Annotated in this window: 114 protein-coding genes, 4 tRNA genes, 2 rRNA genes and 1 other RNA gene (2 of these 121 running past the window's edge); 34 read left to right on the forward strand and 87 right to left on the reverse strand. The window is 36.9% G+C overall.

All coding sequences use genetic code 11. The features are described 5' to 3' along the window. The 11 genes from AC6R0T_RS08315 to dnaE all read right to left on the reverse strand — a co-directional run. Positions 1–801 (reverse strand): 23S ribosomal RNA (locus AC6R0T_RS08315) (it extends 2,113 nt beyond the left edge of the window). 179 nt (positions 802–980) lie between these two features. Continuing rightward, positions 981–1,053: transfer RNA gene (locus AC6R0T_RS08320), tRNA-Ala, on the reverse strand. A gap of 84 nt (positions 1,054–1,137) precedes the next feature. Beyond that, positions 1,138–2,697, reverse strand: a 16S ribosomal RNA gene (locus AC6R0T_RS08325). The 16S and 23S rRNA genes sit together here with 1 tRNA gene alongside, the layout of an rRNA operon. 794 nt (positions 2,698–3,491) lie before the next feature. Further along, positions 3,492–4,979, reverse strand: a complete 1,488-nt coding sequence (locus AC6R0T_RS08330; protein WP_303754755.1) for a HAMP domain-containing sensor histidine kinase — start codon at positions 4,977–4,979, stop codon at positions 3,492–3,494. Next, positions 4,976–5,662 carry a response regulator transcription factor gene (locus tag AC6R0T_RS08335; protein WP_016171674.1) on the reverse strand — a complete coding sequence of 229 codons (687 nt, stop codon included), beginning with the start codon at positions 5,660–5,662 and terminating at the stop codon, positions 4,976–4,978. Before AC6R0T_RS08335 ends, AC6R0T_RS08330 begins: the two co-directional genes overlap by 4 nt. Before the next feature lie 266 nt (positions 5,663–5,928). Beyond that, entirely contained in the window at positions 5,929–7,350 is a 1,422-nt protein-coding gene (gene gnd / locus AC6R0T_RS08340; protein ID WP_303754754.1) for an NADP-dependent phosphogluconate dehydrogenase, read from the reverse strand. A gap of 234 nt (positions 7,351–7,584) precedes the next feature. Further along, complete coding sequence (gene rpmF / locus AC6R0T_RS08345; protein ID WP_010753256.1) at positions 7,585–7,764, reverse strand: 50S ribosomal protein L32; 180 nt, start codon at positions 7,762–7,764, stop codon at positions 7,585–7,587. 60 nt (positions 7,765–7,824) lie between these two features. Next, the gene (locus tag AC6R0T_RS08350; RefSeq protein ID WP_206904580.1) at positions 7,825–8,385 is read right to left on the reverse strand and encodes a YceD family protein; all 561 of its coding nucleotides are present in this window, start codon (positions 8,383–8,385) and stop codon (positions 7,825–7,827) included. 140 nt (positions 8,386–8,525) lie between these two features. Beyond that, the gene (gene pyk / locus AC6R0T_RS08355) at positions 8,526–10,310 is read right to left on the reverse strand and encodes a pyruvate kinase (RefSeq protein ID WP_303754753.1); all 1,785 of its coding nucleotides are present in this window, start codon (positions 10,308–10,310) and stop codon (positions 8,526–8,528) included. A 69-nt stretch (positions 10,311–10,379) separates the two neighbouring features. Beyond that, positions 10,380–11,342 (reverse strand): 6-phosphofructokinase, encoded by a 963-nt coding sequence (gene pfkA, locus AC6R0T_RS08360; RefSeq protein ID WP_173103274.1) that lies wholly within the window; start codon positions 11,340–11,342, stop codon positions 10,380–10,382. Positions 11,343–11,500: 158 nt separating this feature from the next. After that, on the reverse strand, positions 11,501–14,809 hold the full coding sequence (gene dnaE / locus AC6R0T_RS08365) for a DNA polymerase III subunit alpha (RefSeq protein ID WP_303754752.1): 3,309 nt from the start codon (positions 14,807–14,809) through the stop codon (positions 11,501–11,503). A 97-nt stretch (positions 14,810–14,906) separates the two neighbouring features. Between dnaE and AC6R0T_RS08370 the strand changes: the two genes are divergently transcribed. Further along, positions 14,907–15,086 (forward strand): YjzD family protein, encoded by a 180-nt coding sequence (locus tag AC6R0T_RS08370; RefSeq protein ID WP_206904591.1) that lies wholly within the window; start codon positions 14,907–14,909, stop codon positions 15,084–15,086. Between the two features lie 222 nt (positions 15,087–15,308). On the opposite strand, the gene AC6R0T_RS08375 is transcribed toward AC6R0T_RS08370, so the two are convergent. Further along, entirely contained in the window at positions 15,309–16,505 is a 1,197-nt protein-coding gene (locus AC6R0T_RS08375; protein ID WP_206904593.1) for a multidrug efflux MFS transporter, read from the reverse strand. A gap of 214 nt (positions 16,506–16,719) precedes the next feature. After that, the gene (locus AC6R0T_RS08380) at positions 16,720–18,159 is read right to left on the reverse strand and encodes an NCS2 family permease (protein ID WP_206904595.1); all 1,440 of its coding nucleotides are present in this window, start codon (positions 18,157–18,159) and stop codon (positions 16,720–16,722) included. Positions 18,160–18,444: 285 nt separating this feature from the next. Between AC6R0T_RS08380 and AC6R0T_RS08385 the strand changes: the two genes are divergently transcribed. From AC6R0T_RS08385 to AC6R0T_RS08405, 5 genes are all read left to right on the forward strand, one after another. Further along, on the forward strand, positions 18,445–19,248 hold the full coding sequence (locus AC6R0T_RS08385; protein ID WP_206904596.1) for a Cof-type HAD-IIB family hydrolase: 804 nt from the start codon (positions 18,445–18,447) through the stop codon (positions 19,246–19,248). Between the two features lie 140 nt (positions 19,249–19,388). Beyond that, positions 19,389–19,592 carry a PLD nuclease N-terminal domain-containing protein gene (locus AC6R0T_RS08390; RefSeq protein ID WP_206904599.1) on the forward strand — a complete coding sequence of 68 codons (204 nt, stop codon included), beginning with the start codon at positions 19,389–19,391 and terminating at the stop codon, positions 19,590–19,592. Beyond that, positions 19,593–20,498, forward strand: coding sequence for an ABC transporter ATP-binding protein (locus AC6R0T_RS08395; protein WP_282462368.1), 906 nt, complete (start codon positions 19,593–19,595; stop codon positions 20,496–20,498). Continuing rightward, the gene (locus tag AC6R0T_RS08400; protein WP_282462367.1) at positions 20,495–21,259 is read left to right on the forward strand and encodes an ABC transporter permease; all 765 of its coding nucleotides are present in this window, start codon (positions 20,495–20,497) and stop codon (positions 21,257–21,259) included. The genes AC6R0T_RS08395 and AC6R0T_RS08400 overlap by 4 nt, the downstream gene beginning before the upstream one ends. 71 nt (positions 21,260–21,330) lie before the next feature. Next, positions 21,331–21,966 (forward strand): NAD(P)H-hydrate epimerase, encoded by a 636-nt coding sequence (locus AC6R0T_RS08405; protein WP_282462366.1) that lies wholly within the window; start codon positions 21,331–21,333, stop codon positions 21,964–21,966. Between the two features lie 190 nt (positions 21,967–22,156). On the opposite strand, the gene asnB is transcribed toward AC6R0T_RS08405, so the two are convergent. The 5 genes from asnB to AC6R0T_RS08430 form a co-directional block, all read right to left on the reverse strand. Beyond that, positions 22,157–24,052 carry an asparagine synthase (glutamine-hydrolyzing) gene (gene asnB, locus AC6R0T_RS08410; RefSeq protein ID WP_282462566.1) on the reverse strand — a complete coding sequence of 632 codons (1,896 nt, stop codon included), beginning with the start codon at positions 24,050–24,052 and terminating at the stop codon, positions 22,157–22,159. 204 nt (positions 24,053–24,256) lie between these two features. Further along, the gene (locus tag AC6R0T_RS08415; protein WP_303754751.1) at positions 24,257–24,733 is read right to left on the reverse strand and encodes a pyridoxamine 5'-phosphate oxidase family protein; all 477 of its coding nucleotides are present in this window, start codon (positions 24,731–24,733) and stop codon (positions 24,257–24,259) included. 180 nt (positions 24,734–24,913) lie between these two features. Beyond that, positions 24,914–25,402, reverse strand: a complete 489-nt coding sequence (locus AC6R0T_RS08420; protein WP_206904617.1) for a hypothetical protein — start codon at positions 25,400–25,402, stop codon at positions 24,914–24,916. A gap of 436 nt (positions 25,403–25,838) precedes the next feature. Next, positions 25,839–25,926: transfer RNA gene (locus tag AC6R0T_RS08425), tRNA-Ser, on the reverse strand. Positions 25,927–26,109: 183 nt separating this feature from the next. Continuing rightward, positions 26,110–26,688, reverse strand: coding sequence for a TetR/AcrR family transcriptional regulator (locus AC6R0T_RS08430; RefSeq protein WP_206904619.1), 579 nt, complete (start codon positions 26,686–26,688; stop codon positions 26,110–26,112). Between the two features lie 406 nt (positions 26,689–27,094). On the opposite strand from AC6R0T_RS08430, the gene AC6R0T_RS08435 reads away from it, so the two are divergent. Continuing rightward, positions 27,095–27,850 carry a threonine/serine exporter family protein gene (locus tag AC6R0T_RS08435; protein WP_206904622.1) on the forward strand — a complete coding sequence of 252 codons (756 nt, stop codon included), beginning with the start codon at positions 27,095–27,097 and terminating at the stop codon, positions 27,848–27,850. Then, the gene (locus AC6R0T_RS08440; protein WP_230709036.1) at positions 27,847–28,296 is read left to right on the forward strand and encodes a threonine/serine exporter family protein; all 450 of its coding nucleotides are present in this window, start codon (positions 27,847–27,849) and stop codon (positions 28,294–28,296) included. The genes AC6R0T_RS08435 and AC6R0T_RS08440 overlap by 4 nt, the downstream gene beginning before the upstream one ends. A gap of 116 nt (positions 28,297–28,412) precedes the next feature. Here the strand turns inward: AC6R0T_RS08440 and AC6R0T_RS08445 are convergent, their stop codons facing one another. Together AC6R0T_RS08445 and AC6R0T_RS08450 are read right to left on the reverse strand one after the other, a co-directional pair. Next, positions 28,413–28,844 (reverse strand): universal stress protein, encoded by a 432-nt coding sequence (locus AC6R0T_RS08445; RefSeq protein ID WP_303754750.1) that lies wholly within the window; start codon positions 28,842–28,844, stop codon positions 28,413–28,415. A 14-nt stretch (positions 28,845–28,858) separates the two neighbouring features. Beyond that, the gene (locus AC6R0T_RS08450) at positions 28,859–30,217 is read right to left on the reverse strand and encodes an Nramp family divalent metal transporter (protein ID WP_230709041.1); all 1,359 of its coding nucleotides are present in this window, start codon (positions 30,215–30,217) and stop codon (positions 28,859–28,861) included. 305 nt (positions 30,218–30,522) lie between these two features. Here AC6R0T_RS08450 and AC6R0T_RS08455 point away from each other — a divergent pair, with 305 nt between their 5' ends. Both AC6R0T_RS08455 and AC6R0T_RS08460 read left to right on the forward strand, forming a co-directional pair. Next, complete coding sequence (locus AC6R0T_RS08455; protein WP_206904635.1) at positions 30,523–31,119, forward strand: TVP38/TMEM64 family protein; 597 nt, start codon at positions 30,523–30,525, stop codon at positions 31,117–31,119. Between the two features lie 124 nt (positions 31,120–31,243). Continuing rightward, entirely contained in the window at positions 31,244–33,046 is a 1,803-nt protein-coding gene (locus AC6R0T_RS08460; protein ID WP_303754749.1) for a glycerophosphodiester phosphodiesterase, read from the forward strand. Positions 33,047–33,250: 204 nt separating this feature from the next. Here AC6R0T_RS08460 and AC6R0T_RS08465 read toward each other — a convergent pair whose 3' ends face one another. Next, positions 33,251–33,457, reverse strand: coding sequence for a hypothetical protein (locus AC6R0T_RS08465; RefSeq protein ID WP_206904641.1), 207 nt, complete (start codon positions 33,455–33,457; stop codon positions 33,251–33,253). A 503-nt stretch (positions 33,458–33,960) separates the two neighbouring features. Here AC6R0T_RS08465 and AC6R0T_RS08470 point away from each other — a divergent pair. Together AC6R0T_RS08470 and AC6R0T_RS08475 are read left to right on the forward strand one after the other, a co-directional pair. Continuing rightward, positions 33,961–34,632 carry an MIP/aquaporin family protein gene (locus tag AC6R0T_RS08470; RefSeq protein ID WP_206904644.1) on the forward strand — a complete coding sequence of 224 codons (672 nt, stop codon included), beginning with the start codon at positions 33,961–33,963 and terminating at the stop codon, positions 34,630–34,632. A 294-nt stretch (positions 34,633–34,926) separates the two neighbouring features. Continuing rightward, the gene (locus AC6R0T_RS08475; RefSeq protein ID WP_016171648.1) at positions 34,927–35,196 is read left to right on the forward strand and encodes a hypothetical protein; all 270 of its coding nucleotides are present in this window, start codon (positions 34,927–34,929) and stop codon (positions 35,194–35,196) included. A 146-nt stretch (positions 35,197–35,342) separates the two neighbouring features. Here AC6R0T_RS08475 and AC6R0T_RS08480 read toward each other — a convergent pair whose 3' ends face one another. Continuing rightward, entirely contained in the window at positions 35,343–35,720 is a 378-nt protein-coding gene (locus AC6R0T_RS08480; RefSeq protein WP_206904646.1) for a YxeA family protein, read from the reverse strand. 470 nt (positions 35,721–36,190) lie between these two features. Here AC6R0T_RS08480 and AC6R0T_RS08485 point away from each other — a divergent pair, with 470 nt between their 5' ends. Then, positions 36,191–36,448 carry a heavy metal-binding domain-containing protein gene (locus AC6R0T_RS08485; RefSeq protein WP_206904649.1) on the forward strand — a complete coding sequence of 86 codons (258 nt, stop codon included), beginning with the start codon at positions 36,191–36,193 and terminating at the stop codon, positions 36,446–36,448. An 81-nt stretch (positions 36,449–36,529) separates the two neighbouring features. Here AC6R0T_RS08485 and AC6R0T_RS08490 read toward each other — a convergent pair whose 3' ends face one another. Both AC6R0T_RS08490 and gdhA read right to left on the reverse strand, forming a co-directional pair. Beyond that, positions 36,530–37,876, reverse strand: coding sequence for a glucose-6-phosphate isomerase (locus AC6R0T_RS08490; protein WP_303754744.1), 1,347 nt, complete (start codon positions 37,874–37,876; stop codon positions 36,530–36,532). 117 nt (positions 37,877–37,993) lie between these two features. Further along, positions 37,994–39,343: an NADP-specific glutamate dehydrogenase gene (gdhA, locus tag AC6R0T_RS08495; RefSeq protein WP_230709048.1), complete on the reverse strand. Its 1,350-nt coding sequence runs from the start codon at positions 39,341–39,343 to the stop codon at positions 37,994–37,996. A 124-nt stretch (positions 39,344–39,467) separates the two neighbouring features. Here gdhA and AC6R0T_RS08500 point away from each other — a divergent pair, with 124 nt between their 5' ends. After that, entirely contained in the window at positions 39,468–40,730 is a 1,263-nt protein-coding gene (locus tag AC6R0T_RS08500; protein ID WP_206904657.1) for a BaiN/RdsA family NAD(P)/FAD-dependent oxidoreductase, read from the forward strand. 258 nt (positions 40,731–40,988) lie between these two features. Here the strand turns inward: AC6R0T_RS08500 and ybaK are convergent, their stop codons facing one another. Genes ybaK through AC6R0T_RS08515 form a run of 3 tightly spaced genes read right to left on the reverse strand, consistent with a single transcriptional unit; the run spans position 40,989 to position 43,459 of the window. Further along, entirely contained in the window at positions 40,989–41,474 is a 486-nt protein-coding gene (gene ybaK, locus AC6R0T_RS08505; RefSeq protein ID WP_303754742.1) for a Cys-tRNA(Pro) deacylase, read from the reverse strand. 6 nt (positions 41,475–41,480) lie between these two features. After that, complete coding sequence (gene aroD, locus AC6R0T_RS08510; RefSeq protein ID WP_206904673.1) at positions 41,481–42,236, reverse strand: type I 3-dehydroquinate dehydratase; 756 nt, start codon at positions 42,234–42,236, stop codon at positions 41,481–41,483. Positions 42,237–42,289: 53 nt separating this feature from the next. Next, positions 42,290–43,459 (reverse strand): class I SAM-dependent rRNA methyltransferase, encoded by a 1,170-nt coding sequence (locus AC6R0T_RS08515; RefSeq protein WP_303754739.1) that lies wholly within the window; start codon positions 43,457–43,459, stop codon positions 42,290–42,292. Positions 43,460–43,668: 209 nt separating this feature from the next. On the opposite strand from AC6R0T_RS08515, the gene AC6R0T_RS08520 reads away from it, so the two are divergent. The 3 genes from AC6R0T_RS08520 (at position 43,669) to AC6R0T_RS08530 (ending at position 47,189) form a co-directional block, all read left to right on the forward strand. Further along, positions 43,669–45,780: an LTA synthase family protein gene (locus AC6R0T_RS08520; protein WP_303754737.1), complete on the forward strand. Its 2,112-nt coding sequence runs from the start codon at positions 43,669–43,671 to the stop codon at positions 45,778–45,780. 106 nt (positions 45,781–45,886) lie between these two features. Beyond that, positions 45,887–46,618: a hypothetical protein gene (locus AC6R0T_RS08525; protein WP_303754735.1), complete on the forward strand. Its 732-nt coding sequence runs from the start codon at positions 45,887–45,889 to the stop codon at positions 46,616–46,618. A gap of 85 nt (positions 46,619–46,703) precedes the next feature. After that, positions 46,704–47,189 (forward strand): hypothetical protein, encoded by a 486-nt coding sequence (locus AC6R0T_RS08530; protein ID WP_230709056.1) that lies wholly within the window; start codon positions 46,704–46,706, stop codon positions 47,187–47,189. A 189-nt stretch (positions 47,190–47,378) separates the two neighbouring features. On the opposite strand, the gene AC6R0T_RS08535 is transcribed toward AC6R0T_RS08530, so the two are convergent. Genes AC6R0T_RS08535 through AC6R0T_RS08545 form a run of 3 tightly spaced genes read right to left on the reverse strand, consistent with a single transcriptional unit; the run spans position 47,379 to position 49,909 of the window. Then, positions 47,379–48,842, reverse strand: coding sequence for an ATP-binding protein (locus AC6R0T_RS08535; protein WP_303754733.1), 1,464 nt, complete (start codon positions 48,840–48,842; stop codon positions 47,379–47,381). Then, entirely contained in the window at positions 48,842–49,558 is a 717-nt protein-coding gene (locus AC6R0T_RS08540) for a winged helix-turn-helix domain-containing protein (RefSeq protein ID WP_206904686.1), read from the reverse strand. The genes AC6R0T_RS08535 and AC6R0T_RS08540 overlap by 1 nt, the downstream gene beginning before the upstream one ends. A gap of 9 nt (positions 49,559–49,567) precedes the next feature. Further along, entirely contained in the window at positions 49,568–49,909 is a 342-nt protein-coding gene (locus AC6R0T_RS08545) for an SdpI family protein (RefSeq protein WP_206904688.1), read from the reverse strand. A gap of 386 nt (positions 49,910–50,295) precedes the next feature. Between AC6R0T_RS08545 and AC6R0T_RS08550 the strand changes: the two genes are divergently transcribed. Further along, positions 50,296–51,066, forward strand: coding sequence for a Cof-type HAD-IIB family hydrolase (locus tag AC6R0T_RS08550; protein ID WP_303754730.1), 771 nt, complete (start codon positions 50,296–50,298; stop codon positions 51,064–51,066). 74 nt (positions 51,067–51,140) lie between these two features. Beyond that, positions 51,141–51,504, forward strand: a transfer-messenger RNA (tmRNA) gene (gene ssrA, locus AC6R0T_RS08555). A gap of 203 nt (positions 51,505–51,707) precedes the next feature. Here the strand turns inward: ssrA and AC6R0T_RS08560 are convergent. The 3 genes from AC6R0T_RS08560 to msrC all read right to left on the reverse strand — a co-directional run bounded on the left by AC6R0T_RS08560 (position 51,708) and on the right by msrC (position 53,957). Next, on the reverse strand, positions 51,708–52,466 hold the full coding sequence (locus AC6R0T_RS08560; protein ID WP_303754729.1) for an IolE/MocC family protein: 759 nt from the start codon (positions 52,464–52,466) through the stop codon (positions 51,708–51,710). 569 nt (positions 52,467–53,035) lie between these two features. Then, positions 53,036–53,263 (reverse strand): hypothetical protein, encoded by a 228-nt coding sequence (locus AC6R0T_RS08565; protein ID WP_206904693.1) that lies wholly within the window; start codon positions 53,261–53,263, stop codon positions 53,036–53,038. A gap of 223 nt (positions 53,264–53,486) precedes the next feature. Beyond that, positions 53,487–53,957 carry a free L-methionine (R)-S-oxide reductase MsrC gene (msrC, locus tag AC6R0T_RS08570; protein WP_303754726.1) on the reverse strand — a complete coding sequence of 157 codons (471 nt, stop codon included), beginning with the start codon at positions 53,955–53,957 and terminating at the stop codon, positions 53,487–53,489. Positions 53,958–54,106: 149 nt separating this feature from the next. Between msrC and AC6R0T_RS08575 the strand changes: the two genes are divergently transcribed. Further along, positions 54,107–55,174 (forward strand): endonuclease/exonuclease/phosphatase family protein, encoded by a 1,068-nt coding sequence (locus tag AC6R0T_RS08575; protein WP_303754724.1) that lies wholly within the window; start codon positions 54,107–54,109, stop codon positions 55,172–55,174. 94 nt (positions 55,175–55,268) lie between these two features. Here AC6R0T_RS08575 and AC6R0T_RS08580 read toward each other — a convergent pair whose 3' ends face one another. The 5 genes from AC6R0T_RS08580 to ppdK all read right to left on the reverse strand — a co-directional run bounded on the left by AC6R0T_RS08580 (position 55,269) and on the right by ppdK (position 64,110). Continuing rightward, positions 55,269–56,783 (reverse strand): AcpB/EbpR/MafR family transcriptional regulator, encoded by a 1,515-nt coding sequence (locus AC6R0T_RS08580; protein ID WP_303754722.1) that lies wholly within the window; start codon positions 56,781–56,783, stop codon positions 55,269–55,271. 195 nt (positions 56,784–56,978) lie between these two features. Beyond that, positions 56,979–57,545 (reverse strand): TetR/AcrR family transcriptional regulator, encoded by a 567-nt coding sequence (locus tag AC6R0T_RS08585; protein WP_303754720.1) that lies wholly within the window; start codon positions 57,543–57,545, stop codon positions 56,979–56,981. A 259-nt stretch (positions 57,546–57,804) separates the two neighbouring features. Further along, complete coding sequence (locus AC6R0T_RS08590; RefSeq protein WP_230709100.1) at positions 57,805–59,295, reverse strand: helix-turn-helix domain-containing protein; 1,491 nt, start codon at positions 59,293–59,295, stop codon at positions 57,805–57,807. A 534-nt stretch (positions 59,296–59,829) separates the two neighbouring features. Then, positions 59,830–61,221 carry an L-cystine transporter gene (locus AC6R0T_RS08595; protein ID WP_282462343.1) on the reverse strand — a complete coding sequence of 464 codons (1,392 nt, stop codon included), beginning with the start codon at positions 61,219–61,221 and terminating at the stop codon, positions 59,830–59,832. Positions 61,222–61,503: 282 nt separating this feature from the next. Continuing rightward, positions 61,504–64,110, reverse strand: a complete 2,607-nt coding sequence (gene ppdK, locus AC6R0T_RS08600; protein ID WP_303754718.1) for a pyruvate, phosphate dikinase — start codon at positions 64,108–64,110, stop codon at positions 61,504–61,506. A 190-nt stretch (positions 64,111–64,300) separates the two neighbouring features. Between ppdK and AC6R0T_RS08605 the strand changes: the two genes are divergently transcribed. Together AC6R0T_RS08605 and AC6R0T_RS08610 are read left to right on the forward strand one after the other, a co-directional pair. Continuing rightward, positions 64,301–64,915, forward strand: a complete 615-nt coding sequence (locus tag AC6R0T_RS08605) for a helix-turn-helix transcriptional regulator (RefSeq protein WP_303754716.1) — start codon at positions 64,301–64,303, stop codon at positions 64,913–64,915. Between the two features lie 4 nt (positions 64,916–64,919). Continuing rightward, positions 64,920–65,744 (forward strand): pyruvate, water dikinase regulatory protein, encoded by an 825-nt coding sequence (locus AC6R0T_RS08610; RefSeq protein WP_206904710.1) that lies wholly within the window; start codon positions 64,920–64,922, stop codon positions 65,742–65,744. 87 nt (positions 65,745–65,831) lie between these two features. On the opposite strand, the gene AC6R0T_RS08615 is transcribed toward AC6R0T_RS08610, so the two are convergent. The 9 genes from AC6R0T_RS08615 to AC6R0T_RS08655 all read right to left on the reverse strand — a co-directional run bounded on the left by AC6R0T_RS08615 (position 65,832) and on the right by AC6R0T_RS08655 (position 71,800). After that, the gene (locus tag AC6R0T_RS08615; protein WP_230709110.1) at positions 65,832–66,176 is read right to left on the reverse strand and encodes a tRNA-binding protein; all 345 of its coding nucleotides are present in this window, start codon (positions 66,174–66,176) and stop codon (positions 65,832–65,834) included. Continuing rightward, positions 66,169–67,098 (reverse strand): mechanosensitive ion channel family protein, encoded by a 930-nt coding sequence (locus AC6R0T_RS08620; protein WP_303754715.1) that lies wholly within the window; start codon positions 67,096–67,098, stop codon positions 66,169–66,171. The genes AC6R0T_RS08615 and AC6R0T_RS08620 overlap by 8 nt, the downstream gene beginning before the upstream one ends. 181 nt (positions 67,099–67,279) lie before the next feature. Then, positions 67,280–67,879, reverse strand: coding sequence for an Asp23/Gls24 family envelope stress response protein (locus AC6R0T_RS08625; protein ID WP_206904721.1), 600 nt, complete (start codon positions 67,877–67,879; stop codon positions 67,280–67,282). A 57-nt stretch (positions 67,880–67,936) separates the two neighbouring features. Next, positions 67,937–68,128 carry a DUF2273 domain-containing protein gene (locus tag AC6R0T_RS08630; RefSeq protein ID WP_206904723.1) on the reverse strand — a complete coding sequence of 64 codons (192 nt, stop codon included), beginning with the start codon at positions 68,126–68,128 and terminating at the stop codon, positions 67,937–67,939. A gap of 11 nt (positions 68,129–68,139) precedes the next feature. After that, positions 68,140–68,703: an alkaline shock response membrane anchor protein AmaP gene (gene amaP / locus AC6R0T_RS08635; protein ID WP_206904737.1), complete on the reverse strand. Its 564-nt coding sequence runs from the start codon at positions 68,701–68,703 to the stop codon at positions 68,140–68,142. Positions 68,704–68,717: 14 nt separating this feature from the next. Then, the gene (locus tag AC6R0T_RS08640; RefSeq protein WP_173103316.1) at positions 68,718–68,966 is read right to left on the reverse strand and encodes a GlsB/YeaQ/YmgE family stress response membrane protein; all 249 of its coding nucleotides are present in this window, start codon (positions 68,964–68,966) and stop codon (positions 68,718–68,720) included. A gap of 523 nt (positions 68,967–69,489) precedes the next feature. Beyond that, positions 69,490–70,947: a peptide MFS transporter gene (locus tag AC6R0T_RS08645; RefSeq protein ID WP_230709116.1), complete on the reverse strand. Its 1,458-nt coding sequence runs from the start codon at positions 70,945–70,947 to the stop codon at positions 69,490–69,492. A gap of 263 nt (positions 70,948–71,210) precedes the next feature. After that, complete coding sequence (locus tag AC6R0T_RS08650) at positions 71,211–71,567, reverse strand: TetR-like C-terminal domain-containing protein (protein WP_303754712.1); 357 nt, start codon at positions 71,565–71,567, stop codon at positions 71,211–71,213. Positions 71,568–71,593: 26 nt separating this feature from the next. Beyond that, the gene (locus AC6R0T_RS08655; protein ID WP_303754711.1) at positions 71,594–71,800 is read right to left on the reverse strand and encodes a TetR/AcrR family transcriptional regulator; all 207 of its coding nucleotides are present in this window, start codon (positions 71,798–71,800) and stop codon (positions 71,594–71,596) included. A gap of 140 nt (positions 71,801–71,940) precedes the next feature. Between AC6R0T_RS08655 and AC6R0T_RS08660 the strand changes: the two genes are divergently transcribed. Both AC6R0T_RS08660 and AC6R0T_RS08665 read left to right on the forward strand, forming a co-directional pair. Further along, a complete protein-coding gene (locus AC6R0T_RS08660; protein ID WP_303754765.1) occupies positions 71,941–72,966 on the forward strand; it encodes a linear amide C-N hydrolase in 1,026 nt (341 codons plus the stop codon). 101 nt (positions 72,967–73,067) lie between these two features. Beyond that, complete coding sequence (locus tag AC6R0T_RS08665) at positions 73,068–73,676, forward strand: DUF4867 family protein (protein ID WP_303754710.1); 609 nt, start codon at positions 73,068–73,070, stop codon at positions 73,674–73,676. Positions 73,677–73,892: 216 nt separating this feature from the next. On the opposite strand, the gene rplS is transcribed toward AC6R0T_RS08665, so the two are convergent. From rplS to rpsP, 9 genes are all read right to left on the reverse strand, one after another. Then, entirely contained in the window at positions 73,893–74,240 is a 348-nt protein-coding gene (rplS, locus tag AC6R0T_RS08670; RefSeq protein WP_071864872.1) for a 50S ribosomal protein L19, read from the reverse strand. A 131-nt stretch (positions 74,241–74,371) separates the two neighbouring features. Beyond that, on the reverse strand, positions 74,372–75,634 hold the full coding sequence (locus tag AC6R0T_RS08675; protein WP_303754709.1) for a TIGR00341 family protein: 1,263 nt from the start codon (positions 75,632–75,634) through the stop codon (positions 74,372–74,374). A 216-nt stretch (positions 75,635–75,850) separates the two neighbouring features. Continuing rightward, positions 75,851–76,588 (reverse strand): tRNA (guanosine(37)-N1)-methyltransferase TrmD, encoded by a 738-nt coding sequence (gene trmD / locus AC6R0T_RS08680; protein WP_303754764.1) that lies wholly within the window; start codon positions 76,586–76,588, stop codon positions 75,851–75,853. Then, a complete protein-coding gene (gene rimM / locus AC6R0T_RS08685; RefSeq protein ID WP_206904821.1) occupies positions 76,578–77,099 on the reverse strand; it encodes a ribosome maturation factor RimM in 522 nt (173 codons plus the stop codon). Before rimM ends, trmD begins: the two co-directional genes overlap by 11 nt. Before the next feature lie 63 nt (positions 77,100–77,162). Continuing rightward, entirely contained in the window at positions 77,163–77,696 is a 534-nt protein-coding gene (locus AC6R0T_RS08690) for a DUF3267 domain-containing protein (RefSeq protein ID WP_206904823.1), read from the reverse strand. Positions 77,697–77,919: 223 nt separating this feature from the next. Then, a complete protein-coding gene (locus tag AC6R0T_RS08695; protein ID WP_303754707.1) occupies positions 77,920–78,723 on the reverse strand; it encodes a hypothetical protein in 804 nt (267 codons plus the stop codon). A 121-nt stretch (positions 78,724–78,844) separates the two neighbouring features. After that, positions 78,845–79,108 (reverse strand): hypothetical protein, encoded by a 264-nt coding sequence (locus tag AC6R0T_RS08700; protein ID WP_230709123.1) that lies wholly within the window; start codon positions 79,106–79,108, stop codon positions 78,845–78,847. Between the two features lie 110 nt (positions 79,109–79,218). Then, positions 79,219–79,464 (reverse strand): KH domain-containing protein, encoded by a 246-nt coding sequence (locus tag AC6R0T_RS08705; protein WP_206904836.1) that lies wholly within the window; start codon positions 79,462–79,464, stop codon positions 79,219–79,221. Positions 79,465–79,475: 11 nt separating this feature from the next. Next, a complete protein-coding gene (gene rpsP / locus AC6R0T_RS08710; protein ID WP_016171544.1) occupies positions 79,476–79,748 on the reverse strand; it encodes a 30S ribosomal protein S16 in 273 nt (90 codons plus the stop codon). Positions 79,749–80,004: 256 nt separating this feature from the next. On the opposite strand from rpsP, the gene AC6R0T_RS08715 reads away from it, so the two are divergent. Further along, entirely contained in the window at positions 80,005–80,559 is a 555-nt protein-coding gene (locus AC6R0T_RS08715; RefSeq protein ID WP_206904840.1) for an NADPH-dependent FMN reductase, read from the forward strand. Positions 80,560–80,724: 165 nt separating this feature from the next. Here AC6R0T_RS08715 and AC6R0T_RS08720 read toward each other — a convergent pair whose 3' ends face one another. Then, entirely contained in the window at positions 80,725–81,297 is a 573-nt protein-coding gene (locus tag AC6R0T_RS08720; RefSeq protein ID WP_282462329.1) for a DNA-3-methyladenine glycosylase I, read from the reverse strand. A 157-nt stretch (positions 81,298–81,454) separates the two neighbouring features. Between AC6R0T_RS08720 and AC6R0T_RS08725 the strand changes: the two genes are divergently transcribed. The 4 genes from AC6R0T_RS08725 (at position 81,455) to AC6R0T_RS08740 (ending at position 84,891) form a co-directional block, all read left to right on the forward strand. After that, positions 81,455–81,838, forward strand: a complete 384-nt coding sequence (locus AC6R0T_RS08725) for a GntR family transcriptional regulator (protein ID WP_206904847.1) — start codon at positions 81,455–81,457, stop codon at positions 81,836–81,838. Further along, positions 81,835–82,713, forward strand: a complete 879-nt coding sequence (locus AC6R0T_RS08730; RefSeq protein ID WP_206904849.1) for an ATP-binding cassette domain-containing protein — start codon at positions 81,835–81,837, stop codon at positions 82,711–82,713. The genes AC6R0T_RS08725 and AC6R0T_RS08730 overlap by 4 nt, the downstream gene beginning before the upstream one ends. Before the next feature lie 14 nt (positions 82,714–82,727). Further along, complete coding sequence (locus tag AC6R0T_RS08735; protein ID WP_303754706.1) at positions 82,728–83,936, forward strand: ABC-2 family transporter permease; 1,209 nt, start codon at positions 82,728–82,730, stop codon at positions 83,934–83,936. Positions 83,937–84,081: 145 nt separating this feature from the next. Continuing rightward, positions 84,082–84,891, forward strand: coding sequence for an HAD family hydrolase (locus tag AC6R0T_RS08740; RefSeq protein ID WP_230709128.1), 810 nt, complete (start codon positions 84,082–84,084; stop codon positions 84,889–84,891). A gap of 225 nt (positions 84,892–85,116) precedes the next feature. Here AC6R0T_RS08740 and AC6R0T_RS08745 read toward each other — a convergent pair whose 3' ends face one another. The 4 genes from AC6R0T_RS08745 to AC6R0T_RS08760 form a co-directional block, all read right to left on the reverse strand. Beyond that, a complete protein-coding gene (locus tag AC6R0T_RS08745; RefSeq protein WP_303754705.1) occupies positions 85,117–85,626 on the reverse strand; it encodes a GNAT family N-acetyltransferase in 510 nt (169 codons plus the stop codon). Between the two features lie 148 nt (positions 85,627–85,774). After that, entirely contained in the window at positions 85,775–87,187 is a 1,413-nt protein-coding gene (gene ffh / locus AC6R0T_RS08750; protein ID WP_206904860.1) for a signal recognition particle protein, read from the reverse strand. A gap of 25 nt (positions 87,188–87,212) precedes the next feature. Then, complete coding sequence (locus AC6R0T_RS08755; protein ID WP_206904863.1) at positions 87,213–87,551, reverse strand: putative DNA-binding protein; 339 nt, start codon at positions 87,549–87,551, stop codon at positions 87,213–87,215. Positions 87,552–87,578: 27 nt separating this feature from the next. Next, complete coding sequence (locus tag AC6R0T_RS08760; protein ID WP_303754703.1) at positions 87,579–88,049, reverse strand: 2-thiouracil desulfurase family protein; 471 nt, start codon at positions 88,047–88,049, stop codon at positions 87,579–87,581. A gap of 209 nt (positions 88,050–88,258) precedes the next feature. On the opposite strand from AC6R0T_RS08760, the gene AC6R0T_RS08765 reads away from it, so the two are divergent. Together AC6R0T_RS08765 and AC6R0T_RS08770 are read left to right on the forward strand one after the other, a co-directional pair. Continuing rightward, a complete protein-coding gene (locus tag AC6R0T_RS08765) occupies positions 88,259–88,990 on the forward strand; it encodes a response regulator transcription factor (RefSeq protein WP_303754702.1) in 732 nt (243 codons plus the stop codon). Beyond that, entirely contained in the window at positions 88,987–90,723 is a 1,737-nt protein-coding gene (locus tag AC6R0T_RS08770) for a sensor histidine kinase (protein ID WP_206904871.1), read from the forward strand. Before AC6R0T_RS08765 ends, AC6R0T_RS08770 begins: the two co-directional genes overlap by 4 nt. A gap of 78 nt (positions 90,724–90,801) precedes the next feature. Here the strand turns inward: AC6R0T_RS08770 and AC6R0T_RS08775 are convergent, their stop codons facing one another. After that, positions 90,802–91,683 carry a phosphate ABC transporter substrate-binding protein gene (locus AC6R0T_RS08775; RefSeq protein ID WP_303754701.1) on the reverse strand — a complete coding sequence of 294 codons (882 nt, stop codon included), beginning with the start codon at positions 91,681–91,683 and terminating at the stop codon, positions 90,802–90,804. A gap of 205 nt (positions 91,684–91,888) precedes the next feature. On the opposite strand from AC6R0T_RS08775, the gene AC6R0T_RS08780 reads away from it, so the two are divergent. After that, complete coding sequence (locus AC6R0T_RS08780; RefSeq protein WP_206904875.1) at positions 91,889–92,092, forward strand: DUF4649 family protein; 204 nt, start codon at positions 91,889–91,891, stop codon at positions 92,090–92,092. Between the two features lie 221 nt (positions 92,093–92,313). Here AC6R0T_RS08780 and AC6R0T_RS08785 read toward each other — a convergent pair whose 3' ends face one another. Continuing rightward, the gene (locus AC6R0T_RS08785) at positions 92,314–92,655 is read right to left on the reverse strand and encodes a hypothetical protein (RefSeq protein ID WP_230709139.1); all 342 of its coding nucleotides are present in this window, start codon (positions 92,653–92,655) and stop codon (positions 92,314–92,316) included. Positions 92,656–92,765: 110 nt separating this feature from the next. On the opposite strand from AC6R0T_RS08785, the gene AC6R0T_RS08790 reads away from it, so the two are divergent. Beyond that, entirely contained in the window at positions 92,766–93,617 is an 852-nt protein-coding gene (locus AC6R0T_RS08790) for a hypothetical protein (RefSeq protein ID WP_282462322.1), read from the forward strand. 144 nt (positions 93,618–93,761) lie between these two features. On the opposite strand, the gene AC6R0T_RS08795 is transcribed toward AC6R0T_RS08790, so the two are convergent. Continuing rightward, positions 93,762–94,925, reverse strand: a complete 1,164-nt coding sequence (locus tag AC6R0T_RS08795; RefSeq protein ID WP_206904878.1) for a pyridoxal phosphate-dependent aminotransferase — start codon at positions 94,923–94,925, stop codon at positions 93,762–93,764. 183 nt (positions 94,926–95,108) lie between these two features. Continuing rightward, positions 95,109–95,840, reverse strand: a complete 732-nt coding sequence (locus AC6R0T_RS08800) for an epoxyqueuosine reductase QueH (protein WP_303754699.1) — start codon at positions 95,838–95,840, stop codon at positions 95,109–95,111. 297 nt (positions 95,841–96,137) lie between these two features. Here AC6R0T_RS08800 and AC6R0T_RS08805 point away from each other — a divergent pair, with 297 nt between their 5' ends. Further along, positions 96,138–96,494, forward strand: coding sequence for a hypothetical protein (locus AC6R0T_RS08805; protein ID WP_206904881.1), 357 nt, complete (start codon positions 96,138–96,140; stop codon positions 96,492–96,494). Positions 96,495–96,614: 120 nt separating this feature from the next. On the opposite strand, the gene AC6R0T_RS08810 is transcribed toward AC6R0T_RS08805, so the two are convergent. The 22 genes from AC6R0T_RS08810 to atpD form a co-directional block, all read right to left on the reverse strand. Further along, the gene (locus AC6R0T_RS08810; protein WP_206904883.1) at positions 96,615–97,130 is read right to left on the reverse strand and encodes a type II toxin-antitoxin system Phd/YefM family antitoxin; all 516 of its coding nucleotides are present in this window, start codon (positions 97,128–97,130) and stop codon (positions 96,615–96,617) included. Positions 97,131–97,471: 341 nt separating this feature from the next. Then, positions 97,472–99,586, reverse strand: coding sequence for a heavy metal translocating P-type ATPase (locus AC6R0T_RS08815; RefSeq protein ID WP_303754763.1), 2,115 nt, complete (start codon positions 99,584–99,586; stop codon positions 97,472–97,474). Positions 99,587–99,768: 182 nt separating this feature from the next. Then, a complete protein-coding gene (locus tag AC6R0T_RS08820) occupies positions 99,769–101,961 on the reverse strand; it encodes a heavy metal translocating P-type ATPase (protein ID WP_282462319.1) in 2,193 nt (730 codons plus the stop codon). Then, positions 101,961–102,170 carry a copper chaperone CopZ gene (copZ, locus tag AC6R0T_RS08825; protein ID WP_206904896.1) on the reverse strand — a complete coding sequence of 70 codons (210 nt, stop codon included), beginning with the start codon at positions 102,168–102,170 and terminating at the stop codon, positions 101,961–101,963. The genes AC6R0T_RS08820 and copZ overlap by 1 nt, the downstream gene beginning before the upstream one ends. A 24-nt stretch (positions 102,171–102,194) precedes the next feature. Next, a complete protein-coding gene (locus AC6R0T_RS08830) occupies positions 102,195–102,644 on the reverse strand; it encodes a CopY/TcrY family copper transport repressor (RefSeq protein ID WP_303754698.1) in 450 nt (149 codons plus the stop codon). A gap of 121 nt (positions 102,645–102,765) precedes the next feature. Continuing rightward, complete coding sequence (locus AC6R0T_RS08835) at positions 102,766–103,755, reverse strand: aldose epimerase family protein (protein WP_303754697.1); 990 nt, start codon at positions 103,753–103,755, stop codon at positions 102,766–102,768. 324 nt (positions 103,756–104,079) lie between these two features. Then, positions 104,080–104,151 (reverse strand) — tRNA-Gln (locus tag AC6R0T_RS08840). A 1-nt stretch (position 104,152) separates the two neighbouring features. Next, a tRNA-Tyr gene (locus AC6R0T_RS08845) sits at positions 104,153–104,236 on the reverse strand. Between the two features lie 87 nt (positions 104,237–104,323). Further along, positions 104,324–104,584, reverse strand: coding sequence for a DUF2969 domain-containing protein (locus tag AC6R0T_RS08850; RefSeq protein ID WP_206905334.1), 261 nt, complete (start codon positions 104,582–104,584; stop codon positions 104,324–104,326). 123 nt (positions 104,585–104,707) lie between these two features. Beyond that, positions 104,708–105,361 (reverse strand): CBS and ACT domain-containing protein, encoded by a 654-nt coding sequence (locus AC6R0T_RS08855; RefSeq protein WP_230709149.1) that lies wholly within the window; start codon positions 105,359–105,361, stop codon positions 104,708–104,710. A 3-nt stretch (positions 105,362–105,364) separates the two neighbouring features. Continuing rightward, complete coding sequence (locus AC6R0T_RS08860) at positions 105,365–106,066, reverse strand: ABC transporter ATP-binding protein (protein WP_206904906.1); 702 nt, start codon at positions 106,064–106,066, stop codon at positions 105,365–105,367. Continuing rightward, positions 106,066–106,842, reverse strand: coding sequence for an ABC transporter ATP-binding protein (locus AC6R0T_RS08865; RefSeq protein ID WP_230709150.1), 777 nt, complete (start codon positions 106,840–106,842; stop codon positions 106,066–106,068). The genes AC6R0T_RS08860 and AC6R0T_RS08865 overlap by 1 nt, the downstream gene beginning before the upstream one ends. Beyond that, positions 106,823–107,797 (reverse strand): branched-chain amino acid ABC transporter permease, encoded by a 975-nt coding sequence (locus tag AC6R0T_RS08870; protein WP_303754696.1) that lies wholly within the window; start codon positions 107,795–107,797, stop codon positions 106,823–106,825. Before AC6R0T_RS08870 ends, AC6R0T_RS08865 begins: the two co-directional genes overlap by 20 nt. 9 nt (positions 107,798–107,806) lie before the next feature. Next, on the reverse strand, positions 107,807–108,685 hold the full coding sequence (locus tag AC6R0T_RS08875; protein WP_206904916.1) for a branched-chain amino acid ABC transporter permease: 879 nt from the start codon (positions 108,683–108,685) through the stop codon (positions 107,807–107,809). A 167-nt stretch (positions 108,686–108,852) separates the two neighbouring features. After that, positions 108,853–110,034: an ABC transporter substrate-binding protein gene (locus tag AC6R0T_RS08880; protein WP_206904919.1), complete on the reverse strand. Its 1,182-nt coding sequence runs from the start codon at positions 110,032–110,034 to the stop codon at positions 108,853–108,855. A 734-nt stretch (positions 110,035–110,768) separates the two neighbouring features. After that, positions 110,769–111,056 carry a membrane protein insertion efficiency factor YidD gene (gene yidD / locus AC6R0T_RS08885; RefSeq protein ID WP_206904922.1) on the reverse strand — a complete coding sequence of 96 codons (288 nt, stop codon included), beginning with the start codon at positions 111,054–111,056 and terminating at the stop codon, positions 110,769–110,771. A gap of 107 nt (positions 111,057–111,163) precedes the next feature. Next, positions 111,164–111,832 (reverse strand): 3D domain-containing protein, encoded by a 669-nt coding sequence (locus AC6R0T_RS08890; RefSeq protein ID WP_230709161.1) that lies wholly within the window; start codon positions 111,830–111,832, stop codon positions 111,164–111,166. 507 nt (positions 111,833–112,339) lie between these two features. Then, on the reverse strand, positions 112,340–112,516 hold the full coding sequence (locus tag AC6R0T_RS08895) for a DNA-directed RNA polymerase subunit beta (RefSeq protein ID WP_016171500.1): 177 nt from the start codon (positions 112,514–112,516) through the stop codon (positions 112,340–112,342). A 19-nt stretch (positions 112,517–112,535) separates the two neighbouring features. Continuing rightward, complete coding sequence (gene murA / locus AC6R0T_RS08900) at positions 112,536–113,834, reverse strand: UDP-N-acetylglucosamine 1-carboxyvinyltransferase (protein WP_230709162.1); 1,299 nt, start codon at positions 113,832–113,834, stop codon at positions 112,536–112,538. A 94-nt stretch (positions 113,835–113,928) separates the two neighbouring features. After that, on the reverse strand, positions 113,929–114,162 hold the full coding sequence (locus tag AC6R0T_RS08905) for a DUF1146 family protein (RefSeq protein WP_206904931.1): 234 nt from the start codon (positions 114,160–114,162) through the stop codon (positions 113,929–113,931). Positions 114,163–114,492: 330 nt separating this feature from the next. Then, positions 114,493–114,912: a F0F1 ATP synthase subunit epsilon gene (locus tag AC6R0T_RS08910; protein WP_206904934.1), complete on the reverse strand. Its 420-nt coding sequence runs from the start codon at positions 114,910–114,912 to the stop codon at positions 114,493–114,495. A gap of 13 nt (positions 114,913–114,925) precedes the next feature. After that, positions 114,926–115,343: the end of a F0F1 ATP synthase subunit beta gene (gene atpD / locus AC6R0T_RS08915; RefSeq protein WP_206904937.1), read on the reverse strand. It continues 989 nt past the right edge of the window; 418 of the gene's 1,407 nt are visible here — the last part of the coding sequence; its start codon lies off the right edge, out of view; it ends in the stop codon at positions 114,926–114,928.

Here is a 115,343-nt window from a genome sequence, read left to right on the forward strand (position 1 = left end):
ATCCCCGCACTTTTCAACGTACGTGGGTTCGGTCCTCCAGTGCGTTTTACCGCACCTTCAACCTGGACATGGGTAGATCACATGGTTTCGGGTCTACGACTACATACTCATTCGCCCTATTCAGACTCGCTTTCGCTGCGGCTCCGTCTCTTCAACTTAACCTCGCATGCAATCGTAACTCGCCGGTTCATTCTACAAAAGGCACGCTATCACCCATTAACGGGCTCTAACTTGTTGTAGGCACACGGTTTCAGGATCTATTTCACTCCCCTTCCGGGGTGCTTTTCACCTTTCCCTCACGGTACTGGTTCACTATCGGTCACTAGGGAGTATTTAGCCTTGGGAGATGGTCCTCCCGGATTCCGACGGAATTCCTCGTGTTCCGCCGTACTCAGGATCCTCCTAGGTGCCTTCCAAATTTCGCCTACGGGGTTTTTACCCTCTTTGACTGACTTTTCCAAGTCATTCGACTATCTGAAAGAACTACCATATTGGAGTCCTACAACCCCAAGATGCAAGCATCTTGGTTTGGGCTGTTCCCTTTTCGCTCGCCGCTACTTGGGGAATCGATTTTTCTTTCTCTTCCTGCAGGTACTTAGATGTTTCAGTTCTCTGCGTCTACCTCGTATACGCTATGTATTCACGTATACGTAACATCCTATAAAAGATGTTGGGTTCCCCCATTCGGAAATCTCTGGATCATAGCTTACTTACAGCTCCCCAAAGCATATCGGTGTTAGTCCCGTCCTTCATCGGCTCCTAGTGCCAAGGCATCCACCGTGCGCCCTTATTCACTTAACCTTATAAGACCTTACGGTCTGGTTTTGAGCAGTTCTTCTAGCGATAGAAGCTTACTCAAGAAAATAAGCAATTGAACTTATTAAAAAACTCATTCAACGCGGTGTTCTCGGTTTGTTTTGATTTTTTTCTTCAAGTATCCAGTTTTCAATGAACAAAACCATGACAACCAATGTTGTCAATGGAGCCTAGCGGGATCGAACCGCTGACCTCCTGCGTGCAAAGCAGGCGCTCTCCCAGCTGAGCTAAGGCCCCATAGTGCTTTTAAATTGAGAGTAAACCTCTCAAAACTGAACAAAGACAAGTTACAAACTGTGTAGTTTCCGTAATATTCCTTAGAAAGGAGGTGATCCAGCCGCACCTTCCGATACGGCTACCTTGTTACGACTTCACCCCAATCATCTATCCCACCTTAGGCGGCTGGCTCCATAAAGGTTACCTCACCGACTTCGGGTGTTACAAACTCTCGTGGTGTGACGGGCGGTGTGTACAAGGCCCGGGAACGTATTCACCGCGGCGTGCTGATCCGCGATTACTAGCGATTCCGGCTTCATGTAGGCGAGTTGCAGCCTACAATCCGAACTGAGAGAAGCTTTAAGAGATTAGCTTAGCCTCGCGACTTCGCAACTCGTTGTACTTCCCATTGTAGCACGTGTGTAGCCCAGGTCATAAGGGGCATGATGATTTGACGTCATCCCCACCTTCCTCCGGTTTGTCACCGGCAGTCTCGCTAGAGTGCCCAACTAAATGATGGCAACTAACAATAAGGGTTGCGCTCGTTGCGGGACTTAACCCAACATCTCACGACACGAGCTGACGACAACCATGCACCACCTGTCACTTTGCCCCCGAAGGGGAAGCTCTATCTCTAGAGTGGTCAAAGGATGTCAAGACCTGGTAAGGTTCTTCGCGTTGCTTCGAATTAAACCACATGCTCCACCGCTTGTGCGGGCCCCCGTCAATTCCTTTGAGTTTCAACCTTGCGGTCGTACTCCCCAGGCGGAGTGCTTAATGCGTTTGCTGCAGCACTGAAGGGCGGAAACCCTCCAACACTTAGCACTCATCGTTTACGGCGTGGACTACCAGGGTATCTAATCCTGTTTGCTCCCCACGCTTTCGAGCCTCAGCGTCAGTTACAGACCAGAGAGCCGCCTTCGCCACTGGTGTTCCTCCATATATCTACGCATTTCACCGCTACACATGGAATTCCACTCTCCTCTTCTGCACTCAAGTCTCCCAGTTTCCAATGACCCTCCCCGGTTGAGCCGGGGGCTTTCACATCAGACTTAAGAAACCGCCTGCGCTCGCTTTACGCCCAATAAATCCGGACAACGCTTGCCACCTACGTATTACCGCGGCTGCTGGCACGTAGTTAGCCGTGGCTTTCTGGTTAGATACCGTCAAGGGATGAACATTTTACTCTCATCCTTGTTCTTCTCTAACAACAGAGTTTTACGATCCGAAAACCTTCTTCACTCACGCGGCGTTGCTCGGTCAGACTTTCGTCCATTGCCGAAGATTCCCTACTGCTGCCTCCCGTAGGAGTCTGGGCCGTGTCTCAGTCCCAGTGTGGCCGATCACCCTCTCAGGTCGGCTATGCATCGTGGCCTTGGTGAGCCGTTACCTCACCAACTAGCTAATGCACCGCGGGTCCATCCTCAAGTGACGCAAAAGCGCCTTTCAAATACTAAACATGTGTTTGGTATTGTTATGCGGTATTAGCACCTGTTTCCAAGTGTTATCCCCCGCTTGAGGGTAGGTTACCCACGTGTTACTCACCCGTTCGCCACTCCTCTTTTTCCGGTGGAGCAAGCTCCGGTGGAAAAAGAAGCGTTCGACTTGCATGTATTAGGCACGCCGCCAGCGTTCGTCCTGAGCCAGGATCAAACTCTCATAAAAAGTGTTTGAACAGTCATAGACTGTTAAGCTCAAATAAAAATTAACTTTGCTAGCTATTGCTTGCATGTTGTTTGCTTCTATAAAAGAAGCGCCCTACACATTGGTTCGTTTGCTTGCTTTGTTCAGTTTTCAAAGGTCTACTTGCAAAGTTAAATGTGTTTATTCAACTTGCAGTTGGTTACTTTTTGAAATGTTTCAGCAACTCTTATATCTTATCAGCTGACTTAATTTCTGTCAACCGTTTTTTTCAAAAAGTTTTAAAAACTTCTTGAAATGATATTTCAACAACCCGCTTTTTAATAACAGCGACTTTGTTAGTTTAACATCTTAAAAATCAGATGTCAACAACTTTTTCGAACTGTTTTGTTGGTTGTAAATAACAACTCATTCGCAACAGCTTTATTAGAATATCATGCCCGATTTAGCACGTCAAGTAAAAGTTTTAACTTTTTTTAAGACATAGCATTTGTTCGGAACAAATAATAATATAGCAATTCTAAATCCAAAAAGCAACAAAAAACACTAATAAATTTTGATTTTTTTCACGACCGAATTTTATTATCATAACCCAGACGTATAAAGCATTTCCATCTAACAAATGACGTACAATAACTCTCTTAATTCACAAATCATTCGCATAAAATTATGGAATGATTTCTATATTTTTAAAGGCGTAATCTAACAAATAGATCTCACGACAAAAAAATACCTGACTAGATATAACTTTTATTGCATAACCGCAAAAATCTATATCTAGTCAGGTATTCCATAGAAAAATTATCCCATGAAATAAACTATTTAATTGGAATATATATTTTGAAAACCGTTCCTTGTCCTACAACACTATCAACCACAATTTCACCTTTGTAACTGTCAATTAACTGCTTGGCTATAGAAAGACCTAAGCCGTTGCCTCCTTTTGTGCGCGCACGGGCTTTATCAACACGATAAAACCGATGGAAAACTTTTTCTAAGTCTGTTTCCGAGATGCCTTCGCCAAAGTCTTGAATATCAATTTCAAAAAATTGGTTACTTTTTCCAATTTTTAAGTGTACTTCTTTTCGTTCAGTTGAATATTTCACGGCATTATCCAAAATAATAATAATAATTTGTTCGAAATGGTTGCGATAAATTGCTAACGTCTCTTCTTTTGTTAAATCATCATCCAACGTAAAGGTAAATTCTGGATACAGCATTTTAAAGTTATTAAAGACCTGATACGTCACTTCTTTTGCTTGCGTTACTTCATTTGCATAATGAAGCTCCACTTGTTCAGCACGAGATAAATCAAGCATCTCTTGAACTAAGCTTTTCATGCGACTAATTTCTTGTTGACTTGCATTCAAGGCTTCATCTAATATTTCAGGTTCATTTTTTCCCCAGCGCTGCAATATACTTAAATGTCCTTCTATAACCGCTACTGGCGTTCGCAATTCATGGGAAACATCTTCAACAAATTGCTTTTGTTGTTCAATGTACATCCGCATCCTCTCTAACATATCATTAAAAATATCCGCCAAATCTGCTAATTCATCATCGGTGTCAATTTTAGGCATATATGCATCAGATTCTGGATCTTTACGGATAGTATCCATTGTATCGCGCAAAACTTTTAATGGTTTCAAGAAATACGTCGACAAAAAGAAGCCTAAGAAACTAGATAAAATTAATGAAACTACTTCTAAAATAATTAAAGTTAATAATAGCTTACTGCGAATTTCGTAAAAAGAAGACAACTCATAAAAAGTTTGTGCATAACCAATTTTTTCTCTTGTCACCTTGGAAAAGATTGGATGAATGGATAAAAAGCCAGTTGAACCTTTCATCGTAATAATAGTTGGTTCTTTACGTTTTGTCTGCACTAATTCGAAATCATTTTCATGAGTTTTTAAAATGGGCTCTTTTTTCAAGTTGTAGACATACAAGTTTAATTCGGGTTGCCCTAATTCTGAGACAAACTGATCAAGTTGTAAAATATCGCCATCTAAATGGGAAATAGCATCAGGCGTACGATCTTCATTGGAAATTTTTGCAATCGCAAAATAGGCACTTTGCGTTGTCAATTCTTCTTGTCCATTAGCCAAGCGGGAAGTGACCTCTGAAATGACTTCTTCTACATTGTGTCGTTCTTTAGCTACGATTAAGTTAATCGAAGACTTATAGGTAATAACCGCAAAAATCGTAAAGACGATAAATATAAAGAAAGAACTTGCAAAGGCCCACTTAATTGTTAAGGATGGGCCTTTCAGTTCTTTGTTAAAAGTTCTATTTTTTTTGCTCACGAGCGCATCACATAACCAGTTCCCCGGACAGTTTGGATGTAGCTTTCTTCCCCAGGAACATCAATTTTATTACGCAAATAACGAATATACACGTCGACTACATTTGTTTCGACTTCTGTTTCATATCCCCAAACTTTATTTAATAAAACATCGCGGGCTAAAACAACATTCACATTTTCCATTAAGGTTAATAGTAATTCATATTCTCGTTTGGTTAATTCAATTACTTCATTGCCACGACGAACGACACGGTTTTCCTTTTCGATGACTAAGTCACGATAAGTAATAGTCGTTTGTTTTGCGACATTTTTATCCCCTTCAATATCAATCCGGCGAAGTAATGCACGTAAACGAGCTAGTAATTCCTCAATTGCAAAAGGTTTTACAATATAATCATCTGCGCCATGATCAAGACCAGATACGCGATCAATAACAGAATCTCTCGCTGTCATCATGATGATTGGTGTGTTTTTAACTTGGCGCACACGGCGACAAACTTCTAAACCGTTTAATTCTGGTAGCATTAAGTCTAACAAAATTGCATCCCAGTCATTATTTAGTGCTGCATCTAAACCAGTCCGTCCGTTGTAATGAACTTCAGTATGATACCCTTCGTGCGTCAACTCTAGTTCAACAAAACGAGCTAAGTTCTTTTCATCTTCAATAATTAAAATATTACTCATTTGGTTTTAGATCCCTTTTCTTTATATTTTTTTGTAATAAAAAATAGTTGTTTTTTTATTAAAATACTATAGTCATTTTACCATGAAACTATGAAAGAAAAAAGAGGTATCTGAAAATCTTATTAGTAGGTTAATAATCGTCAAAAGTCACACGAGATACCACTTTTATTCTCTAAAGATAAAAAAAGACTGTTGATATTTTCAAAAACACCAACAGTCTTTCCCATAATCAAATTAGAATTATTCAAATTTTCATTGTTTTTTACTTATTCTTCATGATACCAGCTGTAGTGGTAAATTCCTTCTTTATCTGTCCGTTCATAAGTATGTGCCCCAAAATAATCCCGTTGTGCTTGGATAATATTTGCTGGCAAACGTTCCGAACGATAAGAGTCAAAGTAAGCAATTGCCGAAGAAAATGTAGGCACAGGAACACCTGCTTGGACTGCTAAAGCGACTACTTCGCGTACGGCTTGCTGATATTTTTTGGTAATTTCCAAGAAGTAATCATCTAGTAACAAGTTTTCTAAGTCTGGTTTATGGTTATAAGCATCGGTGATTTTTTGCAAGAAACGGGCACGGATAATACAACCCGCACGCCAAATTTTAGCAATTTCACCAAAAGGCAAGTCCCAATCGTATTCTTTTGATGCGGTACGTAATTGCGCAAAACCTTGTGCATAACTCATAATTTTACTGAAGTATAAAGCTTCACGAATTTTTTCGATCAATTCTTTTTTATCGCCTTGATAGTTAAATTTCGCTGGAGCAGGTAAGACTTTGCTTGCAGCTACCCGTTCTTCTTTGTAAGCAGAGATATAGCGCGCAAAAACAGACTCCGTAATGAGTGGTAGTGGCACCCCTAAGTCTAATGCACTTTGGCTTGTCCATTTACCGGTACCCTTATTACCAGCAGCATCTAAAATAACATCGACAATTGGTTTGCCTGTACCAAGATCATCTTTTCTTGTTAAAATGTCCGCGGTGATCTCAATTAGATAACTATCAAGTTCCCCTTCATTCCATTCTTTAAAAATGTCAGCCATCTCAGCAACAGAAAGTCTCAACACATTTTTCATTAAATCATAAGATTCGGCAATTAATTGCATATCACCATATTCAATTCCATTATGAACCATCTTCACGTAATGACCTGCACCATTTGGTCCGATATAGGTTACACATGGCGCACCATCTTCTGCTTTAGCAGAGATTTGTTCTAGAATAGGTGCTACTAAGTCATACGCTTCTTTTTGTCCGCCAGGCATAATAGAAGGACCTTTTAAGGCGCCTTCTTCGCCACCAGAAACACCCGTACCTATAAAGTTGATACCAGAGTTAGCCAATTCTTCATTTCGACGGATCGTATCTTTGAAGAAAGTGTTGCCACCGTCGATTAAAATATCACCTTTATCCAAATGAGGTAATAATTCTTTAATTGTCGCATCTGTTGCCGCACCTGCTTTAACCATTAGCAAAATCCGGCGTGGTTTTTCAATTGCTTCGACAAAATCTGCAATTGTATACGTCGCTTTAAATTTCTTATCTGGATGTTCTTTTACTACCGCTTCTGTCTTCGCAGCTGTTCGGTTGAACAACGCTACTGAATAGCCACGGCTTTCAATATTTAGGGCTAAGTTTTTCCCCATGACGGCCATGCCGACAACACCAATTTGCTGTTTTGTCATTTTGAGTTCCTCCTAGTAGCTTTAATCTTTTCTATTATAACGTAAAAAGCCTTGCTTTCAAACTAAAGGAGGCTATAAATTACAATGGGGTAAATAAAATACAACATAGCCAAAAATCGACTATTGCTTCTAGCTTTGTTTTTGCTCGTAATTTTAAAAATACAAAATAAAAACCCGCAAAGCTCCATGGTTAGCTTTGCGGGTTTTCTTCATTCATTTTCTCAAAAAAATGAATTATGCTTCTTTAGTCGTTACGTCCTTGCCATCGTAGTAACCGCAGTTGGCACATACGTGGTGGCTTTTTTTCAATTCACCACAGTTTGGACATTCGTTCAAACCGTTGATAGTCAATTTGTAATGAGTACGACGTTTGTTTTTCTTAGCTTTAGATGTTTTACGAGCTGGTACTGCCATTTGTTACACCTCCTTGTTTATGAAAAGCAAACTATAAATAGATTGCTATTTATTCCAATCTTACTTATCATCATCTTCTGTTGTATTAAACAGTTCTGATAATTTCGCAAGACGAGGATCAATTTTGGGTGCGGCTGTTTCTTTTTGTTGCAGATAGTCTTCTTCAGAGATGACTTCCCAATCTTGCCCAGCAGGCATTTGGTTGGAGAGTTCTTCTTCTTTTGTTAAAACCTGCAACGGAATTGCTAACAAGATATTGTCAGCCACTGATTCATCCAAATCGATTGTCTGACCTTCAATAAGCAAGACCTCTTCTTCTGAAATCAGTTCAGTCCGCATTTGCAACTGCTCAGGCGTCATAAAAACTTCGTCAACAACTAAATCCAGTGGTAAATCAACTGGGTCTAAACTTCTTGATGAAGGAAGCGTCAACGTCGCCTTCAATGTGTAATGAATAAGATAATCACTTTTTGATACAGTAACAAGCCCACTTACTTCAATGGGAGTGATATCTAGTATTTGATTGTCCCGTTTCATTAATTCTTTTTTCAAATCCAATGTCTCTGAAAAAGTTAACGGCGTTTCATGGTATTTGTTTAATTCCAATAAAGACCACTTCATTTTTATCACCTCTAAGCAACAAAAGCTATTATACAGGGAGTATTTTAGCTTGTCAATGAAATTTTCTTGACACCTTTTCAAAAAATAAAACGAAGTAGCCTAGACTACTTCGTTCTAGTAATAAAAAGCTAAATAGCTTCTTAGATAGCTGTTGTTTCACCACGGTATACAATACCACGACGAGGGTCAACAGTGACTAATTCACCATCTTGAATTGTTGTTGTTGCATCAACAGCACCAACGATAACTGGAATATCTTTTGCGATACCCACAACAGCAGCATGAGAAGTTAGGCCGCCTTCTTCAACGATAACAGCAGCAGCTTTTTCAAATGCAGGCATGTAATCTTTGTCAGTTGTTGGTACAACTAAGACCATTCCTTCTTTAGCACGAGCATTTGCTTCTTCAGCTGATTTAGCGACAACTGCATTTGCGACAACCGTTCTTTCACCAACGCCTTGTGCGTCTAATAGTTTAGAACCGATTAATTGAATTTTCATAACGTTTGTGGTTCCACGTTCGCCAACTGGTACGCCGGCTGTAATTAAAATTAGTTCGCCTTCTTTAGCAAAACCTAATTCAACAGCTTTTTTAGCAGCTAAATCGAACATTTCATCTGTTGTTGTTGGTTTTTGTGCAACTGTTGGGAATACCCCCCAGTTAAGCATTAAACCGCGTTTTGTACGTTCGTCAAATGTAACAGCCAAGATGTCTGCATCTGGACGGTATTTAGAAATCATTTTAGCTGTATAACCTGATTCAGTTGCAGCAACGATTGTTTTAACACCTAAGTTTTTCGCTGCACGAGCCACAGATAAACCAATTGTTTCAGTAACATCAGTTTTATCAAATTCATTGATTTGGAATGAACCTAATTCTGATAAAGCTTTTTCAGCTTCAACGTCAATACGAGCCATTGTAGCTACTGCTTGAACTGGGTAGTCACCATTTGCAGATTCACCAGAAAGCATTGTTGCATCTGTACCGTCAAAGACAGCATTCGCAACATCAGAAGCTTCTGCCCGTGTTGGACGTGGATTTTGTTGCATAGATTCTAACATTTGAGTTGCTGTAATAACAGCTTTACCAGCAGCATTACATTTTTGAATAATACGTTTTTGCACCATTGGTACTAATTCTGGCGCAATTTCAACACCCATGTCACCACGAGCGACCATAATACCATCTGAAACTTTGATGATTTCATCGATATTATCAATACCTTCTTGTGATTCAATTTTAGGGAAGATTTGAACATGTGTCATGTTCTTTTCTTCTAAAATTTCACGAATTTCAAGAACGTCTTGTGCTTTACGGACAAATGAAGCCGCGATAAAGTCAATATCGTTATCTAGGCCAAAACGAATATCGTCTGCATCTTTTTCAGTAATACCAGGCAAGCTAATTGAAACGCCAGGAGCGTTAACACCTTTTCTTGAACCTAACATACCAGCATTTTTCACTACGACGATTAATTCGCGGTTTGCTTCGTCTTTTTCAGTGATTTCCATGTCGATTAAACCATCATCGAATAAGATGTGACCACCAACGTGAACGTCATCGAACAAGCCTGGGTAAGTTACAGCAATTTTTTCTTTAGTTCCTTTTAATTCTGGATCCATCGCGATACGTGTTGTATCTCCAACGTTGAATTGGATATAACCGGCACGACCGAAGTCTGCTTCAGTTGTATCTTGAACAGTAGTCCGGATTTCTGCCCCTTTTGTATCTAATAAGATAGCGACATCTTTACCAGTTTTCTTCACTGCTTCTCTTACCATATTCATCCGGCCTAATTGTTCTTCATGGTCACCATGAGAGAAATTAAAACGGAAAACATTAGCTCCAGATTCGATTAATTGTGAAATAATTTCCACGCTATTACTTGCTGGTCCTAACGTACTAACGATTTTGGTTTTCTTCATTACGTAAACGCTCCTATTCCTTTATTTAAAACAGACATTGCTGTTTTATTAACTTTTAGTAGCTGTCAATTAGAATGATAATTGTTTGTTTAAGTCATATAGACTCAAATCAGGTTTGTGTTTATTGTTTTCAAGTGTATCGATAATATCAGCGGCAACAACTTTATTGTCTTCGATGCCGATACATAAACCGCCTTTTCCTTGTTCAAGCAATTCTACTGCATAAGCGCCAAATTTACTTGCCAAGACACGATCACGAGCACTTGGAGAACCCCCGCGTACAACGTGGCCCAAAATAGAAACACGCGTATGGAAATCACCATATTCAGAAAGTTTATCAGCGAATTCATTGCCGCCCATAACACCTTCTGCTAAAACGATTAAACAATGTTTTTTACCACGGTCGCGACCATCTTGAATGCGTTTTGCAACGGCAGCCATATCAAATTCGTGTTCTGGGATGATGATTTCATCCGCACCACCAGCAACACCAGACCATAATGCAATATCGCCAGCGCCACGGCCCATTACTTCAATAACAAAAGTACGAACGTGAGAAGTCGCTGTATCACGAATGCGGTCAATCGATTCTAAGACGGTATTGATTGCTGTATCAAAACCAATTGTAAAATCTGTACCTGGAATATCGTTATCGATTGTTCCAGGAATTCCTACAGCAGGAAAGCCATGACGTGTTAAGGCCATTGCTCCATGGTAAGAACCATCCCCACCGATAACCACTAAACCTTCGATGCCGAATTTTTTTAACTGTTCAATACCTTTTAATTGTCCTTCTTTAGTAGCAAATTCTGGATAGCGGGCTGAATAAAGAAAAGTCCCGCCACGTTGGATTTTATCCCCAACATCAGCAACGTCTAAACGGCGAATATCACCAGCAACTAAACCGGCATATCCATAATTGATTCCGTATACTTCGATACCATCGAAGATTGCTTTACGGACCACCGCACGGACTGCTGCGTTCATACCAGGTGCGTCACCGCCACTGGTTAAGATTCCGATGCGTTTCATCTACAATTTCACCTCATTAAAATATTTTTAGGTTTCCCTAAATAATACCATTTTGGCATTAACCACGGTGTCCATTTTACCATTAAAATATGGAAATGTCTTGAGATACGAGCAGAAAATTGAAAAAATTGAAAGCGAAAAGTAAAATTTACTGAAAGTCACTTGAAAACTATGTTATTTTCACCAAAAATATTCTTCAAGTCTTGCGTTACAACAGGATTTTCCGCAATTTGATATTTTTCTGCTAGTATTTTTTTTGTTCCAGTACTTTCATAAAAAAGAATTATTTTACTTGCTCCTGGCGCTTGTTTAATTAAAGCGTACAAGGCTGATAGTTGCTTGTCTGTATCAGCTATACCAGTTAGACGAATATAGCAAGTTGGTGCACTTTTTATGTCGCTAATTTTTTTGGCTAACACAATTTGATCTGCAATTACTTGCATCTCTTGATTATAGGTGCTGATTTCAGTTTTCCCTTCAACGTAGACGACGTCATCGACTGCAAAAGTTTGGCGCACATGACGATAACTATTTGGAAAAATAGTTAAAGAAACTTCGCCAGTCGGATCATTAGCCTCCACAAAGGCCATCTGCTCACCTTTTTTCGTGCGAATCTCGCGGATTCCTCGAACGTATAAAAGAAGATGCACGTTTTGTTTAGGTAGTAGTTCACTAATCAGCTGTACTTGACGCGCAGCTTTTAATACAGGATAACTTTCAGTCGGATGTCCGGAAACATAAACACCTAAATATTGTTCTTCTAAATTCAAGCGCTCAGTCAACGAATAATCACTAATTTCAGTTGGTTTTAGTGCCATAATATCTAATAAATCCATACTGCCGCCACTATATTCAATATTTTGAATTTTACTGTCTAAGCCTGTTACAAGTTGTCGTCGATTTTTTTCAACCTCATCGAAAGCACCAATCTCCACCAAAGGCTGGATTAAATCCAATTTAAGCCACTTTGCTGGCAAGCGATACAAGAAATTATCCAGTGATTGAAAAGGACCATTCTCCTTTCGTTCCGCGATAATTGCGGCAATAAAGTCACGGCGAGTGCCTTTAATACTGCTTAACCCAAAACGAATTTCATGATTGTTCACCAAATAAAAACTAAAACCACTGTCATTAATGCTAGGCGGCAAAATTCTAATTCCTTGTTTTTTCGCCTCTGTTAAATATTCTTTGACTTTAGCAGTATTATTGCGAACCGAGTGAAGTAAGGCGGCAAAAAAAGGAGCCGGATAATGCACTTTTAAAAAGCCCATTTGAAAACCAACAAAAGAATAAGCAAAAGCGTGAGAACGATTAAAGCCGTAATCAGCAAATCGTTCAATATAATCGTAGACCTCATTGGCTTTTGTTTTACTATGTCCCTTTTTTACAGCGCCCTTAACGAAATGGCGCCGTTCTTCATCTAAAACATCTTTTTTCTTTTTACTGATGGCGCGGCGCAAAATATCGGCTTGTCCCAAGGTGAACCCTGCCATTTTGGCTGCAACTTGCATAACTTGTTCTTGGTAAACCATAATGCCATAGGTATTTTTTAATATTGGTATCAAACTATCATCCAAATAAGTTACTTTTTCTTGTCCTTTTTTCCGCTTAATAAAGTGATCGATATTTTGCATCGGACCTGGTCGATATAAGGCGTTGACTGCAGCAATTTCTTCAATATTTTCTGGACCTAAACGACGTAAGACATTTTTTATCCCCGCGGATTCAAATTGAAAGACGCCAGATGTATTGCCTGCTTGAAAAAGCTTCAACGTCTTCTCATCAGTTAGGGGAATATCTTTTTGCGAAAGTTTATCCCCTGTAACTTTTTTGATTCCCTTTAGCGTATCGTCAATAATGGAAAGATTACGTAAGCCTAAAAAATCCATTTTTAATAAGCCAACAGCTTCCACATCATTCATGGTAAACTGCGTTAATAAAATATCATTGGCTCCAGCTTGTAAAGGAATTAATTGCAGTAAATTTTTATCACTAATCACTACCCCGGCAGCATGGGTGGAAACATGGCGCGGTAGTCCTTCCAATGTTAAAGCAACTTCAAATAATTGCCGATTTCGCTCACTTAATGCAATCAGATCCCGCAGACTACTGGATTCTTCCAGTGCTTTTTTTAGCGTAATTTTCAAGGTATTTGGAATCGCCTTGCTCCATCGATTGGCCTCACTTTGTGATAAACCAAAAACCCGAGCAACGTCTCGAAGGACCATCTTGGCAGCCATTGTACCAAATGTAGCAATTTGGGCTACTTGAAAAGTGCCATATTTTTCTTTCACATAATGTAGCACTTCATCTCGGCGATTATCGGGAATATCCAGATCAATATCTGGCATTGTGTAGCGCTCTGGATTTAAGAAGCGCTCAAACAACAGGTCGTATTCAATCGGATCAACATCAGTAATTGCTAATACAAAAGCAACGAGGGATCCTGCCGCAGAACCCCGGCCTGCACCTGTCACAATATTACTACGGTGAGCAAAATCCATTACATCCCAAACAATTAAAAAATAGTCATCAAAACCCATTTGGTGGATAATTTGCAGTTCATAGTCAAGGCGCTGTTTGTATTCAGCCGTGATATTTTCAACCCGCTGTTTCAGCTTTGTTTCACACAACTGTCGCAAAAATTCAGCAGCAGGTCTATTTTGGGGAACAGGATAATGGGGCAATAGTTTTTGGTGTAAGGGTAGCTCAAACTGACTACAAACCGCTGCAGTTTTTTGCGCATTTTCTAATGCTTGCGGTTGGTTCTGGCGAAAATACTCCGTTAGTTGACTTGCGTTAACTAAGTATTCGCCACTTCCTTGCTCCAATTCGGCAATATCTTGCATTTGCGTGCCACCTTTTAGGTGCTGCATTACTGCAATTGCTGCTTTTTCCGCTGGATCAATTGTATTTACTTCATTAATAGCAAAAGGTGCTACGCCTTGTTGAAGATAAAAATGCACCAATTCTTCCGCTAATTGTTTTTGAGGAGAAACACCATAAAAAAATTGTTCTTTAGGAAATAGTTCCTGAAAAAAATTAAGACGGTTTTCTGCTTTAGCAACATCTTTTGAAAAAAAGTAATCGACTTCATTTCTTAGTGGTAAAACACCATATAAATTATCCAGTGGAGCAAAATCAGTCAAATCAACTTGACCATTGATTTCTTTTTGACTACTTAAAGCCATCAGCTGTTGATAACCAACAAAATTTTTAGCAAATAATAAGATCTCATTTTCACCTGCTTGAACAGGTGAATAGTAATCTAAGTGCAAACCAATCACTGATTTTAGACCCGCACGCTGACATGCGTTATAAAAAGTGACTGCTCCAACCAAGACATTGCGATCACATATTCCTAATGTGTCGTAGCCTCTTTGTTTAGCCGTTTGCACGAGCCGATTTATCTCAATTGTACTTTGTAACAAAGAATAAGCAGTCACGGTATATAATTGTGGCAGCACTGTATGTCCTCCTTTTTGAAAACACTTGAAAACTTTACATTCAAGAAAAATATGGTAAACTGTAATCGAGAAATGAGCAAGAGAAGAGGTGTCTGCTATGAAATATTTGGTTACTTTGTTTTGGACGTATATCTTAGGTCAAGTCGTTGGCTACCTGGGTAGTGCTTTAAACAGCGGCACTTATGATTTTAAACTTAGCTCAATCATTTCCCTAATTTTAGGAGTTATCATTATCCTAATTGCCGAAGTGGCTACGCCCAAAAAGAAACACGCATAAGCAAACAGTTGTGTCTCTTACACAACTTGACTCAAAAAGATTGCAGTTTGTTGCAATCTTTTTTTGTTTCTTTTGCTTCATTAAACAAATTTACTTTTGTTGAAGTTTAATCCTGGCTTTCGTTGCAACAAACAATTAAAAGGCTGTGATAAAAGCCGTATCACAGCCTTTTATTATGAATAACTTTTTTATAAATAGCTTTTTTCCGCTGAATTAATCAGACTAAAGTCTTTTGTTTAAAACTTTGCGAAAATTAAAAGTCGACAAACAAATGTTTAAGAACACAAAACCACTGGTTACCCAAAAAACAGCACGATATCCCATCCCGTGTGCCACTGTTGAACCCACCATTGGGCCTAGTACTTGACCAAAGTTTGTAAACATTTGATTGTAACTATAAATTCGACTAACGCCTTCTGGTGGTGTGATTTTTGAAATCAACGTATTAATAGAAGGCATTAAAGCTCCGGTTGAAAAACCGAGAATAAAACGTAGAACACCTAACTGAAACGGTGTTTTAACAAATCCCATTGGAATAAAACAAATAAAGGACAGTACTAAGCCAAAGAGTAGAATTTTTTGATTTCCAATTTTATCCCCTAATTTTCCCAACGTTGGCGACGAAATAATAGCCGAAACACCAGCGACTGAAACAATTAAGCCACTGACAAATAAGATGTTACTACTATCGCCACTTAATTGGCGAATATAAAGCGTCAAGATGGGACTAATACTCGTTACCCCAACTTGTAAAATTAACGAAGTGATAAATAAACCAATCAATACTTGAAGGTTAGAGACTCGGTTGAATATCTGCTTAACAGTCAATAAGTCGGTTTTTTCAATTGGTACAAAGTCTTCTTTAACAAAGAAAATCGTTAAAATAGTCGTAATTGCTAAAACCGTCCCGGTAATAATGAATACATTTTCCATACCAAACCACTGAGCCAACGCGCCTCCCATTGACGGACCGATTAAATTCCCCGCAACTGCACCAGTAGACAATGTTCCAAGTGCCCATCCACTTTTTTCTCTTGGTGCTTGGGAGGCAATTAATGCCGTTGCATTCGGAATATAACCTGATAAAATCCCCGTCATAAACCGCATAATCAAAAGCCAGTATACATTAGGTACAAAAGCCAACGAGCCCATCGTAAACGTCATCCCAATTGCAGCACGAATCATCATTAAGCGGCGACCCTTGCGATCTGCCAAATTCCCCCAAATAGGTGCAACAATGGCCGAAGCAAAGGCTGTAACGGAAATTGCCAAACCAGCAAACAATTCTACTTGATTTTTCGGTGTGCCCAACTGCTCAATATAAATAGGAATAAAGGGCATCACCAAACTAAAACTAGCACCGGTAAAAAAACACCCAATCCACGAGATAAATAAATTTCGTTTCCAATCTAACTTCATAGTCAACCCTCTTTCATTACTACTATAGCCTATTTTCCACAAGAGGTGAATTGGAAAGCCAAGATATGTGGCAAAAAGACAGCAATTTTTTAATGAATTCGCTTATCTTCCATGAAATATTTTTAAAGAATTAATCGACAAAAAAATCTAGAGTAAAAGCCGAAACGACTTTTTCCCTAGATTTTTATCTTATAAATGAGATAGTAATTTTTAATTAAGCAATTACAGCTAAAATAATAAAGTTTAAGATAAATAAAATGTCTACAACCCAAAGAATTGGAGAAATTTCATTAAATTTGCCTTTAATTACTTTCACAATTGTATAGAAAATGAAGCCAGCTGCGATACCGTAAGAAATACTGTAACAAAAGCCCATAAAAATTGCAGCAAAGAAAGCTGGTACTGCCTCTTCTAAATCAGTCCACTCAATATCTTTGAAAGAAGCCATCATCATGACCCCAACTAAGATTAAAGCCGGTGCTGTCGCTTGCGCAGGTACAATAGAAATTAAAGGTGAAAAGAAACTGCTAATTGCAAATAAACCAGCCACAACAACAGATGTTAAGCCAGTCCGTCCACCAGCACCAATCCCGGCTGCAGACTCGACATAAGTAGTCGTGTTTGACGTACCAAAAATCGCACCAATTGAAGTTGCAATCGCATCTGCAAATAAGGCTTTGTCCATTTTGGTGTTAAAACCACGACTGTCTTCTAAAGCATCTTCGTCTTCTTTAGAGAAAATTCCGGTTCTGCGACCAGTACCGATAAATGTCCCAATCGTATCAAAAGTATCGGATAAACTAAAGGCAATAATCGTCATTAAAACTTGTGGAATTTTACCAGCATCACGAAACAGTGATTGCATACCTTCACTACCAAAAGCCGCACCAAATGTGGTTTTTAACTCGTTAATGGAACTGCCTAAAGAATTAGCTTTCCAATCGATTGCACTAAGATCAACAACACCCATGAAAATACCTAAAATTGTCGTTGCCACAATCCCAATTAAAATAGCACCACGAACATTGCGTACGACTAAAATCGTCGTTAACACTAACCCAATAACAGCTAATAAGACCGGAGCATTATTAAAGTTAGCTAAAGCTGGGACAATCCCACCATTCATCGTAACGTTAACGGCTTTATCCCCTTCCACAACACTACTTGTAATGGTTGCAGAATCCGCACTAAAGCTCAAAAGGTTCGCGTTTTTCAACCCAACATAGGCAACAAAAATCCCGATTCCGCCACCAATAGCATGCTGCATACTTTCTGGAATTGCGTGGATAATCATTTTACGAATTTTGGTAATCGTAATAAAAATATTAATCAAGCCGCAAATAAAGACCATCGCCAAGGCTTGTTGCCACGTGTATCCAAGGCCAAAAACAACCGTGAAAGTGAAAAAGGCGTTAAGCCCCATCCCAGGTGCTTGTGCATATGGCACATTGGCAAAAAGTCCCATTACTAAAGTTCCAATTACTGACGCAATAATTGTCGCAAGGAACACCGCTTGAAACGGCATACCAGAAGCTGATAGAATCGTCGGATTTACGAATAAAATATAACTCATCGCAAAGAAAGTCGTTAAACCTGCGACAAATTCCGTTGAAACATTTGTGTTACTTTCCTTCAATTTAAAAAACTTTTCCATTAAAATGTTCACTCCTACAAAAGAATAAGGGCATATTTCGGATTTATCATCCAACAAAGACTGATTATAATTTCTCAGTAAAAATAAAACAATCTTTTTCTCGATGTTTTTTGATCAACGTCTTGATAATGTTCGTGTTTTACTATGAAAACGAATTATCTACTCCTTTATTTCACTTCGCTAATTTTTTTTAAAGGTATCTTTGTTATGAACCAGTCCGCTTGTGAAAAATATAAAATATGTTAAACTAAAACAGCGTATCTTTTATACGAGGGGAGAATATATATGAATAAAAAACTAATTGCCATTGACCTAGATGGTACAACTTTAAACGCTAAATCCCAAATTAGTCCTAAAACTGAAGCTGTTTTAAAAAAAGCGATGGCAACTGGCCACATCGTCAGCATTGCGACTGGTCGCCCATTTCGCATTAGTGAAAAGTTTTATCACCAATTGGCTTTAAATACGCCAATGGTTAATTTTAATGGTGCTTTAGTCCACGTGCCTTATACAAAGTGGGCTGCAGAATCTGAAACACTCTTTAGCCGTGATATTGTTTTTGAAATTTTAAAACAAAAAAATGATCTTCAATTAGATTTTGTTGCCGCTGAAAATCGCGACACATTCTATGTCGATCGTTTGGATTTTGGCAGTGAATATCTCTTTGATAATCAGAAACCAACCCCTGATAATTTGTTAGAAAATCTAAAATCAAATCCAACTTCGATGTTGATTCAAACCAAAACTGAATTGGCACAAACGGTTTCAGATACCTTAAAAGCGCAGTTTTCTGACTACATTGACGTTAGAACTTGGGGTGGTCCTAATGCAATTTTAGAAATCGTAGCCAAAGGAATTCAAAAAGCGCGGGGTGTTGAAATTATCGCTGATTCTATGGCAATCGATCGAAAAGATATCATCGCGTTTGGCGATGAGCATAATGACTTGGAGATGCTTGATTACGCAGGTTGGGGCGTCGCAATGAAAAATGCGAGTCCTGAAGCAAAAGCAATTAGCAATGATATTACAACTAAAAGTAATGATGAAGATGGTTTAGCAGATTATTTGGAAAAATACCTTGCTATTTAAGACTTCTAGAAAAAAGGGTTGGGAATTTTCAGAATGAGAATTCCCAACCTTTTTTCTTTGCAGCTTTGTATAGTTTGTATTATAATTATTAATACAAAGTATACAATTAAAATAATTTAACTAAATAAGGAGTGATTTACATGCAATTAAATGTCCACGAATATTTACCTATTTTAATACCACTGATTATTTTACAACTTGGCCTGGCAATTTACGCTATTATCGACGTATTAAAACATCCCCACTACAAATTTGGTAATCGAATTGTTTGGATTATTATTTGTGCTGTATTTTCTTTTATCGGACCGATTGTCTATTTTGCTTTTGGTAAAGGAGAAGATTAAATGACTTCCATGTTAACCCTGCAAAATGTAAAAAAACAATTTGGTAGTAACCTTATTCTTGATAATTTAAGCTTCACCATCCCCAAAGGCAGTATTTTTGGCTTTGTTGGTGAAAACGGGGCCGGAAAAACAACCACGATGAAGATTATTTTAGGACTTTTAGCTGCTGATAGTGGTTCTGTTACTATTGCCGGACAGACAGTAAAATACGGCGATACCACAACCAATCAAAAAATCGGCTACCTTCCCGATGTGCCCGCATTTTATGATTACCTCACGGCTACAGAATATTTAAGTTTATGCGGTCGTACGAGCGGTATGTCAAAAAGTGAACTGCAGCTGAAAATCCCCTCCTTACTAACAAAAGTTGGTTTACAAACAACAAATCAAAAAATTAGTGGCTTCTCACGGGGAATGAAACAGCGCTTAGGTTTAGCCCAAGCTCTCTTAAATGAACCGCAGTTATTAATCTGTGATGAACCAACTTCCGCCCTCGATCCATTAGGACGCAAAGAAGTATTAGACATTCTAGCAAGTTTAAAAAATGAAACCACAGTTTTATTTTCTTCTCATATTTTAGCTGATGTAGAAGCCATATGTGATCATGTGGCCATTTTAAATGACGGAAAAATCCAATTAACTGGCCCACTAGCAGAAATTAAAACAGCTCAGCCTAATCACTATGAATTACGCTTTGAAAGTCCCGCTGATACGGCTCTTTTTTTAAAGCAAAATCCACAAGACTGGCAGCAAGTCGCGCAAAAACTCGTCCTACCAAGTTTACCGCAAGAAGATTTAGGCTTACAAATTATCAAAAGAGTCGCTACATTAAACCTAGTGCCGTTGGAATTTAAACTAGTCGAGCCAACATTAGAAGCTATATTTTTAAAGGTGGTGACAAAATGAAACAACTCCAACTTTTCCTGGCTAAAGAATTTTTTGCTAATTGGCGGACTAAAAAAATTCCGATTTTATTTATCATTGCTCTTGCTGTTGGTATTTTATCGCCTTTTTTAGCCAAAATTATGCCAGATATGATGGCTTCATTACTACCAGAAAAAATGACTATCACCTTACCTGCATCTACTTCTATTGATAGTTGGACACAGTATTATAAAAATTTGCCACAATTTCTTTTATTGGCAATCGTCTTATTATCAACGGGTATAATCAGTACTGAAGTTGAAAAAGGCACGCTTATTCCTTTTATCACAAAAGGATTATCCCGTTCTGTTTTGGTAATAAGTAAAGCACTATATCTCTTTTTTATTTGGACTTTTACGCTTTTTCTGTCGTTTGTGACCAATCTGGGCTACACTGCATATTATTTTAATGATGGCAAAAGCCCGCATCTTTTGTTACCACTTTTTGGTTTTTGGCTATATGGCAGCATCATTTTAACCGCTACTATTTTCGCCTCTAGCTTGGCCAAAAATATGGGCCAAAGTCTTTTGATCGTCGCAGTCTTTTATTTAATTAGTAGTTTGAGTGGTATCTTTAAGAAAATAGACCATTACAATCCTTTTATCTTGGGTACTAATTCTCTTAATTGGTTGACCGGTAAAAGTGATTTTACCCCCTATTGGCCTGGTGTTATGCTGGCTATTCTCCTTATCCTTTTATTTATTGGCTTAAGTTTAGCTATTTTTAGAAAGCGGCGCTTATAAGGACTTCTTTGGTAAAAAAGCCACGTTTTCGTTACAATCTAGCTAAAGGATAAAAAGTAGGAGGAATTACTATGACCCAATTAGTGAACGTACAACAAATGAAGACCTGTGAGCAATACACCATTGATACGATCGGTATTCCTAGCATGGTCCTCATGGAAAAAGCCGCATTGGCAGTCTTTGCAAAACTAACAAATGAAAAGAATGACCTTTCGCAAATTCTCATACTCTGTGGCAGTGGCAATAATGGCGGCGATGGTTTTGCACTTGCGCGATTACTTCACCTTGCCGGCAAAAATGTTACGATTTATTTCGCCGGAAATTCAGATCATCTAACAAAAGAATGCCGACAACAATATAATATTTGCCAATATTATCAAATTCCTATTTTACACCACTTAGAAACTTTCTTAGGTTTTACAATCATCATCGATAGTTTCTTAGGGATTGGCGCTACAGGCGAGCTAAGCACAAAGGCAAAAAATGTTATCGTGCAAATAAACAACAGCAAATTACCCATCGTAGCCATTGATGTCCCTTCTGGCATTGATGCTTCAACAGGTAGCTCCCTAGGTGCATTTATTCGTGCGGACACAACAATCACCTTTCAATTTAAGAAAACTGGCTTCACCGTCTCACCAGGAAGTAACGCCTGTGGTAATTTGCACGTTGTCGATATCGGTATAAGTGATGCGCCTTTAAAATAAAAAACTTTGCGACCGCTCTTAAGCTTTATCACAATTAGAAAAGTTAAGGGACTCCCTAGCCATAAGTCATAAGCAAAAATTTGCAAATCTGTCAGATAAAAAAACCAAACGCTTGACCTTTCAAGTGGCAACGCCTAAAAGTTGGACTTTTAGACGCGCCTTTTGAAAAGTTTTACGTTTGGTTTTTTCATTATAGTGTTTCGTAAGTAATTGCTTTTGCGGTAGGAATTTCTTCATCGATAAAGTAAACTTTATACCAAGTTAGGAAAGTAAAGATTGTCCAAATTTTACGTTGTACTTCGGCTTTACCTTCGTGATGATCGTCTAATAATTTCATGATTTTTGTTTGATCAAAGAATTGTTTAGCAAAATCAGCCGTAAACAACGCTTTAACTTCTTCATAACCATGATCTTCTTTTAACCAAGCTTTAATTGGCACAGGAAAACCTAATTTTTCCCGATTTGCCCATTCTTCTGGCAAGTGACGATTAGCTGCTTGGCGGAAAGCATCCTTAGTATTGTTTTGATTCATTACATATTTTGCAGGAATGCGTTGTGCTAATTTCATCACTTCGATATCCAACAGTGGCACTCGTAATTCAAGGGAGCTGGCCATAGAAAGTTTGTCTGCCTTTAATAAAATATCTTTTGGCATCCATTGGTGGACATCCACGTATTGCATTTTATTAACTTCACTTTCAATTCCTTTTGTTTGATCAAAGTGAGGATTCATAATTTCTTTGACAGAAGGCGCATTTTGAAATTCTGGCTGCAAGTAGCTAGCCGCTTCTTGTTCTTCAAAAACTTTAGCATGGCCAATAAAGAAATCGCGTGCTGGTGCGGTTGCTTCATACAAATGAATGCGACCATGGAAATTACTCATTTTCCCAAACTTGCGACCAATAGAATAGCGCATCCCTTTTGGTAATTTTTTTAATCCTTGGGCAAAAACGCGTACCATTTTAGAATTGGTATGGAAACCATATGTTTGGTAACCGGCAAATAATTCATCTGCTCCTTCCCCTGATTGTACTACCCGAACAGATTGTGAAGCTAGGTTCGCCAAGAAATAAAGGGGTACACAAGATGGGTTGGAATCTGGTTCATCTAGATGATATTGAATTAATGGAAATGCCTTAAAGGACATATCGCCATCAATAACAGCTGCTGTATTGTTTAAGTCCAACATTTTGGTTAACTTGCGTGCTTCAATCGCTTCGTTATAGGTCTTGTCATCAAACCCAATCGAAAAGGAATGATCCGGACGTAAAACCGAAGTCACATAACTTGAGTCAACCCCACTCGATAAAAAGGCTCCCACTTCAACATCGGCAATCCGGTGAGCAGCAATTGAAGCTTCAACTGTCTTATCAATTTCTTCTACCCATTCTTCTTTTGAATGGTCATCTTTTTTCGTAAAGTCAGCATCCCAATATTCTTTAATTGTTAGTTTACCGTCTTTATACGTATAATAATGTCCTTCTGGTAAACGGTAAACATTTTTAAAGAATGTTTCACCGTTTAATGGTGAATATTGGAAAGTCATATAAGGTTTTAAAGCGGCTGTATTTAGTTCTTTGTTGAAATCTGGATGAGGTAAAAAGCTCTTGATTTCTGAACCAAACATAAACGTACCATTCATTTCAGCATAATAATACGGTTTAATCCCAAAATGATCGCGGGCACCAAATAATTCTTGTTTTTCAATATCCCAAATGGCAAAAGCGAACATTCCCCGTACTTTTTGTAAAAGTTCAGCACCCCATTCTTCGTAACCATGCAATAATACTTCTGTATCTGCATGCGTAGAAAAAACGTGTCCAGCGGCAATTAATTGTTCTCTCAAAGGTTGAAAATTGTAAATTTCACCATTAAAGATAATAACCTTGCTACGATCTTCATTATAAATAGGCTGTGAGCCGCCCTCTAAGTCAATAATTGACAACCGACGAAATCCCAACGCTACATTTTTATCTGTATATTTACCAGAACTATTAGGACCACGGTGGACGATGCGATCCATCATATCTTCAATAATTTCTTGTTTTTGATCCTTGCTATTCACAAAGCCGACAATGCCACACATATTTTCACGTCCTATTATTAAAATTTCATTTTCTACAAACCAGGACTTATCATAACATAAAATTAATAATCCTACGACTGAATTTACCAAATGCCCTTTTATCCAAAAAAGTTTTTTACTTTCTCTTAATATTTTATAAAAAATTAGCCCGCCGTCTTAAAAGCAGCATGTATTTTCTACTAACTTTATTGCTTTTTTCCACACTTATGGCGTGTGGACTTTTGCAGTCAAGCTATTGACTTTAATTGCAATCACCGCTGTGGCATTTAGCGCTTTGGTAGGGATTACCACTTCTTTTTTTGGGTCATAATGCGTGACAATTTTTTGTAACGCCGCTCTCTTTTTCTTTTCATCGGTTAAAATCAATGCCTCCCCGGTCCCAATTATGCTTTGGTAGGCATAAGAATAGGATTGTCTTTTTTTATCTATGAGCAGTTGCTGCCCACAGTCCATTTCAAAACCAATCTTATTATTTTTAGCCAGCAACGCCAATTTTAGCCCTGTCTTTGCACCATGAATAAAAAGCGTCAAATCATTTTCTCCTGACCATTCATAACCAAAATTAACGGGCACAATATAAGGGTAGTCTGCTTGCGTCATTGCCAAACGTAAAACCAAACATTGGGCCACTATTTGCTTTATTGTTGCTACTTCTGTAACTTCGCGATCTTTTCTACGCATAATTGCCTCCTGTTTTCTTTCTATTATATAGATATCTAACACTTTTAGTGAAATAAAAAAAGACCAAAATGAGTTTGGTTAAAGTTTTATTTTACCGCCATGCACGAAAAAATGTGTGCGGTATAAAAACTATCACTTCTCATTTAAGTCTTTCATTTCAAATTCACTTCATTTACCACTTCAAATCTCTGCAGCAACAGGTTTTAATTCAAAAATAAATTTGAAATCTCGTTGTTGTATATCACCACTGTATGTCAAATCGTATTCGTGGGCTAAGACGTTAACCGTCTGCCCACCCAAACGAATCACTGCATTTCCCACCAAAGCCAAACTGGTGTACATCTCTTTAGCTATGCCGTGAGCATCATTGTTACGTTTGGCTAACTTCATCAACAGCTCGGCACTATTGCAGTCATCTCCAGATTGCAACACAGAAGTAATCATTTTAGATGCTTTAATAAATGGAAATAATGGCACAACACTAATTAACAACATAAATGCAAGTTTTCCTTTCACCACAATTCTCTCTTCATTTCCTGTAATGGCGTCTTTAAGCTGTTTAAAATCTGAATACTCTGCTTGCGATAGCGGAACATTGGCAAAAGCATTAAAATATCGCAAATCTTCTTTCGTCAAATCCGTTTCTATCTGATTTTCTTTGTGATTCATTTTAATCCCTCCTTAATTATTTCATCCCATTTTTTCTATTTTTATTTTAACACTTTTTTAATCAATCGCAAATAAATTACCAACAACCTTATTTCAAAAAAAGTAAAAATAAAAAAATCGTAAAAAAATTTTACATAAAACAACGAAAAAAAGGAGCAAATAGCGCTCTAATTCCTCATCACAAATAATTAAATAAAAAACAAGCTGCTACACTAAAACTATAATTCCCATCTGATTTGTTATTTTGAAAAACGGTACTAAAAAGCAAGCATATCACAAACACTTTTGGCAAAGCATTTGTTTTAATAAACCACCCTAACACGTTCAAATAAAAGGTTGCAAAAGATTATAGTCAGTAAAAAAACTATATAAACATATCTTACGACAAAAAACGCTAGGCAAAAGTCAAAATAACTTTTGCCTAGCGTAATCTTTAAGGAGAGTACGGGATTTGAACCCGTGCACCGGTGTAAACCGGCTCGCTGGATTTCGAGTCCAGTGCATTACCGCTCTGCCAACTCTCCATGGGCTACTTCTTTTATTTTCGTCAAAATTGAAAAAAAGTCAATTAAGATGTACCTCATAAAAAAACGCGAATTAACTGTCATGGACTACTCCTTTTAAAAACAGCCTGCCTTTGAAAGAAAAAGTATTATGAACTGCTAAGACGCGTCTTTCTTTTATAAGCGTGATTTTTCACTAGTAAACTAGCCTTCCCCATTAAAAATTTTTTCTGGGGCCTCCATTTTCAAAATACCATCAACAGCAGATTGAATTAATTCACCAATTTGTTCTTGAGAAGGGTGAATAATACCAGAAGACATCAAAGAAGCAATTCCTGTCACTGTGATCCAAGTCCCATCATGAAGTGCTTTGATGTACTCGTCAGACAAGTCAGCATATTCTGGACAATTTGCCACCATATTTTTGAAGTATTCATATGAAAACTCGTGCATCATTTTGCCACCGCCATATTCATCAACAAATAAGGCAACATACAAATTACGATTTTCTTGAGCAAAATTAATGTAATTCAAACCCAAGTCAACAATTTGATTTCCTGTATGCTTAATCGGAAAGACATTTTCTTGTAAATCCCGCATAACTGTTTCAACCAAAGTGTTTTTAAGATCTTGCATATTTTTAAACTCTAAATAAATCGGCTGGGTTGAAATCCCCATTTTTTTGGCAATGTTACGGGCTGTAAACTTACTGAAGCCATCTTTTGAAATAACTTCATAAGCGGCTTTCAATATTTGATCTTTTGTATAAACCTTACGACGCATAGAAAGTCACCTCTCCTTTATAATAACATTTATCATTCATAAGTTTATTGTAAACAAAAATAGAATTTTTGGGAAATGATATACCTCAAAAATAGTTATCTATCTTAAAGAAAAAAATTCGTACGATAACGAGAGATACCAAATTAACCAACAGTTCACAATAAATTTATGACATAAAATATCTTAAAAAGATAATAAGACATTTCACAAACTATTACAACCGTTATTTTTATTAAATCTATATTAATTTATTTTAAGCTAAAACAAAAATTTCTCAATTTTCTGATATTTCTTTATCAGTGTTTTTGAATAAAACGGCAAAAAAACTTTTCACCTAATAAAAATTAAAAGCAATTCAAACAACGAAATGATAGAATAGAAGCAACTTTACAAATGAGGTAAACAAATGAAAGAAGAACTTGTTTTAAGTACCTGTCTTATGGCGGGTAAAATTATGATGGAGAATGGTTCAGAAGTATATCGTGTAGAAGATACGATGAATCGAATCGCAGAAAACGCTGGGATTTCTAACACTGTTAGTTATGTTACGGCAACTGGCCTATTTATGAGTATACGTAATTCTTCTTTTTCTCAATTAGAAGAGGTACATGAACGTTCCATCAACTTAGAAAAAATTGTCGCCGTCAATCATCTTTCCCGCGAATTTGCAGCTAAAAAAATTACTTTAAACGAGTTAAATGCACGACTAAAACGTGTGAACTGTGATACACCGAGTTTTTCTTTACTTTGGCAAGTGCTGGCAGCGGGTTTTGTTAGTTGTACTTTAATGTATATCTTTGGCGGGACATGGCAAGATTTTATCCCGACGTTTTTTATTGGCTGTCTTGGATTTATCGCAGGAATTTATGTAAAAAAATGGTTACAAATGCGTTTTTTAGATATGTTTGTTGCAGCTTTTGTGATTGGTGCGTTGGCTATTTCATGTGTAAAGCTGGGATTAGCCAGCAATGTTGACCACATTATAATCGGAGCGGTAATGCCTTTAGTCCCTGGTGTGGCTATCACGAACTCATTTCGTGACATTTTATCAGGGGATCTGCTAAGCGGAGTTGCTCGGGGGATTGAAGCTTTATTTATTGCGGCTGCTATTGGTGTTGGAATTGCGACCACGCTGCTTTTATTTGGAGGTGGTATCGCATGATCTTATATGGCATTCATTTTTTCTTTAGTTTTATCAGTACTGTAGCTTTTGGTATTATCACTAATATCCCCAAACGTTCCTTATTAGCAACAGGCTTAACCGGTGCCATCGGCTGGATGGTGTATTGGTTATTACGACAAAACGCGCAAGGATTAGGCTTTTCTAACTTTGTCGCTGCCATTGCGATTGGCTGTTTCAGCATCTTTTTTTCACGGCGTCTTAAAATGCCGATGATTATTTTCAACATCCCCAGTTTGGTGCCGCTAGTTCCAGGCGGTCCTGCTTATCAAGCCATTCGTGAATTGGTGTTAGGTGATTCTGCCAAATCGTTAGATAATCTAAAAATTGTCATTATGACTGCCGGTGCGATTGCCGCAGGCTTTATGATAACATCACTCGTTGAGACACTGGTGTTTAAATTTAATCCTCCTATCAAAAAAAGATGAGACAAAAGTTAGTTTACTTTTGTCTCACCTTTTTTATTACGGCTATACCAGCAGACGTGGGCCATTTTATTACAAATAAATGGCGTTTTAATCGTGGTTTTTATCACAACTTTATTTTAGCGAATAATTAAAACTGAACAACTTGCTCCTTTTGCGAGTAAAGCAGCTTGACTTCCTAAAACTAGCGGGGCATGATTTGGTTTACTTTTGGAACCGCAAATTAGTAAGTCTGGTTTTACCGCGGGTAAAACTTTATCTAAAATAACTGTTGCCGGTGTCCCTTCATCGACCACAACCGTTGCCTCTTTTACTCCTTTGCTTAATGCTTGTTTACGATAGTTTTCCGCTATTGCAATTGTATCTTGCTTATGCAGCGCAATTGTTTCAGGCGTTAGATACTCGTACACATTCAAGCGATTAATTTCGAAAATAGTTGTAATCGTCAAAGAGGCTTGATGCTCCATTGCGTATGTTAACGCATATTCAAAAGCTTTTTTTGAATCATTCGAATCATCTACTGCTACTAAAATACACTTAAAAGTATTCATTACTCCTCACCTTTCTACCCATTTGCACCTGTTAATGTGCTGTAGATTAAAAACAGATTTAAAACGGTCAAAACAATAGCGATCACCCAAGCTAAAATTTTCATCCATGTTGGGTTAGCAAATCGACCCATGATTTTTTTATCACTCGTATAAATTGTTAATGGAATAATTGAAATCGGTAAGGCAATACTCAAAAAGACTTGCGTATAAAGTAGCAAATCTTCAACTGCAGATTCTCTACCACCATATAAAATGACACAAATAATAACGGGCACAATTGCTAACAAACGTGTTACTACTCGACGCATCCACAATGGCATCTTCAAATTAATGAAACCTTCCATCACAATTTGCCCTGAAAGTGTTCCGGTAATAGTAGAATTTTGACCAGAAGCAAGTAACGCAACAGCAAAGAGCGTACTTAAAAGTGGACTTGCGATATTTCCTACGATACTTGGATCTTTTAAAGCATCATATAAATCAACAAATTTTCCTAAATCACTGTTTGTCCCATAAAATAATGCTCCACCTAATACTAATAATAAGCAGTTGACTACAAAAGCTACAGTCAGCTGAATGTTGGAATCCCAAGTGGTAAATTTAATTGCTCTGGCTTTTTCTTCCTCATCGTTGCGGTCAAATTTACGGGCTTGTGAAATAGAGGAGTGCAAATATAAGTTGTGGGGCATAACAGTTGCGCCGACAATCCCCAATGCCAATAAAAGCATCGATTTATCGGTGGCAATTTTGGGATCTGGAATAAAACCACGTAACACTTCACCGAGCTGCGGTTGTGCTAACGCAACTTCATAGGCAAAAACCATGAAAATAACTGCGATTAAAACTGCAACAATCGCTTCAATCTTTCGAAAACCTAGTTTCGTCAATAATAGCAATAATAAAACATCCAATGTAGTAATTAAAACCCCTACGATTAAAGGTAGACCAAATAATAACTGTAATGCCACCGCACCACCAATTACTTCGGCGATATCCGTTGCCATAATCGCTAATTCAGTAATAATCCATAAAACAAACCCGGTCTTTTTCGATGTGTGTTCCCGTGTTGCTTGGGCTAAGTCGCGTCCGGTAACAATTCCTAATTTTGCTGCCATACTTTGTAACAGCATCGCAATCAAACTCGATAATAAAATGACACTTAACAAAGCATATTTGTATTCTGCACCACCAGCAATTGAAGTAATCCAATTACCAGGATCCATGTAGCCTACAGCTACTAAAGCACCCGGCCCACTATAAGCGAGCAGTGTGCGAAAGAAACTAGCGTTTTTAGGGACCTCAACTGTATTATTGATTTCCTCTAAGCTTGGTCCATTTGCGTATTCAATTAATTTTTCTTTTTTATGACTCATCTCATCACTCTTTTCTATGCAACTCAATTATTTTTTAGGTTAACCGAAACTTTTGACAAACTGAGTGTACACCTATTTTTTTTAGCTGTAAACTAGAAACACATTTAAAAAGCAACAAATAATCTTTAATTTTTATAAATCAGCCTTCAGTAGGATAGCTTTTCTTATTAAAAGCTCTTATAATACAATTGGTTCAAACTTATTAGCCAACTTACAAATTTGTTTGTTCTTTGTCAGTCAAAACACAGGGCAAATAAAAAAATTCCTTGTATAATATTAGTATATCAAACAAAGGAGATGAGACCATGAGTATCGCTCTTTCTCGCAAAATTATTAATACGATTTCTGTTATAGGCATTTTAGTTTCAATTGCCTTAACGATATATTTTATCAATTTAGGTGTCTTTAAAGATATCAACGCTCTAAGAGGATTAGTCGGTGACTCGATTATCTTAGGTCCGATCATCTTCATTCTCTTACAAATTTTACAAGTTGTCATTCCGATTATCCCCGGCGGTATTTCTAGTGCCGCAGGCGTGTTGATCTTTGGACCTTTTGCTGGTTTTGTTTACAATTATGTGGGCATTTGTATCGGTTCAATCATTATTTTCCTTTTAGGACGCCGTTACGGGAAACCATTTATTTTAAGCATGATCAGTGACAAGACTTATAATAAATATATTGGCTGGTTAGATAATCAAAGCCGCTTTGAAAAATTGTTTGCCCTAGCCATTTTCTTACCTGTTGCGCCTGATGATGCCCTTTGTTTAATGGCCGGCCTTACCAATATCTCAGTTAAAAAATACGTTTGGATTATTTTATTAGCAAAACCACTATCTATTTTCTTATACAGCATGGCTTTAATTTATGGCGGTTCATTTTTGACTGGACTGCTTGGCTAGAAATAAAAATGCCCCACTTAGCTTAACTCTGAGTGGGGCATTTTTATCTGCAATTTAACTTTTACCCGCTCTATTTTCTTTGTTGAAAGTTGTTTTTCCGCTACAATAGAGATAGGTGATGAAGATGAAGTATTTAAAAGAATCAGTAAAAAATACCTGGGACTTTTTAGTCAAAACAAATGTTTACTTTCGTGATGTCTTATTAATGCATGGCTTCATTTTATTTGTTGTCATTCCCCTTTTAAGCAGCTCAACCAAATTCATTTTAAAACGCGGTGCGATTCATTATTTATCCTATGATAATTTAGGTGAAATTGCGACACAACACCCAGCAGTTACTTTTTTATTAGTGGTCATCTTGCTGCTGATTTTATTGTTGGTTTTCTTTGAGTTTACCTTTTTACTTTTAAGTGTGTACTTCATTGAGAAAAAGCAACCCGTTTCGTTGAAACAGCTGGTACGGATGACGATGATTCAGTTAAAAAAATTGCGGCCTAGCGTTTTTATCTTTTTTCTTTTTTACTTTTTACTAATTTTACCCATCGGTGGTTTGAGCTTTAATTCTGATTTATTAGCACGCATTAAAATTCCTGCTTTTATTATGGATTTTATTTTTACCAACCGTTTGTTAATTATCTCAGGTTTTGTTTTAGGCTATCTTGTTCTTATTTATATCGGTATTCGTTTAATCTTTGCTTTACCAGAGATGATTTTACGTGATCGTCCCTTTAGAGATGCCTTTAAGGAAAGTTTTTTGATTACAAAACGGCGCTTTTTTGCCATTATTGGTCGTTTTTTATTTATTGGTGGTGCAATTTTACTAATAACCGGGCTTAGCTTTACCATTGTGGTAGGAGCACAAGCCTTGATTGAAGAATTTTTCCCCGACTATGCGTTAATTAGTGCAGTTTTTGCAATGACGTTGCTCCAATTTTTTTTACTTGTCAATTTGGTTTTATCAACGGTTGGAATTTTTTATATTATTATCGATTTTATGAACGACGAAGGCTTCTTGCCAGAAATCCCTAAATGGTTTTATCAAGAATCGCTACCTAATCCGCACCTTGAAGGAATTAAAAATGCCTTACTCATTTTAATTGCAGTCTTTTTTGGAGTTGGTGTTAGCTTGTACAACATGGATTATCTCAATCAAGAAATTACGAAAATTCCACTTACAATTTCCCATCGTGGCGTAGATGATGGCAATGGTGTTCAAAATAGCTTGGCTTCTTTACAAAAAACCAGTCAAAGCCAACATCCTGATTATGTCGAGATGGACGTCCAAATGACAAGTGACCATCAATTTGTTGTTATCCATGACTTTAATTTGAAAAATTTAGGGGGTGTCAATCAAGCACCGGAAAAAATGACCCTTGCTGAAATTCAAAAAGTGACTCTAAAAGAAAATGGTCAAACTGCGAAAATCCCTACTTTTGATTCTTATCTGGCGGAAGCAAAACGCCTGAACCAAAAATTATTAGTCGAAATTAAGACGCAACAAAAAGATACTGCGCCGATCGTTCAATTTTTTTTGAAAAAATATCAAAATGAAATTGTTTCAAACCATCATATGCTGCAAAGTCTATCTTTTTCAATTGTTGAATCCTTGAAAACACAGGTACCTCAACTTACTGTTGGCTATATTTTACCTTTTAACGTGGTAGGACCACCAATTACAAAAGCAGATTTCCTAACGATGGAATATTCGACGATTAATCATAATTTCATTTCCTCTGCTAAAGAAGATGGCAAGAAGGTTTTTGTCTGGACGCCAAATAGTAGTGAGGATATGAGTCGGATGATTTTTTACGAAGTAGATGGCATTATTACTGATCAAATGGCTACGTTAAATCAAACTATTAAAGATGCACAAACTAAAGTCACTTATTCTGATAAGCTATTAAACTTTGTTATCGGAGTTGGTTAAGTAAATAAGCTCAAAAGCCGTTTTGAAAAGTTCTATCTTAACCGTACAGATTGCTTTTAAAGCAAAAAAAGGCAGCTGCGCCAAAAGTCAAACTAACTTTGGCGCAGCTGCCTTTTTAATTATGAAATACAGCAGTCATACTGTACTCAATTTTTAAAATGACAATTCCTGTTTTCCTAGTCGTGACTAGAAAGTTGTCATTTATTAGGCTACAACCGCAATATCTCGGATATCTTCATAACGTACCAACAAGCGATTTTGCGCTTCAATCACTTTAGGTCGATCACAACGCTCACATTCTGTAACTGAAATCAAGACTGTATTCGTATATGTATGTTCGACAAAGCCTGCGACTTCGCTCGTTAATCCGACTGGTTTGCATAAGTATGTTTTCCCAACTTCTACTTCCATTAATAACACCTCCTTCACTTAATTTCAGGTATATCATAACAGAAAAAATTAAATTTGAAAACGCTTTTTGTTTATTTTTTTAATTTTTCTCACTCTTTTGTTTCCGATATAGACCAAAATTATTTTTTTATCAATTTCACTTCTAATATAATTTATTCTCTTTTTTTACTTCATAATAAAAGGCTCAAAATAAAGCTACTTATCCAGATGTTAATTTTTCTCAAGCTGTCTTCCAACTTCATTTCCCACTTTCAATCAAAACCAATACCAATTTATAAATGAAACAATATTAATAGAGATTATAGTAAAAGAAGAATGTTTTTTTCAAAAATTAAATTAGAAAACACTTTTAAAAAAAATAACTATCACTATAAATAAAAACAACACGAAATTTATTTCTTTTAATTTGAACACATCTTCTCTTTTTTGTATATAGGGCCTATCTTTTTACAGCCGCCCACTTTATTACTATAATTAACTTTATAGAAAGGAGATGAAAAAATATGGCTTTATTCAGAAAATGCTTTGGTGAATTTATGGGCACTTTCATGTTGGTTTTTGTCGGAACCGCCACTGTTGTTGTTGGTAAAACAGATCCACTTGCGATTGGTTTAGCATTTGGGTTGACGATTACTATTATGGATTTAGCAGTCGGTCACGGTGCGTTGTCAAATGGCTTGTTTAATCCTGCTGTTACCATTGCAATGGCAATTAACAAACGGGTTTCTTGGAAAGATTCAATCTTTTTTATCATTAGTCAATTTGTTGGTGCTATCGTCGCTTCATTCTTTGTCGGTATCTTTGGCAAAGCGTTGAAGGTTCCTGCTGGTTCTTACGGTCAAACAGACTTTAGTGAAATTAGCGCAGGTATGGCATTTGGTGTCGAAACACTAATTACCTTCTTATTTATTTTTGTTATTATTATGGCTACTAGTAAAAAATATGGTAGTGGTGCGTTAGCATCTTTTGCCATCGGTCTTGTCTTGGCACTGTTAATTATTGTTGCCTTAAACTTAACGGGGGGATCTCTAAATCCTGCTCGTAGTTTTGGTCCGGCAATTTTTGCTGGTGGTACTGCTTTAAGTCACTACTGGGTATACTTATGTGCACCGGTTGTCGGTGGCGTATTAGCGGCATTAGTCACACAATTTTTAGGTAGCGAAGAAGAAGCTTAATCTTCCTGCTAAATAAAATACTAAACAGTTCCCATTGGGAGCTGTTTTTTTAATAGTATTATCGCTATCTTTTTTAAAACTGCAAGAAAAAATTTAACACTTTTTAGCCGAAATGAAGGTTCAGAATTAGTTTTTAGCTGCTAATTTTAGCTTGATTTTAGTTTGTTCATTATTAATTTTACATGATACATGTAAGATATTTTTTACTTGAATTTTTTCTTTGAACTTCTTTCATGCAGGATTGTGCAAAAACCTTTATAATGATGAAAGAACATTTTAGATGAGGTGAAAAAAATGGAAGAATTCGAAGGGCTGCTAGTAAAAACTGTCCTTTTACAAGAACAACCTATGCGCCTATCCTTAATCAAATTGGCTAAAGATGGTGAAATTACCGAAGGAATTATTAAAGATCGCTATCTTTCTAACTATATTTTTCGATTACCTAATAATAAATACACACTAAAAGTCACTGGCAAACGCAACCAACGCAATCAACTGGTTATTAAACATATGCAAATAAAAAATGTCGATGACTACATTAAAGTTATTGGCACGCCAGAATAATTTGAAACGCCCTTTATAAACGTAAAGCTCCCAAGCCTAACATTGCGGCTTTGGGAGCTTTTTTTATTCGTATGATTTAAAACTTCACAAGGATTAAAGTATCCTGTTAGTTAGTATCTACTCGATATTGGCTACTTTATTGAGCATCACTCAATCACAGCCAAGGCTGCTTGCGGAATATCGGTTTTTTTGACTTCTTCATAAGTCTTGACAAAAGCCCCTTTATTTTCCAATTTCAAATAGTGACCCTTTTTTAATTCTGAGATTCCTGAAAATTCAATTGTGCGTTTATTACCTTTTTCATCAGCAGCCACTTGACGATAACGAGCCGTTCCGTATCCATTTACTTCTTCAGGCTGCGTAGTCTTCACATAGACATTCCCCTCTTTAACAAAAGGATTCACACGATCAACTATTTGAGCAAACTCCCCAGAAGCATCATCTGAAAATACTACCGCGCCCCCAATTAACACACCTAAAATTACGGATACGCCTACCACACCTTTGATTAATCGTTTTAACATATATTTGCAACTCCTTTAATTGTTTTTCTTGATGTATTTATCATAACGGGTTACAAGTAGAGAAGTATCGTACTTTAGACTTAGTTTTCCTAACACAATTGTCACCTCTGGGATAACTTTGTAAGATTTAAGGAGGAATTAAGTTTTTTTAGCGATCTTTAGTTTATTCTTTTAGTGGGCGAGTTTTGGTACTTTATTCAAAGGTAACTTGCGACGATAAGTTGTCTTTTTTTGAGAGGCAGATTTTATTCCTGTCGTCCACGTTATTTGCTTTTGGCATCACGATTTATTAACATCAAAAGCTGCCGCTAGAATCAAATGCATTCAAGATGACAACCTAAAGAGCTGATCGATAAAATATAAAACACGGTTTGTAAATCAAATGATATTTTTTTCATCTATTTTAGCTACTGATACTTTTTCTTTAATCTGTTACACTAGTCAAAAACTTATGTTTGGAGCGATTTAGAATGATTACATCTACCCTTTCGTATTATCCCGGTAAAAAAGTAGTTAAAGATTTGGGCATTGTATACGGTTTTGACGATAAACTACGTCCAGTTCGAGCTGTTGCCGCTGTCTCAACATATCTAGATCAAGCGCTAAAAGATATTGAAAAAAGTGCTGAGATACTGGGAGCAAATGCTGTTTTAGGAATAAGCTTTGCGCTAACCGATAAAGCATTACCAACCGTAATGGGTACAGCAGTTGTTTTAGAAGACGCGTAGTTACTCGTTAATTGCTCAAAAGCTCGTAACCAGACAAAAAAAGACGACTGCATTTTAGCAGCCGTCTTTTTTGTCTTCTGATTATAGACGTTCGTTCAATTCTTTTGATAATTCTTCAAAGCCAGGTTTTCCAAGGAGTGCGAACATGTTTTTCTTGTAAGCTTCTACTCCTGGTTGGTCAAATGGATTAACACCATTTAAGTAACCTGAAATACCAACAGCGATTTCAAAGAAGTACATTAAATAGCCTAATGTGTATGCATCCATTTCTGGAATTTTTACTAATAAGTTTGGCACATCACCATCTGTATGGGCTAATAAAACACCTTCAAAGGCTTTTGTATTCACAAAGTCAACTTCTTTACCTTGCAAGTAGCCTAATCCGTCTAAATCTTCTTTTGTTACGGGGATTTTCACTGATTTACGTGGTTTTTCAACTTTAACTACCGTTTCAAAAATATTGCGGCGTCCTTCTTGAATGTATTGCCCTAATGAGTGTAGATCAGTTGAGAAATTAGCACTAGAAGGATAAATACCTTTTTGGTCTTTCCCTTCAGATTCTCCGAATAACTGTTTCCACCATTCAGAGAAATATTGCATACCTGGTTCGTAGTTAATTAGTAATTCAGTGACTTTACCTTTACGGTACAAAATATTACGCATAGCGGCATATTGATAAGCTTCGTTTTCTTCTAATTTATCCGAAGCATAATCGTTAGACGCATCTGCTGCACCTTGCATTAAAGCGTCGATGTCGGCGCCACTAGCAGCAATTGGTAATAAGCCCACCGCAGTTAAAACAGAAAAACGTCCGCCAACATCATCTGGAATTACAAAAGATTCCCAGCCTTCCGCATCAGCTTCAACTTTAACCGCACCTTTTTCTTTATCTGTTGTAGCGTAAATACGTTTGTTTGCTTCGTCTTGACCGTATTTATTAATTAATAATTCTTTGAAAACACGAAATGCAATAGCTGGTTCTGTTGTCGTCCCAGATTTTGAGATAACGTTAACTGAGAAATCACGATCGCCAATAACTTCAATTAAATCAGCCAAGTAAGTTGAAGAAATTGAATTGCCGGCAAAGAAAATTTGTGGAGCTGACTTGTCATTTGCATTCATGTAGTTGTAAAATGAGTGATTTAGAAAATCAATGGCAGCACGAGCACCTAGGTATGAACCACCAATCCCAATAACGACTAATACTTCTGAATCAGATTTGATTTTTTCTGCCGCTTTTTTAATGCGAGCAAATTCTTCTTTGTCATATTCTGTTGGCAAGTTAACCCAACCGATGAAATCACTTCCAGCACCAGTGCCGTTACGCAATGCTTCATGGGCTGCAGTGACTTGACTTTGCATGTAGCCTAATTCATGTTCATTCACAAATGGTGCTACTTTTGAATAGTCAAATTTAATATGTGACATTTAAGCTCCTCCTTGAAATGGATAAATTTAATACATGTATTACTTTACGTTTTTTATGCTTTTTTTTCAAGTAACTTACTGTAAGAAAAGCGCAACAAACCAACCTGTTTGCCAGCTTTAGACAAGTCCTTGTGCTAACATTGCTTTTGCTACTTTAGCAAAACCGGCAATATTGGCTCCCATCATTAAATTATCCTTCTTACCGTAACGTTCCGCCGTATCCCGACAATTTTGATAGATATTTAGCATAATCGCATCCAACTGGCGATCAACTTCTTCTTTACTCCATTGTTGTCGTTGTGAATTTTGCGCCATTTCTAACGCTGAAACGGCTACCCCGCCAGCGTTAGCTGCTTTGCCTGGGCAATAGAAAATATTTTGTTCAATAAAATATTCCGCAGCTTCCATCGTACATGGCATATTGGCACCTTCTGCGACTACCTTCACGCCATTATCAGCCATTAATTTTGCTTTTTTAATATCAATTTCATTTTGCGTAGCACATGGTAGGGCAATATCTGCTTTAACTTCACTATCCCAGACTGATTCTCCGTCAAAATATTGCGCATTCGAACGATTTTTAACATAAGCTGTTAAACGTTCCCGCTGAACTTCTTTGACCTCTTTTAATAAGTCTAAGTCAATGCCTTCTGGATCATAAACATAGCCACTAGAATCAGAGACAGTCACGGCTTTTGCACCAAGTTCCATTAGCTTTTCAATCGCATAAATCGCTACATTTCCGCTCCCTGAAACAATAACTGTTTTATCTTTAAAGCTGTCTTTTTTATCTTCTAATAAATGTTTGACATAATAAACGACACCATAACCGGTTGCTTCAGTCCGCCCCTTACTTCCCCAAAATTCCAAGGGTTTTCCAGTTAAAACCCCAGCATCGTATTGCTTTAAGCGTTTATATTGGCCAAACAAGTAACCAATCTCTCTAGCGCCAACACCAATATCTCCAGCTGGAACATCTGTATCTGGGCCAACGTGTTTGGCAAGTTCCGTCATGAAACTTTGACAAAAACGCATGATCTCATTATCAGATTTACCTTTAGGATCAAAATCAGCACCTCCTTTACCACCACCGATTGGCAAATCTGTCAAACTATTTTTAAAAATTTGTTCGAAAGCTAAAAATTTTAAAATACTTAAATTCACACTTGGATGAAAACGCAAGCCACCTTTATATGGTCCCAACGCCGAGTTGAATTGAATCCTGTAACCACGGTTTACTTGCCAATTTCCGTTGTCGTCTTGCCACGGTACACGAAATTGGATTACGCGTTCTGGCAACGTAATCAATTGTAGCAAATTATTTTTTTGATACTCATCATGTTCTGCTAAAAAAGGCTCAATGGTCGAGAAAAATTCATCTACAGCTTGTAAAAATTCTGTTTGATCACGATCTTTTTCGTGAAGACTTTGTTGGACTTGTTGAATATACTCTTTTGCGTTTGTCATAATTTCCCTCCAAGTAAAATATTTGTCACGTTTTTATTTTACCAAAAAACGTCCTTATCGTCAGAATTATTTGATAATAGAACAATCTTAAAAACTATGCTACACTTTTGCCAGAGGTGAAATCATGGAAAAAAATTACGATGTAATTGTGATCGGAGCAGGGCCGGCTGGCATGATGGCTGCCATTAGTGCAGCTGAAAATGATGCAGAAGTTTTATTAGTAGAAAAAAACAAACGCCTGGGTAAAAAAATGCTCTTAACCGGCGGCGGTCGCTGTAATGTGACGAATAATCGCCCCGTTGATGATTTAATTACCCACATTCCGGGTAACGGAAAATTTTTATATAGTACCTTTGCACAATGGAACAATACTGATATTATGGAATTTTTTAGCAGTCGCAATGTAGCGCTAAAAGAAGAAGATCACGGACGGGTATTTCCTGTTACCGACCGCGCTAAAACAATTGTCGATGCCTTATATGAAGAGTTAAAACGCCTTCACGTTACCGTTTTAACTAATACTAGCGTTACCAAGTTGGTTCATGATGACACACAAGTTTATGGGATTCGTTGTGATAAAGAAGAATTTAACGCACCTTGTATCATTATTACAACTGGCGGTAAAACCTATCCTGGAACTGGTTCTACCGGGGATGGTTATAAAATGGCCAAATCCTGCGGACATACGGTTACCCCTCTTTTTCCAACTGAGGCTCCTTTAATTTCAGATGCTGCATTTATTCAAAGCAAAACTTTGCAGGGTCTATCCTTACAAGACGTTAAATTAAGTGTTTTAGCGGGCAAAAAAATTGTAACGAGTCATACAATGGATTTACTTTTTACGCATTTTGGTCTCTCTGGTCCAGCTGCTCTTCGCTGTTCCTATGCAATAAATCAAGAACTGCGTAACGGTGCCCCACATGTTCCAGTCTGCTTGGATTGTTTTCCTAAACAAACCAATGCAGAGCTGTTAGCGGACTTATCTTTACGATTGGAAACGAAAAAGAGCTTAAAGAATGCCTTATCACAGTGGTTACCAGAACGCCTATTGCAATTTTTTCTTAATCAATTAGATTTAAATGATATGACTGCTGACAAAGTGACTGTAGACCAATTGGAAAAATTAGTCTTACTTGCCAAAAATTTTGAAATTCCCATTATTCGTACTTTTGCACTGGAACGTGCTTTTGTTACTGGTGGTGGCGTAAATTTAAAAGAGGTGATTCCAAAAACTTTAGCAAGTAAACTTTGCCAAGGACTATTTTTTGCCGGTGAAGTATTGGACGTCAATGGTTATACAGGTGGCTATAATATTACAACTGCTTTATGTACAGGCCATGTAGCTGGCAAAAATGCAGCAGAAGTTGCCAGCTGGCAAAAATATTAATCAGAAAAGTGCGTAAACTTCCCCTAACGCTAACATAAGCGCGAAATTTTTGGAGAGTTAAGGAAAAAAGAGGTCGTTTGCAAAACTAGACATAAACAACCTGCTGTCATTAGGTGATTTATTCATGTGAAAACTTCATACTTTTCTGATGGCTTACAAAAAAACACGATATCAGGTGTGTAAAAATCTCAAACTCAAGCTGTTAGATTTTTGCTCTAACTTTTTGAACTCGGATAAGTCTGATATCGTGTTATTTATCTATTCGATTAAATCAACAAGTTCTCCTTGTACTAACCCTTCTAAATCCCCCACAGCAATTTCTAGTTGCAAGCCACGCTTGCCTGCAGAAATTATTATAGTAGGAAATGTTTTTGCTGTTTGATCAATAAAAGTTGGAAACAACTTTTTCATGCCAATTGGCGAACAACCACCTCGAATATAGCCCGTTGTTTGTTCCAAGTCTTTTAAATGTAGCATTTCAACTTTTTTATTGCCACTGGCTTTAGCCAGTTTTTTTAAATCCAGCTCATGATTACCTGGAATTACTGCGACAATTACACCGGTCTTATTGCCGATGGCTACCAACGTCTTAAAAACTTGAGCGGGGTTTTGACCTAATTTTGTCGCTACCTCTGCTGCGCCTAAATGATTTTCACTCCAGTCATAAGAATACTCATGATAGGCAATCTTTTTTTGCTCCACCAAGCGAATAGCATTCGTTTTAACTACTTTCTTTTTTGCCACAACAACTCACTCCTCTAGTGACAAGGCCGCTAAAATTCGGGACATTTCTGTAATATCGATTTGCCCTGGTGCAGAACTTTCTTCTAATGCGGCAAATGTCATGACTGACCCCATCAACTCACCTGCAACCCGCGTAATTTTACCTAAATCCCCCATGGCAATTAAAATAAGCGGTACACTAGCTAAGCCCTGCATTTTTTGAGAAAGGCCCATAATTTGCAATACATCTTTTAAAGAATGAGGCATTACCGCAATTTTTCCAAAATCAGCATCAAACTGGCGCATTACGCCTAATTTCATGACTAATTCTCCATCAGCTGGCGTTTTGTCAAAATTATGGCTACTCAAAAGCAGTGCTGTTTTTTGTTTTTTTAACTGATTTAAAAAGCCTCGGCCTAAAAACTCAGCTCGCTCCAATTCCACATCAACAATATCAACCAAGCCGCTTTCGGCTACCGCAACATAAAGATTTTGGTATTCCCGTAACGATAAGTCAGCTTTTCCGCCTTCTTTTAATGTTCGGAAAGTAAATAGGAGAATTTTATCTTGTAACGCTGTTTTAAGATGAGATAAAACTTCTAATACAGCGCTTTGATTTGAAAAGTCTGTAAAATAATCCACACGCCATTCTACTACTTCACAAACTGAAGTTGCTGCCAATTGTGCTTGTGCTAAGAGTGTTTGACTATCTTTACCGGTAAGTGGCACACAAATTTTCGGCACGCCCTTACCAAAGGTTACATTTTTTAACGTAACTTGCATTTTTTTCGCCCCTTTTAACATTCATTTTCATTCTCAGCCGTAACTGAGGTCTGTTATTGTTTCACTTGATAAATTAAAACTTTCAAATAATTGCCCTCTAAAAATGTTTGGCTTATATGAAAATCAGCTGGCAAACGTTTTATGTCCAATAATTTGTAGTCAACCTTGGCAGTAACAAACTCTTTTTCAATCATCTGTTGGAATTTCTCTAAGGTAACATTAGCCGTATTGGCAGAGGCGATGATGATTCCTTCATCCGTCAAAATTGGCAGACTGTCAGCAATTAACTGACCGTAATTATTTTTTACTTTAAAAACCTGTTTTTTATTGCGGGCAAAACTTGGCGGATCTAAGACAATTACATCGTATTTCAACCCTTTTTTTAAAGCATAGGAAAAATAATTGAAAACGTCCATCACATGAATTTTTTGTGCTGCTAAGTCAAGTCCATTTACCTCAAATTGCTCCCTTGTTTTTGGCAAACTACGCTTGGCCAAATCAACGCTTGTTGTATGAAGTGCTCCCCCCATAGCTGCCGCGATTGAAAATGCTCCTGTATAACTAAACATATTTAAAACCGTTTTTCCAGCTGCTAGACCATCTACTAAAAGGCCCCGTACTTGTCGCTGATCTAAAAAGATTCCTGTCATTAACCCTTCGTTTAAATAGGTCGCAAAATTGACAGAGTTTTCTTTTACAATTAACGGTTCTGTTGCTTTTTTGCCATATACATGTTGCGATTCTGGCAGCTCACTGTGAAAGCGAATCTTCTCATAGGCGCCTAAAACTTCCGGATAAATTTCTTTAAAGGCAGCGACAATTTTATTTTTTTCTTCATATAAAGTATCGTTGTACCAAGAAAAAACAACATAATGGTCATACCACTCGATTGTAATCCCCCCTAGCCCATCACCTTCACCATTAAAAATGCGAAATGCCGTCGTTTTTTCGTCATTAAAAAATGCTTGGCGAATTGCCTTGGCTTTGGCAAATACCTGAGTATAAAACCTGTGATCAATGGCTTCTTCTTGCCAAGTTAGCGCCCAACCGATACCTTTATTTTGTTTACCAAGATACCCCTTGGCCAAAAAATTGCCTTTTTGATCCATAAAGTCCACCCAGCCGGATTTCATTTTTAGATCTGTGGCAATATCATCTGCTTGAATTAATGGATAGTGTTGGCGTAATTTTTTAACGCCGAATTTATTCATTTGAATTTTCATACTTTCACCTGCTCTTCTTTCAAAAAAAGTATAGCAAAAATAACAGCATTTGTCTGTGCTTTATGAAGTTAAAGAATTACTTAATTAATTGGCCTTATCACAATTTCAATTGACAGAAAAAAATCAGATTAGTAAAATGTAAACAGTGTATATTTTCATTTTTTCATTACAGCTTGCAAAAGCAGACTTGGAAAAGGAAGGATAAAACAGTGAAAAATATTAAAACTCCCGCTTTCTTAAATAAACGGCTGGGCTTCTTTACCTTATTAGCCGTTCTTTTTTGGGCCAAAAACATTTTTGCCTATTTTGTTGATTTTAACTTAGGCATTGAAAGTATGCGTCAATACTTCATCTTATTCATTAATCCAATCGCGACAACTTTATTCTTGTTGTCCATTGCATTATATGTCAGACGCACAAAAGCTTCTTATATAACTATGATGGTGATTTACTTTTTGATGTCGTTATTGCTTTTTGCTAACGTTTCATATTACCGTGAATTCACCGACTTTATCACAATTAATACCATGCTTGGAGCTGGTAAAGTTGCTAGCGGTTTAGGTGAAAGTGCCATTCGCTTGTTCCGCCCTTATGATTTACTTTACTTCGTTGATATCTTGGTACTTGTTGCCATGTTATTTACTAAAAAGATTAAGATGGATGATCGTCCCGTTCGCGCGCGGATGGCATTTGCTATCTCCACGTTATCTGTGATGATCTTCTCTGGTAACTTATTCTTAGCTGAAGTTGATCGCCCAGAATTATTAACGCGAACATTCTCTCGTGATTATTTGGTCAAATATTTAGGGATTAACGCTTTTACCGTTTATGACGGTGTTCAAACCTATCAAGCTTCTCAAGTTCGGGCCCAAGCAAGTGCCAATGACATGAAAGAAGCCCAAAGCTATGTCAAAAGTCATTATGCAGCACCAAATAGTGAATACTTTGGGATGGCCAAAGGCAAAAACGTTATTTACATTCATTTAGAAAGTACGCAACAATTTTTAATTGACTACAAATTAAAAGATGCTGAAGGTAAAGAACATGAAGTAATGCCATTTATCAACAGTTTATATCATAGCAAGAGTACTTTTAGCTTTGATAATTTCTTCCATCAAGTGAAGGCCGGAAAAACTTCGGACGCTGAAACATTAATGGACAACTCATTATTTGGTTTAAATCAAGGTGCTTTGATGACCCAATTAGGTGGAAAAAATACTTTCCAATCTGCGCCAAACATTCTAAATCAAACACTTGGATACTCCAGTGCCGTCTTTCATGGTAATGCCGGAACTTTCTGGAATCGAAATGAAACGTATAAACGTTGGGGCTATCAAAACTTCTTTGATGCTTCTTACTACGATGTAAATGACAGTAACTCATTCCAATACGGTTTACATGATAAGCCATTCTTTGAACAATCTGTTAAATACTTGGAACAATTGCAACAACCGTTTTATTCAAAATTTATTGCCGTTTCAAACCACTTCCCTTACTCACAATTTACAAATGATGAAGCAGGTTTCCCAATGGCAGATACAAACGATGAAACAATTAACGGCTACTTCGCTACAGCTAACTACTTGGATCGCGCAGTGGAAGAATTCTTCCATTACTTGAAAGCTAGTGGCTTATATGATAACTCTGTAATTGTTTTATACGGTGATCACTATGGTATTTCAACTTCACGGAATAAAAACTTAGCTGAACTATTAGGTAAAGATAAAGAAACATGGACAGGTTACGACGATGCTCAAATGCAACGGGTGCCTTATATGATTCATATCCCTGGTCAATCAAAAGGTGGCATTAACCATACTTATGGTGGTCAAGTTGATGCCTTACCAACCTTGTTACACTTATTGGGTGTGGATACCAAAGATTACATTCAACTAGGTCAAGACTTACTTTCAAAACAACACGAACAACTTGTAGCTTTCCGCGATGGTGATTTTGTTACTGACAAATACACTTATTACGGTGGAACGCTATACGATAACGCAACTGCTCAAGCGATTACTGCTCCAGATGAACAGTTGAAAACACAAGTTACAAAATGGAAAGATGAAGTTGGGAAACAATTAGCAACTTCTGATCAGATCAATAATGGCGATCTGTTACGTTTTTATACCGGTAGTAACTTAAAAGAATTAGATCCTGAAAAATTCAACTATAAAAATGCTTTGGATCAATTAGGCAAACAAGAAAGCAAATTAGGGAATAAATCAACTAGTGTCTATTCCGAACATGGGAATAAATCAACTCAAGATTTATACCAAACTAAGACCTACAAACAATACGAAGCAGAAGGTCATAAATAATTTATAAAAAGAAGTTTCGGTTTTTAACCGGAACTTCTTTTTTTTGCAAAAACAACTTCATACTTTATTCAAACTCACCTCGTATAATTTTTATGAGGTGAAAAAGATGCGGACAGTTCATTATGCAGTTGCCAGTTTACGTTACCATAAAAAAATCTATCTTCCTTATTTTATCGTACTAGTTCTTTTGACTGTCGCACTATTTTTTGCACTGTGTTTAGTCAATTCAGCTCAGGCCATTTACCATGGTCTCCAAGATTTACTTGCCAACAACCCAATTAATGAAAATAAACAATGGAGCGCTCCACTCCAATTTTTCTTTACACAAATGAAAAATATTTACTGGTTGGTGGTGTTAGGAACAGTCAGTTTGCTAACGCTGTTTACCTTCTTGTTTTCTGGTCATGCTTTTACTCGCCGCAAACGAGAACTACAGACTTTTTTTACTTCAGGTCGCTCACATTTACGAGTTGCGTTGCAAATTGCTTACGAGTTTGTTTTACCCGCGCTTTTCATTGTTGGCTGTCTAATTTGCCTTGTTTTGATTTTCCAGCCACTAGTACAACGCCTTTGCGAATTGATTCATACCCATACTGCACAAATCATTCGATCCAATGATTTAGCAAATCTAAATAATAATATAAAATTTGGAGTCCGCTTACCAAAGGACTACCCGCTTTTAATTCAGACAGTTTTCATTAGCAATCGTGATTGGCTACAGATTTTTACTAAAACAGCTTGGCAAACGTTACTTTTATTGCTAATTAACTTTGGTATTGGGTTACCCCTTGGGGCTTTATTAGCCAAAATACGCTTATTAAAAAAGAGCATAAATTGATTGCATCATTAAGAAGCTATTGAAGTCAATAATTCTTATTTAGTTTGCGCAAAGGCTATTCATGTAAAGTAAAGGAAGTGTTTTTATGGAAAAAATTAGCCAACAAAATTTTAAAGTTTTTTATGGTAGGACGTTATCAGAAGCCCAGCAAAATTTTCAGCGAGAATTACAACGTCTCACAGCAGATGTTGGCAAAATCAGCTTAACTCCTGATTTTATTCCTTACCTTTCGATAACTGAAAATCTATTGATGGGCTTTCCCAATAAGTTTTATAAACAAAAAATTACCGAGCTGCCCTTAGCCAAAGAACTTCAAATCACCGCTGGACTTTTAAACAAAGAAGTCGCAAGCTTAACTATGGTAGAAATCATTCAGTTACAGCTTTTTCGTGCTTTATTAGCAAATAATAAATTTATCTGTTTTGAAGATATCACCACCGCCTTAAATATCCCGCAACGCCAACAACTCTTCAACCTTTTTCGCGATTTGATTGAAAAAGATGACTTGGTAATCTATCTTCTTACGACCGATGAGGCATTAGTCGATAATTTAAAACAAGTAGAACTGTAACTTACAGTTCTACTTGTTTTAAATTAAATAAGGCTTTAATAATATCCGCAGCTTTTAGTCATAAGGCAAGGAAATTCAATTGCTACTTAAATTTTTGAATTTTCGGCTTATGATCAATAAAGTTAAATAATTATAGTTATAAAAATAGGAGTAAATCCCGCAAAAGCTTCAAGGGGATTTACTCCTATTTTATTTTTCTTTCGTATCGTCAACAATTTCAACATCTGGGAAAGTAATGGTAAATTTCGTTCCCTCATTTAATTTACTTTCAACTTTGATGGTCCCTTTATGAAGACGCACCAGCTGTTGGACAATTGGTAAACCTAAACCCGATTCACCAAATTTACGATTTTTTCGAGAAGGATCTGCTTTGTAATAACGATCCCAAATGTTACGTTGTTGTTCTTCGGTCATGCCGATGCCAGTATCTTGAATCTCTACGATCGTTTCTAAGTAGCCTTTTTTCAAATTCACATAAATATCGCCATCTTGCGTGAACTGAATGGCATTTTGAATGATGTTGACCACCACTTGAACGAAACGATCATAATCAGCATACACTTCGATGGGTTCTTTAACCTCAAAGTGCAGCTTATCTCCTGCCGCTTCAGCTTTAGCCTCTAATTGGGTTAAAATATTTTTTAAAGCTTCGGTACCATTAAATTTTTTGACTACAATTGAGATTTGATTGGTCCGGATTTTTTCATAGTCTAAATTTTCATTGACGAGACGTATTAAGCGTTCTGTTTCATTTTTCATCAAACGGACTGCATTTTCCTTTTGATTTTCAGGAATGGCGTTGTACTCTAGCCCCTCTAGTAAACCATTAATAGTAGTTAACGGTGTACGCATTTCGTGAGAAGCATCTGCCATAAACTGTTTACGCCGCTCTTCTTGCCGTTCGATTTCTTCTTGTGATTCCTTTAAAGAAACCGTCATTTTATTAAAATCATCTGCTAGTTCATCAAATTCATCTTTATCGTGAACGGGCAGCTGTACATCAAAATTTCCACTGGCAATTTCTTTAGTCGCCTTTTTCATGCGATTAATCCGCCGTACCTGCATACTCGCGTAAAAATAGCTGATGATCAATGCAATCACACTTGAAATAATAAAACCCTTAAACAAGTTCAAGGTAACTGCGTTCACGCTATCTGAAATGTTTTTTGCCGGCTGCGTCACAATTAGCGCACCGTAAAATTCCCCTTCTAAATTAAAAGGAACCATAGCATAGGAGGTAACTTCATGTTCACCAAATACATTGGTATCTGAAGTTTTTTTCTGTCGCTCGCCAGCTTTTAACGCCGTCCACTGCGTTTTGGTAATCGAAAAATGAACGTTAGCATTCGTGGGGTAGGTAGACTTGCCACTTTTATCCACAAAAACAAAATTAACGTCTTGTTGATTTAACGCAAGTTCTGTAAACATCAAAGAATTATGAAGACTTTCATCTGGCGTTGTAGCCCCAGCATTGGGCAACTCTGCATAGTTTTGCGCAGTTTTAGCCACCGATTCCGCGTAACCGAATAATTGCCGATAATTATTATCTTCCATGGTCTGTTTGGTCAATTGGGTAAAAGAAATACCAACAATTAATAAAATTACGGCAATTACGACCCAAAAAGCCATTAACTGCTGATAAAGGTAGCGCATTATGCCACCCCAGAATCATCAAATTTATAGCCAACACCCCAGACCGTTTGAATCACTTGTGGTCCTACTTTTTCAATTTTTTGACGCAATTTTTTAATATGAGCATCTACTGTGCGCTCATCCCCAAAGTATTGGTAATCCCAAACTAATTCCAGTAACTGTTCCCGTGAAAAAACTTGACGCGGTTTTTTCGCTAAAGTATAAAGTAAGTCAAACTCTTTTGGTGTCAATCCGTCAATCAGCGTATCATCTAAATAAGCTTCTCTGGTTTTCGTGTTCATTTTGAAGTGTTTTGTGACAATATCAAAAGTCTCATCATCATCTTTTTCTGTAGCTACTTTTTCCGCCAGCTCACTACGGCGATGTAAAGCCTTCATACGCGCAATGAGAGTCAATGGACTAAAGGGTTTGGTCACATAATCATCTGCCCCCATCTCTAAGCCAATCACTTGATCACTTTCTGAGTCTCTAGCCGTCAACATGATAATCGGTACAGTCTTGGAAATTTTACGAATTTCCCGCGCCACTGCCATTCCGTCTAAACCGGGTAAATTTAAATCCAAGGTAATCATGTCCCAGTGTCCAGGTTGTGCCAAAAAAGCGTCTAAACCTTCTTGCCCATCGTATTTAAAAGTTGCTTCCCAACCTTCATTTAGAAAAAACATCTGCATCATTTCTGAAACAGCTTCATTGTCTTCAATCATTAAAATATTCATTTTTGTCCCCTACCTTTCCTTCTCTTTTGCTGTATGGCGACGATCAAAACGCTGTAACAGTTCCTCAGTTCCAGCAAAAACACCAATAATCGGTAATGGAATTAAAAGCATTTCCGCAATAAAATAATTGGTATTCCCCGTTTCTTTTAGTAAATATCCAATCAATGTACAAAACAAGCCAATCCCTAATAAAAAAAGGCCATTTATTTTCTGAGCATACCGCCAATTTCCAACATTTTTCTTTGCTAAAATTGAGGGATAGCCATAAATTGGATTTGGCTTTTTCGCTGGAAATAAAAAGAAACAAAAGCCAATAACCAGCATAATGACGCCAACGTATAAAAAAATCACAACTGCTTCACTCCTTGCCCATAGTATAACTGAAATTTATAAGCAAGACCAACAACTTCACATTTTCTTCAAGCAAGCTTGCCGATTTTTTCACCCTTTGCTAAGAAAAATACAAAGAACACACTTTACATTTGACTGTTGCCTTTTATATGCGCCAATAACTGTTAAATGGCACTATCAAATCCATTTATAAATGGGCTTTCTAAAAACTACTCCAATTTTTTATTTCGCTTACTTTTCCAGTAAAATTACTAGTAAGCCTGTGATTATTTTGCTAAAGTGATAAGGAAGATTAATTTATTTTTTGGTAGTTTGACTAAAACATATGACCTATGCCTTGTTATCTACCTCAGCTTTATTCAACTCGCAAAAAAGGAGAAATGCAAATGACTTATAAAGCCACTGCTTTTTTTGATTTAGACGGTACTTTACTAGATGATAAATCGCAAGTCCGTCCTGAAATTAAAGAAGCCATGACACAATTAAAAGAAAACAACATCTTACCGGTAATCGCAACCGGACGAACTGAAGTTGAAGTTGCAGCGATTATGAAAGAAGCCAATATCGATAGCGATATTATTATGAATGGCGCCTTTATTCGCGTCGCTGGTGATATAATTTTTTCAGATGTATATGATAAAGAACTAATTAAAGAAGTTTACGACGCCGTTAAAGAAAACAACGATGTTATTTCTTTTTATAATGAAAAGGAAATCTGGTGTAATGCGCACAATGAATTTTTGCTAGGTGCCTATGACTTTATCCACACCCCTGTTCCGCCTATTGATCCAGAAGGTTATTTAACCAAACCCGTTAACATGCTCCTTGTCTTAGGCCAAGACAATGACACCTATTACACGAGCCAATTTCCACAACTGAATTTTTATCGCAATACCCCTTTTTCTCTTGATACTGTTAAAAAAACGGTTTCAAAAGGTAACGCTGTAAAAATTCTGCAAGAAAAACTACAATTGACTGACGTTCCTTCTTACGCTTTTGGTGATGGCCCCAACGACTTAGCTCTTTTTGAGGCTTGTGATATTAAAATTGCCATGGGTAATGCAGTTGACGTATTAAAAGAAAAAGCTGATTTTATTACGAAAAAAAATACCGAAGGCGGCATTGTCCACGCCTTAAAACATTTTGAATTAATTTAATAAAAAAGGTTGCCAGACTTTTCACAGTCTGGCTTTCATGTTATAATTACTTTTGCTGTAATGCCCTTTATTTTGGGGACGTTACGGATTCGACAGGCATAGTTCGAGCTCGAATGGCGCTTCGTAGGTTACGGCTACGTTAAAACGTTACAGTTAAATATAACTGCTAAAAACGAAAACTCTTACGCTTTAGCTGCCTAAAAACAGTTAGCGTAGATCCTCCCGGCATCGCCCATGTGCTCGGGTAAGGGTCTCAAATTTAGTGGGATACACTAAGTTTTTCCGTCTGTAAAACTTAGCAGAGATTATCAGACTAGCAACGTAAAAAGCCTGTCTCTCGGCGTTTTACTAAGCGAATTTCAAAAGAGCGGACTATGAGCGTAGTCTTTTGGGTGGCGATGTGTTTGGACGCGGGTTCGACTCCCGCCGTCTCCATAAAAGAAGTGCAAAATCACAAAAGTGGTTTTGCACTTCTTTTTTTAATCTGCCAGTCATTTTTATTTGGCGCTTGTCATATCAATGAAACATGATTATAAAGTTGACGCTCTTAAAAAAACCATGCTCAAAAGAAGATCAACTCCTTTTAAGCATGGTTTATATAGATGTTTATATTTTTAACAATAAAATGAAAACTAATTTTTCTAACTCGCTTCCACTGAAGGAATAGCGTTATGTTCCAGCACTAGGTCTCTCACTTTTTTAATCTCAGCAAGAGAAGTAGTTGGAAACGAAAGAACAATATCTACATTGGCTGGTAAGCAGCGCAAAACTTGTCGCCAGTCAACAAAGCCACAATCTGGTGTTGTTATGACCGGTAATTCATTAATATATGTAACATCTTGCAAAAAAATTTCTGTGATATACTCTTTTAGCATATCTACGGCAACTTGCTCATCTTCTCCAACAAAACGCCAATTTCCAAGATTAAACAGATAGCCTAGATTAATAGGAAGTACTTTAACTGCTAAAAGAAACTCTGCAATCTTATCGAGTCTTCCTGATGGATAAGCTTGATCGTTGGTTACTGTAATTGTAATGGCCAATGAATCTAATTTTCTAAGGGCTTTTAATCCAGCTGGGCTATAGTCACCAATCGTTAAAATTAGCTCTGTTGCTCCTAAATTTTTAGCTTCCATTAAATAATGCGGCACCCTTTTATTTAACCGGCCCATTTTAAACAATTCATCTTCAATAACATAACTAATTTTTAATCCTAATTTTTGTGCCATGGCCGCTATTTTTTTTATTTCATCTGTTTTTGTTACTTCTTCAAGCATTTTGTGGTGAATAGTGATTCCTTTAAAACCCATTTTTTGCAAATCAATTAATAGTATTTCTTTTGTGTAGCCCATGCTTTCACCAAAAAAAGTTACATCAAATATAAGATTTGGAGCATTCACCTGTGTTGTCCTCCCAGTTTTAAAGCGTTTTTATATCCGTTATGGTAAACCGGTTACTTAAAAATGTCAAATTTGATAAAAAAACAAATATTTCCTTCAGTTTCTCTGCCAGTATAATGATACCAATAGTCCAATTATTTTAACATGACAAAACAATAAATATTTTTTTTGCAAAGATTAATCTCTTTAACTAAATTTACGTTAAATTTAGTGCACTATTTTATACTGATTGTCCCGTAAAAAATGATTTATCCACTGTTATATTTTTGTCACTTTTGTCTTAATTTTTGCCAAACTGTAAAAAAAATTCATCATTATGTAATTCCTTTGCATGTTAAAATGATAAAAAAGGAGGTCTTTAATTTGGAAAAACTATTTTTTATCCCTTTTAACTGGATCTATTCTTTGTTGTCTTAAATAAAAAGTTAGCTCAGGTGTATGGCCCCTCTTTAACTATCGCAGGCTAAACTATAAAAAGACTTCAAAAAGCAGCGTATTTTTACAAGCTACTTTTTGAAGTCTTTTTTTGATTTTTAGACTCCTGTTTTTTCTAAAAATCTTAGTTTGACTTAACTAAAGAAACATTCTACTTCAGCTTTGCCATAAACCTCTGAGTATTTCACAACAACTTTCCCAAAGCGTTCTTGAATTTCATCATGATCAACCAAATCATATTTTTCAACGCTTAATACTAGACAATTCTCCAATTTTTTAACAACTTCACCAATAACACGACGTTGTAGTCCGACTGGTTTACATTCATATACATGACCTAAACTAATATTATCTCTGTTCATTGTTTCTCCTTTTATAACCTTATTTTCATTATTTTATAATATAAATATACCATTATTTAATTATACTGCCAAGTATTTTTAACAAGAAAGACAAAAAAACTCTGAAAACAGCTCGTAAAGACTGTTATCCAGAGTTTTTTAAACTAATAAAAATTGAAAAGCATTAATTTTTAATGAATTGTTCTTCGTATCGTCTGTGTAATTTTTCTTTTAGCTACTTTGTTTATTGCATTAGTAGTTGTGCATATTCCTCTAAAAAATTTTGATCAATTTCATCGTAGCTACCTGTTTTACTACTATCAAGATCTAAGACTCCGATCAATTCATTATTCTTAACCAAAGGCACGACAATTTCAGACAGCGCAGCAGAGTCACAAGAAATATAATTTTCATGTTCTTTCACATTGGCTACGATAATTGTTTGTCGTTTTTGAGCGCTTTCACCACAAACACCTTTCCCCACTTGAATGCGGGTACAGGAAACGCGCCCTTGGAATGGTCCTAAGATTAACTGATCATCTTTAAAAAGATAGTAGCCAGAAAATACAGTATCCGGCAAAGTTTCCTTTAATAAAGCAGAAGAATTGGCGAGATTTGCCAATAGATCATCCTCGATTTCAAGTAATCCTTTTTGTTGCAGTAATAATAATTCATAAGCAGCTATTTTTTCTTCTTTCGTCCAAGCCACGCACATCACCTCTTGTTGGGGATTATACCCCAAACTGCTTGAAAATACTTCATTAAAGTTAACTCTAGTAAAAAAAATCTAAAAAATAATTCGTAAATTCAATCGTGTGACAGTTTTTATGATTTTGTGTAGGATAACTACCAGGAGGTAAGAAAATGAAAAAATGGTTGAAAATAATTTTGCTACTCATTGGCACGTTTCTTTTAGTAGTAAGCGGATATTTAGGGTATGTCTTTTTGAGTTATCATCGTATTGCCGATAATGTAAATTTAAATGTCAAAGCCCAGCAAGAGAAAACCCTAGCAACAAACACAAATTACCGCGCACTAACGTATAATATTGGCTACGCTTCTTATCCACCGACTTACAGTTTCTTTATGGATGGCGGGACACAATCCCGGGCTGATAATAAAGGGATTGTTTATAAAAATCTGGCAGGAATTACCAAATCCGTAAAAAAACAAAAGCCAGATTTAGTCTTCTATCAAGAAGTTGACGAAAATGGTGATCGTTCTTATCACGTTAACGAAGTAAATTTGCTCCAACAAAAATTTGGTAACTATAATAGTGTCTATGGGGTAAACTATGACTCACCTTATCTCTTCTACCCTTTTTCTGAGCCCATTGGCAAAACAAAATCTGGCTTAGTTACGTTGAGTAAGAGTTCATTAATGCAGGCCAAACGCTACCAGCTGCCCATTGATAAAGGCGTCACAAAAATTTTAGACTATGACCGTGCCTTTACAGTAACAAAAACTCCTGTCAAAAATGGTAAAGCATTAGTCTTAATTAACATTCATTTATCAGCATATACCAAAAACAAAGCTATTCAAAATGCACAATTAAAAAAACTCACAGATTTTTTGACAACAGAATATGAAAAAGGCAATTACGTTTTAGTTGCCGGCGACTTTAATCACGATATTTTAGGAGATGCTCCTGCGGTTTTTGGCACTGCCAAAACGCCTTTGACTTGGACGCATCCTTTTCCAAAAGACAAGTTACCCAAATGTTTTCATATTCCCGTAAACAATTTAGCAACTGCCAAAGTTCCTTCTGCGCGAAATTTAAATGAGGCTTATAAAAAAGGCCACACCTTCGTGACTTTGATCGATGGCTTTATTGTTTCAGATAATATTGCGGTTAAAAATGTCGCAGTGGTAGATACAGATTTTGCTTATTCTGATCACAATCCTGTCACGCTTGATTTTCAATTAAAATAAATATTACTGGTATGCTTTTAAAAGACCGAATAATTTAAAAATAGCCGCTGCTATCTTTAAAATAATTCGGTCTTTTTTACCGCTAAAACACTTTTTAAGATACCTTTTCCGCTAGTTCGGTCATATTTTCAGTTAATTCACTGACTTTTTCTTGTATTAAAAAAATATTGTGCCAAGACAAATACGAGTCGATATGTAGCACAGCCAAATTATCATCTAGTTTCACATCTTCTGTGGTTAAAATTAAGTCATAGTGGCGAATTTCTGTCATGAAGTCTTTTTCAGCTTGATTTCCTTGCACTATTTCAAAATTACCATAAATTTTTTTGGTAATCTGCATAGCTAAATAGCTTTCTGCGGTAGGCGACAAACTCGAAAGCAGCAAAATCTTAACTCTCTTGTGACTTAATTTTATTTTTTCCATCCAATCTGGTACAAAGGTGATAAGCCAGTATACATAAGCAATAATGAAGTCTTTTTCAAAATAAAAATGATAGCTCGTGGCAATATCTGTTACTAATTGTTTAATTTTCTCTACACCAAAGGGATATATTTTTGCCATTGTGACAACGAAATCTTTTTTATCAAGACGAAGAATATTTACACAAGTACCATCAGTTGCATAGAGAAAAGAAAAATTTTGCAAAATACAACTAAGCTCTATTTGTTCCTCTTTTGTTAAGGGTTTTGTCAACAGTCCACTAAACTTGGCAACCAGTTGCTGGTGAATGGCAAAATGAGTCTTGCCGCGTTCGTTATTTTGCAAAATTGCTGCCAATTGATTTGTGTTCAAAATTAGGCTATCACTATATAAAAGCCAAAATGAATCTTTGCAATTTTGCTCATCATAAGCAAAGTTAAAAGCTTGAAAAACCAACTGCTGAAATTGTGTTGCCACACTTCCTGTTGGTAATGCAATACCTTCATTTTGTAATTGCCATTTTGAGAAATGATGGTGATTTTTAATCCGCCATAAGCTAATGTATAAATTATAAACCAAACGATGAACAAAAATATGTTTTTGTAAAAAACCATTTTTTTGAAGAAACGCTTTTACAAAGTCGATCAACAGATTTTGTTGCTCTTTTGTAAAGGTTGGCAAACTGATTTCCAATTGATAATTTTTTTCTGAAAAATAACGATAATAGAGTTGCCGAATAGTACTTTCTTTTCCTTCCAAGCGTAAAGGACGATGTTTTAATTCAACGCCGATTTCTTTTAGAGCAGCTTGAATTTTTTTCAAGTAACGTTGCGTATTGGAAACACTTAAATATAATTCTCCTGCCAGTTCGGTAATATTATCGTGCTGCTCGTATAATAAAGCCTCAAAAATCTGAAACTCCGAGGATCGCCGCAAAAATTCAGCATACAAACGACTAACGGAGGATGATTTTTGCATTTTAAGCTGATGTAATCCTTTATATTTCTCAATTTGTGCGATATCTTGTTCTTCATTAATCAGACGGATATCGTTTAATAAGACTGGCAATGAACATTGCAATTCCTTTATTAGCGTATCTGTTGGTAGTCCATATTGACTTTCATGTAGTAATTCTAATAAGTGTAAATGCCGTAGCATGCTTTTACTTAGTAGTGACCTTAAGTTCATCAAATCGCCCCTAACCCCATTTATTTCGTCTCTCTTTATTCAGAGTAGCAAAATACAGCTATTTTACAATCCTCCATCAAATAATAGTAAAGAAATCCCCCTTTATGAGATTTTCTTACCACAATAAAAAAGCCTTTTAGCCAGTAGATAGCCATTATTACAATTTGGCTGCTTCTACTTTACTAAAAGACTTCATCAATTTTGTTTGGCGATATGTTGGGTTAGATTGTCTACTAAATCATTTAGTTGCAACAACATAACTTTTTCTTGCTGCACTTCAATGAAACGGCGATGAGTCAGCACACTTCCAATTAGAAGTAGAAAATACTGCTCTTGTAACTGCTGTTGCTGACTTGTAGATAACTGGCATAATTTGGGGTCAGCTTGAATCAAATCATAAAAGAATTGTTGAGAAATTGTTTGAATCGCACGACAAGTTGTGCTCTTTTTTTGGGGATAAAAAAAGATATGTAAAAACAATTCATAACATTTCTGATTATAAACGACAAAATGTAAGGCAAAGTCAGCTAAACCATTCGCATAATCGACTTTTGCAAAACTTTGATTAATTTTGGCAAAATAATTGATGACCAATGCTTGTTTTAAATCATGCATCGAATCAAATTGTTTGTAAATTGGCTGGGTACTCATTTTCATATAGTCGGCTAAGTTACGGGTCGTCAATTCATCAAAGCCATATGTCTGAACAAACTTTGCGGCTTTGTCTAAAATCATTTTTTTCGTAAATTTTGTTTTCCTCATATAACTCCCCCTTATCTAATAAAATTCTAACAATTTAATAGAAATAAAAGTTCTGATTTTTTTTACACCCCTGTAAAAATATTAGAAAAATCGGGAAACTATTTTTAAGCTACTAAAAAATCCAAAAGCTCAGGCAATAAAACTTCGCTTTTGGATTTTTCAATTATCACAAGTATTTAAATGAAATTTAGCAGTACAGCCAATAAGAAAATTCTATTTGTGCTAGGAGCTTTATCCTACTAATTTTAGCCTGACTTTTTTACCCTACCCTTTTTTGTTTTGTTTTTACATATTTCAAAATTTCTTGAATATTCAACTCCGGATGAGAAACATTAATATAAAACAATTGTTCTTTTTGAATTAAATCACCAATTTCATAATTACTTAATACGATATCAAAGTCACTACTGCTATTCCAAGCAGTGGCATATAGATTCGGATACTTATTCAGCTCATACAGATAATATTCCGTCATTTGCCGGGCCAAAAGTTGGTTGCCGACATAATAAATCCCCACATGATACAAGGCTTCTTTTTCTTCTTGTAAATATAAAAAGGCCCGTCCTAAATCACCCCGTAGCGGATCGGTGATCTTTTGATGAAAAAATAATTCTGGAAAGTAACTTTCTAATTGCAAAACAATCCCATCAAAATGTTTTTTTTGATCAATAGCTTCCAATTCATCTAAATAGCGATTAAAGAAGATAGCTTGATCCATCATAATCTGTCCTTTTAGCAAAATATTTTGCCAAATCGACTTGATTACATTATAGACGACATAACTATTTTTAGTTGAGGTAGCTTCTGATAGAAAAAGAAATGTTTGCACAAAACGAAAGCTGACAAAGTTATGTCTTCGACCTAGATCTTTTAATTCTCTGAACAATAAAGAATCCGAAGAAGAAAAATGATGGCTCATGAAAAAGCAAATCAAGCGGCTCACTTCACTATTTTTTTGGGTCGGAAAATAAACTAAATGCTTATGGCATAAATTTTTTAAAATGCCAAAACTAGACATCTCCTGCACGCCACTAATAAAGCTCTCCCGATTACCTAGATTGCGGATTTCCGCCACAAAATCAGCCTCAGTAGCTAGCTGATCTTTTCCTTGTTCGCTGCGAATTTTCACGACCCATAAGTAGAGAGTCAATTCATGTAAAAAACAATGATTAACGCGAATTTCTAAGCATTGTTCCAAATCAGAAATAAACGCGGTCGGTAACAACTGCTCTTGTAATTGTTCAATCTTTGTAACAGGAAGTGTATGAAAAAAAAGAGAACTGAAAAAATGACGAATTTGCAATTCAGAACCTTGAATTTGATTATTTTTAATAACCAAATCAAATTCAAGTAATAATTGATTCAGTTCCTTTACCTCAGCATAATAAGTTGCCATACTTAACCCATTTAAATCGCAAAAATAGTTAACATTCACATTTTCACGAAAAAAAATCTCTTTTAAAATCTTATACTTACGGGAATATTGCATCAAATATTTTGTAATAAAACTTAAATTCTGAGTTAAATCAATATGTAAATAATATTCATAGTTGGAAGCAGTCAGTTGGAACCCTTCCATATCCTTAAAAATTGCTTGAATATCTGCCACTAGTTTCAACAAGGTTGGTCTTGTCAGTGCTAATTTTTGCGCGACTGCTTTTTTAGTAGCACGATTTCCTCTTTGGGTCAGAAAACGGAGAAATTCCATAATTTTTTTATCCCAGTCATTTAGGAGTTCTCTTCTGTACATCGTATAACCTCTTCTCTAGCTTTAAAAGATAGTTGCTAACAATTGGTACTACCTTTTAAAAACACTGCCATTATATCATAGACCATAAAGTAAAATTTCTAAAAAAGATAAAAAAAAGAAATATTATCACTTTTTTAGCCAAAAAAGTTTCAATAAAAATTATTTTCTACCAATTTGTTACAAAAAAAGAAATTCGGCTTGATTTTCCATTCTAGCAAAAAGATATTCAGGAAACAATCCTTTTTTAAATTTTTTTCACTCGGATTCCCCCATTTTTTTCTAATACCTTTTTTTTAATTGTGGAAAAAGATTGGCCTATTGTGAAACATCCCCCCCAAGAAAAGAAACTTGCATTTAATTTATTTTCGATAAGACAGTGATAATTCTGCTACCTATTACATTTAAGTAAATTACAATATTTTTTTGTGAAACATTTTTATTAAAACGAAATAAAAACAGTAAGGATTAAACGCATAAAGACAAAAATAGACTTCTCTATTTTAACTTTACGCATTTTCCTTACTGTTTTTGTTATTATGCTTGGGTATCAATGACAGCGTCTGGATTTTCAAGGACGCTACGATCAATTTCTTTAATTCTTGTGGAAGTGACAATTCCTGCCACCATCGCATCACTGACATTAATTGCTGTCCGAGCCATATCAATAAGTGGTTCTACTGAAATAACCAAACCAACAATAGCAATCGGTAAATTCAATGCACCTAAGACGATCAACGAAGCAAAAGTAGCGCCACCACCAACTCCGGCTACACCAAAGGAACTAATCGTCACCACGGCGATTAACATTAAGACAAATTGGATACTAAAAATATCAATGCCGGCAGTTGGTGCAACAATTGTTGCTAACATCGCCGGATAAACTCCCGCACAACCATTTTGTCCAATTGAGATACCAAAGCTAGCAGCAAAATTCGCAGTAGCATCATCCACTCCAAATGCCTTGGTTTGTGTCTCAATATTTAATGGCATTGAACCAGCAGATGAACGTGAGGTAAACGCAAAACTTAAAACTGGCAATGCTTTTTTCAAATAAGTAACTGGACTGACTTTGACAAAACTTAATACAAGTAAATGGACCAACATCACGACAATTAATGCACTATAAGAAGCCAAAATGAATTTCCCTAAGTTAACGATTGCCGCAAAGTCACTTGAAGCCAATACATTGGTCATTAAGGCAAAAACGCCATATGGTGTTAAGCGTAAAACCAAAGTTACAATCCGCATGACAATTTTGTAAAGACTGTCCATCAGCTTTTCAAAAAATTCCGCTTCTTTTGGCGCTTTTCTTTTTACACCAAGATAAGCAACACCGACAAATGCCGAAAAGATTACAACCCCAATCGTACTGGTTGCCCGTGTGCCAGCTAAATCAGCAAAAACGTTGGTTGGAATAAAAGATAGAATCTGTTGTGGAATTGATAAGTTTTCCACTTGTGTCTGGCGTTGTGCCAATTCAGCAATGCGAGCAGATTCAGCTGCACCTTGCGTAAAAGAGGCGCCATCTAAATTGAATACCACAATACTCGTGTAACCAATTAACGCCGCAACAGCTGTTGTTGCTAAGAGCGTTGCCAAGACGGTAAAACTAATTTTTCCTAGCTTGTTACTTTCTTTCATGCGTGTAAAAGCACACACAATTGAAACAAAGACAAGTGGCATAACCAACATTTGTAATAAGCTTACGTAACCATTCCCGACAATTTGAATCCATTCTAAAGCACCAGCGGTCACAGCGTCTTTTGTGCCAAAAATTAATTGCAATAGTCCGCCAAAAACAATCCCAGCAAACAATGCCACAAAGACGCGGGTTGAAAATTTCAAGTGTTTTTGCTGTTGGCGCCAAAACACATAAAGCAGTGCAGCAAAAACCACCAATACAGCAATAATTAATAAAGTAGTCATCGAATACCCCCAAATAATTCCTCTAACATCACGTTAAGATTATCTACTTTCTTTTAAAAAAGAATTTCGATTTACTTATTATAAGTTAGTTTACTTCATCTGTCTTTTATTACGACTTATGAAAGCGGATCGAATTTTGAAATTGGGATTTTTTATAAATTATTTTCAATTCCAAAAAGATTCTATGAAAATGTGCGTAAAAAATGGGATACTTTCCTGATAATTAAAAAACCCGCCTCTATAAAAGTGGCGGGTTTGTATTATCTTACGACAGACTTCAAGCTACAATTTTATAAGTTGTTTTTTATTTGCAATTGCAGCCTTGGCACAAGCGAGACGGGCGTTAGGAATTCGAAATGGTGAACAAGAGACGTAATCCACCGGTAAGGTTTGGATAAAAGCAATAGACGCTGGATCTCCCCCCACCTCTCCGCAAACTCCAACTGACAAAGATTCTTTTTCTTGCTTGCCATTTTCTGAAGCAAAACGCATTAATTTTCCTACGCCTTCTTGGTCTAAATGTTGGAAAGGATCACTTGGCAAAATTTCCTGATGCGTATATGTTGGCAAAAATTTATGGGCATCATCTCTTGAATAACCATAAGTCAGCTGGGTTAAGTCATTTGTCCCAAAACTGAAGAAATCTGCTACTGCTGCTAATTGATCAGCAATCAGGCAAGCTCTAGGAATTTCAATCATCGTTCCAATTTCAAAAGGCAAGTTTGTTCCTGTTTTTTCAAACAAGCCGTTAATAACTTCCTGACAACTGTCCTTTACTATCCTAAATTCTTTGACTGTCCCCACTAAAGGAATCATGATGTGGGGCGTTATGGTAATTTTTTCTTGCGCAGATATCTCAAGTGCCGCCTCCATAATCGCTGCTACTTGCATTTGATAAATCTCCGGACAGGTAATTCCTAGGCGTACACCCCGCAGACCTAACATTGGGTTTACCTCTGCTAAGCTTTTTACTTTGGCGATTACCTCTTGACTATTCAAATTCAACTCTTTGGCGATTGCACGCAATTCTGATCTATCTTGAGGTAAAAATTCATGTAATGGTGGATCCAATAAACGAATTGTACAAGGCAATTTTCCTAAAATTTGATACATTTGACGAAAATCACTTTTTTGCTTTTCCTTGATATACGCTAGTGCTTCATCCATGCGAGAACGATTATCAGCTAATATTAATTGCCGCATCATCTTGAGGCGTTCTTTTTGGAAAAACATGTGCTCGGTGCGTGCTAAACCAATTCCTTTTGCTCCTTTTAAAAGTGCCTCTTTTATTTCTCGCGGTGTTTCAGCATTCCCATAGACAGCCATTGTGGCATGGGCATCACAGATTTTCAAAACTTTTTCTAAAACCGCTGAAGTTTCGGCCTCATTTAAAGCCAGTTGACCTAAATAAATACGACCGCTGCTACCATCTACTGAAATAAAATCACCTGTTTTTAAAATCCCATCGGTAAAGTTAGCAACCCCTTTTTCTTCATCGACTTGCAAGTCTTCACACCCTACAACACAGCATACTCCCATTCCTCTAGCGACAACCGCTGCATGAGAAGTCATTCCGCCACGAGCTGTGACGATAGCCTCACTGACACTCATACCTTCAATATCTTCTGGGGAAGTTTCATTACGGACTAGAATTACCTGGCTGCCTTTATCAGACATTTCTTTTGCGGCTTTCGCGGTAAAAGCCACTTGACCCACCGCAGCTCCTGGACTTGCCGGTAAACCGCGAACAATCGCTGCTTTCTTTTTAGCATCATTGGTAAAACTTGGATGCATCAATTGCGCAATCATTTCTTCATCAAGGCGATTAATCAATGTTTCTTCACTGATTACGCCTTCTTTCATTAAATCGTAGGCGATTGCAACTGCCGCTTGGGGTGTGCGTTTACCGATGCGAGTTTGCAACATATACAATTTTCCTGCTTCAATCGTAAATTCAACATCTTGCATGTCGCAATAATGCTTTTCAAGTTGCATAGCAATTTCAATTAATTCAGCGTATACATCTGGCATTTTTTCTTGGAGCGTACAAATTGGTTCGGGGGTTTTAATTCCTGCGACGATGTCTTCTCCTTGCGCTTTTAGTAAGTACTCCCCATACACGCTTTTTTCTCCTGTGGCGGGATTGCGGGTAAACATCACCCCTGTTCCAGAATTTTCAGAGTAATTACCAAAAACCATTTGTTGAATGGTAACCGCAGTGCCTAAATTATCCGAGATATTGTGAATACGACGATATACCTTGGCGCGTTGATTATTCCAACTGGAAAAAACTGCCTCCACGGCAATTTGTAATTGTTCAAAGGCATCTTGAGGAAATTTCCGCCCTGTTGCACGCGCAAAAATCTTTTGGTAATTCGAGATAATAGTTTCCCAATCTGACTTTTCTTTTGTCCCAGTTGGAATTGCTACAAAATTTTCAGCTGGAATATTATACACAACATCAGCAAACATTTGAATGAAGCGGCAGTAACACTGAAAAGCAAAATCTTTATTTTGGGTAATTTCAGCCAGTGCATAAACTGTCTCATCATTTAACCCCAAATTCAAAATTGTATCCATCATTCCTGGCATCGAATATTTCGCACCACTACGAACCGATACTAGCAACGGGTTAACACCTATACCAAAACTTTTATTCGTTAACGCTTCCAATTCTTTTACTTGAAAATTAATTTCAGCTATCAAGCCTTTTGATAGTGCTTTTTCTTCTTGAGCTAAATAATTTTTACATGCATCTGTACTAATAATAAATCCATTTGGCACTGGTAAATCAAGATTTGTCATTTCACATAAATTAGCGCCTTTGCCGCCCAAAAGATCCTTCCATTCTTTTTTACCTTCTTGAAAACGATACGTTAATTTAGCCACACCATTACCTCCAAAGTGATATACTATTTAATATAAAACGACTATACCTTTGGAAATATATTTTGTCAATAAAAATATGTGATATACTGTTAATTAATTTAGTTACACTATATAATTATAATGTGTCATACCTGCATAAAAAGTGATAAAATCAAAAGATAGTATTTTATAAAAGATTGGAGGGATTGTGGTGGAATTATCCCAGCGACAATTAGCAATCACTGAAATCGTAAAGAAAAACCAACCAATCAGTGGAGAAAAAATTGCTGAAATTCTTGGTCTATCTCGTGCCACCTTACGAAATGATTTTTCCATTTTGACTATGACAGGTGTTTTGCAAGCACGTCCAAAAGTTGGCTATGTTTATGCTGGACCAATAAACCAGAGTGAAACCTTGGAGGAATTACTCGCGATATCTGTGAGAGAAATTATGATTCCACCTTTAAATATTTCACAAGAAAGTACGATTTACGATGGAATTACCACCCTTTTCATGTACGATGTCGGTTCCTTATATGTAGTAAACGATGCCCACGAATTAGTCGGTTTATTGTCCCGCAAAGATTTATTACGGGCCTCATTAAATAAGATGATTGATAAGACACCCGTAACAGTGGTCATGACGCGACTCCCGCAAATTAGTACTTGTTTTGAAGATGATCTGCTTTTAACTGCTGCAGAAAAATTGCGCACACTGCACGTTGACTCGCTACCGGTACTAAAAAAAAGCAATCCTAAAGTTGCTGTAGGTAAAATTACCAAAACCCGTATTCACGATTATCTAATTGAAAATATAAAGGAGTAAGCCGATGGAAAAGTTATCGATTGTAGTTATTTCAGATGTCTCAGGTGATGCTGCCCAAGTTTTAGCCAATGCTGCCGCCGGACAGTTTCGCGGAAAAGATATTGATTTGAAACGTTATCCTTTAGTTCGTGATAAACAAACGCTAAAGGAAATTTTAGCAGAAGCAAAAGAAAATAAGAGTGCAGTCCTGACTACTTTTATTCAAGATGAGTTAGCTAATGAAGTCAAAAGCTTTTGTCAGGAAAATAATCTACAACATCAAGAGCTTTTAAACTCCATTTTGCACATGTTTGAAACCTTGACAGATACAGCACCAATCAGCGACCCTTCGACGGTTAGTCAATTAAACGATCAATATTATTATCGAATGAATGCCATTAATTTTGCTTCTCGTTATGATGATGGTAAAGATCCCAAAGGCTTTTTAAAAGCAGACTTAATTATTCTAGGGCCTTCTCGAACGTCAAAAACACCACTTTCCATGTATTTGGCCAACCAGTCGATTAAAGTTGCCAATTTGCCCCTAATTCCAGAAGTGAGTTTACCGCAAGAATTAGAACAAGTCCCTAAAGAAAAGATTGTTGGCTTAATGGCCGATCCCCAATATATAAAAAAATTCCGTCACTCTCGACTTTATGCCTTGGGTCTTACCAATGGTAGCAGTTATACCGACGAAACCCGTATTCAAAACGAGATGCGCTATGCAAAAGAACTGTACCAAAGATATGGTATCCAATCATTTGATGTCACAAATCGCTCAATCGAAGAAACGGCTGGTTTAATTTTGGAGACTCATCCACATTTAGCCAGTCTTGGGAGCAAACTTTAAAATCACGCTAAAAATAAAGAGGATAAATTAAAATGCCAGTTTGACCTGATGCCTTTTAATTTATCCTCTTTATTAGTAAAACTGTATTCAACCAGCAATTGTACCATTGGGAACTTCTTTTTCTGGTATTGCTAAAACCGGCGTAATTTTATTGGTATAGCCTATATCAAAAAGCATCCCATGGGATTCAATCCCAAACATCAGCTTGGGTGCCAAATTAACGACAAATAATGCCTGCTTGCCTTCAATTTCTGCTTGGGGATTTTCTCGTTCTTTTTTCATCCCCACTAAAATGGTTCGTTGGAATTCACCGAAGTCTACCACTAAACCCACTAACTTATCAGAGGCAGTAATATCAAAAACTTTAACAATTTTCCCTACACGGATATCTATCTTGTCTAAATCTTTCATCGTAATCGTTGGTTTAACCATTTGTATTCTCTCCTTGGGTAAAATAGATTCTTCTACCAGCCATTTCAATTTTTTCAGTCTGAAATGCTTGTAATATTTCTTGGTGCAATTGTGTTGCGACGTAAGTACCCTCTGTATAGTAGACAATATAGCGAACTTTTAATACAATTCCGTCTTTTGTGACATCAACAATTTGAACTGGTTTTAATTCACCGTCAAACAACTGCATTTTTTTCATTACAGCTTTTTTAAACAGCTCATCTGCTAAGTATTCTTTTTCAAAATTTTCATAATAGTTTAAAAGAGATGCAGCTATAATTTTTTGTGCCAGTTGCCAATTACTTTCAAAAGCCAAATTGTAGCTGATTTCTTTCCAGACAAAAGGCGTCATCTCATTATAATTGTAAACTGCTTCTGTCAAAATTTTACTATTGGGAATTTTGACAGTTCGGCCTGTAGGGGCTTCTGCGTCAAACCAATGACTAATTTCCATGAGTGTAAAATATAAGATGCCAACAGAGATGATTTCACCTTTAACGTTACCGATTTCAATTCGATCATACATTCTAAAGTGATGCTTATTCACAATTAAAAACCAACCGGCCACATTACTGATTAATCCTTTAATCGCCAACGAAAGAACTACACCAATAAAAATCAGTACAATTAATAATGTATCCAACGCATTTAACCACAGGCGCGTTAAGCTAATTAAAAATAAAAAACGCAATAAAAAACGTGTAATTGTTCCCACGATATTTAACGTTTTGACATCTTCAATAATTTTGCGCCAAAGCTGATGAAAAAGCCACTCCAAACCGATTAACAGTAGTAATAAGACGACTGACATGCCAATTTTACCACTGAACTCATTTGGATCTTGAATATTATTCATCATTTCTTCTAAAATTTTATCCCAAAAATTTTCTGTCGACTCCCCCATCACGGCTCTCCTTTTTTATACTTTTCTTTTATGTTACGCCAAATGAGAACGTTAAACAAACGTTAACCTGACGAGCATATAAATAAGGCCTTCATGCTTTATCTTGTAAAAACAAAAAAAACGACAAATCAGCAAGTTTTATACTTGCTGATTTGTCGGGTTAATTAAAAAAGGTAAGTCACTACTCTACCCGTGGTTCTCTTGCTTGTTGTACATTTTCTTTCACGTCTTGCGCGCCATCACTAACTTTATCTCCGGCTTTGCCTAAAGCATTTTTTGCTTTTTCAGTTTGTTTAGAAGCAAATTCACCTGTAGCAGATGCAGCGTCAGATAGCTGATCTTGAACAGTAACAGAATCTTTTTCATATTGTTCTTTTGATTTCACATCGACAACGTCAACGTTAACTTCAATAACATCTAATCCTGTCATATTTTTCACTTCACGGGCAACGACTTCTTTGATTTGATTGTAGATAGAAGTAATGTCTTTGCCATATTCAGCTACAATGGAAAGATCTACTGCCACTTGTTTTTTACCAACTTCAACATCAATGCCAGAAGTTGGGTTGTCTGTATTCACTAATTTACCAGCAATATTAGAGAAGAAACCACCATCTACTGTTAGTAAACCGCTGATTTCATCAAGAGCGATACCGATGATTTTTTCAACAACTTTGTCATCAAAAGTCAATTCACCTTTAATCCCCTCAGCTTTTGGTACTGGTGGTTTTGGTGGTACCGGTTTTGTTTCTGGTTTCATACCTGGTGTTTTGTTTTCCATGTTAAATTCCTCCTAAATATTTGTTAACCGAACTTGCGGTTTAATCACTTAAATTTTTTAACGCTTTGAGCGGAATTGCTCAAAAAAACCAATTGATTGCAGATAAAAACCCAAATATAAGCCAATTGCAGTAAATATTACTAACAATAATGTCTTTAAAATACCAATCGTAAGAATTAATATTGCCAGTAATAAACCAAGGGCTCCACAAATCAAAGGATATTTATATTGTGCTGCTAATTCTTTCATCATTATCCCTCCTATAGAACTCTTGGCTCATCGTTTTCGTGTTTTTGATCACGAAAATCTTTGAAAATTACATCCGTTACGATTTCCTGTTTGGCACCAAATAATTGGTTTAAATCGGTCTTGATTTTATCTGCAAGCGCTTGTTGTCTTTGTGTAGTCTGAAAGACTTTGCGCATTTGACCACTAACGTAGATTTTAATTTTCTTTTTCTTAATCACAGCTTTAACTGATGGATTAGCAATAAAAGGTTCCTCTTTGACTGCTGTTAATACGTAGCTTTCGATTGCCTTTTTTTGGATTGTCAACGTTCCATTTTCAGTGTTAATTTCCAATTCATTACTAACTTTAGGAAAGAAAATAATCACAAAAATACTAATAATCAGCAAAATTAACAAACCTGCTGCCGACCAAAATAAAAATTGCCCCATGGCATCACCAATAAGTGGATACGTTGTAAAAGGGCGTAGTACAAAAGACCAGCCTGCCACATATTGTGTTGTAATCAAAGTGTGAAAAAGGGGAAAGAATAAGAAAAAGATTACTAAAAGTAAAACTACCTTTGTACTTTTTCGCATACAATCACTTCCTTTTAGGCTGCTTTTTTACCGACAAAAAATGATACGACCGCAACTAAGATAACTGCACCAATTAAAGATGGAAAAATTGCCATTCCTCCGATTACAGGACCCCATGTGCCAAATAGAGCTTGACCAATTGATGAGCCAATTAATCCTGCTAGTACATTTAAAATTAGTCCCATTGAAGAACCTTTATTTGTAATTGCACCAGCAATCGCTCCAATTACGCCACCAACAATTAACGACCAAATAAATCCCATGATATACCCTCCTTTTTAAAAGAATTTCAAACGTTTACATTTTGTTAACTTCTATAAAAATCATAGCATTTTCTGAAAAAAAGCTTAAACAAAGTGTATCTAAGAAAAAGTGCTCTCATAATAAAAAAACAAAAAAATATTGAAGAAAAATGATATAAAACAAATAATATTGAATTAAAAAGGTTCCTTTATTCCTATCAAACTACTGTTTATCAACGTATTAAGAAATTATTAAAGAGTTAATTAAATAGCTTTTCTTTTAGGAAAACAGAAATTTTCACGTAATAAAAAACAGCAATAAATATTAAGAATTTATTAAGGGGAATTTCCTTCTCAGACCTTTTTTGGAAAAGACAAATAGCTGTAAAGCTAGTATTTAAATAAAAAAAGTACATTACCAGCCTCTTTAAAGAAACTGACAACGTACTTTTGTAAATCGATAAGAATGGATAAGTTTATCACAAGTAAAAATGGTGATTTCAATACTTCTGCTCTAAGTTATGGGATTTCTTCAGTCTTTTTATTAATGAATATTACCAATCAACCGACGAATTGGTTTTTTAGCACAATAAAGTAGAATCCCTACAACAACGGCTACCCCACCAACAATCGCAAAGTAACTTCCTTCTGTGCTAGGTGAATAAAAACGGGTTATTTGCGCATTGATTGCTTGTGAAGAAGCATCTGCTAATAACCAAATAGCCAAGGTCTGCGCTTCAAAAGCTTTTGGTGCTAATTTGGTCGTGACAGACAAACCCACCGGTGAAAGGCACATCTCACCGGCAATCATAATAAAGAAACTCCCTACTAACCACATGGGGCTTACTTTATGATCAACGCCGAAAATTAAGCTTGGAAACATCAACAATACAAAGGAAAGCCCTGCTAAGATCAAGCCAATCGCAAATTTCACTTCTGTAGTTGGCTGTTTTTTACCTAACTTTGTCCATAGAGCGACAAAAACTGGCGTCAACAATACGACGAACAGCGGATTTAAGGTTTGGTATAGACTAGCCGGAATCGCGATGCCAAAAATGGTAGATTGGGTACGATCCGCCGCAAAAAGTGCCAATATTGATGAGCCTTGTTCTTCTAGTGACCAAAAAACTATCGCGGATAAAAACAATGGGATATAGGCTAAAACTTTTTTCTTTTCATCAGCGGTAACGTCTTTTGAACGTAACATCGTCGTAAAGTAATAGACCGGCAGCAATATTCCTAAAACACTAATACTGTCAATAAAGAAATCAACATCCAGACGGTTGAAAATAAACGCTCCACCAAAAAGGATGCCAACTAAAATTACAGCCACAACCAAATTGCGGAAAAATTTGGTCCGTTCGGCGCCGACTAATGGATTGGCAACGTTAACGCCAATATTTGCTAAAGTTTTGCGTCCTTGGATACGGTACTGGACTAAACCAAAGAACATCCCCACTGCTGCAATTGAAAAACCTAAGTGGTAGTTAACATTTTGTCCTAGCGTCCCCACCACAAGCGGGGCGATCAGACTACCGATATTAATCCCCATATAAAAAATGGAAAATGCTGTATCGCGGCGTAAATCCTCTTTGGAGTAAAGATGGCCCACCATACCGGAAACATTTGATTTGAGCATCCCGGTGCCAATCACAATTAAAATCATCGAAATAAAAAGTGCCGCTAAACCAAAAGGCGTTGCTAAGACGAGATGACCAAACATAATAAAAATACCGCCATAAAATACTGTCTTGTGGGATCCCAACAATCGATCAGAGATCCAGCCTCCCACGATACTCGACATATAAACTAACGAACCATAAATCGACATGATAGCAACTGCAGTTGATTTAGGCAAACCCAAGCCGCCATTTGTAACGGCATCATACATATAATAAAGTAGAATTGCGCGCATACCGTAGTAGCTAAATCGTTCCCACATTTCAGTGAAAAACAATGTCGCTAGCCCTCGCGGTTGCCCCATAAAAGTTTTTTCTTCCATAAAAAAGCCCCTTTTACTTCATTTTTTAAAATAAAGAAATTTTTCTGAAAATTCACAGGGACTAGTTTATTCTTTTCACTTATAAAATTCAAGAATAATTAACTGAGAGAATTTTGGGGAAAGTACTATTTTTTTTAACCACAATTAAAAATTCATTTTCAAGATAAAGCAGGTTATTTTTAAATCAGGCTTTTATAATCTTTTTTCATGAGATAAAGGTTGGTTTTTTCACATTAATCAATTTGCTAAAAGCGCAGTGAGCTTCATAAATTAAACCGATTTGAAAATTTTTTCTTAACTAGTTGATTACTTATTTCTTCATCAATCGTTGCAATCATTGCAATCAATTTTTCTTTCGAAAAAGAAAAGTCAGACTTACTCCACCGTCTTACAAGCATAAAACTTCCCTGTACCTGATAATCTGCCAGATAGAGAAGTTCTTCTGAAATATACTCTGTCTGAAGTATGACTTGCCAGCTTTTAAAACAAGCTGATTGAAATAATACTGTTAAACGCGCTAAAAATGTAGCTGGTGCATGATCACTAAAGAGCATCTTGCAAAACTTTTGATTCTGATCTACATAAGTAAACAGCAGTTGGTAGTACTGCGTTAAATCCACAGTAAAATTTTCATTGATTAACTGGTTTACTGTTCAATTACGCTATCTTCTATTTCTGTGTATAACGCATAGATATCTTCATAATGCGCATAAAAAGTCGAGCGGTGCACATCAGCGTAATCTGTTAATTCTCGAATTGTAATATTTTCTAATTTTTTTTCGTTAAACAACACCGCTAAACTTTCTTGTAAAACTTTTTTTGTACGTCTTACGCGACGATCTGCTTGATTCATCTTTTTTCTCCTTAATCGACAGACTATCTCTCTTTTGTCGGTTAACCGACAAAACGGCTGTTTATTAACCATTGTAGCCAAAAGCATTCGCATAATACAATAATTTCATCAAAAAGAAAAGAGGTAGTATTGTGAAACGAATGTTAAAACTTATTGCAGGAGGCGCATTATTTCTTTGCATCATTTTAGCCATCCTTTTATTTACAAAGATCAAAACAATCAATTCAATCAAAAAAATTGAAGGTGATTTTTATCACGTTCGTTATACAGCCGATTATAAGTTAGATGAAATTTTGGCCCATGGTGTCGCAAGTGTTAAAGATTTGGAAAAACAAGTATCAAAAAAAATATTTTTTGGCTACCCAATTGAAACAAACGAAAACTTATTCGGCTGTAGCGCGTTTACAGCGGTCACACCTGCTGGAAAAAATTTAGTCGGCCGGAATTTTGATTACGCTAAAGCCGGCTCACTACTCGTCTACACAAAACCCAAAAAAGGTTATGCTGCTTATTCAATGGTCAGTTTATCTCATCTTGGTGTTTCAAAAAAAGAGCAGACAATGCCTGAAACACTGCGAGGTAAACTGGCTATTTTAGCTGCTCCATACGGCTGTGTAGATGGCATGAATGAAAAAGGGTTAAGCGTTTCTGTTCTTGAATTACAGACTGAACCTACCCAACAAAACACCGGTAAAATACCTATTATCACCACAGTTTCTGTACGCATGCTATTAGATAAAGCCGCAACGACAGAAGAAGCCATAAATTTATTAAAAAAATACGATATGCACTCTTCTGCTGGCAAACCTTATCACTTTTTAATTGCTGATCGCAGTGGGAAAAGCGTCATAGTTGATTGGGCTGGCCAAAAAATGAATACTATTTCCACAAACATCGCCACAAATTTCCAACTTTCTAAAGGAGATGATTTGGGCGTTGGCATCGGTCATGAGCGATATAATATTTTGAAAAAAACTTTAACAGCTAAAAAAAATACGTTATCTGCCAAAGAAACGATGAATCTATTACAAAAAGTGAGTATCCCGTGGAATGGTGAATGGCAAACAGAATGGTCAATTGTTTATCATTTAGATGATTTTACTGTCGATCTTGTTAACGATATGAATTATAAAAGTCTGCATCATTTTTCAGAAAACAGCAATTAAACAAACACTTTACACACTATATTTAAACTAAAACAAACAAAACAATGCAAATACAAACAAAAAGTAGTAAAATAGAAATGAAAAAAGAAAGGGGTTACGAAATGAAAACAGTAAAAGATTCATCTTTCAAATCTTATGGCCGCGTTATCACAGAACATGATTTCAGCAACATGATTCAAGCAATGGAAGAAAAGAACATGATTGATGTACCAGAATCTGGTAATCAATATATCGCATCAGTACCAGCTATTGAAGCATTGCCAGAATTTGATTGGGTTAGAAAAAATATTTTTGCTGGCCTATCAATTCAATTTGGTTCTGGAGCCGGTCATAACCAAGCCATTACCGCAATTGAATTTCATCAAGGCAGTGAAGTCATCGTCGCTGTAACCGATGCGCTATTAGTTGTTGGGCATCGTTATGACATTGTCAACAATACTTACGACGCCCAATTAATGGAAAGTTTTTTATTAGAAAAAGGAACTGCAATTGAGCTATTTGGCACAACCTTGCACTACAGTCCAATTGAAACAAACAAAACGGGTTATAAACAGGCCATTGCCCTAATCAAAGGCACCAACACTCCACTAACAGAAGAAGTGGACAACCCATTAGTTAAAGTCACCAATAAATTCATGTTAGTCCATGAATCACGTAAAGATAAAATTGCCGACGGCTTTTTGGTTGGGTTAATTGATAAACGAATTTAGACTTATTTGAAATACGAGTATAAAAAGTTGACTACCAATAACTTTTTATACTCGTATTCTTTTGTGTATTAAAAAATGTCTTTTATTCAGCTAAGTAAAGGATTAATAAAGGCCAGGTTTTCTATCTCACTTTTATTAATTCAATAATAGGACTAACAAAATAAAAAAAAAGAACCCTTATAAAATAAGGGTTCTTTTTCCATTCGATAATAATAATTAACGACGGATTTCTTTGATACGAGCAGCTTTCCCGTGTAAAGCACGTAAGTAGTACAATTTCGCACGACGAACTTTACCGTAGCGAACTACTTCGATTTTAGCAACACGTGGTGTGTGCAATGGGAAAGTACGTTCAACGCCAACACCGTTTGATACTTTACGAACAGTGTAAGTTTCGCTGATACCAGCACCGCGGCGTTTGATTACAACACCTTCAAATAACTGGATACGTTCTCTTGTACCTTCGACAACTTTCGCGTGAACACGAACAGTGTCCCCAGGACGAAAAGCAGGAATGTCAGTACGTAGTTGTTCTTGAGTTAGTTCTTGAATCAATGGATTCATTTTTATCATTCTCCTTATTTCCAAACAATCATAGGATGACACACCCCAGCGGATTATCGTAATAGTTGAGTGAAACACTCACTAAAGTATACTACCATAGATCAAATCAGGATGTAAAGAAGATTTTCTTGTCATTTTCCTTTTTTTATGACGTTTTTAATGGCATAGTCGCTATTTGCAATTAATTTATCTAAAGTAGCTTGTATTTGTTCTTGTTGCTCTTTTGTCACCTCTGGAGCGATAGTAACGATTATTTGCCCTGTCTCTTTTTTTGTGGTAGTTAACCTATCTGTTTTAACCTTTATTACCTGAGTTGCATAGTCAAGAAAAAGTTGGCGTTTAATTTCACTTAGTGTTTCAGTTAATGACGCACTTTCAGCCTGATTCGTAACGACTTTGGCTGCATTTTGATTTTGTAATTTTTGATCAATATAACGGTCAATGTCTTGCATGTTAACCGTTTCGTTATTTGCCACTTGATTGATCACCAACTGATAATCCTCTAAATGATAATCACTAAGTTTTTTAGCCAAATCTTCTAATTCGGCTCCCGCAGGCTTAGTTCCCAATAAATCTAAGGTTAACTGATGTCGCTTGCCGTCAATATTTTGATTTAAAATATAGTAATCTGCCATCGCTTCAGCGACAAAACGTTTAGCCCTTTGTTGCGACATTTCAGTTTGAATTAGCGTTCCTGCTGAGATAAAACTTGGAATGGCAATGAGAACTGCAGCCCCTATCATCATATAATGGCGGCGTCTTTGTTTTGTAGTATCCACTTGCATCCGAAAATTCAAATGCAATACCCGTACGACAATAAACGTTGTAATCATAATAAAGGCAACATTAACTAAAAATAAATAACCGGCTCCCAAAAAGATTGACCACGCTTGGGTATAAATACCATACCCCATCACACACAGTGGCGGCATTAAAGCTGTAGCAATCGCAACACCGGGTACAATATTATTGGCTTCTCTTTGTCTAGCACCAATCATCCCTGCGGTTCCACCTAAAATTGCAATTAGTGCATCCCAAATCGTTGGTTCCGTTCGAGCCAAAATTTCACTGCTAGCATAAGTTAAAGGAGAAAACCAAAAATAAAGCGTTGCTGTTACAACAGCAAATAGCGCCTCTAAAACTAATAGGCGCAATGCTTGAATTGTCAGTCGACTATCAAAAACTCCCAAACCCAGCCCTAAGCCTTGAACTGGTGCCATTAACGGCGAAATGAGCATTGCACCAATTAAAATCGGTTGTGAATTCATATTTAAGCCAATTGAAGCAATAAAAATGGCACAAATCAAGATGACAAAATTTTCTTTTTTGATATTGATACTAGCAGAAATCTTTTCATAAAGTTCCTCATTGCTTAGCACACTACTTTTCGCCATAAAAAGGACTCCTCTCATCAAGGTATCTCTTTTAATTGTACCAAGAGAAAAGTTTTTTATGAAATTTAAACTTAACACCAAATTTTATTGAGCATATCAATTATGAAAAACACACCAATAAAAAAATTAAAAAAACTCGTCATTCACTGTGGTTGCTCTATACAACCAACAGTAATTAACGAGCATACACTTAATCAAGGTTGACTTTTAATACCTTTACGCTTCTTCTTGTTTAATTTCAGCTAATAGCTTTTCCATTTCTTTTGTTAAAGGAAATTGGGCTAGCATATCGGGACGACGCAAATAAGTACGCCGCAATGATTCTTTTAATTGCCAAGATGCAATCAACTTGTGATTGCCGTTCATCAAAACTTCTGGTACTTTCATTCCCTCAAATTCGGCTGGCCGGGTGTATTGCGGATGCTCTAATAAACCCGTGGAATGAGAATCCGTTTGAGCCGAGGTTTCATTTCCTAAAACATCGGGTAATAAGCGAACTGTGGCATCAATCATGACCATCGCCCCTAGCTCGCCTCCAGTTAGAACATAATCCCCCAAAGAGATTTCATCTGTCACTAAACTCCTAATTCGTTCATCATACCCCTCATAATGGCCACAAATAAAAATTAAATGGTCTTCTTTGGAAAACTCTTCTGCTACGCTTTGATCAAATTTTTTGCCCGCAGGATCTAGCAAGATCACTCTTTTTTTGACAGTTGGTGTTTTTGCTTCGATTGCTTTTAAGTTGTCGTAAATCGGCTGTACTTTTAAAAGCATCCCCGCGCCGCCACCATAAGGATAATCATCTACTGTTTTATGTTTATTATTGGCATAATCGCGAAAATTAGAAACATTGATCTCCAATAATCCTTTGTCCTGCGCTTTGCCAATAATAGATTCACCCATTGGTCCTTCAAACATCCGGGGAAATAGCGTTAAGACATCAATTCTCATCGTCAATCAACCCTTCTGGTAGTTCAACATTGACCACACCATTGTCCAAGTCAATTCCTGTCACAACTGACGCGATATAAGGAATTAGGGCATCTTTTTTACCTTTACGTTGTACGACCCAGACATCATTTGCTCCCGGTGATAAAATTTCTTTGATTTTGCCAATTTCTTGCTTATTTTCATCCAAAACTGTCAATCCAATAATTTGATGATAATAATATTCATCTTCTTCCAAATTAGCTAAATCCTCTTTGTTCACTTTTAAAATACCATCGCGAAAATTTTGGACATCATTAATATTAGGGTAACCTTCAAAAGTTAATAGATCAAAGTTTTTATGGCGGCGATGACTTGCTACAGTCAAGCTTAAAGGAGGCATACCTTCTTTGAATAAAAGCAAGGTTGCCCCTTTTTGATACCGCTCTTCGGGAAAATCTGTTAATGAGATAACACGAACTTCGCCACGGATCCCATGGGTATTGACAATTTTTCCTACATTTAAATATTCCATTTAATAGCCTCTTTCTCTCAAGTAGAATTTCTGATTTATTTTATCACGGTTACTGCCGGTTTTCTAGCCTACTTCGTGAAAGGTCAAGCCAACCTCTGTATCTTCTACTAATAAATTTTTAGGGGTCTTTAAAAGGAGATAACACCAATAAAAATCACCCGCACATGCCCCGCTATGGGCTGCCACTAAAAGACGTAGCCATGCATAAGGCCAAGTATTCATAATCAGTAACAAGCCAGTTGTAAGCAATACAAATGGAGCAATACTAATCATGAAAAATTGCCATTTAGGATACAGTGAACCAGGACTTGTAGCATAGGCCATACCATTTTTAAAACCAAATTTTACTTGGCCTTTCAAATTAAAGATTTTGAAAAAAATACCATGGATGCCTTCGTGAATAATGACAATCACCAAAAAACTAATAATAATTGCGCCAATTTCTAGTAAAAATGAGATACTTTGAAAATTATGCTGATTAAATGGCGGCAACAACAGCACACCATAACAAATCGCCATAATTACCAAGGCAGCTATGTTTAACTTTTTGATAACTTTTTCATCTTCTAAAAGATTTAATTCACGATAAACTTTCATTTTATCTCACCACTTTTTTTAATTACCATTTCCACATAACTTCCCAAATGTATTTTTATTATAACATTTTTAATTTTACTCAGAAGCAATTTCTTTTCTACCAACATTAGCTTTTTCATATTTAGAGTCAATAAAAGCTCCACGAACGAAGAAATTGCCGCCAAAAATTTAACTTTAGCAGTATTGATTTCGTTTGTAGAGCATAAAGTTCGCCGTATTTTATTTATTTATTCATAGAAACTGCCATCTCCAAGGCAGGAATTGTATCTTCATGGGTGACAGTATAAACCGTTTTGTCTACTTGCCAGACGACCTGATTACTTTCATAACCATTTTGTGCCATATCAATGGTAATTTGTCCAACACTTTTTGGTGCAGGTAACATGGCTTTTTCTAAATAATTTACCACTTCTTTGGCTAAGGCTGTACCATCTTGCCCATTAACATTACTTGCCCGCAGCACAATCGACCAGTTGCCTTCTTTCCAATTTAAATAAGTTGAGCCTGCAGCACCTTGACTATAGGCGGTAATATCATGACCCAAGTCCACTTTTTGGCCCCCATCATCAAATTGGTAGTTGACCGCCTTTTTAGCGGCATCTTTACTGGCAAACTGCTCCATTTTATAACGGGCAAAGGGTGTTTGCTGGTTTAAAGATTGATCGTTTAAAACCAGTGGTGCATCCATAATATAATACAAAACCGCCAAACTGTCTTTTTGCTTATCCATCGCAATATTCAAAGCACGATTTTCATCCCGCGGAATATTAGTTGGCAGTAAGGTCTTCGGATTTTCTTTTTTTAATTTGGCTAAGGCGTCAGCCTTTTTCTCACTTGAACTTGATTTCGTCGTGTTTTTAGTACTTTCACTTGACTTTGTTTTTGTTTCAGAATTTTTATCTGTTGTCGTAGTGGTTGCGTTTGTTTGTGCTGTACTTTTATCTTCTTCACTATTGGCAGCTGGTGTTTTACTTGCACAAGCTGTCAGGGTTAAAAGTAAAGCCCCCAATAAAATTATCTTTTTCATTTTAATCCTCCAAATTTAAGACATAAATTTTTGAGCGATTCCAATCAATAAAAAAAAGATTATTGATTAAAATTAAGCGTACTCAATTTGAAGACAATTGACAATCAATACGACTTAAAGGCTACCCAATCTTATCTGAAACCCAGTTACTAACATTATGAAACGCTTCTTTAACAAAGTCTACACTACTATTTAAAACAGAATCAATTCCATCGGCATTAATGTGTGTTACTGTTTGATTAAACCAGTTGGCAATATCGTCTTTGAAAATCCATACCAAAAAAATTGCCATAGCTAGCCCTAAAAGACGCCATAAAAAGGAGCCTAATTTAAAAATAATAAACAAAATAATGATAATTGCTACAATTACAAGCCATTGTGTCATCTTTTTTTCCTCCTGACTTTTCTTTTATTATCTATCAGAAAAGATTTCTTGTCCTCCGTCTTGAGTATGAAAAAAAGACAGTCCCAAAAAGGAACTGCCTTAATCTTTATCTACTTGCCATCTAGAATGTTTAGACGGACTTTTTTGGTACCTTCAGTACGTACGCCGTAAACAATTGTACGAATAGCTTTGGCTACTCGCCCTTGTTTGCCGATAATACGACCGATATCTTCTGGTGCCACGCTTAAATTATACTCATAAAAGTCAGCTGACTCTTCAACATTAAGTTTAACAAGATCAGGCTGAGTAACTAACGGACGAACAATCGTCAAGACTAAATCAGTTAAATCAGTCATCATTGGTCACCTTATTTCGTATATTTTGCTTCGTGGTGTTTTTTCATAACGCCTTGTTTTGAAAGGATGTTACGAACAGTATCAGAAGGTTGTGCACCTTTTTGCAACCAATCAAGTACTAAATCTTCTTTGATTGTTACTTCTGCAGGGTCAATCAAAGGATTGTAAGTACCTACAGTTTCGATGAAACGTCCATCACGAGGAGAACGAGAGTCTGCTACTACGATACGGTAAAAAGGTTTCTTTTTAGAACCCATACGTTTTAAACGGATTTTTACTGCCATTACAATTCCACCTCCATATAATTTAATCACAAGAGGTAGTTTAACAGGTTTTTCACTTGGTGTAAAGAGTTTTTTCTTTACAGCTAAAATAAAAATTTTTTAAACATTCATTTAAAGAATTTCCACTAGCTCCAATTAAAAATAGCGTTCGTTTTTTAACAAGACTTATCTTTTGTTTTTTTCATACTTTTCTTGTTATGATTGTTGTAACGAAAGCATTTATCACAGGTATAAAACTATAGGAGGAATATGATTTATGAAAACAATTGGTTTTATCGTCGGTAGCCTACGGAAAGATTCTTACAACTTAGCCGTTGCCAAAGAATTTGCAAAATTATTGCCCGCTGGTTTTGAAGCAAAGTTCATTGAAATTTCAGACTTGCCTTTTTACAACGAAGATTTGGAAAATGAAAATGATATGCCCGCAAGCTGGAAACGGCTACGAAGTGAAGTGGCTACAGTAGATGGCGTCTTCTTCTTTTCACCTGAATACAATCGTTCTGTCCCTGCCGCTTTAAAAAACGCCTTAGATGTTGGTTCACGTCCGATGGGTTCTAGTGTCTGGGGTGGCAAACCAGCTCTTGTGGTTACCGCTTCTCCTGGTGGCATTGGCGGTTTTGGTGCTAACCATCATATCCGTCAATCGCTTGTCTTTTTAGACATGCCAACCTTGCAACAACCAGAAGCTTATATTGGTGGCATTCATAATCTTGTTAAAGAAGACGGCTCGATTATTGAAGATACGGCTAAATTCTTCCAACTAATCGTAGATAAATACATCGCCTTCTTCAATAAATTAACGGCTGAATAATAATTTTTTGGTATTAGTTAGATAGTAAAAAAAGATTGCCAAACTATATTTAAAGACCTGTGACTATTAGTGGTCACAGGTCTTTTTGATATCTATCTATCGTACTTTACGAGCTATTATTTCATTTTGAACACTTCAGTTTTATTCTTTTAGCTACAGTAAAAATCACAGCTTTTCTTGTACTTCTTCGTGACGAAAACAAATTGTAAGATGATCGTTTACAATCCCCACAGCTTGTAAGAAAGCATAGATAATTGTACTGCCAACAAATTTAAAGCCTCGTTTTTTTAAGTCTTTGGTAATTTCATCGGAAAGTGGTGTTTTTGTTGGTATTTCTTCACTCGTTTTAAAATAATGCACCACCGGTTTGCCTGCGACAAAGTGCCACAAATATGCTGAAAAACTTCCCCACTCTTTTTGAATTTGTAAAATGCAATTTGCATTGTTAATCGCCGCTGTAATTTTAAGCCGATTTCGAATGATGCCAGCGTTACCCATTAAGCTTGCAATTTTCTCATCATCAAAAGCAGCCACTTTTTCAATTTCAAAATTTTCATAGGCCTCATCAAAAGCAACACTTTTATTTAGAATCGTTTGCCAACTTAACCCCGCTTGATTACTATCCAAAACCAATTTGCGAAATAATTGCTGATCATCATATTCTGGTACGCCCCAGATGACATCGTGATATTCTTTCATTGCCTGATTACCAGTTTCGGCCCAGTCACATCGCTTCATGTTTCTTCTCCTTGTCACATTTTTCTTTATTTTAACAGATAAAACAAAAAACACTTGCTTTTTCTAGGTGTACTACATATACTAGTACACACGATGAAGGTCATTACTTTACCATTCATTTAATTATTTAACAGTAAGAAAGGAGTTGCCCACACTTATGCTTACGATTGATAAAAACAGTAGCAAACCCTATTACGAGCAGTTAGTTTTAGGGATAAAACAGCAAGTTGTCACTGGTATTTTGCAGCCTGGCGATCGCTTACCGTCTGTGCGTGAACTGGCTAAAGAATTATTGATGAATCCAAATACCATCAGTAAAGCTTATAAAGTTTTAGAAGTGGAAAATGTAATTGTAACCGTTAAAGGTAAGGGTACTTTCATTAAAAATACCGAAAATATCCCCCGTGATGAATTTCGTATCCAGCAGCTAAAGCAAAATTTTCAAGCATTAATTATTGAGGCCATGCAGTTGCAAGTGACCAAACATGAACTGATTAGTTGGTTAGAAGAACCACAGTTAAAAGGAGGAGGCACACAATGAAATTAACCCAGCTAAAAAAAATAATCGGCACAAAAACTGTTTTAACTGATATTGATTTTACCTTACATGAAAATGAGATTGTTGGGTTGATTGGCCGCAACGGCTCTGGCAAGACGACTTTGTTTCGTACCATCGCTGGTAATTATTTGCCAGATGAAGGAAGCATCACGATCAATGGTCAAAATATTACCCAGGATACAAAATTAAAAACTGAAATTTTTTATATTGATGAGTTGGATAACTTTTTAAAATATTATCCACTGCAAGGGATTAATGATTTTTATCGCACCGCCTATCCTAAGTTTAATCAAGACCTTTACTTGCAATTAATGAAAGAACATGGTCTAAATCAACGACTACACTATCGCAAAATGTCTAAAGGCATGCAAGGACTCTATCAAATGATTTTAGCAATTTCATCTAGTGCCAAATATCTTTTATTAGATGAACCCTTTGATGGCCTAGATATCATTGTCCGCAAAAAAGTAATCGGCTTACTATTAACTCATCTAGCAGAAGACGGCCGTAGCGCATTAATCGCCTCTCATAATCTGCAAGAATTAGAAGGGATTATCGATCGGGCACTACTGATTAAAGGTCAAACGATTGCAAAAGACTATACATTAGAAAATATGCGTGCCAATGCCCGCAAAATTCAGCTTGTTTTCCGCACAAAACAGATACCACCAATCGTTAAAGAAAACTCAAAGCTTGTCACAATCCAAGGACGTGTAATCGTCGCAATCTTTGAAAATTACACAGCTGAATTAGCCGCTACCATTAAAAGCTATGAACCATTAGTTTTTGAAGAACTACCGCTAACACTAGAAGATCTTTTTGAAGCCAATTTGCAAAAAGAAAAACTATTGGTTTAAGAAAGGAGTTTATTATGTTAAAGAAAATCTATTTAAAACGCTACGGTAAAGCTTTAATTGCCTTTGCTGTCATAACTTTTGGACTTTACTTTTTAAATGCCCATAGCACTGTTACTAATTGGCAATCACAAAATAACTACTATCACTCTTCTCAATTTGAAAAAGAATTTAAGGAGCATCCGGAATCTTTCACTTATTGGAATCAAGAAAATGAAAAAGATGTACCTTATACCTCAAGTAAAGATTACGTACAAGATCAGTTATATGTCTATGGTACCGCCTACTCAGAACACAATATTTCTGCTAAACAGGCACAAAAATATGATGCCAAAACAACTTATTACACTCGCTTTGGTGGCGATTTTACTATTTTAAATATTTTTCTGGTTGCTTTAGCTGGATTTTTACTTTTCTTTATTGATGAGAAGACCGCATTTAATCGTTTTTTATTTGCACTACCACAAAAACGTAAACAGCTTTTTAGGGCGAAATTGCTGTATGTTGCCTTACCTATTTTAGCGATTTTCTTACTGGGACAACTCTTTTATGTGACATATATAAAAATCGGTATTCCAGCACCCTATTTAAATGCCAGTTGGAGTCAATTACTCCATGCTGTTTTTAGTAGTTTTAGTTTAGCTACTTTGTTGTTTGCCGTAAGTATATTTATTGGTTCAATGGTGGGAAATCTAGTATTCGGTCCTTTGACTTGGCTTGTCTTTGTATTTTTTGCTAGTTTTACTCCTGGTTCTGTTACAAACTTTTTAAATCTTTTTACCTTCAAAGAATACGGGAGCTTCCCCTTTAATTTGGAAAATTTGTTTATTTATCGCATTGGTAAAACCGGTGGCTATTGGTGGATGATTCCGATTTTTCTAATTGCAGCCTTCTTATTTATCTGGTGGAGTTATCGCAAATTTACTGTTTTGTCCCTAGAAAACGACGGAGATTACTTACTTCATCGTGATTCTCGTTGGCCCGTTTGGTTTTTAATGTGGGTCTTCACCGGCTTTATTAGTTTGAACACATTTACGAATCCATGGCAAAGTTACTTGATGTTACTAGATACTCCTGAACGTATTTCATTGTTTAGCACAATTATTTCTACGCTTGTAACGCTTGTTTTACTCGGTATTATGCTCTATGTACTAGTCTTCTTTTCTACCCTTAAAGCTGCTTGGCACCATTATCGTAGTAAAAAACACGGAGTAGAACTGAACTAACTTTTAGAACAAAAATTTACAAAAAATAAATAATTTATGCAAACATTTGTAAAACGTCGTGGAATCTTCCCCGACGTTTTATTTTTTTACCCTTTTATTTGCTATACTAATAACAGTAACCGATTACAATTTGAGGAGGAAAATCATGATTAAACTGATTATTAGTGATTTGGATGGTACTTTTTTAAACAGTCAAAGTAAATTTGACGAAAATTTGTATCAAGAAGTGCGCCAAATCATGCACCGCCAAAATGTTATCTTCGCCCCATGTACAGGTAAGCAATGCGAACGGGTAGAAGCTTTATTCAAAAATGTTGGTAGTGAAGATTTATGGATCTTAGGCGATAGCGCCACGCGAATTAAACATAAAGACAAGTACATGTATGAATCCTTACTACCTAATACCATTGGCAAAAAAATTATTGCCAAACTACAAAGTATCCATCAGGACTTCACGATTATTGCCTGTACGCAAACAGCTGCCATTATTAGTGAAGACACTCCAGCCGAAAGTGAAAAAATGGTACGGGGATCTTACGAAGTAGTTGAAAAAATAGCAGACTACCAAGAAATTAACGATGACTTTGTCAAAATTACCGTTTACGATGGAAAATTAAGAAGTTATGAAGTGGCACCCCAGTTAGCTGAATTTGAAAAACAAGCTTACATCGTGGCTTCTGAAGCAGCTTGGATTGACATTACCAATTTTGGCGTACACAAACGACACACAGTTGAAGAATTGCAGCAAATTTTACAGGTCAGCTCACAAGAAACAATGGTCTTTGGCGATGGTCACAACGACTTAGAGCTTATGCAAGCTGGTGAATTTAGTTTTGCAATGCGTAATGCCTTTGAAGAAACTAAAGCAGCTGCCAAATACATCTGTAAAAGTAACGACGAGAATGGTGTCTTATTAACGATTAAACAATTATTATCGTTACAAGAGGAAAATTAAGCTAAACAACTTCACGAACTTTCTCATAAGCTCGTTTGTGAAGCCAGATATTAAAAAAAGCTTTCCGAACTCCTTTAAATCGCCTTTTCATTACAGCACATGCGTTAGAAAGGCGGGATGTGGTCATAACTGCTATGTGAGTGTTTTTACCTGTGAAAAACTTATACTTTCTTATACGAGCAAAAGTGCAGGATTTTATGCTTTAATAGCAAATCCTGCACTTTTTTATTTTGTCGCCATAAACAAATAATGCGGCATCACCACATTACGATAATTTTTAATGAAACGTTCTTTTACCACCATGCCATTGCGAATAGCAACATTCATTGAAGCTAAATTCGTATCCCGGACAGTGGAAACAACGGCTGATGCTCCCAAATTTCTAAACGCATATTCTTTTACTGCTTTAGCTGCTTCTATCCCATAGCCCACACCCCAAGCGTCATAAATCAAATGATAGCCAATTTCCAAATAGGTTTTGCCACTCACGAGTTGATCAGTTAAGCCGCATTCGCCGATAATTTTACCATCACTTTTGCGAATCATAGCCAAGAGACTATAGCCTTTTTCCTGATACAGCTTTAAATTCCAATTTAACCAATTGCTCACTTCTTCATCAGAAAAACCGCCCTCATAGGCATACATCACCCGCTCATCTTGTAAAAATTCTGCTAAAAAGTGTTCTTCCCCTTTTTCCCACGGACGCAAGATAAGACGTTTGGTTTCAATTTGCATTTTTATTTTCTCCTTTAAAAAAAAGATACAAAAACCCGAACAGCTTATATCCTTTCTTACAGACGTGTTGTTTGAAATAAACAAGCAGTAAAAAAGGCTATAGTATTCGGGTATCATCATAATAAACTAAGCCTTTTAGCCCATTAGTTTATTTGCGTTTTTTCTTTTTCTTTTGTTTTTTCATCATACGGTTCATAGCCATTTTGCCCATTTTACCTTTAATGCCAGAACCAAACATCTGATCCATTCCCGCCGGCATTTGACCTTTTGTCATTTGTTGCATCATTTTACGGGCTTCTTTAAATTGCTTAATCATGCGATTCACTTCAACCACTGAATTACCAGAACCTGCAGCAATGCGGCGACGGCGACTTGGATTTAACAAGTCCGGATCTTCTCGTTCGGCTGGTGTCATCGACATCACCATTGCTTTTTGGCGGGCGATTTGTTTAGGATCGACTTTAACATTTTCAATTCCTGGCATTTGGCTCATTCCTGGAATCATTTTTAATAAATCTTCTAAAGGTCCCATCCCCATGACTTGATCCATTTGTTCAATGAAATCGTTAAAGTCAAAGGTATTTTCCTTCATCTTTTTCGCTAATTCTTCCGCTTTTTTCTCGTCGTAATCTTGTTGCGCCTTTTCAATTAAGGTCAGCATATCCCCCATGCCTAAAATACGACTCGCCATCCGGTCGGGATGGAAAACTTCTAAGTCCGTTAATTTTTCACCAGTACCGGTAAATTTAATTGGTGCACCAGTCACTTGACGAATGGAAAGGGCAGCACCACCTCGAGTATCCCCATCTAATTTGGTAATCACGACCCCCGTGATACCTAGTTGCTGGTTAAAGCTATCTGCAACTGTAACCGCATCTTGCCCCGTCATAGCATCTACAACTAAAAGAATTTCATTGGGCTGGGCAATTTCTTTGATCTGTTTTAATTCATCCATCAGCTTTTCGTCAATGTGCAAGCGACCCGCTGTATCGATTAAAACATAATCATTTTTCTTTTCCCGTGCTAATTCCATCCCTTGGCGCACAATTTCCACTGGACTGACATCAGTTCCCATATCAAATACCGGAACATTTAATTGTTGGCCTAAAACTTTCAATTGATCAATCGCCGCTGGACGATAAACGTCACCGGCAATCATTAGTGGTCGGGCTTTTTCCGTTTTAATCAGTTGGTTGGCAAGTTTACCAGCAAATGTTGTTTTACCAGCCCCTTGTAACCCCACCATCATGATAACCGTCGGAATTTTTGGTGATTTATTTAAGGTTGCAGTCTCACTTCCCAAAGTCTTGGTTAGTTCTTCATCAACGATTTTAACAATTTGTTGCGCTGGTGATAGACTATCTAAAACTTCTGATCCGACTGCTCTTTGACGTACATTTTTAACAAATTCTTTGACAACTTTTAAATTAACGTCGGCTTCTAGTAATGCCAAGCGGATCTCCCGCATCATTTCTGTGACATCAGCCTCAGTAATCTTTCCTTTTTTACGCAACTTGCTCATGGCTTGTTGCAGGCGTTCTGTTAGATTTTCAAATGCCATTTTATTCGTTCCTTTCAACTAAAAACTATTCATCGATTTCTTGCAGTTCCTGCAAAAATTTTGGCAGCTCTGCATCTTTAGGATAATGGGCCTTAATGTAGTTTTCTGCCCGATCTAAAACTTCGCCGCGAACAATATAGTCCGAAAATAAATGAAGCTTGCGCTCATAATCTTCCAAAATTTTTTCCGTCCGCTTTATATTATCATAAACTGCCTGACGACTCACCTGAAATTCTTCTGCAATCTCCCCTAGTGAAAAATCATCGGCGTAATACAACTCCATATAATTCATCTGCTTTTCGGTCAAAAGCGTAGAATAAAATTCAAATAATGCATTCATACGATTTGTCTTTTCGATTTCCATGAGATTCCTCCTGTCATGAAAAATTAGTTAATTGGTAGCTATTGTGATCAGTTGATGATAATTGTTTTCTGAATAAACTTCTATGCCTTGCTTTACAAAATAGGCAGTTGCAACCCCGACACCAGCAACTTTATTGCCACTAAAGGCACCATCATAAATTTGATGACTGCCACAAGAAGGACTGCCCTCTTTTAAGACTACCTGCGTAACATCCAGAGCTTTCAATTTTTCATAAGCGCGTATCGCACCGGCTTTATATGCGGCGGTCACATCGACGCCTTGACAAGAAACAACCACCGCATCGCACCTCCAGACGTCAAATCCATCGCCGCCGATAATTTCAGCCGGATCTCTTGGGGTGTTTAATCCACCTAAAACCTCAGGACAAATCATAATTGCTTGTTTCTTTGCCACCAAAGCTTGCAGCTGTGGGATTGTTTGCGTATTGCCATCATAACGGCAAAAAACGCCACCTAAACAGGCACTAATTCCAATCATATGTCCTCCTTAAACAACAGCACAATTTTTATACACAAAGCTAAAATTTTAGCAACAAAAGCCATTCTTTTTTTCTTAAAAGTCAATTTAACGCCCTTTATTATAGCATTATTTCCCTTCCTTAAATAGTCCCCACCGCTTTTCTATGCTAAAATAAAACCATCTGTTGCAGGTATGCGACTAAGAAAAACACCGCAAAGGAGTTTGCTATGAAAAAAGTGTTAATCGTTGACGATGAACCTTCCATCGTCACATTGCTGACCTTTAATTTAGAAAAAGAAGGTTACGTTGTGACCTCTGCCACAGATGGTACAACTGGCTTAAAATTGGCTTTAACCAAAGATTTTGACTTTATTATCTTAGATATTATGCTGCCGGGAATTGACGGCATTGAAATTACGAAAAAATTACGGCAAGAAAAAAAAGAAACGCCGATTTTATTATTAACGGCAAAAGATGATACGATTGATCGAATCTTAGGCTTAGAAATCGGCGCTGATGATTACCTGACTAAACCCTTTAGTCCCAGAGAAGTTTTGGCCCGCATGAAAGCTATTTTTCGACGGATGCGTCCAGTTGAAACTCCGTTGCGCACCAATGAGCCAAAAGATGCCGACGATGAATTAACCGGAGAAATTTTACAAATCGGTGCAATTAAAGCGGATATGGATAATTACGAAGTCACCGTTAACGACGTAAAGATATTTTTAACCCCCAAAGAATTTGAATTACTCGTCTACTTTATGAAGCGAAAAGATCGTGTGATTGACCGTGATACGCTATTAGACCGCATCTGGAATTTCGACTTTGCCGGTCAAAGTCGCATCGTGGATGTACACGTTTCACATTTACGGGAAAAAATTGAAGAAGATCCTAAAAATCCCCGCTATCTTTTAACAGTTAGAGGCTTTGGTTACAAATTTCAGGAGCCCAAAGCATGAAAAAACGGCGTGTTTTAGAATATTTGCTGTGGATTACAACATTACTCGTGCTTTTTGTAGGAGCCTGGCAATTAATTGGTGGTTTTTTTGAGCACCAGGTCTTAAGCCAACAAGAGAATTACTTAGAAAAAAAAGGGAATCTACTGTTACGAATGGCAAAAGAAGAAAATTATAATGAGGCGAGTCTACGTCAATTGAGTCAGCACTATATTGAACACGTAGATGAACGGGTAACTTATCTGTCGGCTACTGGTAAAATTATTTTTGATACTTCTAATAGCAATCTTTTAGGGACCCGCTCCAATCGTCCCGAGGTAAAAACCGTCTTAGCCGGAGGAAAATTGGGTACTTCGCTGCGAAAAAGTGCCACTTTAAAAAAAGAATTACTCTATGTCGCGTTACCTGTGGAGCAAGACAATCATTTAATTGGTATTTTACGGATCGCCGAAAGCACGACAACTTTTATGACCGCTGCTAGTAGCGTTAGAAATTCAATTTTAACAGTGTATGTGATTTTGTGCTTGTTGATTACCATTTTTGTCTTATATTTTTTACGCCAAAAAAATCGGCCTTTAGAAACTTTATTGCCAGCGATCAAAAAAATGGTGGCTAATCCCACCCGTACTGAAACAATTATGCAAACCACGCCGCAATGGGAAGAGCTTTATCAAGCCTTAAATCAATTAAGCGAACAAATGAGCCACACGTATAAAGCCTATTCTGCAACCGAACACAAGCTGCATACACTTTTAAACGATTTAATGATTGGTATTTTCATTGTCGATAGTGAAAACAAACTCGTCATGATCAACCCTGAAATGAAACGGCAACTTGGCTTATTTCAAAATCTAGCAGAAAAAGTTAATTTTGCCGAAGTGATTAAAGATCCGCAACTTATTCAGCTAGTCTATCGCATCTCACCGAATAATCCTTTTTTACATGATGAAATTACCTTACATCAAAACGGTGAACGCGTGCTGGACATTGATTTGCGTTTATTTAACGAAGAACGGCAAATTTTAGTGATGTCTTATGATATGACACAAGTGCGCCAACTGGAAAAAATGCAGCAAGATTTCGTCAGCAATGTTTCCCACGAACTAAAAACACCTGTCACCTCCTTAATTGGCTTTACCGAAACGCTCTTAGATGGTGCCAAAGATGATCCAAAGACAACGACAGAATTTTTACGCATTATGGAAAAAGATGCCAAACGGCTGCAAGCTTTAATCCAAGATATCATTCAGCTTTCAAAAGGACGTCAAGCCCTAGATTACCCGATTCAAAACATCACTGTCGCGGAACTTTTAGCCCAAATTTTAGAAAGTTATCAAGCTCAAATTCAAGCGAAAAATTTAAGTGTTCATTTAGTAGGAGATCAAGCTTTAGTCTGGTCCACAAAAGTTGAACTTTTCTATCCGATTGCTAAAAATTTAATTGAAAATGCAATTAAGTACACACCAGAAGCTAAAAAAATTACAATTAGCTATACTCTAGCAGATAATTTAACCTTAAACGTTTCAGATCAAGGCCTTGGCATTGACAGCGATGATCAACAACGCATTTTTGAACGCTTCTATCGGGTAGACAAAGCCCGCGCAAGACAATCCGGCGGCACCGGTTTAGGCTTAGCCATTGTAAAAGAATCTGTTGAAAAACTCGGAGGCAAAGTCCAATTAGAAAGTCACCCCGGCGTTGGCTCAACCTTCACCGTGACACTACCAAAGCTCTAAATAGAGCTAAACGGCAAAAAGCTACTGACAAAATTTATTGTCAGTAGCTTTTTTAACTAGTTCTTAAAAGGAGTGTGACTATTTGTTTGTCACCTTACCATCAACAGAACGTTCAATTTTCATGGTGGTAATTGGCAGGTAACCCAATTCTTTTACAGGACCGTTTTGAATTTCATCGGTTAGTAGATAATCCAAGAATTTTTTTACATCCTTGTCTGGTTCACCTTTTGTATACATGTGTTCGTAAGACCAGATTTTCCATTTGTTTGTTTCGATATTTTCTGGGGTTGGCGTCACATTATCAACAGAAAGTTCCTGTAAACTATCGTCAATATAAGATAACGCCAAGTAACTGATAGCCCCCGGTGTTTCTGCGACTATTTTTTTCACGGTGCCAGAAGAATCTTGTTCTTGGGATTGCACCGGTGTTGCACCATCAAGTCCCCATTTTTCAAAAGTTGCTCTGGTCCCACTGCCAGAAGCACGATTAACGACTGCAATTTTTTCATCTTTGCCGCCAACTTCTTTCCAGTTGGTAATTTTACCAGTAAAAATGTCAATTAATTGCTGTTGGGAAATATTTTTGACTGCGACGTCTTTATTTACTACCGGAGCCATTCCTACAACCGCTACTTTGTGGTCCACTAGCTCTTTTGCATCGACACCATCTTTTTCTTCGGCAAAAACATCTGAGTTGCCAATCGTTACAGCACCAGCAGCAACTTGGCTCAACCCTGTACCACTTCCGCCACCTTGAACAGTAATTTGATAATTGGGATTTTCAGTAGTAAAACTATCTTTGGCTGCCTCAACTAATGGTTGTAAGGCTGTTGAACCAACCGCGGTAATTTTTGCACCGCTTGCTTTATTTTCTTCTCCAGTTTTTGCACTGCCATTCCCACAGGCCGCTAATAATAAAGTTGCTGCCACTGCAGTTGCTACTAAATATACTTTTTTCACGTTTTCCACTCCTATCTTTAATTACAAATTCAGTTTACACAAGCTTTGTAAACTTGATATAAGCAGTGTGTAAAGATTTTATCAAGCATTGTAAAATTTACGTAAACCAATTTGTCATGAGCTTATTTCACCCTCATTTTAAAAAAAAGGAATATAATAAAAGTTGTAAAGACAATTGTGTTACATAAGAAAGGAATTGATAATCATGTTAGAAATTCATTACATCGTAACCGGTTCAGATGAAGAAGTAAAAAAATACGACAAAGCTAGTGATTTTGTTGGGGCGCAATATAAAGAAGTGCCAGACTTACAAGATAACTATCAAGTAACCAAAGCACTATTAGACGGCAAAGAAATTGAATTAGACGACAAAACCATTGGCGGTTTATTCAATTATTTGAATAAATAGTTAAATAATTCTAAGTTACTTTTTGAAGATTAAAAAAACCACTTATGATTTTTTCATAAGTGGTTTTTTATCTGTCCTGTTACAGGAGTGAAAAAAGCTTTTCCAACTGGCTTATTTCACGCTTCCTTCTTTAGTTAAAAGTTAAAATGTGCGAAAAAAAAGCCATTTTTGCACGTTTTGCTCCTTTGGCTTTAAGCTGCAGAATTCTTTTGACTTTTTTATTATCTAATAAAGTTAAAGACAATAAATGCATAAAGCAAAAATAATGTTAACACAATGAATAAAACATTCTCCCGTTGATCGTGATTGGGATGTAATAAAATATAAAGACGTTCTTTTTTACTTTGCTTTTTATGTACAAAAAAATGAATCACACTATAAAAGATTCCGACTGCAATAAAAGTCAGAAAAAAACGAACAAAATACTGCATGCCCACCGCTAACATCATGACCATTGTCGGAATGAAGAGCAATTGTTCAAAAAAGATAATACCTTGACGATAACGACGAAAAAACTCGGTTATAGCATATTTCATTTCAAAACCTTCTTTCATTTCATTCATTTACTTTGCATCTATTTTACATTAGTTTACTTCTGTCTAAATACCCGATATAATTAAATTACAATTAACTTAAGATGAGATTACGAAAACTTCCGAAAGTAGGGGCGCTGATGCACTTAAGTAAAGAACAAACGACACGTCTTTTAGAACAGATGGATTTTGTCACTTTCCAAGAGAAAATCACCCAATATTTTGACGGTGAAGAAGTAGACTTTTCCGTTTATTATCTTAAAAACAAAAAAAATGGTTCCGTTTTGGCGACAATGCCAAAATACGCCTATGTGCCAAAAGAAGATGGTAACGGTAACCGATATGTAATGGGGTATGCAAGTATTTTATGGGAACAATTTGCTCCTGTTGACAAAGAAAATTTTGTTGCACGCCACGTCCAAGCTTTTTTTGAGCAAAACAGCTATCTACCCAAAAATTATCAAGCCATCGTCAAAGACATTGAATTAGGGGCAAAATATCGCTTCTTCTTACTAGAACCATTACTGCGGGATTTAGAACTATGGGCAGCTGAAAAAGCCCGTTTACTACAACAGAAGAAACGCTATGGCTCCCCGATTTTAAAAGAACTCGTACAGCTGCCTAATTCTCAATTTGAAAACTTCTGTGTTCACCACTTTGCAACAAGCACTCACTATAACCAGCTGAAACTATTACTTGAAGATTTACCTGTGTGCTTTTTAAATCCCGATTATGAACTTGTTCATTACGGCTACGCCGTTGAATTTTGGCTTCACTATTCAGGTGAGGACACGAGTGTCAATTTAGAAGAAGAACTAAATGCTTTTGCCACCTCATTTTTAAACCAAGAATCAAATTATCACAGCCGCTTTTTATCTAGCGTTAGTATGCGGCAAGAATTATCCGAAGAAGTTTTACTAAAAATCGGTGCTCTATTAAGTGATTTAGAATACTGGGCTACTCGTCGTCTGATGCGTAAAGTCGAAATTTAACAAAAAAACCGTCAACTCTTTGAAAGTAACAAAGAACAACTGTGGTAAAAAAATTTTATAACCTAAAAAAAGATGGCTAACAAATCTTTGCTTTCGTCTTGTAAACGAAAGCAAAAGAATTGGTGACCATCTTTTTTATCTTATTTAATTTTCCAAATAAGCAGTCAAGCGGTCGATGGCTTCAACTAATTTTTCCATACTAGAAGCATAGCTTAAGCGAATATACCCCTCTGCTTCTTTTCCAAAAGCAATCCCAGGAATAACAGCTAATTTGGCCTTTTGTGCTAAATCGATACAAAATTTCATGGAATCTTGTTCCAAATGTGCAGGAATTTTGGCAAAAAGATAAAACGCACCGGAGGGTTTAGCTACTTCAAAACCCAGTGCTGTCATTTTTTCATATAAAAAATCCCGCCGTAAGCGATACTCTTCTTTCATGATTAAACCATCGTCAATTCCCTCAATTAAAGCCCGAACTGCCGCTTTTTGTGAAATTGTAGAAGCAGCGGTTACCAAATATTGGTGAACTTTAATGATTTCTTGAGTCAACTCTTTTGGTGCAAAAATAAAACCAATTCGCCAACCGGTCATGGCGTGAGATTTCGATAGGCCATTAATCAAGATAGTTTGCTCCCGTAAAAATTCGGCAATCGAAACGTGCTCTTCATCATAAGAAAGTTCGCTATAAATTTCATCACTAATGACAAATACCGGATATTTTCTTAAGACGTCCGCCAAAGCCTTAACTTCTGCTTTGGAATAAGTAACTCCAGTAGGATTACTTGGATAGTTTAAAATTACTGCCTTAACAGCATCCCCATGGGCAATTAGATGCTCCTCCAAAACTTTTGGTGTCAAAACAAAATTATCACCAGTTGTATCCATATAAATTGGTTTGGCTGCGGCTAAGGTAATAACCGGTTCATACCCAGGGTAAATAGGGGCAGGTAATAGTACTTTATCGCCAGGATTTAAAACAGCTAACAATGAAGCGGAAATTGCCTCTGTAGCACCAATTGTCACTAAAACTTCTGAAGTGTAATCATAGGCGACGTGATATTTCTGCTTTAAAAAAAGAGCAGCAGCTTCCCTGACGTCTGCTAAGCCAGACATTCCGGTATAATGACTGAAGTTTTGCTCAATGGCATCTTTACCAGCTGTTTTGACATGATCGGGGGTATTGAAATCTGGTTCTCCTAAAGTCAATTTCAAAATATCTTCAATGCCGGAAACTTTTTCATCAAACTGGCGGATTAAAGAAACTGCAATTTGATAAACTTGTTTGTTGAAGCGTTTTGTTAAATCCATCTTCTCCACTCCTTTTTATGAATAACCTTGATACTGTATCACGTTTTATGTTTTATCCTACCATAAAATGAAAAAAAGCGGCAGTGAAATTTTCAATAAAAATAAAATGCAGTACAAAATACAGAAAAACCGTGCTAAAAACTGTGTGTTTCAGTCTTTAGTACGGTTTAAAGTGGCAAAATTTTAATGAGCCAGCTCTGACTGTTGTGCTAAGTAGGCTTTGGCTTCTTTGTTCACAGCTTTTAAATCTACCCCTTGTTGTTTGGCAGCAAAAACACAGCCACAATAGCATTGACGAAAGACATCGTATTCCTTACACATTTGAATAGAGCGTTCATAACCTTTATTCTTTTTAAAATCGCTTGGTAGATAATTCACACTGTAAATTTTTTGAATGTCCATCCCGATCTGATTAATTAATTGCGCATTTTTCTTTGGCGAAATTGTCAGGGCACTACCAAAATAATCATACCCCAGCTTTAACGCCTCTTCTGCTACTAAATCGAGGCGCATTTGAAAACAAGCCGTACATCTTTTGCCACCTTCTGGTTCATCTTGTAGGTGGTTTTCTTTGATAATGGCTAAAAATTCATTGGGTTTATAATCGGCAGCAATAAACCCCACCTCAGCGCCGGTCTTTTCATTAAAATCGGCGACGAATTTCTTTTGTACGAGTAAACGGCGCTCATATTCACTTTTGGGGTGAATATTGGAGTTGGCAAAATAAATCGTAACGTCTGCATATTGTGTTAAAAATTCTAAAGTATACGTACTGCAAGGAGCACAACAACTATGAATCAAAATTGTGGGGCGTTTTTCTTCTTCTTCCCAACGGGTAATCATTTTCCGTAAAACGTAGTCATAGTTAATTTTTTGGTTCTTCATTTTATCTAAAATTTGACTTGCTTCAATCATCAAAGTATCTCCTTACTGATTTGATAACAATTAAACTTGCTGGCTGTAGTGCTTTAACAATCATTTATCGATCTGAAAAATATAACAATTACTTCCATATAAAATTCAGTCTTATTCGAAAAATTCGAAAAAATAAAAAACGTTCTATTTTATTTAACAAAGAGGAAAATAAGAATTTTATTACTTTCAAAACAAAATGATTAAATAACGTTGTTTTTATCATTTTTAGTACCTAAAATGAATTATAACTAAAAAAACACCGTTACTTGTAATTCATCTTAAACTAGGAGGTGCCCGATGTCAAAAGCATTTTTGAAACTACCCGTCATGTTTTTTGCAATTCCATTTGTCTACTTATCCTTACTTCTTGATACATATTTTCATTCGATGTTTGGCTTTTTAATCACACTAATTTTTTCACTTGGTGTCGGTTTTTATTTTAAAGCCTGTGATCAGTTATTCTTATGGTTTTTAGGCAATATTCTTTCTACTGTTTTTTCCGTTATTTTGCAAAATCAACATCCTGAATGGCACTTTTTCTACCAACCTTTTAACCCAGCATTTTTAGTATTACTTTTGTCTGTCCTCTATTTAATCCCGCAAATTATTGGTATTATTTGGGCGACGACCCTACAAGTACATCTTTTTAAATAGCGTTATAAATTATAAAAAGGCTTCAAGTTACTTACACGAATAAGTAACTTGAAGCCTTTATTTGCCTCATAAAAACTCTAAACATTCAGCGCCCCACGTTTAACAAGTAATGCTATTATTTTAAGACTCTTTCAAATGAATCTTTTTAATAATCAATTTGTCAAATAAACTAGAGGTGCTATCTTGTTCTCCGATAATTTCTGCGACAATCGTTTTACCTTCGTGTTTTTTGCGTAACTGATAGACAATTTTGCCGCTTTCTTTTAATTCAGATATCATATCCACAACACCGCCAAAACCGGTCTTACGGGTAATAAAACCGAGGGCAACCATCCGCTCATCTAAATTTTTAGCTGAAATTACAGAACCTGTAATCAAAGCAGTCCGCATTTTTCCTAAAAATTCTTCTAGACCATCGGCTGTTTGTAAATCATCCTCTTCCACTTCTGGACGATTATGTAATTCCTGTAATAGATTTTCATATTGTTCTTGGGTCAACATTACACCGGCTACTTTTTCCCGATTAAAAACGTAAACTGCTGTTCCCGCTTCTCGAGCCTGATTAAAAACATCCATTGGAGATTTTTTCACTTCGGTAATAGAAGTCGTCGGCACCTCTAACTTTTTCAGTTCCATTTTGCTTCCTCCTTGAAAAATTCCCACTATAGAAAAGGCAGTCAGCAAGCCGCCCTGCGTATTTAGTATTTATCAATTCCATAGCAAAGTAGTTCAACGAACACATTATAGCACACCTAAGCTTAGATGAGGCAAATGATTTTTCTATTGTTATTTCATTTTAGCAAATCCTGTGCATATTGCCACAAAAAACAATAAAGTCTGACACACCTACAACAAATATACACGCTATTTTTTCAAATAACGGCTTAAAATTGACTTTTTGACTAGGCTAAAATTTTTTTCTACAAATAAAAAAACTGTAAAATCATAAAATTTCTATGACTTTACAGTTTCAATGACTATTTTTTAATTTTTAAAGTCATGGCATTAATAGCCACAATAACCGTACTTAAAGACATCAAAATTGCTCCCACAGCTGGGCTTAAAATGATCCCAATTGGTGCCAAAATACCAGCAGCTAAAGGAATCGCCACAATATTGTAGCCTGCACCCCACCATAAGTTTTGAATCATTTTGTTCCGTGTTTGTTTTGATAAATCCAAGAAGTGTAAAATATCTTCTGGATTACTATTGGTCAAGACCACATCAGCAGAGTCAATTGCAACATCGGTCCCTGCACCAATCGCAATTCCCACTGTCGCGCGGGCTAAGGCTGGAGCATCATTAATGCCATCTCCTACCATAGCTACTTTTTTACCGGCATTCGTCATTTCACTAACAATTTTTTCTTTGCCATCGGGTAATAGCCCTGCATGAAAATTATCAATGCCTAAATAATTGGCAACAGCTGTAGCGGCTTCTTGATTGTCACCAGTCAACATAACCGGCTCAACACCACGATCTTTTAGCGCTTGAATAAAGGTTTTTGCTTCCGGTTTTACCTTGTCCCCTAAGGCAATGAGGGCAATTAATTTATCATCAACAAACAAGTAACTAATTGTATTGCCTTGTGTTAAATAAGGTGCCAACGTTTTCTTATCAACTGTTTGTTTGCGTTTTGCTAGCTCTTTGTCGTTTGCTATTAGAACTTGGGTGTTATTAACGACACCAGACAAGCCGACACCAGCAATATTTTTTAAATCTTCGCCTTTTAGAACTTCAATTTCTTTTTCTTCGATATATTTCATAATTCCGGTTGCAATTGGGTGATTGGCGTTTTTTTCTAAAGCACCAATGTATTGTAGCGCCTGGTCTTCTTGCCAATCTGCGGCTAATATTTCAACGCCGGTGACCGCAAAAGTACCTTCTGTTAAGGTCCCTGTTTTATCTAAAAGAATTGCATCTAAATCATGCGTATTCTCAATAGCATTCCGATTTTTTAGCAATAACCCGTTTTGGGCAGCTAGAGAAGTTGAACGTGCCACTACAAGCGGAATTGCTAAGCCCAAAGCATGGGGACACGCAATTACAAAGACTGTCACCATGCGGTCAAGTGCCGTTGGCAGATCCGCTGCTACAAGCCAAGCGACAAATGCCAATACCCCAGCGACTAAAGCGACATAAAAAAGCCATTTTGCTACTTTGTCTGACAAAGCTTCCAAATGTGATTTTTCAGCTTGGGCGTCTTTGACCATTTTCATCACTTTGGCTAAATATCCATTTTCACCAGTACCGGTTACTTCAATTTGGATTGTACCGTCGCCATTAACAGAACCGCCAATAACTTGATCTCCAGTTTTACGGATCACACCTCGGGATTCACCAGTAACGGCAGACTCATCAACAGTTGTTTCACCCTTTAAAATCTGACCGTCTGTTGGCATTTTATCTCCAGCACGAACAATTAACGTGTCACCTTCGTGGACTTCTTGTAGCGAGATTTTTTCTTCTTTTCCCGCTTTATTAACTCTTGTCACGGTATCTGGTAGTAATTCAGCCAATTTTTTTAAAGCACTGCTGGCATTTGAGACAGCATTCATTTCAATCCAATGCCCCAGCAGCATAATCACAATTAAGGTCGCCAATTCCCAGAAGAAATCCATCACATGTTCGGTGTGTAAAAAGTGATTGGCAATAAATGCATAAAGACTATAGATATACGATACCGTAATCCCCATGGCAATTAGGGTCATCATTGCAGGATTTTTCATTTGTAATTCCATTTTAGCTCCGCTTAAAAATGGTTGACCACCATAAATAAATAAAATCGTAGCCAAAATTAAAACGACATAATCAGAACCAGGAAAAGTAAATTGAAAAGGCAGACTCACCCCCATCATCGGTGAAAGGATAATAATCGGAATTGCTAAAACTAAAGAAAGCCAAAATTTCTGTTTGAAATTTCCCATATGCATAGAGTGGTCCATCCCACCCATATCGTGATCCATATGCTGCATATCGTGATCACCATGGTTGTGATTCATGTGCCCATGATCCATATGTTCATGTTCCATTTGCTCATGATTCATTTTCTCATGATCCATGTGTTCATGTTCCATTTGCTCATGATCCATATGATTAGGATTGCTACCGGTCATATTATGATTAGAATCCATCTGGGTGTTTTCAGCAGAATTTCCACCCTTTTCTTCCTGATGACCTTTGTGATCCATGTGAGCCATATGATCCATAGCTGCCGCTTTATCATGACTCATTGGCTGCTTTTTTTCATCTACATCTTTTGCGTCTTTCATCACTACTCCCTCTTTTCTAGTTTTAATCGATTCAGACTAAGTGAGTTTAGTAAAACACTGACTGAACTAAAAGCCATTGCACCGCCAGCAATAATCGGATTTAAAAAGCCTAAAGCAGCAAAGGGAATACCAATTGTATTGTAAACAAATGCCCAAAATAAGTTTTGTTTTATTTTTTTTATTGTCGCTTTTGACAATTGCAGCATTTGATCCAAATAGGTTAAATCACTGTGGATCAACGTTACATCGGCAGTCTCCATGGCAATATCTGTTCCGCTTCCCATTGCAATACCAACATCAGCTAAGGCTAAGGCAGGCGCATCGTTAATTCCGTCGCCTACCATACCTACTAATGCACCTTTTGCTTGTAGTTCTGCTACTTTGGCAGATTTTTCATCTGGCATAACTTCAGCAAAAACATTCGTAACAGAAATTCCCACCTGTGAACCAATATATTCAGCTGAGGCCTTGTTGTCACCTGTTAGCATATAGACTGCAATCCCATGATTTTGTAATGTTGCAATTGCCGCTTTGGAAGTTGCTTTGATTTCATCAGCTACAGCTACGACCCCTAAAACATTTGTTTCATCTGAAACCAGCATGACTGTTTTACCTTCTTTTGACCATTGGTTTAATTTTGAAAGGTAGTTGTCACAATCTTCTTTTTCTGCCATAAGCTTCGCATTGCCAACAAAATAAGTTTTATCATTTATTTGTCCGGCAATCCCCAAACCAGGCAATGCTTCAAAGTGATCAACCTTTACGGCTTGAATATTTTTTTCTGTGCCATAATCAACGATTGCACCGGCTAAGGGATGCTCTGAAGCAGCTTCTAAACTAACTAAAACAGTTAATAAATCCGCTGTGGCTAATTGCAAATTCGTTACAGTAGGTTTTCCTTTTGTAATTGTTCCCGTTTTATCTAAGACAATGGCATTTAGTTGCGCAGCTTGTTCCAATACCGCTCCGCCTTTAATTAAGATACCGTTTTTAGCGCCTAGTCCAGTCCCAACCATAATTGCAGTTGGCGTTGCCAGCCCTAAAGCACACGGACACGCAATAACTAGTACAGCAACACTATGAATTAAAGCTTCCTGCCAATTGCCACTCACAAGTCCTGTTACAATTAATGTTACCATAGCAATTGCTAAAACGCTGGGTACAAACACTGCTGAAATTTTATCCGCAATTTGTTGAATCGGGGCTTTTTGTCCTTGGGCATCTTCAACCATACGAATAATCCGAGCTAAAACTGTCTCATCGCCGACTTTCAAGGTTTTAATCACTAATTGGCCGGTATTATTAACAGTCCCGCCAAAAACAGTACTGCTGCTTGTTTTTGCCACAGGCATACTTTCCCCTGTCAGCATACTTTCATCAACGGTCGTTTTACCACTGAGCACAATACCGTCTACGGGAATTTGCTCTCCAGGGCGAATAATTACTTGCATTCCTTGTCTTACAGATGCAATGGCTACTTCACTTTGGCTCCCATCTTCATTGACCACCCGCGCGGTTTTTGCTTGTAGTTGCATCAATTGCTTAATGGCAGAACTAGTTTTATTTTTTGCAGTAGTTTCCAAGTATTTTCCAAGTAAAATTAAGGCTATAATCATTCCGCTACTTTCAAAGTAAAGTTCATGGGGATCACCGCCTAAAAAGCCATTATAAAAACTCAAAATAAAAGCTGCCGTAGTACCTAAAGAGACCAAAACATCCATGTTTGGTGCTTTGGTTTTTAAAGCATGATAAGCACCTTTATAAAAGCGTAGCCCAACACCAAATTGAATCGGGGCAACTAAAATCAACTGCACGATAGGACGATGAAAAAAGTGCACCCAGGAGGCATCAACACCAAGTATCATCGCAATCATTGCAACCATTAAAGGGGCAACTAAAACAACGCTGATCATTAAATCCCGTCGCATTTTTTGAATTCGTGCTTGTTTCTTTTCTGCTACTTGTTGCCGATGCGCTTCATCATCCAAAATTGCACCATACCCAATGTTTTCCACACTTTTAATTAACGCTTCGGCAGTGGTTTCATTAAATTGTACGGTAGCTTTTTCCGTAGCCAAGTTGACTGTCGCCTGCGCAACTCCTGGTTGTGCCTTTAATTCTTTTTCAACGCGAGCTGAACAATTGGCGCAGGTCATCCCTGTAATGACAAAGGTTGCGACTTGCTCATTATTCATTAGGCCACCTCAGTTGGATAACCTGCCGCCGTAACTGCTGCAATAATTTTTTCATCGGTTAATTGGCTATCATCGTATTTCACCACGCCGTTGTTTTTCTTTAAATTAATTTTGACTTTTTTCACGCCCGGTAATTCATTGATTGTACCTTCTACTTTTGCGACACAATGCCCACAACTCATACCACTAATATTAAATGTTTGTTTCATCTTGATTTCCTCTTTTCATAATTTTTAATGATTTATTTTGACTTGATGTTGCCTACATTCACATTGACCAGGAATACAATTGCAAGCAATACTTGCTACTGGTGTTTTGGCAAGTAGCGCAGTATTAATTGCCGCAATATCTGCTGCTGTCAATTCTGCTTCGTTGATTAAGTCAGCGATTGTTACACCAATCTTTTTGGCACAGATGTGAGAAAAAAGATTTTCGGTTGCACTGCGAACAGTTGCAGTTTCTGATACATTGGGGTAATAAATAAATTTTTTACCTTCTGCCTCACTCCGAATTACTTCTTTTTTACTTAACCGTCCTAATAGTGTCTTTACCGTAGCAAGCTTCCAATCCATCTTATCACCTAAAATTTCAGCAATCTCATGCGCAGTTGCAGCTTTTACTGTCCACAATACCCGCATCACTTCCCATTCTGCATCGCTGATTTTGACAGGTTCTGTCATCATGTTATCCTCACCTCGTTTACAAGTGTAATCTCAACTTCTTTTTAAGTTTACGTCTGTAAACGTAAATGGTCAAGAAAAAACTTCACCAAATTTTTTAGTGAAGTTTTTTTGTGCCTATTTTTTAAAAAATTAATTTGAAAGTACTTTCCATTGTGTAAGGTTTATCAGCTGTCAGAGTAATACTGCCAAATTGAGGGTAAATTTCAGTACCAGGCACCCCTTGTGGCTCAATCGCCACTGCCCCGTGATTTGCCATAACGCCGTTTTTCATTACTGTCCCCGCTTCCCCAGTGCCGGTGGTATAAATAACTACTGCCGGAGCTTGTGTCATCAAACTTAAGGCAACTTTTCCATCTGGTGCAGTTAAAGTTAATGCTTCTTTGGCTCCTTCATCAATCAAAAAAGGATCATCTAAAAGCGTCTCGCCAATTTTAGCACCTGTCACAAAATCAAATTTTGTACCAGCGACCGCAACTTTCTCGCCAGTTGTTGTGACGTCATCATTGGTTTTAGCAACAAAATGTGCGTTAATTTGTAAATTATGCGTATCAATTGACTCACTGGGCGAACCCGTCAAATTATAGTAACCATGATTGGTTGGATTGAACAAAGTTTTTTTGTCTGTGGTTGCTTCAAATTTGAAACTGTATTGATTATCATCGGTTAAAGTATAAATTGCTTTTGCCGCTAAATTACCAGGGAACCCGTGATTGCCATCCGGATCATTTAATGTGAAGATAACACCAGCCTCATTATCCTTAGTGAAGGTTTGTGCCTCCCAATTTCGCGCGTCAAATCCTACAAAACCACCATGTAATGTATTGCCCTTTTGATTGGCCTCTGTTTTGTAAATTGTTTCATCTAATTCAAACTGTGCGCCGGCAATGCGACCAGCGACCGGGCCAATGGTAGCATTATAATAACTATTTTCTTTGTAGTCTGTTATTGTCTTGCATCCAACCAATACATCACGCAAAGTGCCATCGACTGGTAATGCTAACGAAATGGCACGCGCCCCAAAAGGATGTAGCCCCAAAACTACCCCATTTTCATTTTTCACTTCATAATACGTCCCGAATGCCTTACTGTCTAACTTTGTAACTGTTGCCATCTGCACCGCTCCTTTGTTTATCTACTATCTCGATGAAAAAAAGCCTTTTCAATCTCTTTTTTAGTATAGCGGTGATCAGCAGGAACGTCAATTTATTTAGTAACATTTAGTAAATTTAATTTTACTACTTTTCGTATCCACGTAAGAGGACCTGTCACCTTAAAAAAAAGCAAATTTAAGATGTAACGTATGGTCTAAAACATTAATATAATTCCAGCCCCTATTTACGCACAAAGTCTGGTCTGAAAATAGCTTTTTCAAAAACAAAAGCGAGATTTTTATTGCACAAAAAAAACGCATCTTCGATTGAAGATACGTTTGAAACTGGGGTAGCTGGATTCGAACCAACGCATGAGGGAGTCAAAGTCCCTTGCCTTACCGCTTGGCTATACCCCAATGGTGGAGGAGAGTGGATTCGAACCACTGAACCCTAAGGAACGGATTTACAGTCCGTCGCGTTTAGCCACTTCGCTACTCCTCCGAAAGGTTTTAATCAACCTGACTTAGTTATAATACAAAAGATAACTAAAAAATGCAAGTGGTAATTTCAATTTTTTTTACAGAAATTTTAGTCATGCAAATTATGTTGCAATAACACAGCTTCCACCGCTAAATCTAAGGATTTATAAGCGCCTAGATCCTCTTTTCCTAAGAAAGCTTCGTAATTCTTTTCACCCATAGTCAAAATTTCACCAATAACTTTTTTACCGATTGATAATTGGTTGACGGTGTAATTTTTACCTTTAATATCTTTTTTTACTTCTTCTACTTTAACTTCGATATCTTTTTTCTTCGTCACACTTCTCACCTCGCTAAAGTATTTTATCATATTCTTATCTTGTTGGGTATAAAAAGGAAATGAAAAACCCAAACAAGTCCGCCTCCCCTTCTCATCTTGGTACTTTTAACCGCTAAAAGGTACGTGCATTTTTTGTTTGGGTTGTAATCTTTCTTACATATTGTGCGTATTGGTTAAAACTGCTGCAGTTACCAAATAGCCGGCCTCTGTTAGTACTTCTTTAACTTTTTCAACATTACGAGACTGAACTTGAATTTCAACAATTGTAGCCAGTTCCATCCGATTGACGACAATCGTTAAAATACTAAAATCATGCTCGGCTAAAAGTTTGGTAATTTCTGCTAAAATCCCCACATGATCATCGGCTATTTGTAAGCTGATCCGGGTCCCACCATCGTTGTAACCAGTAATTTTTAAAAAGGCCGCGAAGATATCATTATTGGTTATGATTCCTTTGACTGCTTCTTTTTCTACTACTGGTAGTACAGCAATCTTATTTTCCCGCATTTTATAAATGGCATCTTCTAGCAATGCATCTGGTGCAATGGTCAGCACATTTTTTTCCATGACATCGCCTACGGTCGTCTTATTTAATAAATAATTGGCTTCATAGACACTTAAACTTGTGGCTTTTGAAGGCATCGCTTCTTGAATAATGCCTTCTGTAATTAATCCGACTAATTTATCCTGTTGCAAAACGGGCAAACGATGGATATCGTGTTGTTTCATTAAATCAATCGCATCAAAAATAGGTGTATCTGGTGCTACTACTACTAAGTTTTTCGTCATAAAATCACTAACACTCATCTTCTAACCCCCTAAATAAGCTTTTTTCACTTCATCGCTGGCTAATAATGCTTTTCCTGTACCATCTAAAACAACACTGCCAGTTTCCAAGACATACCCGCGGTCTGCAATAGACAAAGCCATTTTAGCATTTTGTTCGATAAGTAAAATCGTCGTACCTTGCTCTTTGATTTCTTCAATAATACTGAAGATTTCTTTAATAAAAATCGGCGCGAGTCCCATTGACGGCTCGTCTAACAAAAGCAATTCAGGTTTTGACATTAAAGCGCGCCCCATAGCCAACATTTGTTGTTCACCACCAGAAAGTGTTGCGGCATCTTGGTTGCGGCGTTCTTTTAAAACCGGAAACTTTTGAAAGACTTGTTCGTAATCTTGTTTTACCTCCCCGTCCTTACGTAAAAATGCACCCATTTCCAAGTTTTCTTGTACTGTTAAACCACTAAAAACATGGCGTCCTTCTGGTACTTGAGATAACCCAGCTGCCACAATTTTTTGTGGCGGCGTTTTGGTAATACTTTGTCCTTTAAAGGTAATTTCACCTTGGCTTGGACGTAATAAACCTGAAATTGTCCGTAAAATTGTTGTTTTTCCAGCACCATTGGCACCGATTAAAGAAACAATCTCCCCTTTATTGACATTAAATGACACATCATGAACCGCTTCAATAACACCGTAATGGACAGTTAAATTTTTAATTTCTAACATTACATATCCCCTCCCAAATACGCTTTTATGACACGGGGATCTTTTTTGATTTTTTCTGGTTCACCTTCAGCAATAATGCGACCATATTCCAAAACATAAATCCGCTGACACACATCCATCACCAAACTCATATCGTGTTCAATTAGCAAAATGGTCAGCTGAAAGTCCTTTTGAATTTTACGGATTAATTCCGTTAATTCGGCTGTCTCTTGCGGATTCATTCCTGCTGCTGGTTCATCTAAAAACAAGATTTTTGGCTCTGTTGCTAGAGCCCGCACAATTTCTAAACGCCGTTGTTCGCCATAGGGCAAGTTTTTAGCTAAAGTCGTTAATTTACTTTCTAAACCAAAAATTGCCAGTAGCTCCACTGCTTTTTGTTTCAGCGCATCTTCATTACGGTAAAATTTCGGCAAACGTAAAATACTTGTAAAAAATCCTTCTTGATGCTTGGCGTTCATCGCAATTAGAACATTATCTAAAACACTTAAGTCTTTAAACAAACGAATATTTTGAAACGTCCGAGATAATCCCATTTTGGCAATGTGGTAAGGCTTAACGCCATTTAACTTTTCAACTTGTCCTTGCGGTGAAAATAACACATCACCGGCACTAGGCTCATAAACACCGGTTAATAAGTTAAATAGTGTCGTTTTTCCTGCACCATTTGGGCCAATCAACCCTACTAATTCATTAGTATCCAACGCCATATTCACATGAGAAACTGCAGCCAGGCCACCAAAGTTTTTCGTCAAATTTTTAACTGTTAATAGAGGCATCTGCATCATCCCCCTTTGTGAATTTTTGCCAAATTTTCTTCACAGAAAATTCCCAAGTTCCCAACAAGCCACTTGGTTTAAAGATCATAATGATAATTAGCGCTAGTGCGTAGACAATCATACGAACATAACCAAAGTCTTGTAAGAACATATTTAAAACGCCCAAGACAATCGCTGAAACGACTGCTCCTGTCGTTGAACCCATCCCGCCAAAAACGACAATAATTAATATATCAATGGATTTCATAAAGCCATAGTCTTTTGGAAAAACCGATTGTTGGTAACCGGCAAATAACGTGCCGGCAATACTAGCCGTAATAGCCCCTAACACAAAGGCAACGACCTTATACTTGGTTGTGTTAACTCCCATCGACTCGGCTGCTATCTCGTCTTCGCGCACAGCTAATGTCGCACGACCGGGACCACTATGAACAAAATTTGCCACGACTAAGATCGTCAATACGGCAAAGACGTAGACCGTCTCCCAAGTGGTAAATTGTAAAATACCAAAAATTCCGGTTGGACCATTGGTGATATCCCGCATGTTAACAATTAAAATACGGATAATTTCTGAAATTCCCAACGTTGCAATCGCCAAATAATCGCCTTTTAATCGCAGTGTTGGAACGCCGACTACTAATGCCACCGCGCCTGAAATCACCATTCCTAATAAGAGGCCAGTAAAAAAGCCGCCATAAGTAGGATTATTAATGGACATAATAGCACCGGAATAAGCACCAATCGCCATAAACCCAGCGTGCCCTAAAGAAAACTGACCAGAAAAACCGATAATCAAATTCAAACCCACAGCCAAAATAATGTTGATACCAATATTGACAATAATCCGGTCAGTAAACATGGTAATTACACCGGTGTTATACAAAACTAACAAAACCACATAGACTAAAGCAGCCAAGCCTAACCAGGTTAAATTGTATTTCAAATTCTTTTTCATCCTGGTCACCTACACTTTCTCTTTAATATTCTTGCCTAAAATTCCTGCCGGCCGAATTAATAAAATCAAAATCAAAACTAAATAAACAATAGCATCTTTAAAATCAGAAAAGCCTAACGCCGTTGCAATTGTCTCAATTAGACCAATCACAAAGCCTCCTAAAGCTGCACCAGGAATAATCCCAATCCCTCCTAATACGGCGGCAACAAAGGATTTCAAACCTGGCGTAACCCCCATCATGGGATCAATCGAGTTATAATAAAGACCAATTAACATCCCGCCAGCAGCCGCTAAAGCTGAGCCCAAGGCAAAGGTAAAAGAAATTGTGCGATTCACATTAATTCCCATTAATTGAGCAGCATCTGGATCAACGCTGACTGCCCGCATCGCTTTTCCCATCTTCGTTTTCTTTACAATTAATTGTAATAAAACCATCAAAATAACTGAGACTGCTAAAATTAAAAGCTGAATATTGCTGACTTTAATAAAACCAAAGCTATATGTTGCTCGTTTAATTACTTGTGGAAAAGCCCGCACATCTGGACTAAAGAAGAAAATCATAACATTTTGCAGTAAATAAGATACTCCAATTGCTGTAATCAAAGCAGCAATTCGAGTTGATTTACGCAACGGACGATATGCCAAGAACTCAATCACTACACCTAATGCCGCACTAGCCGCCATTGAAATCAAAAGGGCTGGGAAAAATCCCAATCCGCCAAGATTAATCAAAAAATAGCCAATAAAACTACCAATCATATAAACTTCACCATGAGCAAAGTTGATTAACTTGATGATTCCATAAACCATTGTGTAGCCCAAGGCCAATAATGCGTATATACTGCCTAAAAATAAGCCGTTTATTAATTGTTGAATCATCGTTTCCATCTCATCACATCCATTTATCTTTTAAAAAAAGGTTGAGATAAAAGTCCCGCTGCAGTAAAAGTATCCCTCATTTATTTTAGAAAGCGCCTGTCTTTTAACAGTATGCTAAAAACAAATGACTGATCGTTTACTACAGCTGTCTTTATCCAACCTTTCAAAGTTCTTATTTACGGATTTACTGTCTCCGCTGAAGTTTCTTTTCCATCTGTTAAGCCCAGGACTACGGCTGATTTTTCAGGGTTATGTTCTTTATCAATTGTCATTTCTCCTGTTACCCCTTTAAAATCTTTCAAGCTTTCTAAACCTTTTTTAATCGCACTTGAATCAGCAGACCCTTCATCTTCAATCGCTTGTTTTACCATATAAACAGCATCATAAGCTAATGCATTAAATGAAGATGGTTCTTTGCCATACTTTTCCTTAAAAGCTTTAATAAAAGGTTCTACCTTGTCTGTTGCCGGAGCTTTCGTTGAGAAGTGACCTGTGTAAAAGACATTTGTGACATTGCTAGCACCAGCTGTTTCTACCAATTTGGCATCACCAAAGCCATCAGCCCCCACAATTGGCGTTTCAATTCCCATTTCCCGCGCTTGTTTGATAATTAAACCAGCTTCTGTGTAGTAGCCTGGAATGTATAAAACGTTGAAGTCTTTGTCTTTGATTTTTGTTAAGACTGCTTGGAAATCTTTGTCACCTTCTGTAAAGTTTTCTTCCGCAACGATTTTGCCTTTGTATTCATCTTTGAAGGCTTTTGTTAAGCCAATACCATAATCACTGGAATTATCACCTAAGATAATCGCTTTATCTGCTTTTAAGTTTTCATGGGCATATTTTGCTAAAATTTTTCCTTGGAAGCTATCTTGGAAACAAGAACGAAAAGCGTAAGCTTGGACTTTATCCCCTTGTTTTGTGATTGCATCATCTGTTCCTGATGGTGTAACTAAAGGTACTTCTGCTTTAGTTGCATTTGGTAATGCAGATTTTACCGCACCAGATGTCGCTGGCCCAATTAGCGCCACAACTTTACTGTTTGTTGTTAGGTTGGTCGCGACAGTTCCTGCTTCATTATTATCTGATTTATTATCTTTTGAGATTAAATCTATTTTTTTGCCGTCAATACCACCATCGGCATTGATTTGCTCGACTGCTAATTCAATACCTTCTTTTTCAGCATTTCCATAGGCTGCCACTGCACCGGATAATTCCATGTTCATTCCGATTTTAATCGTATCGCCTTCTTGTTTATTTCCTCCAGCAGAACCTTCTGTGGCTCCGCCTCCTTTTGGCGCTGCACTACATGCAGATAACAACACTAACCCCGTAAACAAAAATGCAAATTTCTTTTTCATATTATTCCTCCTCTTTTTCTCGGCAAAATTTTTTGATTACACCAAAACTTCTATTTATATACATATTAAATTTACCCAAAGCTTTGGCTAACCAATAAAGTTAAAAATTATGCCTTCTAAAAACAAGCTGTTTTCATAAAATAATCATGACACCGCCATGGACGATGGGATATGTTATAAAATATACTGAAAATTCAGAACAAAGTCAATAAATATTCAGAATATTTCATCAATTATTGCGAAATTATTTTATGTAAGCCTTTTACATATTTCAAAAGCATCGAAAACATGACAAACTAACATAAACATCAGGAACTGCTTTTGTAAAAAAAACAACAAACAAAGTTTTTTATTATCTTCTTTTAATAATTTTATCATTTAATTTCAGTTAAGCCAAACGATATTCTAAGCACGCAACTTATTTTAAACGCTTCAAACCCATTAAAAATCGCTAAAAAAACTGAAGTTTCCTTCATGACCAGAACAGCTAAAATACTTTTTTAGCTAACATGTAATGATAGTCTACTTTCAGATATCCTATAACAAGTGATCTAATACGCTAAACCTGTTTTTGTTATCTGCCAAAAATTCCTTGGTTACTATTTAGCTATAGACAGGTATTCTTTTTTAAGCCATGCATTGCCGGTTGTTTTGCCTTCAATAGAGGAAATTAGCTTTCTTTTGAAACTCTTTAGTTTCGGCAAATAAAAAAACGCCAAGAGAATGGTTAGCTCTTAGCGCGAATGATGGTGATGATGAAGTTGTGTTTTACTTTCTTTTGGTTTATTAGGGTTCCGACGCAAGGAGAAAGTTTCCGGCACATAATCTAGGCCGCCTTTTACAAAAGGATGACAGCGTAATATTCTTGCAGTCCCCATAATACCACCCTTTAAGGCTCCATGTTTTTCTACTGCTTGAATCATATATGACGAACAAGTAGGGTAATAACGACAACTGGGGGGAAATAAAGGAGAGATAAAGCGTTGATACCCCCGTACCAGTCCAATCATTATTTTTTTCATGTAAATTATCCTTTCTGGAAATGATTGCCACTGGCCAAAGCATACGTCAATTTTAAAACTGTTACAAGTAAAAAAGTTCAAGTCACATGAACTTGAACTTTTAACTCCTATCCTAAAATTGTTACTTTCACTTGACGACGTCCCCAAGCTTCACATTGGCCTGCTGTCGAAAAATGAACATCAATAATATTGCCTTGAATTGCTGAACCGGTATCCACAGCGTAAGCTTCGCCATAACCTTCAACATATAAATGCGTTCCTAATGGAATTACACTTGGATCAACAGCTACCGCCATTGGGTTGGCAAGTAAGTTTTGGCCAGTTGCAGTGACAGAACCGCCACCTAAAGCATCCGCTGGATCTGAACTATAGGCTGTGGCTTCCATCATCATTGTTTGACCACTTGGTTGGCTTTCATTTGCTTGCTGCGCTTTTGTTTCTTGTTGGGCAGCTTCTTTTGCTTCTTGTGCTGCCTTTTCTTTTTCAGCTTTTTCTTTTTCGGCTTTTTCCGCTGCGATTTTTTTTGCCTTTTCGGCGGCGGCTTTTTTAGCGGCCTCTTTTGCTTTAATATCTGCTTTGACTAAATCAACAGCTTTATTATTTGTTGTTTCCACTAACAGTGAACTTGATAAATTAGTTGCTTCAGCTTTTGAAACAAGTTCAGTCTGAAGTGTTGGCTGACTAGCCGTTTCATTTTCAGCTGCGTAAACAGGTAACATACTACCTACGGCGATCACAATCGTTGCACTTAAAATTGGTAATAAACGGGTTTGCATTAATCGACACTCCTCAAAAATATAAAAACTCTAATGGTCTAACTTGTACCATTACAATTAAATTGAATTTTTCCACGAGAAGTATCATAGCATCTCTTTTTAGCTGATAGGTTACAAGAGAGTTAAACCTCTTTGACAAGAAAAAAGAAACGCTGCTGTTTTTTGTTACAAACGAAATATTTGTCTTATAAGCATAAAGCAATAAGCAAAAGCCTTGCTACTATAGGCTTTCAAATTATTACAAAAGCGTAATTTTCAATTCAGAAAGTTTTTTTGAAAACGCTTTTATCACAAGTTATAAAATCACGATTACATGAAATTTGGGAAATCGACCCAAAAACCGCTGTTTATTACGTTAGTTTTACAAAAAAGACAAAAAATAAAGCGTTATCAATACTAATTTTCCCCACTGTTGTTTTAAAATAGTTAATTTTTATTAGGAAAATTTCGCCCCTTGGTATGAAACAACACAAAAAAAGTCGACCATATACGGTCGACTAACAGTTTTTATTTCATAAAATCTAAAATATGCGTCCAGAGTCCTGGATAAAAAACTTTTAATGGCATTCCTTCACCAATTCCACCATAGCCAATCATCGTTCCAATAATGAACATAATCATTGCAAGTAAAAGGACAAAAAGAATTTTCACTAAAGTCGTAATAATATAACGATTTAATCTCATCCAGTCACACCTCTATCTTTTAAGCAATTGTAGCAGCACTTTTAGCTGCTTTGTGTTCAATCTCAACACGTTCCACATTACCACCTAGAGCTTGTAATTTTTTGTGGAAGTTGTAATAGCCACGATCTAAATATTTCAAATTACGAACGCGGGTAATGCCGTTTGAACGTAAACCAACTAAGATTAAAGCCGCTGCAGCACGTAAGTCCGTTGCATAAACTAATGCCCCTTGCATTTCATGTCCACCTTCAATGACAGCCACATTGCCATCAATTTTCACATGAGCATTCATACGACGCATTTCTTCTAAATGTTGGAAACGATTTTCAAATACGGTTTCTGTTACGATACTTGTCCCTGGTGCTACCATTTGGATTGCAGTCATTTGAGCTTGCATATCTGTTGGGAAACCTGGGTGAGGCATTGTTTTCACGTCTGTTGGTTTTAATACTTTAGGTCCAATAACGCGAACTCCGCCTTCTTCTTCAATAATTTCAGCACCCATTTCGCTTAATTTAGAAATTAAAGGACGATTATGTTCTGAAATGGCATCTTGAATTAAAACGTTACCTTCTGTCATTGCTGCGGCCACCATGAAAGTTCCAGCTTCAATTCTATCTTGAACGATTGAATGGTTAACTGCGTGCAAATGATCCACGCCTTCAATTCTCATGGTTTCTGTACCAGCACCAAAAATTTGTGCTCCCATTTTATTTAAGACATTCGCAAGATCAACAATTTCAGGTTCACGGGCCACGTTTTCGATGATTGTTGTTCCTTTTGCTTTAACAGCAGCCATCATAATATTTTGCGTAGCACCAACACTTGGAAAGTCCAAGTAAATTGTGTTGCCGTGTAACTCATCGGCAATTGCTTCAATATAACCATCTTTTTGGTTAATTTTAGCACCTAAAGCTTGGAACCCTTTTAGATGTAAGTCAATTGGACGTTTACCAATTGCACAACCACCAGGCATCGCAACTTTAGCATGTCCGTTACGCGCCAATAATGGTCCCATAACAACAATAGATGCCCGCATTTGGCTGACTAATTCATAAGGTGCTTCAATTTCTAATTGACGAGAAGCATTGATCGTCACTTCGTTTGCAGCTTCATTAAAATCTACGTCCACATTTAAGTGCCGAATAACTTCATTCATTGTTAAAACGTCAGATAGAATTGGCACATTACGTAAAGTAGTAGTCCCTTCTTCTGCTAATAGACTTGCAGCTAAGATTGGTAAAACGGCATTTTTTGCGCCTTCAATTTTGACAGTACCTTTTAATTGATTACCACTTTGAACGATAATCTCTTCCATAAAATTCCCTCCAGAAAATAGCCTGAATGCTTCTGCACTCAAAATCTGTTTTATTATACCATAACTTTTTCATAAAGTACGTTTTTTGTATTCGTTAGACAATTGAAAGAAAAGTATTCTTCAATAAATTCAGGATTTCCAAGAAAAAGCTACTTGTCAGATAGCCCAAGCTAATGGCTAACATCAAAATAACAATCCTGATTTGCGCCGTCTGAAACGATTTGAAAAGTGTATCCAATCGTAAAGACCGCAATCCCCAAAAGGCTAAGTAAACAAATGCAAAGTGACTGATAATCCGTACAATTGCATCGACACCATATACTTGCATCCTTCTTCCTCCTGAGTAAAAAATTCAACACTCCCATAGTACCACAAATAGTAACTTAAAAAAACAGAAATATTTTAAAAATCTTTAAAGCGTTTTTTAAAAGTCTCTTTTATAATTTTAGCTTATTTTGCTTTTCCTGCAAAACAAAAAGGTCGAAAGTATGACAAAACAAAATAACACTTTGTAAAATGTATCCGTAAAACGTATTTTTTATTTTACGCTATGTAAAAAATAGACTGCGATAAATTTTTATCACAGTCTATTTACAGATAAATGGTGTCCTCACAATTTGCTACCAAGTATAAAATTGTGGTTAGGCATCATTGCTTATTATTGATGTTTTGAAACATTAATCCGATTAATAGCTCGATGCAAAGCAACAGTCGCTCGGCGTAAAGAATCGACATCTTCTTTTTCCCGTGCTTCTTCAATCATACGTTCAGCCCGTTGTTTGGCGCGTTCAGCCCGAGAAACATCGATATCACGTTCCCGCTCAGCGCTATCGGCAATAATGGAGACCACATTATCTCGCACTTCCATAATGCCGCCGTTAACCGCAATCCAGTCAACATGGGTATCAGAATCGGTACGTTTTACCCGAACTTCATCAATTGCTAAAGGTGTAATAATCGGTGCGTGTTTTGGTAAAATACCAATTTCACCAGCCGTTGTGTTGGCAACAACGATTTTAGCGTGGTGATCATAAACTAAACCATTAGGTGTTACCACATTTACAGTTAAGTATTCCATGGTGCACCCCTTTCTAGTAGCCTAGTTTTTTCGCTTTTTCCACCGCTTCTTCAATTGTACCGACATTACGGAAGGCTTCTTCTGGTAATTCATCGTGCTTCCCATCTAAAATTTCTTTGAAGCCTTTAATTGTTTCGGCAACGGGTACATAAGAACCCGGTTGTCCGGTAAATTGTTCGGCAACGTGGAAGTTTTGTGATAAGAAAAATTGAATTCGGCGCGCTCTAGCGACCAAGACTTTTTCTTCATCTGACAATTCATCCATCCCTAAGATGGCGATAATATCTTGTAATTCACGGTAACGTTGCAAGACATGTTGGACTTCACTGGCTACTTCATAGTGAACTTCACCAACAATTTCTGGTGCTAAAGCACTAGAAGATGATGCAAGGGGATCGACCGCTGGATAAATCCCTTGTTCTGTTAATTTA

The sequence above is a fragment of the Enterococcus sp. S86.2 genome (assembly GCF_059834485.2).

Excerpts from the sequence above, each read along its gene's own strand:
- AC6R0T_RS08865 (WP_230709150.1), bottom strand. The coding sequence starts at position 106,842 with ATGCCTCTATTAACAGTTAAAAATTTGACGAAAAACTTTGGTGGCCTG.
- AC6R0T_RS08705 (WP_206904836.1), bottom strand. The coding sequence starts at position 79,464 with ATGACTGATTTAACTGATTTAGTCTTGACGATTGTTCGTCCGTTAGTT.
- AC6R0T_RS08730 (WP_206904849.1), top strand. The coding sequence starts at position 81,835 with ATGAAATTAACCCAGCTAAAAAAAATAATCGGCACAAAAACTGTTTTA.
- AC6R0T_RS08790 (WP_282462322.1), top strand. The coding sequence starts at position 92,766 with ATGCACTTAAGTAAAGAACAAACGACACGTCTTTTAGAACAGATGGAT.
- AC6R0T_RS08765 (WP_303754702.1), top strand. The coding sequence starts at position 88,259 with ATGAAAAAAGTGTTAATCGTTGACGATGAACCTTCCATCGTCACATTG.
- AC6R0T_RS08590 (WP_230709100.1), bottom strand. The coding sequence starts at position 59,295 with ATGTACAGAAGAGAACTCCTAAATGACTGGGATAAAAAAATTATGGAA.
- AC6R0T_RS08785 (WP_230709139.1), bottom strand. The coding sequence starts at position 92,655 with ATGAATGAAATGAAAGAAGGTTTTGAAATGAAATATGCTATAACCGAG.
- AC6R0T_RS08695 (WP_303754707.1), bottom strand. The coding sequence starts at position 78,723 with ATGAAAAAGATAATTTTATTGGGGGCTTTACTTTTAACCCTGACAGCT.
- asnB (WP_282462566.1), bottom strand. The coding sequence starts at position 24,052 with ATGTGTGGCATTGTCGGCTTTGTGAATAGCAAGGATCAAAAACAAGAA.
- AC6R0T_RS08390 (WP_206904599.1), top strand. The coding sequence starts at position 19,389 with ATGCAATTAAATGTCCACGAATATTTACCTATTTTAATACCACTGATT.
- AC6R0T_RS08890 (WP_230709161.1), bottom strand. The coding sequence starts at position 111,832 with ATGCAAACCCGTTTATTACCAATTTTAAGTGCAACGATTGTGATCGCC.
- AC6R0T_RS08645 (WP_230709116.1), bottom strand. The coding sequence starts at position 70,947 with ATGGAAGAAAAAACTTTTATGGGGCAACCGCGAGGGCTAGCGACATTG.
- AC6R0T_RS08895 (WP_016171500.1), bottom strand. The coding sequence starts at position 112,516 with ATGAGATTAAATCGTTATATTATTACGACTTTAGTGAAAATTCTTTTT.
- AC6R0T_RS08465 (WP_206904641.1), bottom strand. The coding sequence starts at position 33,457 with ATGGAAGTAGAAGTTGGGAAAACATACTTATGCAAACCAGTCGGATTA.
- AC6R0T_RS08910 (WP_206904934.1), bottom strand. The coding sequence starts at position 114,912 with ATGGAATACTTAACTGTAAATGTGGTAACACCTAATGGTTTAGTTTAT.
- AC6R0T_RS08780 (WP_206904875.1), top strand. The coding sequence starts at position 91,889 with ATGTTAGAAATTCATTACATCGTAACCGGTTCAGATGAAGAAGTAAAA.
- AC6R0T_RS08375 (WP_206904593.1), bottom strand. The coding sequence starts at position 16,505 with ATGAAGTTAGATTGGAAACGAAATTTATTTATCTCGTGGATTGGGTGT.
- ffh (WP_206904860.1), bottom strand. The coding sequence starts at position 87,187 with ATGGCATTTGAAAATCTAACAGAACGCCTGCAACAAGCCATGAGCAAG.
- AC6R0T_RS08440 (WP_230709036.1), top strand. The coding sequence starts at position 27,847 with ATGATCTTATATGGCATTCATTTTTTCTTTAGTTTTATCAGTACTGTA.
- AC6R0T_RS08835 (WP_303754697.1), bottom strand. The coding sequence starts at position 103,755 with ATGGCAACAGTTACAAAGTTAGACAGTAAGGCATTCGGGACGTATTAT.
- msrC (WP_303754726.1), bottom strand. The coding sequence starts at position 53,957 with ATGTGCGTGGCTTGGACGAAAGAAGAAAAAATAGCTGCTTATGAATTA.
- AC6R0T_RS08760 (WP_303754703.1), bottom strand. The coding sequence starts at position 88,049 with ATGATTGGAATTAGTGCCTGTTTAGGTGGCGTTTTTTGCCGTTATGAT.
- AC6R0T_RS08800 (WP_303754699.1), bottom strand. The coding sequence starts at position 95,840 with ATGATTGAAGCAAGTCAAATTTTAGATAAAATGAAGAACCAAAAAATT.
- AC6R0T_RS08470 (WP_206904644.1), top strand. The coding sequence starts at position 33,961 with ATGGCTTTATTCAGAAAATGCTTTGGTGAATTTATGGGCACTTTCATG.
- AC6R0T_RS08500 (WP_206904657.1), top strand. The coding sequence starts at position 39,468 with ATGGAAAAAAATTACGATGTAATTGTGATCGGAGCAGGGCCGGCTGGC.
- AC6R0T_RS08795 (WP_206904878.1), bottom strand. The coding sequence starts at position 94,925 with ATGGATTTAACAAAACGCTTCAACAAACAAGTTTATCAAATTGCAGTT.
- AC6R0T_RS08675 (WP_303754709.1), bottom strand. The coding sequence starts at position 75,634 with ATGGCGAAAAGTAGTGTGCTAAGCAATGAGGAACTTTATGAAAAGATT.
- AC6R0T_RS08405 (WP_282462366.1), top strand. The coding sequence starts at position 21,331 with ATGACCCAATTAGTGAACGTACAACAAATGAAGACCTGTGAGCAATAC.
- AC6R0T_RS08485 (WP_206904649.1), top strand. The coding sequence starts at position 36,191 with ATGATTACATCTACCCTTTCGTATTATCCCGGTAAAAAAGTAGTTAAA.
- AC6R0T_RS08665 (WP_303754710.1), top strand. The coding sequence starts at position 73,068 with ATGAAAACAGTAAAAGATTCATCTTTCAAATCTTATGGCCGCGTTATC.
- AC6R0T_RS08815 (WP_303754763.1), bottom strand. The coding sequence starts at position 99,586 with ATGGATCATGAGCAAATGGAACATGAACACATGGATCATGAGAAAATG.
- pyk (WP_303754753.1), bottom strand. The coding sequence starts at position 10,310 with ATGAAGAAAACCAAAATCGTTAGTACGTTAGGACCAGCAAGTAATAGC.
- AC6R0T_RS08435 (WP_206904622.1), top strand. The coding sequence starts at position 27,095 with ATGAAAGAAGAACTTGTTTTAAGTACCTGTCTTATGGCGGGTAAAATT.
- yidD (WP_206904922.1), bottom strand. The coding sequence starts at position 111,056 with ATGAAAAAAATAATGATTGGACTGGTACGGGGGTATCAACGCTTTATC.
- AC6R0T_RS08530 (WP_230709056.1), top strand. The coding sequence starts at position 46,704 with ATGGAAAAAATTAGCCAACAAAATTTTAAAGTTTTTTATGGTAGGACG.
- AC6R0T_RS08740 (WP_230709128.1), top strand. The coding sequence starts at position 84,082 with ATGATTAAACTGATTATTAGTGATTTGGATGGTACTTTTTTAAACAGT.
- AC6R0T_RS08690 (WP_206904823.1), bottom strand. The coding sequence starts at position 77,696 with ATGAAAGTTTATCGTGAATTAAATCTTTTAGAAGATGAAAAAGTTATC.
- AC6R0T_RS08450 (WP_230709041.1), bottom strand. The coding sequence starts at position 30,217 with ATGAGTCATAAAAAAGAAAAATTAATTGAATACGCAAATGGACCAAGC.
- AC6R0T_RS08550 (WP_303754730.1), top strand. The coding sequence starts at position 50,296 with ATGACTTATAAAGCCACTGCTTTTTTTGATTTAGACGGTACTTTACTA.
- AC6R0T_RS08415 (WP_303754751.1), bottom strand. The coding sequence starts at position 24,733 with ATGCGTAGAAAAGATCGCGAAGTTACAGAAGTAGCAACAATAAAGCAA.
- AC6R0T_RS08525 (WP_303754735.1), top strand. The coding sequence starts at position 45,887 with ATGCGGACAGTTCATTATGCAGTTGCCAGTTTACGTTACCATAAAAAA.
- pfkA (WP_173103274.1), bottom strand. The coding sequence starts at position 11,342 with ATGAAACGCATCGGAATCTTAACCAGTGGCGGTGACGCACCTGGTATG.
- AC6R0T_RS08630 (WP_206904723.1), bottom strand. The coding sequence starts at position 68,128 with ATGAAAGAATTAGCAGCACAATATAAATATCCTTTGATTTGTGGAGCC.
- AC6R0T_RS08445 (WP_303754750.1), bottom strand. The coding sequence starts at position 28,844 with ATGAATACTTTTAAGTGTATTTTAGTAGCAGTAGATGATTCGAATGAT.
- AC6R0T_RS08615 (WP_230709110.1), bottom strand. The coding sequence starts at position 66,176 with ATGGTTAAACCAACGATTACGATGAAAGATTTAGACAAGATAGATATC.
- AC6R0T_RS08830 (WP_303754698.1), bottom strand. The coding sequence starts at position 102,644 with ATGATGACAGAACCTGTCAAAATCAGCGATGCAGAATGGGAAGTGATG.
- AC6R0T_RS08480 (WP_206904646.1), bottom strand. The coding sequence starts at position 35,720 with ATGTTAAAACGATTAATCAAAGGTGTGGTAGGCGTATCCGTAATTTTA.
- AC6R0T_RS08770 (WP_206904871.1), top strand. The coding sequence starts at position 88,987 with ATGAAAAAACGGCGTGTTTTAGAATATTTGCTGTGGATTACAACATTA.
- AC6R0T_RS08610 (WP_206904710.1), top strand. The coding sequence starts at position 64,920 with ATGGAAAAGTTATCGATTGTAGTTATTTCAGATGTCTCAGGTGATGCT.
- AC6R0T_RS08460 (WP_303754749.1), top strand. The coding sequence starts at position 31,244 with ATGAAGTATTTAAAAGAATCAGTAAAAAATACCTGGGACTTTTTAGTC.
- AC6R0T_RS08380 (WP_206904595.1), bottom strand. The coding sequence starts at position 18,159 with ATGGAAAAGTTTTTTAAATTGAAGGAAAGTAACACAAATGTTTCAACG.
- AC6R0T_RS08585 (WP_303754720.1), bottom strand. The coding sequence starts at position 57,545 with ATGAGGAAAACAAAATTTACGAAAAAAATGATTTTAGACAAAGCCGCA.
- AC6R0T_RS08515 (WP_303754739.1), bottom strand. The coding sequence starts at position 43,459 with ATGAAAATTCAAATGAATAAATTCGGCGTTAAAAAATTACGCCAACAC.
- AC6R0T_RS08720 (WP_282462329.1), bottom strand. The coding sequence starts at position 81,297 with ATGAAGCGATGTGACTGGGCCGAAACTGGTAATCAGGCAATGAAAGAA.
- copZ (WP_206904896.1), bottom strand. The coding sequence starts at position 102,170 with ATGAAACAAACATTTAATATTAGTGGTATGAGTTGTGGGCATTGTGTC.
- AC6R0T_RS08755 (WP_206904863.1), bottom strand. The coding sequence starts at position 87,551 with ATGGAAATCGAAAAGACAAATCGTATGAATGCATTATTTGAATTTTAT.
- AC6R0T_RS08575 (WP_303754724.1), top strand. The coding sequence starts at position 54,107 with ATGAAAAAATGGTTGAAAATAATTTTGCTACTCATTGGCACGTTTCTT.
- gdhA (WP_230709048.1), bottom strand. The coding sequence starts at position 39,343 with ATGACAAACGCAAAAGAGTATATTCAACAAGTCCAACAAAGTCTTCAC.
- AC6R0T_RS08905 (WP_206904931.1), bottom strand. The coding sequence starts at position 114,162 with ATGCAAGTATATGGTGTCGATGCAATTGTACGGATTATCAGTCACTTT.
- AC6R0T_RS08455 (WP_206904635.1), top strand. The coding sequence starts at position 30,523 with ATGAGTATCGCTCTTTCTCGCAAAATTATTAATACGATTTCTGTTATA.
- rimM (WP_206904821.1), bottom strand. The coding sequence starts at position 77,099 with ATGGAATATTTAAATGTAGGAAAAATTGTCAATACCCATGGGATCCGT.
- AC6R0T_RS08880 (WP_206904919.1), bottom strand. The coding sequence starts at position 110,034 with ATGAAAAAGAAATTTGCATTTTTGTTTACGGGGTTAGTGTTGTTATCT.
- AC6R0T_RS08490 (WP_303754744.1), bottom strand. The coding sequence starts at position 37,876 with ATGTCACATATTAAATTTGACTATTCAAAAGTAGCACCATTTGTGAAT.
- AC6R0T_RS08540 (WP_206904686.1), bottom strand. The coding sequence starts at position 49,558 with ATGAATATTTTAATGATTGAAGACAATGAAGCTGTTTCAGAAATGATG.
- AC6R0T_RS08400 (WP_282462367.1), top strand. The coding sequence starts at position 20,495 with ATGAAACAACTCCAACTTTTCCTGGCTAAAGAATTTTTTGCTAATTGG.
- AC6R0T_RS08580 (WP_303754722.1), bottom strand. The coding sequence starts at position 56,783 with ATGAACTTAAGGTCACTACTAAGTAAAAGCATGCTACGGCATTTACAC.
- AC6R0T_RS08640 (WP_173103316.1), bottom strand. The coding sequence starts at position 68,966 with ATGGGATTTATTTGGTCGTTAATTGTTGGTGGCGTAATTGGAGCGATT.
- AC6R0T_RS08875 (WP_206904916.1), bottom strand. The coding sequence starts at position 108,685 with ATGGAAACGATGATTCAACAATTAATAAACGGCTTATTTTTAGGCAGT.
- AC6R0T_RS08395 (WP_282462368.1), top strand. The coding sequence starts at position 19,593 with ATGACTTCCATGTTAACCCTGCAAAATGTAAAAAAACAATTTGGTAGT.
- AC6R0T_RS08870 (WP_303754696.1), bottom strand. The coding sequence starts at position 107,797 with ATGAAAAAGAATTTGAAATACAATTTAACCTGGTTAGGCTTGGCTGCT.
- AC6R0T_RS08430 (WP_206904619.1), bottom strand. The coding sequence starts at position 26,688 with ATGCGTCGTAAGGTTTATACAAAAGATCAAATATTGAAAGCCGCTTAT.
- AC6R0T_RS08660 (WP_303754765.1), top strand. The coding sequence starts at position 71,941 with ATGTTAAAACTTATTGCAGGAGGCGCATTATTTCTTTGCATCATTTTA.
- trmD (WP_303754764.1), bottom strand. The coding sequence starts at position 76,588 with ATGAGAATTGATGTCTTAACGCTATTTCCCCGGATGTTTGAAGGACCA.
- AC6R0T_RS08370 (WP_206904591.1), top strand. The coding sequence starts at position 14,907 with ATGAAATATTTGGTTACTTTGTTTTGGACGTATATCTTAGGTCAAGTC.
- AC6R0T_RS08350 (WP_206904580.1), bottom strand. The coding sequence starts at position 8,385 with ATGAAGTGGTCTTTATTGGAATTAAACAAATACCATGAAACGCCGTTA.
- AC6R0T_RS08565 (WP_206904693.1), bottom strand. The coding sequence starts at position 53,263 with ATGAACAGAGATAATATTAGTTTAGGTCATGTATATGAATGTAAACCA.
- AC6R0T_RS08335 (WP_016171674.1), bottom strand. The coding sequence starts at position 5,662 with ATGAGTAATATTTTAATTATTGAAGATGAAAAGAACTTAGCTCGTTTT.
- aroD (WP_206904673.1), bottom strand. The coding sequence starts at position 42,236 with ATGCAAGTTACGTTAAAAAATGTAACCTTTGGTAAGGGCGTGCCGAAA.
- AC6R0T_RS08805 (WP_206904881.1), top strand. The coding sequence starts at position 96,138 with ATGTCAAAAGCATTTTTGAAACTACCCGTCATGTTTTTTGCAATTCCA.
- rpmF (WP_010753256.1), bottom strand. The coding sequence starts at position 7,764 with ATGGCAGTACCAGCTCGTAAAACATCTAAAGCTAAGAAAAACAAACGT.
- rpsP (WP_016171544.1), bottom strand. The coding sequence starts at position 79,748 with ATGGCAGTAAAAATCCGTTTAAAACGTATGGGTTCTAAAAAGAAACCT.
- AC6R0T_RS08715 (WP_206904840.1), top strand. The coding sequence starts at position 80,005 with ATGAAAACAATTGGTTTTATCGTCGGTAGCCTACGGAAAGATTCTTAC.
- murA (WP_230709162.1), bottom strand. The coding sequence starts at position 113,834 with ATGGAAGAGATTATCGTTCAAAGTGGTAATCAATTAAAAGGTACTGTC.
- gnd (WP_303754754.1), bottom strand. The coding sequence starts at position 7,350 with ATGACAAAACAGCAAATTGGTGTTGTCGGCATGGCCGTCATGGGGAAA.
- AC6R0T_RS08700 (WP_230709123.1), bottom strand. The coding sequence starts at position 79,108 with ATGACACAATGGCTTGTAATTGTAGCAATTATCATTATTTTGTTTATT.
- AC6R0T_RS08620 (WP_303754715.1), bottom strand. The coding sequence starts at position 67,098 with ATGGGGGAGTCGACAGAAAATTTTTGGGATAAAATTTTAGAAGAAATG.
- AC6R0T_RS08655 (WP_303754711.1), bottom strand. The coding sequence starts at position 71,800 with ATGAATCAAGCAGATCGTCGCGTAAGACGTACAAAAAAAGTTTTACAA.
- AC6R0T_RS08625 (WP_206904721.1), bottom strand. The coding sequence starts at position 67,879 with ATGGAAAACAAAACACCAGGTATGAAACCAGAAACAAAACCGGTACCA.
- AC6R0T_RS08595 (WP_282462343.1), bottom strand. The coding sequence starts at position 61,221 with ATGACTACTTTATTAATTATTGCTGTATTGGTGGTTTTTGCTGCACTG.
- AC6R0T_RS08735 (WP_303754706.1), top strand. The coding sequence starts at position 82,728 with ATGTTAAAGAAAATCTATTTAAAACGCTACGGTAAAGCTTTAATTGCC.
- AC6R0T_RS08385 (WP_206904596.1), top strand. The coding sequence starts at position 18,445 with ATGAATAAAAAACTAATTGCCATTGACCTAGATGGTACAACTTTAAAC.
- AC6R0T_RS08810 (WP_206904883.1), bottom strand. The coding sequence starts at position 97,130 with ATGGAACTGAAAAAGTTAGAGGTGCCGACGACTTCTATTACCGAAGTG.
- amaP (WP_206904737.1), bottom strand. The coding sequence starts at position 68,703 with ATGCGAAAAAGTACAAAGGTAGTTTTACTTTTAGTAATCTTTTTCTTA.
- AC6R0T_RS08475 (WP_016171648.1), top strand. The coding sequence starts at position 34,927 with ATGGAAGAATTCGAAGGGCTGCTAGTAAAAACTGTCCTTTTACAAGAA.
- AC6R0T_RS08860 (WP_206904906.1), bottom strand. The coding sequence starts at position 106,066 with ATGTTAGAAATTAAAAATTTAACTGTCCATTACGGTGTTATTGAAGCG.
- AC6R0T_RS08745 (WP_303754705.1), bottom strand. The coding sequence starts at position 85,626 with ATGCAAATTGAAACCAAACGTCTTATCTTGCGTCCGTGGGAAAAAGGG.
- AC6R0T_RS08420 (WP_206904617.1), bottom strand. The coding sequence starts at position 25,402 with ATGAATCACAAAGAAAATCAGATAGAAACGGATTTGACGAAAGAAGAT.
- AC6R0T_RS08725 (WP_206904847.1), top strand. The coding sequence starts at position 81,455 with ATGCTTACGATTGATAAAAACAGTAGCAAACCCTATTACGAGCAGTTA.
- AC6R0T_RS08820 (WP_282462319.1), bottom strand. The coding sequence starts at position 101,961 with ATGAATAATGAGCAAGTCGCAACCTTTGTCATTACAGGGATGACCTGC.
- AC6R0T_RS08535 (WP_303754733.1), bottom strand. The coding sequence starts at position 48,842 with ATGCGCTACCTTTATCAGCAGTTAATGGCTTTTTGGGTCGTAATTGCC.
- AC6R0T_RS08850 (WP_206905334.1), bottom strand. The coding sequence starts at position 104,584 with ATGATAAAATACTTTAGCGAGGTGAGAAGTGTGACGAAGAAAAAAGAT.
- AC6R0T_RS08855 (WP_230709149.1), bottom strand. The coding sequence starts at position 105,361 with ATGAGTGTTAGTGATTTTATGACGAAAAACTTAGTAGTAGTAGCACCA.
- rplS (WP_071864872.1), bottom strand. The coding sequence starts at position 74,240 with ATGAATCCATTGATTCAAGAACTAACTCAAGAACAACTACGTACTGAC.